Genomic DNA, 115343 nt, shown 5'->3' with positions numbered 1-115343 from the left:
CCTGAAGGTTGGGATGAGACCTCGCTGTTTTTGAAACACGTTCAAGATGGGTTAATGCGTCGCTACAACGGTAATGTTCCTGATGAAGTTGCACGTCAAGCCGATTACGAATGCGGTGTCATCTGCCAAATGCAGTTCTGCGGTTACTTCCTTGTCGTAGCAGATTATATTAACTGGGCAAAAGAGCACGGTATCATGGTTGGACCTGGTCGTGGTTCAGCAGCTGGTTCCATGGTGGCGTACGCGATGGGTATTACTGAGCTCGATCCGCTTAAGCATGGTCTTATTTTCGAGCGATTCCTCAATCCGGAACGTGTCTCCCTTCCTGATATCGATGTCGATTTCGATCCTGAAGGACGTATGAAGGTCCTTGAATATGTAGCAGATAAGTACGGTCATGATAAAGTCGCTCAATGCGTGACATATGGAACGATTAAAACGAAGCAGGCATTGAAGGATTCTGCCCGAATCATGGATTACGATTTCTCCATGGGTGAGCAGATGACTAAAGCATTGCCTCCTGCTGTAGGCGGTAAGGATATTACTGTCCGTGACATCTTTAATAAAGATGCTAAGCGCTATGATGAAGCAAAAGAATTCCGTGATTTGTATGATTCAAATCAAGATGTTCAAAAAATCACGAAGCAAGCGATGGGTATCGAAGGTCTGATCCGCCAGACGGGTGTCCACGCATGTGCGACGATTATGGCATCGAATCCTATTACTGATACGTCTCCATTGCTTAAGCGAACTGATGGAACTGTTACAACCACATTCGAATACCATACGTGTGAAACCCTCGGTCTTGTAAAGATGGATTTCTTGGGGCTGTCTAACTTAACGGTTATCCGCGATACCATTACGAATATTGAAAATAATGGAAAGCCAAGCTTTAATATCGAGGAGGTTCCAATTGATGATAAAGCTACCTACGAATTATTGTCTCGCGGTGATACGCTTGGCGTTTTCCAGCTTGATTCGGATGGCATGCGAAATCTTCTTAAGTCGTTGAAGCCGGATAACTTTAACGATATTTCGGCATTGATTGCACTGTACCGTCCAGGTCCTATGGATGTGGATTCGCACAATAATTATGCGAAGCGAAAGAATGGCTTACAAGAAATCGTGCCAATTCATCCAGAAGTAGCAGAACCATTGGCAGAAGTTCTTGATGAGACTTATGGTTTGATTGTATATCAAGAGCAGGTGCAGTCCGCTGCGCGAATTCTTGCTGGTTACTCGCTAGGACGAGCAGATGTTTTGCGCCGTGCAATGGGTAAGAAAAAGCCAGAAGTACTAGCAAAAGAGCAGGTGCCATTCTTTGAAGGTATGGCTCAGCATGGTTATTCTCGTGAAGCTGCTCAAGCTGTATGGGATATTTTCGTTCCGTTTGCAGGGTATGCGTTTAATAAGGCACACTCCGCGGCTTACGGCTTGGTATCCTACTGGACCGCGTATTTGAAGACACATTATCCTACCGAATTTATGGCAGCTTTGCTTGAGAATGCGAAGAACGATAAGAATAAAACTGCTCTCTATCTGGGTGAAGCTCGTCGTATGGGTATTCAGGTGCTTCCGCCTGATATTAATGAGTCTCAGCTTCAGTTCTCTGCAGTAGGAGATGTCGTTCGTTTCGGTCTGGCAGCTATTAGAAACGTAGGCGCTGATCGTGTGAACGATATTATCAAGGAACGAGAAGGCGAAAAAGGAAAATTTGTTAACTTCCTCGACTTCATTAACCGTGTACCGTTGAATGCACTGAATAAGAGGATGGTTGAGTCTCTTATTAAGGGTGGAGCATTTGATAATACGGATGGAAACCGTCGCGCTCTTGTAACTATTCATGAAGAGGCTATTGATATTGCCGCGCCAATTAAGCGAAAAGAAGCAGAAGGGCAGTTTGATCTCTTTGCTGACATGGATGGTGATGATGATATCAATTCTGTGGAAATTTCCGTTCCAGATATCGATGAATGGGACAAGTCGACAAAACTGAACTTTGAACGTGAAATGCTTGGCTTGTATGTCTCGGATCATCCGTTATCGGGTATGGAAAGTGTCCTAGCGGGACTTCGCGATACATCGATAGCTCAGCTATTAAACCGTGCATCGACCCTTGAACCACGTATGCAGGTTACTATAGCAGGTCTGATTACAAGCGTGGAACGAAAAATTTCCAAGAAGGGAAATCCTTGGGCGATTATTACTGTCGAAGACATGGAAGCATCTGTACAGTGTCTCTTTTTCGGCAAAGCGTATGAAGCAAGTGCTGGCCAGCTTAACTTGGATACGATTGTACGTGTGCGCGGTTTTGCTGAGGCTCGTGACGAGGCAGTTTCGATACGTGCAAATGAATTGGAAGTACCAAAAATTGAAGATGTCGATAATTCAGTACTTTCTCTTACGCTTCCGGAGCAGGCGCTTATTACGCGAAATATGCAAGAGCTAGCCAATATTATTCATATGCATCCGGGATATAGTGAGGTCAGACTTACAGTTGTACGCGGTGACGGATCATGCTCGGTCATTACAATGGGTGACAATTTCCGTGTACTTAAAGATGCATCATTGTATGGAGATATAAAAGCGGTATTTGGACCGCACTGTATCGGTAATTAACAGACGTATAACATTGATTCGTAGCATATTAATATGTGCACGATGCAAAACTACGAAGATCTGGAATGATCAAAGTAGACTGAAATCAGCAAGGAGCTTATGATGGCACGTGATGATGTGAACAAGGATTCGCTTAACTCGGATAATTCGAGCGAGGATTTAAGCGATGATCAGGTTAACGCTGCTTTTGCTGATTTAGAAAAGCAGTTTGGGGATGATTTCGGTTCACAACTGGATGACAATTTAGTCGATAAGTATGCGAATGATTCTTCGCAGTCGAACAATCCGCTTGATCCTTCTGATTTTTCTATCGACCCACATTTTGATGAAGAACTAGCTGGAATAATCGGGGATAAAGCAAAAATTGCACTACTTATTACTGAGGTGCGTGATGCACGTTTCCTCGCAGCATTGTGTAAAGTACTAGACATCGATGCTTTAGCTGTTGGTTTCTCATCAGGTGCTTGTGCAATTCTGCGTGATGTTAGCGGACAGGCTCCTGAAGAAGCCGCACATGATATGTCAGATCTAGTGTTTGGCATGTCGGTTATTTCTTGCGTTAATCGCGCCGATAAAATTAGCGCGAATTTATGGGTGAACGGTAAAACTCAGGAAGAGATTACTCCACCAATACTGTTTGCAAGCCTTGATGGAACAGTCGAGGACTTGATGATTGGTTTGCAAACTGTTCCCGATTTAGATATAGCAGGATATACAACTGTAGAGTCGAATAGCTTCACAACAACTCAAGAAGCATTAAAGTTTATTCGCTCTTTGATGACGAATCCTGGAGAGAGCGACGAATAACGATATTTACGTTTGCGATGAAGTATTTTCTTTTGTAGTATAAGTACAAAAGAAAATACCGAGAAAGTCGTGAGAAAATGGTCGATTATCATGGTTATCCACCGGAACTTGTGGAACAACAGAAGAGTTTTCTCACGGAAGTCTATACGGCTGGTATTCAATCGATATATATTTCCGCTATAAAAAATTATAAAGATCGTGCAAAGCAGTACGCTGAAGAGGTAAAGAAAAAGATAGATTCTGACCGTGATGCAATGGATTCGGCTATACAAGGAGAATCTTCGCAGGCTATTCGAGAATGTATAAATACGTATGCACAAAAATATGATTCTATAGGGAAATAAATGATATGAGAAGGACATTAGGTTTTCTCAGAAGGCATCTAAAGCTTATTTTATGTGGTGTTGTGGTTGTTATTGTTTTAGGTGGTATAGCTATGGTGGTGACTGCGCCGATGCGTGAACAGGCTTATATGAATGAAGTCGTAATGGGGTCCGAAGGAACGCATCTTGTAGAGGAGATGCTTAAGCGTAACGATAAGTATGCTTTTACTGATAAGGGGAGGATTAAGTCGTATAATATTGATCCAGACACGATTGAGCGTAATCCTATGGGTGGGATTATGGCGCATATGATTCTTAATAATGACCCTAAGTTAGAACTTCATATTATTTTTGAGAAAGATAATCCGGAGCAAAAATTAACGGTTCGAATTATGAGCCTGTCAGGAGAAGCAGATCAACTATATGAAGAACTTGATGCATATGGAAAATCGCAATGATATGATGAGCAACTTATAGCGTGTCAAAAATGCGTGATATCAAGGTAAATAACATATAGCAGTTACGAAACCAGGATGGCGAAATAGCGGATTTCAATATGGTTCGTTGAGGAATTTATAGGTATGAAGAAACTATTAAGCTTTGCTAAGCACCATCTAAAGCTTATTTTATGTGGTGTTGTGGTTGTTTTTGTTTTAGGGGGTATAGCAATGGTGGCAACTGCACCGATGCGTGAACAGGCTTATATGAATGAAGTCGTGATGGGGCCTGAAGGGCAACGACTTATTACAGAAATGCTCAAGTCTGATGATAAGTATGCCTTTACTGATAAGGGAAGGATTAAGTCGTATGATATTGATCCAGACACGATTGAGCGTAATCCTATGGGTGGGATTATGGCGCATATGATTCTTAATAATGACCCTAATCTGTTGATTCATCTTATCTTTGAGAAGGATAATCCTGATCAAAAGCTAGAAGTGAGGATTACGGGCTTGTCAGCCGATGCATACAATATGTATCTTGAGCTTGGGGCTATTCAGCCACCGGAGGCTGAAGATGAGTAACTACTCTGAACAGACACGTGTCGATATTGCGCGGGCGGAATATGAGAATTACTCAATAGATGATGCTGCAAATCATAAAGCTTTTACATATGGTCAGCAGAATGTTAAATTAGGTAACCTCGAAAAAGTAGTTGATGATAAAGAGACTGGCCTTAAAATGTATCTGGTCAAGACTGACGAGCATCATTATACAGTCTTGTATCGCGGCTCAGAGGCTCCGATGAAGGATGGTTCTAAGGCTGATTGGGTGAATAATGACATTCCAATGGGAACGTATATTCTTACAAGGACTAAAAGCCAAACGCCTCAACTCAAACAGGCCGCTGATGTTTCTAACGCTTTCGAACAATTACGAGATACTGTCAATGCGGGGATTGAAAAGGCTATGGAAACGGATGCAAGCTTAGCCAACGATGTACAAAATTTTGTGGAAAGCTATGATGAAATGAAATATAAGCAGAGCGTAGCCAAAACGGCTGTAGAAGTTGGAACATCTATGCTTAATCCAAGTAATCCGTTGAGCCCGTTTAAACCTTTTTAAATCTCTACTCTAGAAAACACGAATTAACACAAGTCGAAACAATTGACTGTAAGAATATAACCATGAATAAGCAACAAGAATTCGCATTGCGCACTGTAGAAGAGCGAGATATACGGTTTATACGTTTGTGGTTTACGGATGTTTTGGGACAGTTGAAATCCGTAGCTATCGCTCCAGCAGAACTCGAAGATGCTTTTGAAGAGGGAATTGGTTTTGACGGTTCTGCAATTGAAGGTCTGACACGTATATCTGAGGATGACATGATTGTGCGTCCAGATCCAACGACATTCCAGATTTTGCCATGGAGAGGTGGGCCTCAGGGCACAGCACGCATGTTCTGTGATGTGCTTACTCCAGAAGGTCAGCCATCGCTGGGTGATCCTCGCTATGTGTTAAAGCGCACACTTATGCAGGCGAAGGAAATGGGCTTTACTTTCTACGTTCATCCTGAAATTGAATTCTATCTCTTTGAACCACAAGATGATTATTCGAAGCCTCCTGTGCCAATTGATCAGGGTGGTTATTTTGATCATGTTGCGCGCAGCTCGGGCATGGATTTCCGCCGTGCAACGGTTAATATGCTTGAGCAAATGGGAATTTCCGTGGAGTATTCTCATCACGAAGCAGGACCTGGGCAAAACGAAATTGATTTGCGTTATGCTGATGCGTTGGCAATTGCCGACAATATCATGACTTTCCGTACAGTAGTTAAGGAAGTTTCCCTTGAACGCGGGATCCATGCGAGCTTCATGCCAAAACCACTTGCTACTGAACCTGGTTCTGGAATGCACACACATTTGAGTCTGTTTGAAGGCGATGGAAACGCATTCTATGAAGCAGGTCAAGAATTCAACATGAGTCAGACAGCTCGACAGTTTGCAGCGGGTATCTTGTATCATGCGGCAGAAATTACTGCTGTGACGAATCAATACGTCAATTCATATAAGCGCTTGTGGGGCGGGGCAGAAGCTCCAAGCTTTATCTGCTGGGGACACAATAATCGTTCTGCTTTGCTTCGTATCCCTCAATACAAGCCGGGTAAAGGAAATTCTGCTCGTATGGAGTTCAGAGGTCTTGATCCTGTAGCAAATCCGTACTTGGCATACTCTGTCTTACTTGCAGCTGGCCTTGATGGTATTAAGCAGGGAATGGAACTTGGTGAACCTACTAGCGATGACGTGTGGGAGCTTACTGATATCGAGCGTCAGGCTATGGGAATCCAGCCACTTCCAGACTCTCTTGATACTGCTTTGAAGGTTATGGAGAAGTCCGATTTTGTGCCTTCCGTGCTCGGTGAGCATGTCTTCGAGTACTTCTTGCGTAATAAACGTAAGGAATGGGAAGAGTACCGTATGCAGGTAACTCCATACGAGCTTGAAAAGTACCTGCCAAGACTGTAATCGTACATCAATAATTTTTCTCGTTTTGTGGGCTAGCTAGGTATTGAGCTAGTCCACAAAACGTTGTAACCGATGCTTGCGCTAACTTATGAGAGTGGTAAACTTATCTACAAGTAGATAACTATGCAATGACGTATAGATACTACTTCTTGTAGAAAGAGGGGGAGATGATTCCCATGATTACACCAACATCAATGGTTCCCGTTGTTTATTACGCTTTGCTTAACATAGCGCTTATTATTCCATGGCTCGTATTTACAGTTTTTACGCATAAGTGGAATGAAGAAGCCAAAAAAATATATGCTTGCATATATGTGGCAGTACAATTCCTCTTCATAGCGGTGAGCTTAGTGTTGATGTATGCGTGAGGATACATCACGAAAGTACATGAAGATGCGATGTGGTGATACGCGGATATTTCTAACCGTGTATCACCACATTCATTATGGTTCTGCGAGAGTAGCTTCTCAAACTATTTTTCTGCAGCTTTCCTGAGCCTCTTCATACTAATCGGGTAAGCAGTTCCATATTCCTGAGCCCATAAGGAGACGAGGAATTCTTCATACATCCATCGCAATTGCTCAGCGACTTGTACAGCATCATCATGGACAGGACCGGCAGGAGCTTTATCGGCACGAGCCTGAGCTTCATGGACAAGTGCTAAAGCCTCGTCAGCTTGCCAAGCCCATTGCACATCGCGATCACGATTTTGCTTTGCCTTTTCGATGCGCATGATATCCGCCATTAAGTAACGTTTGATACGCGGAAGATACTCTGATGGTGTTTCGGCTATAAACCCTTCGTGAACAAGAGCTTGTGCATGCGTTCGTACAGATTGAAGTACAGACAGTAGTGGCAAATCAGCCTTGCCGCTCACTGCGTGAGAGACTTCACCGTACGACTGCAAAATCGCTATGACATCATGAGCGACTGCGTAGACAGTATCCTCGAATACATTCATAATTCCAGCAATTTCATCGGCTAATTGCTTATCTGAACTAATCGTGTCTATATGAGGAAGTAAGCGTTTGACCGCAGCCAACTGCATATCGTCAATTGTGGCATCAATACTGCTGTAAGGCGCTGTGGCAAGAATAAGAGCCTCATTTCCAAGCCAGCGCGAACGGATGCGCTCATTTGGAAGTTTCACAGACTCCAGTACGCTCTTCCAGAGCATATTTTGACGAAGCTCGTCTGTAGCGCCAGCATTATGGAGCAAATCTGCGCGTTTAACTTCTTTGCCTGCTTTATGAGCAGCATCCGCTTGATGAGAGATAGTCTTTCGAGCGGAGCGCTGAGCTTGGTCACTGAAGTGACGTTGAAGCTCGGCTAAATCTTTCGAAATAGCCAAAATCTGCGGTTTACGTTTCATGCGACCGCGCGGACCACGTACAGGATCGGTTTCGACGGCAAAATTAAGTCGAACGAAGTTTGGTAAGCGCGTCAATTGTTCTGGACCGAAATCTTCTGGATGAAGTTGAGCATTCGTTACACTGATTGCTGCTTGAGTAAATGCGTGCGTAAAATCAGGGATTTCGTTGCCATGAGAAGCATTATCCATTGTTTCCTTGGAGCCTGGCAGATACGGATAGCGTTCATTGAGCCATTGGCGGATGCGCACAGCAGTATTAGGAGCTGGGACGAATTGTACGCGCAAAGCTTTTGGAAGAGACTTAATAGTATTGACGATTAAATCATTGAGCAGTCCAGGAACAGTCCAAGTAAAATCACGCGGCTGAACACGAAGGAGCGCGGAGAGCGGGATGTGTACTGTTACACCGTCATTGTCGGCATGAGGATCATAAATATAACTGAGTTTGAAGGAAAACTCGGTAGCATCAGTTCCGCGCACGAACCAGCGGTCTGGATAATCGCTCAAATCTGCTGATTCAGAATTATCAAGACGTTCGACCTTAGACGGATCAAAATTAAGCAAATCAGGCTGATTGCCATGCTCGTGCTTCCACCATTTTGCAAGCTCTGCCACGGATGTAGCCGACTGCGGTAAGACACGATCATAGAAGTCATAGAGATCTTCATCGCTGACGGCATCACTAATCTGACGCGTGCGATGAGTTTCTTCATCAGCTTGCTCAAGCACAGCATGATTCTTAGCTACGAAATCATCGTAGCTAAATCGGCGAGTAATATCGCCCTCAATCAGCCCTTGACGGATAAGTAATTCGCGTGCTTCTTCAGGATTAATGCGCCCCCATTGCACTTGTCGATCTGAGATAATCGGTAAGCCGTATAAATGAATTGTAGAGCTCGCGACAGCACTTCCTGCAGAACTTGACCAGTGTGGCGCACCGTAGGATGTACGGGTTAAATCTTTAGCTAGCTCATACGCCCATTTCGGGTCAATTGCGGCACTCATACGAGCCCATAAACGAGACGTCTCTACGAGTTCACTTGTCATAACCCACGATGGGGTAGTAGAAGCCACATCAGAGCCAGGGAAGAGGGAGAAACGTGTACCGCGAGCACCCTGATAATCGTTTTTAGATAATTTCTCCGCGCGCTTCATAGCACGTACACGAGCAGCACCTTTAAGACCAGCAAATTGAGAAGCTTTCGGTTCGCGAATTACCTGCATACCCATAGAAGATAAGAGCCCTGCAAGCATAGAACGGTGAATACTCTCACCATCCCATACACACGCAAGAGCCCCTGATGCTTGCTGTGCTTGAGGAAGATCGACGATGTCAGGCGAAGGGCGCTTAATTGGTGTAACCGTCCCAACTTCCCACTTCATATCAGCGCACATCGTAACGAGCTGCTGATACAAATCACGCCATTGACGCATACGAAGGAAATTAACAAATTCTGATTGGCATAATTTCCTAAACCGAGAATTCGATAAACGATTGTCCCGCTCATAGAAATGTACCCATAAATTGAGCGCGCTCAAAAAATCAGAATCTTTACATGCGAAACGTTTATGAATGCGGTCTGCCTCGTCGCGCACATCTTCTGGGCGTTCACGCGGATCTTGCAAACTCAAAAATGCGACAATAGCCACAACTGATGCAAGATTATTCGGCGTTGTATGGCTAGCTTCTACAATCATACGAGCCAAACGCACATCAATTGGAATGCGTGAGAGCTGACGGCCAATTTTAGTCAGGACTACGTCAGACTTCGGAGTAGACGATTCGGCTACGTGCGCTTCAGGCTTAGTTCGAGATTTCGAGTGTTTATTCTTTACTCTCTTAATAGCGCGAAGCTCAAGAAGCTCATTAAAACCATCGCTTACCGCTCTTGTATCTGGCGGATCGATAAACCCGAAATTCGTGACATCGCTTGCCGTGTGAGCTACGCCGACAGCAAGCATTTGCAATACGACGGATCCTAAGGATGTACGCAGAATTTCCGGATCGGTAAATTGCGGACGCGACTCGAAATTTTCTGACGAATACAAACGAATTGCGATACCATCAGCGATACGTCCGCAACGTCCAGAACGCTGATTTGCGCTTGCTTGAGAAATTTCCTCAATAGGAAGTCTCTGAACTTTAGCTGTCTTCGAATATCGCGAAATGCGTGCAAAACCAGGGTCGACCACATAACGAATACCTGGAACTGTCAACGATGTTTCTGCCACATTTGTAGCGATAATAATGCGCTGATGGGTGTGAGGCTCAAAAATCTTATGCTGATCTTTAGCGCTTAAACGAGCGTAAAGAGGAACTATTTCTATAGCATCAGGACGCTTCCTATCTGAAGCGCGTGCACCGAATGCCTTAGAAATAGCATGCTCATACTCGCGGATATCGCGCTCGCCGGCTGCAAAAACAAGGATATCGCGCGGACCACTCGTGTGCGTGGAATGAATGCTGAGCTCAGCACACGCACGGGCAACAGCCGTCGATACTGCCATATCGTCATCAAAATCGTTTGAATCGTCGCCGGAATTACTTGAATCGTCATCCATCGAAATGGAAGCGTTGAGCGAAGGGAAACTACTGAGATTTCGCACGAGAGCAGGAGCGGCTCCCACTGGTTCATACAGTACTTGGACAGGGAAAGTGCGTCCACTGACTTCGATAACAGGAACAGTTTTCTTCGTAACTCGAGAATAATGTTCCTGGAATTTTTGAGAATCAATAGTCGCTGACGTGATGATGAGTTTTAAATCTTTGCGCTTCGGCAAAATCGTCGTCAAATACCCTAAAAGAAAATCAATGTTCAGGCTTCGCTCGTGAGCTTCATCAATCATAATCGTGTCATATGCCGAAAGGAGAGGGTCACGCTGAATATGAGCGAGTAAGATACCATCTGTTGCGATGACAAGACGAGTTTTGCTTGAACTTTCATCGGTGAAGCGAACTCGGTAACCCATAGTGTCGCCAAGCTTGGAATGCGTTTCTTCAGCGATACGTTCAGCTACGCTTCGCGCCGCGATACGACGAGGCTGTGTAACGATAATTTTCTTCCCGTGTGAGCCACGGTTCATTTCCAGGAGCATCTTAGGGATCTGAGTCGTTTTACCAGAACCGGTTTGACCGGAAACGATAATCACCTGTGAGCTCTTAATGGCATCAATAATCTCAGAGCGTGCTTGGCTTACCGGGAGCGACTCAGGATATGAGAAATGAAGCGCTCGCGAAGTAGTGGTGCTAGCAGAAGTAGACGTGCGGGCCGAAGTAGCTGATGCGGTGTCTGAAGTGTTGTGAGTATGGTAAGTAGATGATTGTTCTTGTGTCATTAATGTCGAATTACCTCAATAATGCGGTATCCCTTAGCTGAAGCGTACTTTGATACCGTGAAAGATTGTTCTGGTTGTTCTGGATATTCTGATGGTTCCGATGATTCTGATGCTGCGTCCTGAGAGCTCGCATGCTCTAAGTCTGCTGAAGCATCGTTCAAATGTTCATCAAGCCATGAGATGAGCGGGTCTGCGCCTAAATGCTTTTGCACGACAAGATATGCTGTGCCTCCGTTTGGCTTAAGACGAAGAAGATATGTCATGAGAAGTTCGTGTAATGCTTCTTTTCCTATGCGAATAGGCGGATTTGACCAGATGAGATCGAACTGGGCGTGCGTCCAGCGCTGTCCGAATTCGTTAGTGAGACTTTCTGTAGTGCCAGCATGAACGGATTCTAACTGTGCACGGCGTGCATTTTCTTGTGTAAGTTCAACAGCTCGCTCGTTGACATCAAGAGCCCAAACAGTAGCATTATGAGGGGCTTCTGATGCAGCAGCGAGAGAAATTGGCCCCCAGCCGCAACCGATATCAAGAATTTGAGCGCCGTCTGGCAAATCCTCAGGTGAAGGAACTCTATCTAGAAGGACTTTCGTGCCAAGATCTAACCGATGAGTTGAGAAAACACTATTAGACACAGTAACGGTGTAATCATTACCGCGAATAGTTACACTGAGCTCGCGGCGTTCATCATCAGTTGATGGTTGCGCTGTAAAGTACTGCTCGTTATGAGCATCGAGCCCTTTCGATTGAGCCATAGGAGCGTTAGTTTTCCGTGACACGTGTATCCCTCAAAGTTCACCGATATGAAACGAATAGTTTTAGTGCATTAGCAATGCTATCTATACAATGCTTTGTGCTGTATTTATTTTACATAAGTGTTCAGAATTTGATGGGTATTGTGGCATAGTCTCGCGGTAGGCACAATGAGAAATATTCGTACGGCAGTATTCGCGCTGCATTTGATGAGTTTCGGGGACAAAGAGATGAAGTAATTACAGTTTTAGCGAGCTTACTGTTTATACAATTTTGTAGAAAATTACTCATGCTCTAAACGCATATAAAGGATAGGGAAGGGGTCTCCATACTCGTCTACATCGCTACGCTTATAAGTGACAAAACCTAGGTGCTCATAGAAACCAACTGCTTGCGGATTTTGCTCATTGACAGTAAGATCATGAACACCGTGAGCTTTAATACCGTATTCTAAAAGCTGTTTGCCAATTCCTCGTCCACGATTTTGTGGATCGATAAAAAGCATCTCAAGATGAGTGCCATCAATACCCATAAAGCCAAGAGGATTTCCTAATTCGTCTTGAGCGATAATAAGCTCAGGAACGTCACGTAAAGCTTCAGGAATATACTGCTTAATGCGAAGAATTTCAGGCTCTGGGACGAAAGTATGGGTAGCGCGTGTAGATTGCTCCCAGATATCGACAAGAATGTTTATTAAAGCCGAATCGCGGTCTTCAATCTCTTGAATGTGCATACATGAATTTTAGCATGTGAAGAGTGTAGCGATAGGATGCAGTGAGATGGTGAGGCGATAGAGCGCAACATTATGATGTAGTAATAGAGTACGATTACTGGATCTAGTTGGCGTGTGCGATACGACGTGCAAAAAATACGCCGTCCAAAAATTTTTGAGTTAAAGAACATCAAGCGTAACAGGAGTACAATAACGTATAACAGTGATTTGCTAGATAGTTGCAAAAGCCGAATGTCGATTCATTGAAAGAGTCAAAAACGGTGTATGTAACGTATATGAATGGTCAGGCGGTTGACCTAATAACTATGCGAGCAATCATTGAGGAGGATGATATGGGTCTTTTGAGTTTTCTGAGCAAGAAATATCGTGGATGCACGCTCACGATTGACGACCTGAGTACTGAGGACTTCACATGGTTTGACATCAGACAGTGTCTGCGCGATATAGATAAAGGGCGCATAACGTCCTTCTCTGTTAAAACTGAGAGACCGTTGGACACAGATGAATATTATCGTGTTTGCAGTGACATGACCATTAAGTTAGACAATAAGCTCAGTGAGTATAATCCATCTCTGACTCACTATATATGCGTAGTGGAAGTCGCCGATGAAGGCACTGGAAAGCATTCGCTTGGTGTGAGCATTGATGGGCTTGAGTTGGAAGAAACGGCGGAAATGGTTCAAGATTTCCTTAATAATTCGCGTACTGATTACGCTCGTATGCCGCTTATTGAGGATTGGGATATTGAATGGGATAATCGTCCGAGAATTCAGACGGAAATTTTCAAACGTATCGCTTCAATGCTTACATATGATCAGCGCGTATTAGCACGGTTACACGGGTGCTTTGCAAATCCGCGTAAATATTTCTTACAACACAAAGACAGCTTGTCCGATTCCGACGTATATGAAACTTCAACCGAAAATACGATTGCATGGTATGCGCTCGTCGATGAGCTCAGTGAAGTAGACGAGGTTGGGATCTTCAGTGAGGACGACGCTCTTGACGATTTCATTGATACGGCAAAGAGCATGATAAATCGTCGGGCAAGCACTGATGCTCGTAGTATCGAGTTGCACAGTGAAACTTTTGATTCATCTCAGGAAATGTCTGACTGGGCTATCGAATTGGATCGGCAACTTCAATCACAGGGCTACCGACTCGTGAATATGGATGTCATGGCTGATTATGTCGTCTTTCTCATATATCCAACAGAAAAACTATCTGAGCTGATTGATGCGGGGAACGAATTAGCTGAGGACTCGATGCAGTTCTTTGAATTTGAAACGGTTGAATCGTTTGTGGAGGGGATGAGAGAGGAAGAGTGAGTATTCGATATTTGGGTATCTGTTTATCTGGGTATTGGCGATCTAGCAACTAATCGTAACAAAGCAATACACATTCTTTGTTATCAGTTGAATAATACTTTTCAAGGTTTATAAACCGATAAAATGGGCTGAATTCATATCCTCGTGTTCCGATTTTGCGCAATTAGGATAATCGTGCTATCGTTGTCATTTAGATGTTGGTTAAGCGCTTAACCAACTTTCGAGCCAGAGTTCGGAGTAAGCGCTCAGCCAGCGAAAAGCAGCACAAGCAGCAAAGCGATGGCAACTTAATTGTTGTCGCGTATTAACCAACGGAGGTTCTCCACCATGTCAAAGAAGATGATTCTCGATCTCGATACAGGCGTAGATGATGCAATGGCTATTGCTTACGCGCTCGCGAGCCCAGAAGTAGAGCTTATTGGTATTACCGGTACATATGGAAACGTTCTCGTAGATCAGGGCGTGCGTAACTCTCTTGCTATTACCGATATCCTTGGTCATCCTGAAGTTCCAGTATTCCGTGGAATCGAGCATGCTTCGACCAAAGATAGTTTCGAAGTACTCCCAATTTCTGCATTTATTCATGGTAAAAACGGTATCGGCGATGTTGAAATTCCTGATTCCCCTCGCCCTGTAGAAGAGCAGAGTGCTGTTGACTTCATTATCGAAGCAGTACATAAGTATGGCAAGGATCTGGTATATGTGCCAACTGGTCCTGATACCAATATTGCCGCAGCAATTAAGAAGGATCCAGAAATTGTAAACCTCATCGGCAATATCGTCATCATGGGTGGGGCCCTTACCGTTCCAGGCAATGTGAATGCATGGACTGAAGCAAATATTTCCCAAGATCCAGAAGCTGCTGACTTCCTCTTCCGTTCAGGCGCTCCTGTAACCATGATTGGTTTGGATGTTACTCTTCAGACGCTTCTTACGTATAAGGACACCCAGAAGTGGCGCGAAACCGGTACAAAGTCTGGCGAATTCTTCGCTGATATGGTGGACTTCTACATCAAAGCATATGAGACGACTGCTCCTCATTTGGGCGGATGCGGTTTGCATGACCCGCTTGCAGTAGCTGTGGCTATTGATCCAACTCTTGTTACATTGCTTGATCTCAACATGAAGGTAGATGTCGAAGGTCCTACACGCGGACGTACTATTGGCGATGAACAACGTATTACTGATCCTCACAAGACGATGAAGGCAGCAATTGCTGTTGACGTCGATCGCTTCGTGAATGAACTTATTGAACGTATTGGCAATCTCGTTGCTCGTAACTAAGTTGATTTCTTTATGTTTGTCTTGAACCTAGCTTCAAGACGATTTGACAAACTTAGTGAAGAAAGAAAGACAAAAGAGGAAATATATGGCTAATGAAAATTCCGCTGCATCACGTGCAGCAGCAGAGCCAGAATCCCCAGCTGCATTGGCTGCGGGAATGACTAGTGACAAGGCAGTACGGGCATTGATCCCATTGCTTGTTACCTTCGTTTTGGGTACATTGTGCCTGCAAGGATTCAATCTCGTATTTTTGCAAGTGGGTAAGGATGTCGGAGCTGCAGGTCAAGCATCATTGATCACTGCAATTCCAGGTATCGTTCTTGGTATCGTATGCTTCGTATACGGTTCTTTGGGCGACTTCGTATCTTTGAAGAAGCTTGTAACGGTTGGAATTATCACGCTTTTCATCGGTTCGGTATTCGGATTTGTGGCAGGGTACTTCTTTACTCCAAACATTTGGATCGTTATCATCGCTCGTGTACTGCAAACAGCGGGTGAGCAGGTAGCAGGTTCTGCATTCTTGGTTGTAGCTACGAAGTATTTGAAGAATTCATTGAAGGTCATCTTCTTTGGTCTCTTCACTGCTGCTTACCAGCTTTCCGCAGCAATCGGTGTATTTGCTGCCGGTTTGTTTAGCTCAATTCACTGGGCATACCTCTTCCTTATTCCTACAGTAACAATTCTTTTGCTCCCAATTTTACTCAAGAATCTTCCAGATGCTTCTCGTTCTGGCGAAAAGATTGATGCTCTTGGCTTCACCATCTTCGGTCTCGGTGCAGCATTCCTTGCATTGTTCTTCTCATACAATGCTTGGTGGATGATGATTGTAGCAATTGCTTTGTTTGTAGGTTTCGCATTCTACATTCACGTAGCAAAAGATCCATTCGTCACTCCAGAATTCTTCAAGAATACAAAGTGGCTCATCGGAACTTTGTATGTCCTCTTGTTCTTCTTCCCGAACTATTACTTCTCACCAATGTTCAATTACGTAGCAACCAATATCTATAAGATCAGCACGAACGAAGCATCCCACTTCATCGTATGGGGCTTCATTATTGCTGCAGTAGTTGGAACAACTTCAGGCTGGATTGTCGATAAGATCGGTCGAAATGTTGCATTGATGACTTCGGGTACTTTGATGGCGCTCGGCTTCATTCTCGGTGGATTACTGATTAATCATGGCGTTTGGGCAATGACCTTCGCTGCATGTGTATTCTATGCCGGTGCAGGCTTGCTCTACTCGCCAATCGTTTCCCTCGTACTCGGAACGCTTCCAGCAGAGGAATCCGGTCGTGGTGTAGGTATGAATGATTTGGCGATCAATACCACTGCATCCATTGGTATCGCAATTATGGGTACTATCAGCAGCACGAATGCGTTTGCAGGCTTCAAGCTCACAGGCATGAGTGGAGCTGCAGCCAATGCTTCCGGAATCTACCTTGGAGCAGCGGCGGTCATCATCGTGGCATTGCTCGTTTATCTCTTCACACAGAAGAAGGTACAGGAGTAGTTAAGGGATAGGCTATGACCCGGCTGGTCTAATAGACCTGATAATTCCAGACCAGTTAATTGTGAATAGTAAATATAGTTTTGGGGCTTTCACCGTTTAAAACAGTGAAAGCCTCAATTGATTAGAAAAGCTCGTCATGCGTTGCTAATCGTATGAAATTAATTTGTTCGTTCGTAACTTGATATAAAAGAATTATGTCTGGATAAACATGAAGATCATGTACACCCTTGTATTGGCCTTCTAATATGTGATCTTTGTACTGTGCTAAATCACTACTTGTTGCGCCTTCGCGGATTAAACGTATGATAGCGAAGAGTCGATCTAAATCATAATGCTTTGCTTTATATCGTTTAACGTCGCGTAAGTATGCGGGTGTGTAGAAGACTTGTTTAGACATTTCGCATCATATTTTCAAAATCATCGGTATCACCCGCATCAATCAAACCTTCTTGTAGTGCTTCGGTAATCTTTTTGTCATAAGGAGAACGCTGTAGTTCAAATGGGAACCCCTGAACATTGATAATTTGATGAAGGAGCATATTAAAAGTAGTGGGAACGTCTAGACCGTATTCAGCAAGAATATCTGCAGCTTGCTTGTATAACTTTGAATTTGTGCGAATAGACATACGCATATCGTTCTTTGCTAGTGCCATGATGACTCCAAATCGTGAAATAAAAGTTATATATGATGTAATATTGTACACCGAATGGTGTTATTTGTCAGCATTCATGCCCTATTTTATAGGTTAATTCGAACGTGCCTAAAGATGTTCAGCTGGTTTAAGTTGAGGCTCGGGAAAAATATAACTCTTGGGTAAAATCGGTCATTTTTTACCTAATTTTGGTCGATTTTAGGGTCAAAAACGGTCAGTTATACCCAAGAGATTTTTATGTTCGCAGCCTGTAATGAACGGTCAGTTTTACCCAAGCGATATATATAGACATGCGAATAAGGAAATCCCAGCTCTTCATATCCGCCTCAAGCAAACAAATCATCCGAACTGAGTGCATACTAGCAGTACGCCTAGTATACTGAAAACATTGACGTAATAGTTTATAAAAATAGCGTACAGAAAAGGTGATATGGGTTCACAAAAGCATTCACAACAAAAGCACTCGCAGCGTAGAGCGCATAATCTTTCGACGATTCACGGGCAAGCGGCAGCAGCTCGAAATACGGCGTGGAATACTTCGTCTAAGAATTCTAAGAGTAAAGAAACTGAATGTTTGGAACGAGCAGAGCATTCAGAAAGACCAGAAAATTCAGGACAAGTAGCCCGTTCAGAACATTCAGAGCGTAACGATTCTGAACTTTCTTTTCTTGACTCGCATTCCGATGTTCTTCTGGATGAGCGCGTGGGGCAAGCGGCTGCTCAGGGCGTTCAAGGTCTTGCAGGAGAGCAGGAGTGGGAAGAGCGAGAAGGACGAAATAAACTCCGTCATGTTGAAGGTCTTGGCGAGCTTCAAGATATTACCGAGGTTGAGTACCGTAAGGTTCGTCTTGAGCGTGTAGTTCTTGTTGGCGTGTGGTCAAGTCGAGAGACCACTCTTCAGCAAGCAGAAGAGTCACTTCGAGAGCTTGCCGCGCTTGCTCGTACCGCTGGTGCTGAGGTTATGGATGGTGTTCTCCAGCATCGTCTTCGTCCGGATAAGGCGACATTTATCGGCTCGGGTAAGGCAAATGAAGTAGCTGGAATCGTTGCAGCTACTGAATCGGATACTATCGTGGTGGACGCTGATTTGCCTCCAAGCCAGAGGCGTGCGCTTGAAGATGTGACGAAAGTTCACGTCGTTGATCGTACTGCTGTGATTTTGGATATTTTTGCTCAGCATGCTACAAGTCGCGAAGGTAAGGCTCAGGTCGAGCTTGCACAGATGGAATACATGCTTCCGCGTCTTCGTGGTTGGGGTGGAAGCCTTTCGCGTCAGGCAGGTGGACAGGCGGCTGGTCAAGCTGGTGGTATCGGTTCGCGTGGTCCTGGTGAAACAAAAATCGAGATGGATCGCCGTGTTATCCGTACTCGCATGGCGAAGCTTCGTAAACAGATTGAGCAGATGGCTCCGTCTCGTGAAGTGAAACGTGGTTCGCGTCGCCGTCAAGGATTGCCAACGGTTGCAGTTGTTGGTTATACGAATGCAGGGAAATCCTCGCTTATTAATCGCTTAACGGGTTCAGCTGAGCTTGTAGAAAATGCGCTTTTTGCGACTTTGGATACGGCAGTTCGAGGCACCAAGACTGCTCAAGGACGTAGCTTTACATACGTCGATACTGTCGGTTTTGTGCGAAAACTGCCAACTCAGTTAGTTGAAGCATTCAAATCAACTCTTGAAGAAGTAGCTGAATCTCATGTGATTGTTCATGTCGTCGATGCATCTCATCCAGATCCATTCTCTCAAATTGATGCAGTGAATGAAGTTTTAGAAGATATCGATTCTATCGCTGGAATGCCTACAGTTATCGTTTTCAATAAAATCGATCAAATTGACGACACGAAGCTTGAACGTTTGAAAAATCTCGCGCCGGATGCGTATTTCGTTTCTGCTGCAACGGGTGAGGGGATTGATGAGCTCAATTCGTATGTTCAATCTCTCCTTCCGAAGCCAGAAGTGAGAGTTGAAGCCCTCGTGCCTTATGTTAACGGAAATTTGATTTCTCAAGCGCGAGAGTTTGGAACGATTGAATCAATTGATTATCGCGAAGATGGCGTCTTCATCGTGTGCGAAGTTGATAGTGCTCTTGCCGCTGCGCTTTTGAGCGTCAGTGCCAGTACAGAAGATGAGGCTTGGATTAGCGCCTAGTGCCTAATGCTTAGTGCTTACGCTTAGTGTGTAAGAAACTGAAGATACGCAAGTGCGAACGGAGGAATTGACATGTGGTTATATTCCTCCATTCGTCATATTTATACGTGAGATTTAAGCATGAAGCGATTGCAAAATCGTCAGAAAACTATTAAAAATTTCCGTGGTCGTTGAATTCTTTCGCCACACAACGTGCATAGAATTGGAAAGGGGAGGATTAAGAGGACGACTGCATAGTTTATGCTTTATCCCATTTCCCACTAAATGCTCAAAAGCGAGTAAAATTCCAAGTCCGGATTCGACACAGCGAGCGGCGTTATACATAAGATTACTTGTTCCAACAAAATTCAGACGTGATGCGTCTGCTCCTGCCCATCGAGGAATGTCGACTTTAATTGACTGAGCAGAAGCTATCACATTCCGATCTATCAAATCATTGATACTAATAGAAGCTTTGCGTGCTAAAGGGTCATCATCTTTCATTATCGCTACCCAACGGTCTGCACCTGGTAATTGTAACGAATTATATTTATTAAGTTCAGGCGTATCGACGACAACTGCACAGTCGATAAGACCTCGATCGACTAAATCAAGCACTGCTTTAGAATCGCCGCTCGTTATATGAAATTGAAAATGAGGATAGGAGCCGCGTAACTTGGCTAACGAATCGGAAATATAAGACATTTGAGCGGACTCAGCACAGCCCAAGCGTAATTCAGGATTGGCGTCACTTTGCAAATTGCGAAATTCATGAGTGGTCTTATCAACTAGTGACAAGATGTCAGCAGCTCTTTCCTGAAAGAGCAAGCCTTCGGGGGTAAGCGAGATGCTACGTGCGTGACGGATAAGAAGTTTTTGACCGAGTTCTGCTTCTAATTGTTTTATCTGGTTTGACAGAGCCGGTTGGGAAATCCCGATAATTTCAGAAGCTGCAGTAATATTTTTCTCCTGAGCAACTTCCATAAAATTTCGCAAACTATTGATATTCATAACTTTACCTATGTTCGAGTCGTTGATTATTCCTCTGAAGTAATAACTAAATATTATAACAACGATAATAAATAAATATTTGTTATCGTAAAAAACTTCGTATAGTATTCTATTTAGAAAATACGGAAAGGAAAAATATGGTAAACGAATGGGACAAAGTCTTTGAAAGAAGTGAATCTGTTAATCATGAAAAAGTGACATTTACTAATCATTTTGGAATTAAGCTTGTTGCTGACCTATATACCCCAAAGAATATCGAGGGTAAGCTTCCTGCGCTTGCAGTAGCAGGTCCTTTTGGTGCTGTTAAAGAGCAATCAAGTGGCTTGTATGCGCAGACTATGGCAGAAAAGGGCTATGTTGCGTTGGCATTCGATCCTTCCTTTACGGGTGAGTCTGGTGGTGAGGCTCGTGATGTGTTCTCACTTGATATAAATACTGAAGACTATCAAGCAGCGGTAGATTATTTAAGCAATCTGTCATATGTTGATGCCGAAGAAATTGGACTTATCGGAATTTGTGGCTGGGGAGGTATTGCCCTTAATGCAGCAGCTATGGATCCACGTATTAAGGCAACCGCTGCGGTAACCATGTACGATATGGCACGCATTGGCGCACGTGGATACTTTGATCAAGGAACTGATGATGATCGTTATGATATGAAAAAATCCATTGCACAACAGCGTACCGAGGAATATGGTAAGGCAGTACTTGCAAAAGCAGGTGGGTGTGTAGAGTATCCTGCGCCAGCTGATCTTCCTGAATTCGTTCAGCAGTACAGTGCTTATTACAAGACCAAACGTGGATATCATAAGCGCTCAGTCAATTCGAACGAAGGATGGGTTCTTCAATCACAGACGGGCTGGGCTAATACTCAGATTTTGACTCATCCACAGGATTTGCGAAATGCTGTGCTCATAGTCCATGGCGAGAAGGCTCATAGCCGTTATATGGGCGAAGAAACCTATCAAAAGCTAGTAGATGCTTTCGAGCAGGGCAGTGAAGAAGCAAAAAATAAGGAACTTATCATTGTCGAAGGTGCAACTCACACAGATTTGTATGATGGCGGGGATAATAATTATATTCCATTTGATAAAATCGATGATTTCTTTGCTCGTAATTTGCGCAAATAAATTAAAATCCTGTGCCATTTGATGGCATGGATAGCGGTGCGTTTAATGTGTAATTTCTCACATTAAACGCACCTTTTTGCGTTTCGAACAACGTTTTTAAAGAAGAAGCAGTGTATTCGTAGAGAGCTCTTACTAGACTAAAGGAGACGTTTCGAATGATTATGAATAATTCGAAAATTTCTTTGTAATGAAAATATTTCTAATGAATCCGCGAAAGAAGGATTAAACATGGCAGTTTCGCCAGTAAAACCAACTAAGCTCGCAATCGTTGGTGCAGGTGCTGTAGGTTCTACAATTGCATTCGCTGCAGCTCAGCGTGGTATCGCTCGTGAAATCGTTCTCGAAGACATCAATATGAAGCGTGTAGGAGCTGAAGTTCTCGATATGCAGCACGGTTCTAGCTTCTATCCAACTGTTTCCATCAGCGGTTCTGATGACCCTGAAATTTGCCGTGATGCAGATGTAGTTGTAATCACTGCAGGTGCTCGTCAGCAGCCAGGACAGACTCGTCTTGAGCTTGCAGGTGCAACTATTAACATCATGAAGGCTATCATTCCAAACTTGGTTAAGGTAGCTCCAAATGCTATTTACGTACTTATTACAAACCCAGTTGACGTTGTAACTCAGGTTGCTTTGAAGCTTTCTGGTCTTCCAGCAAATCAGATGTTTGGTTCAGGTACAAACCTTGATTCTGCACGTTTGCGCTTCCTTATCGCTGAGCAAACTGGCGTTAACGTTAAGAATGTACACGCTTACATTGCTGGTGAACACGGTGATTCTGAAGTAGCGTTGTGGTCATCTGCAACTATTGGTGGCGTACCAATGCTGGACTGGCAGCCACTGGCAGGACATGAACCATTAACTGCTGAAATTCGTGAACAAATCCACCAGGATGTTAAGAATGCAGCATACAAGATTATCGAAGGTAAGGGCGCTACCAACTACGCAATTGGTATGTCTGCAGTAGATATCGTTGAATCTATTTTGAAGGATTCGAACCGTATCTTGCCTGTATCTTCCTTGCTTACAGACTTCCACGGAATCTCTGATGTATGCATGTCTGTACCAAGCGTATTGAACCGTGAGGGTGTAAATACTCGTCTTAACACTCCATTGAGCGAAGATGAGCTTACAGCTTTGACTCGTTCTGCACAGACATTGCGTGCAACTGCAGCAGAGTTTGGATTCTAAATAAATTATTACTTAATTTCTTAGAATTTAAGGGGAGATGGGTATAATCCATTTCCCCTTAGTATTATTTTGAAGTTATTTTCGAAATTTCTTTTTATGACGTGCGTGTCCCGGCTTGCTTAAGCGTGCTGAAATCTTGAAATATAGTTAAATCTTACGCAATACGGTTACAACTTTACCCATTATGGTGGCATAGGTGCCATCTATAGGAGAGTAAGCAGGATTGTGAGGCATAAGCCAAACGTGACCATTGTCTTTTCTGAAAGTCTTAACGGTTGCCTCATCATCAAGTAAAGCAGCAACGATGTCACCGTTAGTAGCGGTGGATTGCTCTCGTACGACAACGAAATCCCCATCACAAATAGCAGCATCAATCATCGAATCACCATGAACTTCTAGCATAAATAGATTGCCTTCACCGGTAAGTCTTTGCGGGAGACGCATAACGTCATCGACATGCTGGTCCGCCGTAATAGGAACACCAGCTGCAATGCGGCCTACAAGTGGAATGTCATGTGATTGAGCAATAGACTCACTGACATCATCTGTGCCAAAGCGATCGGAAGGGAAAGGATAAATCTGTGCTGTGTGACGCGGTGTTGTAGGTGATTGTGAAACGTTTACTGAGGAATCGTTATCGCTGATATCTGTGTCGGAAACACCATCCAATTCTGTGCTTTCCTCAATCTCAATCAATTCAATCGCGCGGCCTTTACCGGCATTTACACGAAGAAGACCGTGGTCTTGAAGACTTTGAATTTGATGCTTGACAGAAGAAGGACTTTTAAGCCCAACTAAATCACCGATTTCTCTAAGGGTTGGAGCAAAGCCATGCTCAGCAATGTGTACGCGAATAGCTTCGTAAACCTGATACTGACGTACGGAAGTGAGACCAAGTCGTTTGGCTTGTGAAGCTTCAGAATCGTTGGTGAATTCGTGTAGTGGGGTTGTGGCCATGACTATCCTTCCGTGTGTTACTAGTAACTCTATCGTGAAAATTCAGTAAAAGCAAACAGATGTTCGAAAAAAGAGTTGATTTAGTCGAACATATGTGCGATGATTAGAACAGATGTTCGATAGAACAAATGTTCGAAAGGGTACTGAGATGGAAACTTTAACTGTGAACGGTACATATGCTGCTGAATATGACGTTGAGGAAAACAGAAAGCGTCAGCAGGCGTTTTCCCGCCATAATTCTCAGTCGCGTGTGAAGCTCAATCAGCGTGGGAAGTTTGTAGTATGGAGCTTAGTTGTAGCAGTAGTGGCGACGATGGCGTTCATCTTCATTCCTCAAGCAACTGCTCAATCAGAAGTCGTTGAGACAGTAAGTTATACCGTACAACCAAACGATACCTTGTGGGATTATGCTTCGCGCATTACTCCAGCAGGCGCAGATGTATACGATACTATCGCGCAAATCAAGCGAATTAATCATCTAGATTCTGATCAATTGACCGCAGGGCAGACACTTCTTGTACCAGAAGCCTAATTTCTGTTATTCTAGGAGGCATGCATTGTCCTTTTTGCCAAAGCGCAGATACGAAAGTTATTGATACCCGAGTTAGCGATGACGGTTACTCCATACGTCGTCGTCGTGAATGCACGGTCTGTACTAAACGTTTTACGACACAGGAATCGATGGTGCTTGTAGTCGTTAAGCGTGATGGTAGCTCGGAGCCGTTTAATCGCGAAAAGGTTATTTCGGGTGTGCGCAAAGCATGTAAAGGACGTCCGATTGAAGAGGAAGCATTGAAGCTTCTAGGTATTCAGGTTGAACGTGATTTGCGAGCTAGGGGAGTAGCGGAAGTAAAGGCAGAAGAAGTTGGTCTTGCAATCTTGGAACCATTACGACAACTTGATGAAGTAGCATACATGCGCTTCGCATCGGTATATCAACACTTTAATACGCTTGAAGATTACTCCACCGCGATCGAGGCTCTTCGTAATGCTCGTGCTGAGTAAGTATGCTTAGTTAAGAGTCGAGTTTCGCGTGATATGTAAGTGTATGCGATGAATATCACTGAAATATGCTGAAAACTATATAAGTAAAGTTGGGGTTGGAAGAAATATAAACGATAAAATTTCTTCCAACCCCCCAACTTTTAAGGTAGATACCTTAAAAGTTAATACTATAGGATAATACTAGCGTTTAATGCATGACGTGAACGCGGATAGTTCCAGGGATTTTTTCCACTGAAGCTATATCTTCTTCCGTCAAGCTACCTGCAATATCCGTAACTACATAACCCAAATCATTCTCTGTGGCCAAAGCTTGGGACACGATATTAAGATTTTTTGCGGATAGGACGTTATTTAGCTGAGCTAATATGCCAGGTAAATTAGTGTGAAGATGACTGATTCGTGTTATCTCAGTATCTTTCTGGGTATCTGCATTATGAGTTGCACTATTGCTGAACTCGGATTCGAGACTGCGTTTGCGCTCAGAACGACCTGTAACATTGAGATTTGGCAAATTCACCGAAAGAGATGTATTACCCTCAGTTAGGTAATCGAACATTTTATGGGAAACAAATTCGCCAATTGCTTTCTGCGCTTCAAGCGTGGATCCGCCAACATGAGGGGTCAATATCACGTTAGGAATTTGAGCCAGAGGGGTAGTGAACTCGTCACCGATTGTTTTTGGCTCGGTAGGGAATACGTCCACCGCTGCACCGCTGAGATGGCCTGATTTCAGATGATTATAAAGAGCATCGATATCAATAATAAATCCTCGTGAAAGATTCATAAATACGGCATCTTGCTTCATCATACTGAAATACTTCTCGCCGAAAAGCCCAGTATTCGATTTACGACCATCCACATGAAGAGTAACGGCATCGCTAATGCGTAATAGTTCCTCCATGGAATTCATTCGAGTAGCATTTCCCAAAGCAAGTTTCTCTTCGATATCGTAGAAAACGACATTCATACCCAAGGCTTCAGCAATGATCGACACCTGAGATCCGATATTCCCATATCCGATAATGCCTAGGGTCTTACCGCGAACTTCATGAGATTTCTTTGCTGTCTTATCCCATGTATGTTCTCGAATGGATAACGTATGTTCTGGAACGCGACGCATAAGGGCGATAATATCTGAAATCACCAATTCCATAACAGAGCGTGTGTTAGAGTACGGTGCATTAAATACAGCAATGCCATGTTGTGCAGCAAAATTTAAATCGACTTGATTAGTTCCGATAGAAAAGCAGCCGACAGCGCTCACATGTGGGCAGGATTCCAAAACTCGTGAAGTGACATTCGTTTTGGAGCGCACGCCAAGCAAATCAACGCCGTCTAATGCTTCTATCAGCTCATTCTCGTCAAGAGCGCCTTGAGCTACCTCAACATCAAAACCCTTGCTGCGCAAAAAATCAGCAGCCGTTGGATGAATATTCTCTAAAAGAAGTGCCTTAACCATACGATTATTCTATAAAGAAATTCGTTGAATATCTTCTTCTGTCTGAAGTATGACCAACTTTTGTGTAGGGCGTGTCATAGCGACATACAAATCTGCTGCTCCAGAAAGTCGGGAAGCGCTGTTTTCGCTTATCAACCCAGGCTCACACAAGACGACTGCATCGAATTCCAATCCCTTAACATCTTGAGGAGAGTACACGGCTACCTGAGCATCCCATGCAGGTTGAGAAGTTAAACGTTCAAACTCGTGCTCGCTAATATCCGTTGAATTCTTTAATGACAAACGCAACTGCTTATCAACGGCATCACGAATTTCGTTATCGCAAATAATTGCCACTCGACCAGATCCGTCTTGTGAAACGAACTGCTGGGTTAATTCAATAGTGTGGAATACTGCTGAACTAATTAAAGAATCTATTTGAGATAACGTTTTCTTAGTTACGCTTCCTTCTAATTTTCGTACTGCGGAAACTGTCGAGATATAAAGCCCTTCGGAAGCAGCAAATTGTCCTGCGATATCAGATACTTCTTGAGGGTTGCGGTAATCAATCGTCAGTTCGTTCAAATCCCATCCGTCAACTCCGAAAATTGGGTCTAGCATGGCGTTCCATGAATGAGTACCGCCCAAAGCAGAAGTCTGAGCCACGTCTCCCACGATAGTGAACGAACGGGAAGGGCAGCGGCGAATTAACATCCGCCAGTCCATTGCTGTTAATTCCTGGGCTTCGTCGACGACGATATGCCCATATGTCCATTCGCGATCGGAGCCAGCTCGTTCTGAAAGTGTTAAATCGCTCGAATCATTCATATGTGACAGAACTGTTCGAGCACTCACTCCCGAACCCTTTAATCCCATGGATTCCATCATGTCGTTGACATAACTCTCATCCGCAGATTCGCCATTTTCACGAGCTGCAATGCGTTGCTGTTCACGTGGATCTGGGCCGAGCAATTCATAAGCTTCGTCAAGAAGCGGCACATCCGACACGGTAAATGGGGAACCAGAAGGGCGGGTAAGAGCTTGAATCTCTGTATCTCGTAGCCATGGAGCAAACTGCTTAATGCGATGTGGTTTACTGAACATGTCATTGATAAGCCACTGTGCATCCATAGGAAGCCACGCGGTATTAAGAGTGCGGCGCAAAGTTTCACTCATATTGAGAGTCGTGCGAGCATTTTCGACCTCGGAATATTCAGGATCGTAGTCTAACTGTTCTTTGTAACGTACAGTAAGAAGCGAGATCATCGATTTGACGAAAGTATTTCGTGCGAGATTATGAGGCTGGTGTGAGCGGCGAGCATTACTTTGCGCTTGCTCAATATCTGCACGTGTGATAGGAACTCGAATTCCGTTGACTTTTAAAACTGGAAGTTCGGAAGGAATGCGCACGCGAGAAGAAACAGCATTCGCTATAGCCTTCGCCATACGTGTGTCGCCTTTAAGGCGCGCGGCAAATGGCTCGTCAATAGCTGTAGCATGAATGCCGGGAACGATATTCCCCAAAGTTCGTGAAATGACGCCTGTTTCACCTAATGATGGCAGGACCTGGTCGATATAATGCAAGAACGCAGGGGATGGGCCTACAACTAAAACTCCAGAATGCTGCAAGGTAGAGCGATGAGTATACAAAAGGTATGCAGCTCTGTGCAATGCCACAGCAGTCTTACCTGTACCTGGTCCGCCTTGAACGACAAGAGGGCGAGTAAGAGGACTACGAATAATACTATCCTGTTCGCCTTGAATCGTGGCAACGATATCAGTCATTTTTCCCGTGCGACGAGAAGATAACGAAGCAAGAAGAGCACCTTCACCAGTCAACGTCCCTGACTGGGAAGCCTCAGTAACATGATCGGAGTCTACATCAAGTACTTCATCTTCGATAGAAACAACGTCTCTAAATTTCAGGGTAATATGACGGCGCATAGAAATATTGCCACGATGACGTGGTGTCGCCTCATAAAACGGACGGGCTGCCTCTGCGCGCCAATCCACTAAAATTGCCTCGTGATTTTCGCTTTGTAAACCGATACGGCCGATATGAAGTTGCTGATTATCGTCAGTATCAATACGTCCGAATACCAAACGATCTTCGACAGAACGCAACTGATAAAGTCGATCCTCATACATGGTGGCAAATGAGTCACGCTCTGATCTCTGCGTAGGTGATCCATGAGCACCACGAGCACGAACTTCTGCTAGTCGTTTGCGAGTAATTGTGCGAATATCGTCAAGGCGTGAGTACGCCGTGTCTACCATAGATTGTTCTTCGCGAAGCTGGTCTGAATAATCGGACACTCGATTCCTTACCTCTTCAATTTCTTAAAAAACTGCCTTACTAATTTACTCTCTATTCTCTACATTGTGAAGCATTTTCGCTCTGAGAATGTGTCGCGTAATGAGCTTGTGCTTTGCGTGTGAATTTCCGTGCGAATTTGGGGTGTGAAGTTGAGCATGAGCGTGACATGGATTTAGCCATGAGCTCGAGTGCGAATCCAATCATGAGTGCGACCTTAAATTTACGCGCAATTCTGTGTCTCTATCTCAGTTTTATTCATCTTTATGTATCGATTTTTAGAAGCGTCTGATCTAGTGACGAAGATGCCGAGAAACTCACTCGATGAACGTGATTGCGATTTTCTTTACAAAGCCAAAATATTCAAATTTTTTTTTAAAAATGACGAAAAAAATAATATTTTTTCCGTTTCGTGGGGAAAAGTGGAGAGAAATGGGGTAAAGTGGGGATTGTCTGAATTTTATTTGCCCACAATGAGATAACGCAATGAGATAAGAGGGGAGGGAAGATGGCTGAAAATGATGCTTTTGGCGAGAGTTTGAGCGATGGCTCCGCATTATCGGGTTCTGCACTTAGCGAATCTACATCTGCCGATAAGAATCTTCCGCTTCCTGATTTGTTGTTGGGTACATACACTCCAAAGATTGATTCCAAAGGTCGAGTGGCTATTCCTGCAAAAATGCGCAATCAGCTCGGTAATGGCTGTGTTCTCGCGCGCGGGCAAGAGAGATGCGTATATATTCTTCCGAATGATGAATTCCGTAGAATTGCGCAGCAAATTCAACGCACTTCGTTGAGCAACAAGGCAGCTCGAAATTATCTTCGTGTCTTTCTGTCTGGTGCAGTTGATCTTGAACCTGACAAGCAGGGGCGTGTAATGGTTCCAACCATGCTTCGCTCATATGCGCATTTAGGTGATGATGTAGTACTTATCGGTGTAGGTACTCGTGCAGAGTTGTGGAATCGCGAAGATTGGGAATCTTACTTGGCAAGCCAAGAAGATGATTACAGCGATATGGCTGATGATGTTTTACCGGTAGGTGATTTCGCATGGTAGATCTCGAACGCATCAGCTCCATACATAAGCCTGTCTTATTTGACGAATGTGTAGAACTCGTTACCCGTAATGTCGAAAAATCTGCGCATGATGATGGGCGAGAATTCCCCGTTATCGTTGATTGCACATTGGGACTGGCGGGACATACAAGTGGATTCCTGAAAGAGATTCCGAATGTTCGTGTTATCGGCATTGATCGTGATGAGGAAGCTCTTGCTTTGGCAACTGCTCGAGTTCGCGAACAAGGCTTTGAAGATCGTTTTATTCCAGCGCATGCTGCATTTGATGAGTTTTCTCAGGTTATAAGTGATGCTGGGTTCACTCATGTAGATGCAGTATTCATGGATTTAGGCCTGTCAAGTCTGCAAATTGATGAAACAGAACGTGGCTTTTCCTACTCTCATGACGCTCCTCTTGATATGCGTATGGACACAACTCAAAGTCTTACCGCAGCTGAGATTTTAAGAACGTATGAATATGGCGATTTAGTTCGTATCTTCAAAGAATTTGGAGAAGAACGATTTAGCGGTCCAATTGCCCGCGAAATTATTCGTAAACGCGAAGCTGGCGAGTTCATTCTCACATCTTATCAACTCACGGATGTAGTTGACTCAATCGTGCCAAAGGCAAAGCGCCCAGCAGGCAATCCAGCGAAGCGTGTATTCCAAGCTATGCGAATTGAAGTAAACGGCGAATTAACCAAACTTGCACAAACTTTGCCGCAGGCTCTTAAATCTTTACCTCGTGGGGGACGCCTAGTCGTCGAGTCGTATCACTCATTAGAAGACAAATGCGTGAAAAAATTCTTCTCGCGAGGTCTTGTAGCTCACGTGCCGCCAGGATTGCCGGTAATTCCAGATGATGCTCAGCCTTATCTTAAGGATTTGACCCGCGGAGCGATGATGGCAGATGAAGAAGAAATCAAGAGAAATTCTCGTTCTGCATCCGTCAGACTCAGAGCTGTTCAAGTGACACGCGAAGTTCCACAGTCAGCATTTCGAGATGAGGAACATCAGCGGGTAAAACGCAGCGATAATTCGCATAAAAATTTTAAAAACAAAAACAATAACGCTAAACGCAACAATTCATACAGTAAGGGAAATCATGGCCGCCGCTCAAGAACGTGAAGCACGAAGCTCTCGATCCGCACAATCATACAGTCCGATGATGCGTCGTAGTAGTTCTGCAATGCGAGCTACAAGGCCAAATCGACGTACCTCATATTCAACAGGTTCAGCGCGCCCTCAATTGCGTGTGAGCGTTCACGATAATCGTCAACGCTCATCAGTTATGGCTCAGGTACGAAATGTTGCAGACAATCGACGTTTATCGGCGTTGGTACTGTCATCGTCCATAGCATTGCTCATTGCGAGTTTAGGTATTACATTAGTACTACGTACACAAATGACTGAAAATGCATTTAGCATTACTCAGACTCAAAATTCTGTCGCCCAACTAACTCAAGATGTCCAGCAAGATAGAGCAAAACTTAATAATCTTGAAGCCGGACTTCCAGAGCGAGCAACCCAAATGGGGATGCAACAGGGTAGTGACAGTATGACAATTGATATGGGGAACGCTCAGTAATATGTTACAAACGCCTGCGCGAAAAAAATATGATTCAGCGTATGCCCACACTATTCGACGTCGCACATTAGCGATAATCGTAGTGTGGGCAATTGTGCTGGGAATTTGCGTATATCGACTTGCTTATTTGCAAATTTTTAATGCAGCAGGCGTAGCGCAAGAAGCAGAAAATTCTCGAACGATTACAGCACGAGTCCAAGCAATGCGTGGAAGTATCGTCGATACAAATGGTGAAATCCTTGCTCAAAGTGTTGAAGCATATAAGATTTACGTAGACCAAGTCGGGGCAAAGAATTTTACTCCAACGTCCTGTACTCCAAAACGTACACGTTCGATGACAGATGCGCAGTATGAAGAACGAGCTGAAGAACTCAAAGATGTCTGCCACAGCCTTAAAGGTCAGGATGTTCCAGGAAAAGGTGCTTCTGCAGTAGCAAGAATTTTGGCACCTGTTTTGCAACTTAATGTTCAAGAACTCGGTGCAAAAATAGCAGGCGATACACGCTATGTTGTCGTTGCGAATAACGTCACCCCAGAAGTAAAACGTCGCATTGATAAACTCCATCTATCTGGTGTAGTAGGTGCTGAGCTCATTAGTGAACGTGTCTACTCTAATCCAACGCTCATTGGCTCGATACTTGGAGGCGTAAACGGTGAAGGTAAAGGTGTCACCGGTATTGAGTCCATGGAAGAAGCTTCTCTACAGGGTATTAATGGTGTGGAAACTTACGAGCAGACTAATCCAATTTATGGAACTGCCAAGATTCCTGGAACTGAAAAAGTACAGTCTGTGGCAACTCCTGGTGGCACAGTTAAACTCACGATTGATTCTGATGTGCAGTGGTATCTCAATAAAGAACTCAAAGCTCGCGTAGAAAATCAACATGCCGACTGGGGTATCGGAGTAGTCCAAGAAATTAAGACAGGGCGTATTATTGCAATTTCTGATTCTGATCAGTATGCGGCAAATTCAGAAGATGCATTGACTAAAGGCTCGCCAGCAATGCAATCTACATTTGATCCTGGTTCGACAGGAAAGCTCATTACAGCATCAGGTGTATTGCAAGAGGGGCTGCACAAGGCTACTGATCACTTCACGGTGCCATATAGCCTTGAATATCGTGGGCAGACATATCACGATGCATTGCCACATGGGGATGAGAATCTTACGCTTGCAGGTATTCTGTATCATTCCTATAACACCGGAACGATTATGACTGCCTATAATTATTCGACAGAAAAGCGCTACCAATATATTACTGATTTCGGTATCGGGCAGCCGACAGGCATTAATTTCCCGGGTGAATCTAACGGTTTGCTCGTTTCGAATGGTAACGATTGGGATACGCGTACACGCGAAACCGTTCTTTTCGGACAAGGGTATACGGTTAACGCTTTACAAATGACGAATGTAATTGCCACTATTGCTAACGGTGGTGTGCGTTTAGGACAGCGATTAATTGAAAAATCAACCAATGCCCAAGGTAAAGATACAACGCCATCAGCAAATGAGTCGAAGCGCGTCATCTCTGAGGAAACCGCAGCTACCATGATGAATATGATGGAGAATATCGGTGAGGAATATGCGCGCGTCGTAACAGTTCCTGGATACCGTATTGCTGGAAAATCTGGAACTGCAGAAGTTGCTGGTGAAGGTGGTCGACTTACAGGTATCGTAGGGGACTATATCATCGCTTTGCCGGCTGATAAGCCTCAATATGTTATTGCTGTCTTCATGAAGAATGCAGATGCCTATTATGGTGGTGCCTCAGTAGGTCCAGTAGTTCAAAACATCGGTAAATTCTTGATGCAGAAGTATCAGATACCACAATCTGCTCCTCGAACCGACGCTATTCCTATCACCTGGTAACTCGTGGTAGAGCAAGTGATAATGTGTAATAGATATGTCAAGTGTTAGTGAAACCATTTCCGAGCACACCACTATTGGTGATATTCGACGTCGTTATGGCATCAAAACTGTGGGAACACAGCATGATGCTGTTACATTGACCTCCGTAGCCGATGCGTTAGAGGATATTACTCCCGGAGCTTTGTATATAAGCTCTACAAGTGAGTACGATTCTCGTATAGTGCATGCAGCGGCACGTAGAGGGGCATATGCCGTTGTATTTATGCTTGAGGACAAAGCCCAGTCGCAAATTGCTCCGATAGATATGGAGATACCAGTTCTTTTTGCAGATATGCATAATGATGAACGTGCTCGTATAGCTGCGGACCTAGCAGGCGAGCCATCTCGATCATTAGCTGTATTTGCAGTACAAGGCGATAGTCTGAGCTGGGATACTGAAGAAATCGATCACGCTGATGGTGTGTCTGATAATGACTCGGATAGCGACACGAATATAAGCGCAGATATTACTGTCCCAGATACTGAGGCTACACCACGAGTTCGCAGTTCTGTTATTACTGAACTGTATGATTTATTGCATTATTTAGGAAATCCTTTAGGAATTATTGATAGGCGTGGAGGAATTAGCCTAGAGCGTGAGCTTTCTTTGCCTACTCCGCTATCACCTCTAGATATTCAACGCATGCTCTATGTGATGGTAGAAGATGGTGCGACTTCCGTCATTATCGATGTCGATGATGAAGTTCTTCAATCACTTGCGCTGACAAAGGTTAATGTAGACGTTTACACTAATACTGTTAATGAAACGTATAATGTGCCGCAAATTGGCCCTCAGCATACTTTTTTGACACGCAAATCCAAGCATGACGAAGTGGAAGATTTGCGCCGTTTGGCAAGGCAAAACATACAACCATACGGTGCAGAAATTCGTGATAACACTATGTGTGTGGAAGCTACTGATGATTCACGCGAATTAGTACGTGAAGTTCTCGGTGAAATCAACGAACGTCAATATGAGAATATAGCAACAGCTGTTGCGATGGTACTCGCCGCTGGTGTAAAACGTAATTCAGTTAAGAGCGCATTGCGTCTTTCTTACGAAATGAAAGCAGATAAGTCATGATTTCAACACATGTAAGTGAACTAATAACCGCTGGAATTGGACAACTGTATATTGATAGCCAGCGCATTGATGAGATTCCTCAAAGTGATGATTTTGTTATCACTTCAGTAACAACCGACTCTCGACAATCGAATGATTCAAGTGCTTTTGTAGCTATCGCGGGCGAGCATGTCGATGGGCATGATTTTGTGTCGAACCTCAGTGACACAGCGCTGGCAGTAGTAGATCATCTTATCGATGGAGCAAGTGTGCCACAGCTTCTTGTAGAAGATACTATTAAAGCCTTGGGGGATATTGCTCGACTCAATATTGAAAAACGCAAAGCTTTTGCTGCGCGTGGCATGAATGAGTTTACAATCATTGCGATTACAGGCTCAGTGGGGAAAACGACTACAAAAGACATGCTGAGCACTGTTTTATTGCGATTAGCTCCGACAGTTGCTCCTCAGGGATCGTTCAATAATGATATTGGTTTGCCACTAACCGCTCTCCAGGTTGATGAGAAGACACGTTTCTTTGTGGCGGAAATGGGCGCTTCTGCTCAGGGTGAGATAGCTTATTTGACCACAATTGCTCCTCCTGATATTTCCATCGTTCTCAAGGTGGGAGTAGCACATTTGGGAGGATTCGGTAGCGTGGAGGGCATTCGCGATGCTAAATCAGAAATTGTTCGCGCACTGTCCAGTTCTGGAGTAGCAATTCTTAATGCTGATGACGAAAACGTTCGCTCTATGGCAAGCATGACAAAAGCTTCCAGCATTATCTGGTTTAGTCGCAAAAATGCTCAGGAGCAGCCAAAGCCTGCAGTTTCTGGAATGGTTTCCTCAGTAATTACTCGTGGAACCGATACGAGCGTAGATGACTTTAACCGTCCAATGTTTAGCGTGACTTTGCCTGATAATTCTCAATTTGAATTACGCTTGGGCATCAGTGGCGAGCATAATGTATACAACGCTTTGGCAGTCTTAAGTGTTATCTATAGTCTGGATATCCCAGAGCATATTGCAGCAAGTGTTTTGTCACAAATGACAGCAATTAGTCCTCATCGAATGCACATTGCGCCGGTGGATACTCAGGCAGCGCATTTTACCGTAATTGATGATTCTTTCAATGCAAATCCAGATTCCATGCGTGCTGGTTTGAATGCGTTGAAATCTTTCGAATCTCACACTGAAGACCTCACGCGTATAGCTGTACTGGGATCGATGCTTGAACTCGGGCCAACAGAAGAAGAAGCGCATCGTACAATCGGCGAATATGCCGCTTCGTGCGCGGATATCGTCATAGCAGTAGGTTCTCACGATGATCAGAATTTGACACGTTTAGCTCAGTGTCTTGCCGACGGAGTTCGAAAGGGTAAGGAGTGCGAGAGCGCTCATGCTAACGAAGATACGAATGCTCAGGATACAACTGAATGTGCTGAACATGTTTATCTTGTAAGTAGTATTGATGAAGCACATTCTATTGTTGATAGGATAGCGAGTGAGAAGAATACGGTGGTTTTGCTTAAAGGCTCTCATGCATCTGGTTTGAGTGCGTTAGCTTCACGGTGGCTTGGCAATTCAGCGCAATAACGGAGGAGTCGTCACATTATGATTGCGGTACTTATCGGTCTAGCGGTATCTTTGGTGATTACCTTTATTGGTACACCAATTGTGACCAATATTATTACTGATTTGCATTATGGTCAGTACATTCGCCAAGACGGTCCTCAGTCGCATATGGTTAAGCGCGGGACACCGACTATGGGCGGGATTGTTATAAATATCGCTATCGTCTTTGGTTGGCTTGCGTCTGCATTGTACCGTGCAATTGCTCTTGGTAAAGCACCATCTGTGAATGCAATTCTTGTGCTCTTTGTTATGCTTTCTATGGGTTTGCTTGGCTTTATTGATGATTTCGCAAAGGTAGCTAAAAAGCAAAATGAAGGCTTAACTATCCACGCAAAGCTCATCGGTCAGATCGCAGTTGCTACAATTTACGCCATTCTCTCTTTGACTATCCAAACGCCAGATGGGCAAGTATCTGCTCATTCGGGTATTACTTTTATCGAAAAGCCATTTATTAGTTTTGAGAATTTGGGTACAATACTTTCTGCAATTCTCTTCATTATTTGGGTAAATCTTCTTATTGCTGCATGGACTAATGCAATCAATCTCACCGACGGACTAGACGGTCTTGCATCTGGAAGTTCGATGGTTGCTTTCTTAGGGTTCGCCATCATCGGCATGTGGCAGACATATCATCGCGTTCCTCTTCCAAACTCATACAGTTATACTGTCCAGGATCCTCAAGATTTGACTATTATCGCCCTGTGCGCTGTGGCAGCATGCTTTGGATTCTTGTGGTTTAATTCCAACCCAGCAACTATTTTTATGGGAGATACTGGTTCGCTTGCATTAGGTGGATTATTTGCAGCTCTTTCTATTGCAACGCATACAGAAGTCTTAGCCGTCATGCTTGGGGCACTTTTCGTCTGGGAAACTGTATCAGATGTTATCCAAATATTTTCCTTCAAAGTATTCCATAAAAGAGTATTCAAAATGGCACCAATTCATCATCATTATGAGCTTAAAGGGTGGTCAGAAAATAAAGTAGTTGTCCGTTTCTGGATGATAGAAATGGTGTGTGTCATTATCGCATTAGTTATTTTCTACCTAGATTGGGTCATTCGATCTGGAATTTAATATATACAATCGTATTACCGTCACACATATAAAAGCACATATATAAAAGCACATATATAAAAGCATTCGAGGAATAAAATGGAGAAAGCATATCTCATCGTTGGGCTTGGTGTTTCTGGAAATAGCGCCAAAAACGTATTGGAATCTCGAGGCGAGCGTGTGCTGACTGCTGATGATAATAAGCCAGCAGATTATCGAATTGACGAGATTTCCAATGAGTCGTTTAATTATGCGGATATTCAAGCGGTAATTACATCGCCTGGTTTTAAACCGACCACTGGCTTTATTCTGAAAGCTACTCAAGCTGGGGTACCTGTGATCAGTGATGTCGAACTCGCTTGGAAATTACATAATGAAAACGAATTGACGAGATCTCAAGTATGGATAGGGATTACCGGTACGAACGGTAAAACGACTACCACTGAGATGACAAATTCCATTATGCAAGCTGCTGGACGTCACAGCCAGGCCGTTGGAAACATTGGCAATCCTATTTCTCAAGCAGGAATTGATACAGCTCTTGATACGTTAACTGTTGAATTGAGCTCATTCCAAATGCATTACACGAATTCGCTTGAGCTTGACTGTGCTGCAATAACAAATCTTGCCGATGACCATCTTGATTGGCATGGTGGATTCGATAATTATGCGGCAGATAAAGCGAAAGTGTATAACCGGGCGAAAAAAGCTGTCGTATACAATGCGGATGATGAGCGCGTTACGCGTTTAGCAATGAAAGCCAAGGAGAAAGTCGAGTCCGAGGAAGCTGGGGAAGCTGAGGAAGTGAATAAGCCGGTGTTTATCGGATTCACTTTACGCAATCCTGCTGTTGGTGAGATTGGGGTCGATAACGGTTGGATAGTTAACCGGAGCGAATTACCAACGTTACAAGAACGCTTAGCTCCGATTACATCGTTTACGCATCTAACAGAACCTGACGGGACAATTTATCCTCATCTTCTTGCGGATGCATTATGCGCCTTATCGTTGAGCTTGGGAGCAGGGATAGATACTCATGTGGCAATCAGTGCTTTGCAAGAATTTGCTCCTAGTGGACATCGTATTGAAACTGTAGCAACTTGGCATACCAGCAATGGTAGTGTACGGTTTGTCGATGATTCGAAAGCAACAAATTCTCATGCTGCTGCAGCCTCACTCAGTAGTTTTGCTGATAAATCTGTTGTGTGGATTGCTGGTGGTTTGGCAAAGGGTTCTGAATTTAGTGATCTTATCAAGACTCAGAAATCTAAGATCAGAGCTGCAGTCATTATCGGTGTTGATCAGCAGCCTATGATTGATGCATTAAAAGATTATGCACCTGAGATTCCTGTTGTGCTCATCGACCCAGAAACTGCTGAAACTAAGCCTATTATGAAGCAAGCAGTAGAAGCGTGTGCTCGTCTAGCGCAAGCTGGAAATGTCGTTTTAATGGCTCCAGCGTGTGCATCTATGGATCAATTCGTTTCATATGCAGACCGAGGAAATCAATTTGCTCAGTATGCTCAAGAATGGGTAAATACACATGTCGAGTAGACAGCAATCAAGAAATACACAGCAACGTACTCGTGGATTTGAGAAACCAATGAGCAACACAAAGTCTCCATCGAGGAGCGCATCGTCTAAGAAAGGAACGAGTTCTTGGGTAGATCGCAGCATATCGTTCTTAACCGCTGGCTCACGTTTAGAGCATAATGAGAGCAATCAACGAGCGGATTACACTGGCTGGAGAATTATCTTCAATCCGGTTGCTAGCTATTGGGGACTTGTTATTAGTGTAGTCGTTTTGACGATTTTTGGTTTGGTTATGGTCTTTTCAAGTTCGACTGCCAAACTCGCTGGAACGAATCAATCGGTATGGTCAAACCTTCTTAGACAAGGCAGTTTTGCTGTAATGGGTGCAGTGCTCCTTGTAGGAGCTCAATTCCTCAAGGCAAGCTGGATACGCCGATTGAGCACTATCGTGATGTTCTTCGCGCTGGTTCTACAGGCACTTACCTTGACTCCGCTTGGTTCGAGTGCAGGTGGTAATACCGGTTGGCTTATTCTTGGACCATTGCGTTTTCAGCCAGCAGAGATCTTGAAATTTGCTTTGTGCCTGTGGCTTCCGCACGCACTGCTTCTTGCCAAAAAAGAAGCAGATAAGAAGCGTACAGAAAAATTTGACGTGAGACCTTATTTGTCTACAATTTTCGGTTTTGCTGTTGCTGTTGGATTAGTTGGACTAGGTAAGGATCTTGGAACCGCAATAGTTGTGGGCATTATTATTGGCGTATCTTTACTTATTTCTGGTTTCCCTCTTAAGTACATTTTTGGAGTGGGGATTCCGGGCATAGCGATTATCTTCCTTATCATGGTTCGCGGAAGCTCAAACCGTTGGGCGCGTATCCAAGCTACTTATGGTGGATGTTCTACTCGAGAGGCTTCTCAATCAGCAGGTATCTGTTTCCAGTCCTTGCATGGTGACTATGCATTGGCTACTGGGGGTCTTACTGGTGTGGGACTGGGAAATTCTCGTGAGAAGTCATATCTTCCAGCTCAAGATAATGATTATATTTTCGCTATTATCGGCGAAGAACTCGGCTTCTTGGGTGCGTTAGTTGTTATTCTCTTCATCGTTATCATGGCTTGGTCGATAATTAATTTATCTCTACGTCACCAAAATATTTATATGCAAATGGTTCTTATGTGCATTGGATCATGGTTTGCTGCGCAATCTTTTATTAACATTGCGGTTGTGCTTGGTATTCTTCCAGTTATGGGCCTTCCGCTACCGTTTATTTCTGCGGGTGGATCTGCGCTGGTTATGTGTCTTGCTGGTGCAGGGGTGTGTATACGTTTTGCGCGAGAACAAGAAGACGTGAGGTCTAGCCGTATCCGTCGGTAGACGTGACATATGAATACGGCATACTTCGAGATAACGTTTAGCTTTGAAGTGATTGCTTGCAGATGATGCAACACGGGTACATGAAAATATTCACTCGGTAGAATGGTAGCGACATAATGGAAAATATGAATCAATCGGAACCTCTTCATATCGTTCTCGCTGGCGGTGGTACAGCAGGACACGTCAATCCGTTACTGAGCATCGCTCAGCACATTCGAGACGTGGAACCAAACGCGCAGATTTCTATTATCGGAACTGTGGTGGGTCTTGAAGCACGGTTGGTTCCAGAAGCAGGATTTGAACTCGACACAATCGAGAAGGTTCCTTTCCCTCGATCTATTAATGCGCAAACGTTCCTCTTCCCATCGAAATTCATGAAGCAGCTCTCCTCTGTCAAAGAAATTCTGACGAAACGACAAGCAGACGTCGTCGTTGGAGTAGGAGGTTATGCATCAGCTCCAGCATATGTACAAGCGAGATCTATGAAGCTCCCAGTAGTCATCCACGAGCAAAATGCTCGTGCCGGTATGGCAAATAAATTAGGGGCTAGATGGGCTGATTTTGTTGGTTTAACGTACGACAATTGCGGTATTGAAGCTCATGGAAACACCCGAGTGGAGCGAGTAGGATTACCACTTCGCAGTGCGATTGCTCATCGTGCAGACAGTCTCGAAATTAATCGACGTGAGGCGAAACGGGAAGCAGCTCTTGAACTTGGACTTAATCCTGATAAACCAATTATTGCTGTAACTGGCGGTTCTTTGGGGGCTCTGAGCCTTAACACCGCTGTATCGCAAGCAGCCGCTGAATTAATTAAGACAGCTCAGATTATTCATCTAACAGGAAAAGGCAAATCACAAGCAGTACGGGATACTCTTGAGCAGCTCATCGATCCGCAAGAGATTGTTGAATTGGGCAGCTTTGAGCGTGGTTCATACCATATCAGTGAGTACTGGGAAGGTATGGATGCTGTGATGGCCGCAGCTGATTTGGTTATTTGTCGTTCTGGTGCAGGAACGGTAGCAGAATTGACTGCTTTAGGTACGCCAGCTGTGTATGTCCCTTTGCCTATAGGAAATGGTGAGCAAGTGTACAATGCTCAACCGGTTGCCCAGTTGGGTGGTGGCATAATTGTTGACGATAGTCGATTCAATGCCGAGTGGATTAACTCGAATATCATCGAACTTATTAATAACTCACAACGGCTTGAAGAAATGAGTGCCATTGCGTGGGACTATGGTAAACGTGATGCTGCTCAAACCATGGCTCGCATTGTTCTAGAAAAAGCACGTCAAGCGCGCAAGTAATGAGGAGAAATAAATAATAATGGAACAGATTATTTTGGACCCTACATATCAGCCAATTGATTATGACAGCGTGGACATTACATCGTGGCATCGCGTGCATTTTATTGGCATCGGCGGCGCAGGAATGAGTGTGCTTGCTGAAATGCTTCTTGAACAAGGAATTACAGTTACTGGTTCAGATGCACATCGCAATGCGAAAACCGATAGGCTTGAGAGCCTTGGTGCTACCATTTTTGAAGGTCAATCTGCCTCTAACGTTGATGGTGCATCAATCGTTGTATACTCATCAGCAATTAAACCTGATAATCCAGAAATCGTGCATGCAGTTGAGCAAGGAATCCTGCTTATGCATCGTTCAGATATTCTTGCTGCTCTCATGGCCCAAAAGAAGTCTATTACCGTTGCTGGTGCACATGGAAAGACAACTACGAGTGCAATGATTGCGCAGATTTGTACGAGCGCAGGAAAAGCAGAGCTAGGAGATCCAAGTTTTGCTATTGGCGGGTCGATTCATACGCCAGAAGGCTTGAAAGACGGAGGTCATGCTGGTAAAGGCGAGATTTTCGTAGCTGAGGCAGATGAATCAGACGGGAGCTTCATCAAATACCATCCATACATTGCTGTTATTACAAATGTCGAGCCGGATCATCTTGACCATTATGGGGATGCTCAGGCATTCACACAGGCTTTCGTTCGTCATGCTCAAAATGCTACAGGACATGTGGTTGCATGTGCAGATGATGAAGGCGCATTGAGTGTCATTCGTTCCTTAAATGATGAAGAGCGAAAGCAAGCAATTGTTTATACTACGAATCCTGAGTTAACCATGAAATTCGCTCAGGTCGTATACATTCAGACCGATAATCGCAGTACGTTTGATGGGGGACAAGACTTCTCTATCCGTTGGCTTGAACGATATGGAACGGATATGATTCATGCACATATTCGTGTCCCTGGTATGCATAATGTACGCAACGCTACTGCGGCCCTGATAGCAACATTACTTGTGGGGATTAAACCTGATGAAGCAGCTCGTGCTCTTGATGATTTTCGTGGCGCAGCTCGTCGTTTTGATATTAAGGGCATTGTTGATGATGTAACTGTGGTTGATGATTATGCGCATCATCCAACCGAAGTTGCTGCACTTATGGAGGCTGCTCGGGTACGCTATCCTGATGAGCGTATTCGCGTCCTCTTCCAGCCGCATCTTTTCTCCCGCACACATTACTTTGCACAGGAATTTGCTAAGGCTCTATCGTTAGCGGATGAAGCTATAGTTACTGGAATTTATCCAGCTCGTGAATTCCAAAAGGATTGGCCAGATGTAACAGCTGATACCATTCCTCAAGCAGCGCGAGAAACTGGAATTGAGATATCTATCCGCGCAATAGATGATATGAATGAAGCAGCGCAGTATCTTTCTAAGACTGCGCAACCTCATGATGTCATTTTCACTGTAGGAGCGGGTTCTATTACGAATATGGCTGATGTAATCGTTGAACAACTCAGCGCTCGCAAAGCGTAGCGGCTCTAGGAGTTAATAGCATATGTCGAAAGATAAACGAGCACGTTCTGTTTCTTCGCGATCTACGTCATCATCAGCCTCATCATCGTCAACCTCATCACGCACGGTTTCTTCCCATACAAGTGCGCACAAGGAGGATTCACGGGCTTCTGAACCATGGAATGCTCGTTCGACCAGAAGCTCTCAAGCTAAGCAGAACCAGAATAATCGTTCTCCACGTGTAGTGAGTGCTTCAAGTCTTGCAGATAATTTTGTTGATCCAGAGAGGCTACAGCCTGCTTCTGAAGGAATCGAAGCCAATATTAACAAGGAATTTCAGGCACGCCCGAGGTCAAAAGTAGTTGATTTTAATGAACGTAAAAAAGAGCAGCGAGTAGCGAGCAGACGGTATTGGATTCTTCGCATAGCTATAGCAGTACTTAGTCTTGGTGTGGTGATTTTTGCGGTATGGGCGCTTATATTTTCACCATGGTTGAAGGTTAATTCTCAGGAAATCCATATCACGGGTATGCAAACATGGGTGAAAGTTGAGCAAATTCAACGTTATACGAACGATACTATTGGAAAATCGTTGATCCTCGTCTCCGAATCTCAGCTTGAAAATAGTATTGATTCCATCCCAGGCGTAGGCAAGGCTGAAGTGAGTAAGCAGTTCCCTCATGGGATTAATGTGACAATTACTGAGGAAACTCCTACAGCATTGCTGTATGCACAAGATAAAAAAAATTATGTAGCAGTTGATGCCAAGGCTCAACAGATAGCAACGGTTAATGAAGCATCGGCGGGGATTCCTGTGATTAACGTGCCTACAGTAAAAAGCGGTTTGCGCAATGAAACTGTTTTGCAAAGTATCGCGGTCTTAGCAGCTCTTGATGCAGGCACTCGTTCACAAGTAGTGTCGACAACTGCAAATACTCAGGATTCAATTACGACAGTACTGAGCTCAGGTTATACAATCGTATGGGGAAACTCATCGAATATGGATTCGAAGCAGCAAATCGTAGCAAAGATAATTCAGCAGCTCCAAGCTGAAGGCTCGAGTCAAATGATAATCGATGTCTCTGCGCCAGCAAGACCAATTATTCGATAAACCGCTAAGGCAGATGATGCGCATGCGCGGCTAAGGCGCGTTAGGATACGACAGGGGCGCATTACGGGGAGTTAAAGGAATGCTAAAGGAATGAGCTGATTATTGTTGGCTTAGCTTTTCGTTCTTTGAACGCGAAATCAACTTTCGCTCAGTGCACAAACTTCCATACCGGAGTTTCTTTTGCGATGAACTTGTGTATACTATATACGTGCGCATTACGCGCGTGAGGTTCTATAACCAAATACGGGGTCGATCGGTTTCGACGGTGATCTGTTCGCTGTAGAGAAGCGTGTCGAGAACGCAGGGGTCCGCTCGTTAACGTGCCACCTGTAAAAAATAAGTGCTAAATCTAACCGCACTGAGTTTGCACTCGCTGCCTAAGCTTCGCGCTAGGATTAACCAGCTGAGTTTTCAACTCCGTTCACTCTCTCATGTCTTTGGGGAGATGCTGAGCGTCGTTTAAAAGACTTGCCTGAGGTTTTGAGTTTCAGGAAACTTCAGGGACTTTAACTGCAACTATTCCTGCAAACCGTGGTTTGCGACGATGTTTGAGGAAGAAAAATTGCCATAAGGCCAGCAAACTACACACGTAGAAGGCTAGAGGTACGGTCATCGGACCCGGGTTCAATTCCCGGCGACTCCACGATAAGGGTTTCAAGCAATTCGTTTGAAACCCTTTTTCATGCCCAAAAACCGCATAAGTTTGTTTAAGCAGGAAGGTGATTAGCAGCGATATGCCTGATATCGTTCTATCGCGCTTAAGAAAAGTTAAGATATAAAGTAATTAAGTTCTGCTCAGTTAGTGCTTCTATCATTTAATATCTGCTGGAAAACGTACTCTGCACTAAATGTCGTGTTAATGCGTCAAACTGTAATTAACAGAAACCCCCTGAAGCCTATCCACCTTGATGTGATGCTCAAAATCGAGGGGGTTCTTTCATACTTGAACTGCTTTGTGTTGTGTGGAATGAAATACAAATGAACGCAAACTATTCTAAGGAGCTTATCACTTTTTTAGATAAGCATAAATTCTATGTGCAGGGTATTTTCACGTCTGAGCATTGGGTATAAAACGAAGGGCATATTCATAAGAAATGAATATGCCCTTATCGTTCTTTTCTTAAATTATTCAACTTTCATAAAAGCGATGGATTCACTATCGTCGTCTGAAGAATCCTCAGTTGATGTGTCGTTGCTATCATTCTTTTTGCTGTCACTACTGTTGTCTCGTTCAATGCCATACTTTTTAATGACATCTGATGAAATGTAGCAAAGTGTCGTGTAATGAGCTTCCTCGTGAGCTACCTCTGTTCCATTAATACTAATGCTGCAAGAGAGCTGTGGGGCATCATCATCAGTGCTGTTGGCAGTTAAAAGAATAGAAGCATAATAGACGTCATCAACAGTTGCTTCCATAGCCTTTCGACCGGTGAAGGAGTCTGTCGTTTTAGTTTCGAAATTGGCATTCCATTCGGCCTTGGTGTCAACTGTTGATTCAGCGAGGAGAGTGATGGTGTAAGTGCCTGATGAGCTCGACTTATCATCGGAATCTTTAGAATCATCGTCATCTGAATCGGACGATGAATCATCTCGTGGCCTCGATTTTTGTGATTGCGTTCGCGAACTGTTGCTATCAGATATTGATGAAGGACTAAAACCATTTGCTTGATAGACGACATAAAATACCAAAGCAATGGCAATAATAATGGTAATAACCCAGAACCATGCTTGCTTATAGAATGGCAACTTTTGCTGAGCTTGGTACTGATATCCGTTTTGGTAGTTGTTCTGATATCCGTTGTTGTAATAAGGTGGCACGTTAGGGGAGACATATCCGCTGTTGTCTTGTGAACCGGATGTCTGCTGATATGATGTGCTAGAGGTCGGGGAAGTGTAACCAGATGCCGTTTGCGATGTACTAGGCATAGAAGACGGCATCTGTGTTGTCGCTACAGAGTAAGGCGTTCCGGATGATTGTGCATGCTGAGGGATTGGCGCCAATGGTATATTTTCCGGTGCTTGGTTTTGTGCCGCAGGTTGGTCACCATTAGGGCCTATATCCTGATTTGGTGATGTCGCATAATCACCAGAGGGGTTATACTCAAAGTTTGATTGTGGGTTATTTGGCTGTTCCCACGGAGTTTGATCGTTATTCATTCTTCTTCTCTTTCTCATTGCCACATATTCAGCAGATAGCTGTCTGAATGATTGACTACGTCTATCATAACGAACGGCATGAGCAATTTAAACGTATGGGGCGCAAAAGTTTTAAGGCTGTACCGATAAAGACATCGGTACAGCCTTAAAACTTGCTAATAGTAGTCGAGAACGAAACTGTTATAATTCCTCACACGAAAAATTATTCACACGCAACACCATCGCGGTCGCGGTCGAGCTTGAGCGAATAACCAGGGTCACCTTGATGCAAAGGTGCTTTGCCCTGTGCACGTACTGCAGCGCAATTAGGATAGTAGACGTAATCTTGTTGCGGCGCAGGTGCTGGTGCTGGAGCAGGAGCAGGTGCAGGCGCTGGCTGTGGTTCAGGTTGAGGCTGAGGATTCTTTTCTGCTTCAACACGTTGCTGTATATCAGCTATCTTCAAGCCATCGTCCGCTGGAATAAGCTGAGTAGGGCAGGAAGAAAGAACTTTTACCATGGCATCATGCTCAGCTTGGGTGACCCAGAGACTGTACTTCGCCTTAACTCCAATTTGACGTGCAACATACTCGCAGCGATATGATTTGCTTGATGGGAGCCACGTGGCTGTGTCACCATCCGACTTTTGCATATTCGCTGAGCCAGATACAGCGAGTAAATTATATGGGTCGTTAGCAAAAATTTCGCGTGTGAGATCATCAAGCTGTTGAGCGCCTTTCTGCCAAGCATCGCTCAAAGCCACAACATGATCAATCTGAACTTCCGAACTGGTATCAGTTCCACGTTTAAACGAAATAGTACGTGCAGTATACGGATCTGATAGCGTACCAGTGAGGACCTTGCAATCATTTGTGTTTGTTTCAAAAGTGGTGTCTTTTAAATCACGTTTTAGGATGTCATTTCTTGTATCGCATCCATTTCTATCCATGTCGCTCCAAGGCTGACCAAATTTATTGCGGTGATATCCGGTTTTCGGTGCACGCCCTTTGATAGACAGCGACGATAGGACGTTGAGAGCTGTGCCAGATTCTTGCGTAGCTTGTTCGACAGCTTGCTTGGTCTTTTCTGCTCGCTCTTCTGCTTCTTTTTCGGCTGCGAGCCGACGTTTTTGCTCTTCTTCCTGCTTGCGCTTTTCATCCTCCTTAGATTTTTTATTATCGGATGCTGTTATAGATGTATTCTGCGGCTTTGAGGGATCTGAATGGTTTGAATAAGCAAAGGCAGAATTCGCGAATGCAATGCATACTATAACAAAAGTAACTATAGCAAGCTTGCCTACTCCTAAACGCATATGAGCTACAGTAATGTATTCAGGCATCGGCTTACCAGTCGCTTTACGATATTCATTTATAATTGCTTGGATTCCGCACAGAGCAAGCGTAACGAAGCCCATTATAATTGCGAATGGGGCAACAACGCCGAAAATGCATAAGAGGAAGCTAATAAGAGCACAGATAAAAATTGCAGTCATAAGACGGCTCGTGCTATGGAATTGTTTAAGTAATGATTGTGACGGTTGGTTGTTCATTTCTTCTCCATTGATTAATTGAACGTAAAACTAGTATAGGTACATACAAAAAGGCAACATGCCTAGCTTTATATGAAATAAATGAAGAAATTTGTATAAATTAAAAAGTGAGTCTTAATTTCGCCATTGAAAACTTAAGACTCACACATTAATTGATGAATACAAAAATCTTACAGCGTGCGTAATACATGCTGCAAGACGCTGATTGTTGCGCCAAGCATAACAATATTCTCGCCAAAATCGCAACGTTTAACTTGCACATGTCGTGGTTGGACAGCAGATTTTGTCTGCTCGTTGATAACCTCGGACACGGATTGAAGCAATGTCTCGTTGACGATATCTGCAGGACCATAAATAGCGATTTCATTGATATCAAGCAAACTGATAGGCATTGAGAGTACTTGACCTAATTTTTTGCCTGCACGAGTAATGATTTCCAACCGACCGTCAAAATTCTGAGGTTCGAGTTGGGCGAATTGTTTATGCAAAGCAGGAACACTCAGTGTCGTTTCGACGCAGCCACGTTTACCGCATATGCATAATTGGCCGTCAGTATCGATGACACAGTGTCCGATTTCTCCGGCGGCATTATTTGTTCCTGAAACGAGAGTTCCATTAATCATGACCGCTGCTCCTACGCCCACAGAAATTTGGATGACGATAAGATTCGCGTCGCCGCTACCAAAGAAACGCTCAGCTAATAATGCACAATTCGCATCATTTTCAACTATGCATGTCATATCGAACTCTTGCTTTATAAACTGTGCGAGTGGGACATTGGACCAATTAAGATTTCTTGAGTCGATAACAGTTCCTTGTTCGTCCACAATTCCCGGAACCGCGATACCAATTCCAATCACATGACCAGGAGCTTGGCTAATTATCCTCTCGCAGATGTTCTTAACGATATCGAGAGTGATATCAGACGGCTGAGAAACAGAAACCTCAATACGCGAAAGAATTTGTCCTGAAAGATTAGTGACAATCGCTTGGATAAGAAATTCCTGAGACAAATCAAGCGCTACGATATTCCAGTAATCGGTATCGATTTCAAGTAAAGTTCCACGTTTGCCACGTTTGCCAGGCACAGCTTCAACGTTATGATCGCTTTCGGTTAGTATATGCTCATCAATCATTGAGGCAACGACATCGGAGACGGAGGCTCGTGATAGTCCAACTCGACGGCTTACTTGAGCACGCGAGAGGCTTTGACGTGGAAAAAGCAAATCGAATACTGCTATACGATTATTGATACGAACATCCGTTGGATCTGCCTTAATGCTGTTTGTACCAAAAGGCGTAGCAAAACCTGCGCTTTCTTCATTAAATAATGAAGAAGTATCAGCTTTCACACTATGATGCATGTTATGTGTGGTTGTGTTCTTCTGTGAGTTCGACATATCAGTCCTCTTCGGGATTATTCGTGAAACCTATATATCGGTTACTGCGCCAGATTACGTGAGAACCTTGTGGGTGCCAGCAGTAGTCAAAAGGTGCACGTGTATTGTTCAGGAAAATATTAGATTCGATAAGAGCTGTGCCATCCGCTCGTTCAGAGCGAAGCGGCTCACAGTCCTTAGCTAGTATAAACACATTATGATGAATATGTGCGTCGGGGTTTCGTGGGATATCAATTGCGCCCATATGATCCAGATAAGCGGTGTTGCAATAGAACTGCGAATTTACCGCTTTTTCATTGCAAAACATGACTGTGCCACCTGAATTTCCAGATGAAAAATTATAGCGATAAATGGTTCCGTCGCCGAAATCAGCATCCCATGCCTGACCGTCACCATTACCATTGTCAGCGTTCATTGTGTCATACGCTTCATTGTATTCAAATAACGCATTCTTGCATCGCCAAGGCCATATGGCAGCTGCGACTTTGTCATAATCCGTAGCTGTGTATATATCATCACTGATGTCTCGAGCTGCGCGCCGAGATATATTATGACGAATAATTGGCTGATAACAGTACATTGTAGTAATCGCATCGCCACCGCAGTCTTCGACAAGGTTGTCTTCTATCACTACGTTCGTGGAACCATATCGAGTAATGGTGTCGTCGCTAATCGTCCCATCGCCGTAGTTAAAGCGATTAAGCCACTGTCCAGATTCATCGCGCTTGCCTTGATCAATGAAATTGAGGTATGCGGTATACCCCACAGCGATTCCCCAACGACGTGTGCGTTGAACAATATTGCGTCGAATATGAATATTGTTAAACCGTGCGATTTTCTGCTCTATTTCCGACGAATGAGTGGGGAAATGAGCTATAGCATAGATACCGCCATTAGCCATATGCTTGTCGTATACATTGCCTTCTACATCATGGATGTGGAGTCCTTCAAGAACGACGTGATTTACAGTTCCTTTATCTTGCGCGATTATGGCTATGCCGGTTCTATCAATGGCGGCAATGTCATTAAAGCCTAAAGAGGTATCACTACGAGTATTTGAAATATCAAGATTGCGAACTTCAACGTAGCTGGCATCGAAAAGAAGTAGAGTAGTAGATACTGATCCCTCCCATCGGTGAGGATGATTGATGCTTCCTCCTATAGGTGCGTGATAATCTTCATGCCATATGCCGCTGCCTTGTGCATCAATATGCGGCAACGGTAAATTCTCATCTCCATATGAATCGATAGTCAAGGGATCTGCTGGTGTTCCGCCATGGTATATATGAAAACTCTGTCCAAGAAAGTTGCTACCGCGTTCTAAACGTATGTGATGGATTGACGATTCGGTATTAGTCGATGATAGGTTATCCATATAAGACGTAAGGTGAGTGAGGGTTTGCCATGGTGTAGCTGGCGATAGTCCGTCGTTAGCGTCGTCGCCGTTGTATGAAGAAATGTAGTAGGTCGTCATTGTCCTAGCTCTCATCCTAATAATTGTGTCGTCCTAATTACTTTATCGTGGTTGTTTTATCTCAAGCGTCTTGCTCGAGTGTCTGGCTTGGTTTGCTTCAGTAGTGTGTCTTCGGTTTTTGTTTATGAGGTAAATTAAAAACGAAAACCTTACAACGCTTATTTTTCATTGAAAACTAGTATATCGCAAAAGAATAAGAAACGCGACATGACGTAAATTGTTTGTGTTGTTGACAAATTATATTTTCGTGTATAATCATAAGTACATTGTCGCGAGGAAGCGACTACATCCCAAGGGAGGGAAAAATGAACACACGGGGTAAGCACCTAGTAACAGGAGTAGCATCGCTCGCAGCGATGGCTCTCGCATTGGCAGGCTGTGGCGCAGGCGGATCAAGCGCAAGCTCCGACAGCTCGAAATCAGGAGAGAAGGTTGAAATTACTTATCTCCATCGATTGCCAGATAAGGAAGGCATGACGTTGGTTGATACCATCGTTAAGAAGTGGAATGATGCCAATCCAAATATTCATGTCACCGCAACCAGGTTCAAGGGTGAAGCATCAAATATGATGAAGAAGCTTGAGGCAGATGTCAAAGCTGGTACCGCTCCAGATTTGGCACAGCTTGGTTACGCAGAACTTCCAGAAGCATATACAAAGGGAATTCTAGAAGATGTGACTTCCGAGGCAGACGCTTACAAGAGCCACTTCTCAAGCAGTGCTTTTGGTCTCATGCAAATTGGTGGAAAGACTTATGGTTTGCCTCAAGATGGTGGACCATTGGTGTATTACTACAATGAGGCAGCATTTAAAGAATTAGGTATCGAAGTTCCGCAGACTCAGGCTGAACTTCTCGAGAGCGCACAAAAAGCAGCAGCTGCAGGAAAGTATATTATGAGCTTCCAAGCAGATGAAGCAGGTAATATGCTCACTGGTCTAGCAGCTGCCTCAAAGCCTTGGTATACAGTCAAGGATGATAAGTGGGTAGTTGATACGAATACCGATGGTTCTAAGGCTGTAGCAGATGTATATCAGCAGATGATTGATGCTAAGAGTGCTTTTGTTAATCCACGCTGGGAGCCAAGCTTTGATGCAGCATTGAAGGATGGTAGCCTCATTGGTACTATTGGTGCAGCATGGGAAGCTCCTCTTATCATGGACTCTGCTGGTGGCGGTGAAAGCACATGGAAAGTCGCTCAGCTCGGTGACTGGTTTGGTAACAACGGAAAGACCGGTCCTGATGGTGGTTCTGGTGTAGCAGCTTTGAAGGGTACGAAGCACAAGGCTGAAGCAATGAAGTTCCTTGACTGGTTTAATACTCAGGTAGAGGATTTGACATCACAAGGTTTGATTGTTTCTGCAACAACGGAAACCGCTAAGACTCCAGAGTCTTGGTCTAAGTTCTATGGTGGACAAGATGTTATGGCTGAGCTAGTCAAGGCTAATAACAATATGGGCGATTTCAGCTTCATCCCAGGCTATTCGGCAGTGGGAGCTGCAATGAAAGAAACGGCTGCAAAGGCAGCAGATGGCTCTGGAAAGGTTGCTGATATCTTCTCAGTTGCACAAACCACTTCTATTGATACGCTCAAGAATTTGAAGCTGGATGTAGCTGAATAATTCAACGTATTAATTAGCAGTAATATCGAAGTATTTATCGCTTATATGGCGCGTAGTTACTAATCAAGAAGCCCATAGGCAAGCATGAGGGTCTATGGGCTTCTTGCACACAGTGGAAAACCGCTAATGAGATAAGTGGAGATAAACTGATGATAAGTAAATCATAACTTCACTGACTACTGCTGTATAGGAAAGACAGAGATAACTTAATAATCCGTTATAATTCCGCTCTTTATATGTATAACGGACCTTTTATTTACTATTACTTGACGCCATGTGGAGGTGCACAGTAGAGCAACAGTATGAATACAGTACACAGTACAATTCAGTACAGTTACTCTGCAGTTATCGTGCACGCTTTACTTCAAAGATGAGGTATGTCATGAACTTACAACGAAAAATTCATGAGCCTGATTCCCATCAGAGTGATTTGAATACACAACAGTTGCCCAAGGCTAAGAACTTATCAGCCAGACGACAGAATTTAACTGGTTGGGCATTTATGCTCCCATTTTCACTCCTTTTCGCAATCGTCTTTTTAATACCTATTGGTTGGGCTATATATACCAGCTTTTTCAGGCAAGTTACAGAAGGCGGCGGTGCATATGGTGGAGGTGAGCTCGTCAATAAATTCGTAGGATTCGATAATTTTATCTACGCCATCACCTCAGATAAATTCTGGGCAGGAATAGCACGAGTTATGGCATACACAGCCATACAAGTACCTGTTATGATAATTTCAGCTCTCGCGCTCGCTATGCTCATCGATTCTTATATTGTTAAGCATGTTACAGGTTTTAGACTGGGGTATTTCTTACCATTTGCTATCCCGGGCGTAGTGGCATCGTTGATTTGGCTCTATCTGTATAACGGGCAAATTTCTCCGATTGTTAAGGGACTAGAGCTTTTAGGTCTTCATCCTAATTTTTATGGAAGCAATATTGTTATTCTTTCCATGGCAAATATAACGACATGGACATACACCGGTTACAATATGCTCATCTTCTTAGCTGCGTTGCAGGCTATACCTCATGATCTGTATGAAGCAGCTCGAATCGATGGGGCAAACGGGTTCCAAGTAGCCATGCAAATTAAACTTCCAAGCGTGCGAGGTGCTGCATTACTGGCGATGCTGTTATCGATCGTCGGAACGATTCAGCTATTTAATGAACCACAAATTATGCAAATCGCAGATCCAGGCATATCCAAGTCATATACGCCAATGATGATGGCGCTTAATACTTCACAGGGAAGCATTACTCCAAGTGGAGATGGGACAGCATCCGCTATTGCTATCGTTATGGCAATTATTGCTGGACTTTTGGCAATGCTCTATATCCTTGCTGAAAGGAAGGTGAATGAGTAATGACTACTCATAATGTTTCAGCTGCAGATAAAAAACTTGCACGACAAAAAGCTCACGATCGCAAGAAAGCAGAACGCATTCGAGAACGGGCTGCACATGATTTACCGAAGTCCATGAGACCGTCAAAGCCTATAGTCGTGTTGACGTGGATTATTCTTGTCTTCGCATTCATCTATTTCTTGTTCCCGATCTATTGGGCTATTATTGCGTCGACGAAAACACCATCTGAGCTTGTCAGCACTAACGGCCTGTGGTTCTCAGTAGGTCCGGGGCAGATTGCACAAGCAGTTGCTAAAAATTATTCGACACTTCTAGGGTGGACTCAAAATCGTTTCTGGCAATGGGTTTTGAATTCACTCATTTATTCAGGAGTTTCAGCAGCTGTTGGAACAATCGTAGCAGTAATGGCGGGGTATGCGACTGCGAAGTTTGATTTCCGAGGTAAGAATCTTGCTATCGCTGTGGTTATGGGGTGCATGCTTATGCCAGCTGCATTGCTAACCATTCCGCAATATTCTATTTTCCATTCTCTTCATCTGACCAACACGATGTTGTCTGTTATCATTCCTTGCTCCGTATCGCCATTTGGTTTCTTCTTAGGGCGAGTCTATGCACAGAATTCGGTACCGAACGAGCTTCTTGAAGCTGCACGAATTGATGGAGCGGGAGAAGCAAGAATTTTCTTCACTATGGTACTGAGATTGTTATCTCCAGCTATGGTCACGATTTTCTTATTCCTCTTTGTAGCAGCGTGGAATAACTTCTTACTTCCATTGATGATGCTCACTGATGAGAGTCTACATCCTGTGACCTTAGGGCTATATGGAATGGCATCATTAGCTACATTCAACGATAAAGGTGCCCTGATGATGGGTGCGTTGTTGGGTGTGCTTCCTCTCATCGTATTATTCCTTGGATTGCAACGTTACTGGCAGTCAGGTCTTTCTGCTGGCTCGGTCAAGGAATAAGGAATAAGAGAACAATCGAGTAGTAATAATATACATACTCACAGTTTTTGAATAGAAGCATTGCATAGTCGCGGTGCTTGATAAAGGAGAGATATGTCTACAACAGGACGGTTCACTATCCCAAGTGAAGAAAATTTTGCACAGGAAACCCAGCGTTTGGCTGAACTGTGGGGAGCAGATGCTGTACGCAATAGCGATGGAACTCATCTTGACGAGAGTGTTCTTTCCCTAGGAAAGAAGATTTATAGTGCTTATTTTCCAACTCGTGCGCACAACGAATGGATTACATTGCATATGGATGAAACTCCTCAGGTGTATTTGCTCAGTAATCGAGTTCTTGCAGTAGGAGAAGACGTAGTGATTAATTTGATGGAAAGCTTCTACGAAGAGCAGCTATCAGTTAATTATGATGCTGATCCTCATCGGTACTGGGAAGTAATTGATAGAACGACTGGAGAAGTCGTTGACCCAATCAATTGGTCAGTAGATAAAGAATCGGGTACTGTAACTATTCATTCTGCCCAACGCATGCACGAGTACACTGTCTCATTCTTGGCATATATCATTTGGGATCCGGTAGAAATGTATAATCATCTCACCAATGATTGGGGTGATAAAGAGCACGAAATTCCATTTGATATCTATCATGAAGCAACTCGTGAGTTTGTATTTGACACATTCCATAAGTGGCTTGAAGACAATCCTCATGTAGATGTGGTACGGTTCACGACTTTCTTCTATCAATTTACTCTGCTCTTCGATAATAAACATCGTGAGAAGGTTGTGGATTGGTTTGGATCGGCATGCACAGTCTCTCCGAAAGCTCTCGATGATTTTGAGAAGCAATACGGATATCGTTTACGTGCTGAGGACTTTATTGATGAAGGCAGCTATAACTCAGCATGGCGAATTCCTAGAAAGCCACAGCGAGACTGGAATGACTTCCTCACCACATTCGTTCGCGCGAATGTGAAGCGTCTTGCTGATGACAGTCATGCTCATGGAAAAGAAGCGATGATGTTCCTTGGCGATCAATGGATCGGTACTGAACCATATAAGGATGGTTTTGACGAACTCGGACTTGATGCCGTGGTCGGTTCCGTGGGAGATGGAACCACGCTACGCATGATTTCTGATATTCCAGGTGTGCGATATACCGAGGGGCGCTTCCTTCCATACTTCTTCCCGGATACATTCTATGAGGGAAATGATCCAAGCATTGAAGGTCTTGATAATTGGAGGAAAGCACGTCGCGCGATTTTGCGTAGTCCAATTTCACGAATGGGATACGGCGGCTATTTGTCTTTAGCTGCTAAATTCCCTAAATTCGTGGATACAGTAACGCATATTGCTGATGAATTTAGAACTATTCATGAATATACCCATGGCGTAGCAGCGGAGCCTGCTTTGACGGTTGCGATAGTCAACTGCTGGGGCAAGATGCGTTCATGGATGGCATATACAGTTGCACATGCCTTGCCAAACAAACAAACTCATTCATACTATGGCATTCTCGAAGCGCTTTCGGGTATGCGCGTGGATGTACGCTTTATCAGTTTCGATGACATTCTTAACAATGGAATTGACGACGATATTGATGTCATCATTACGGGAGGTCCAGTAGATACCGCTTATTCAGGCGGTGATATCTGGGATAATCCGCGATTGAGCGAAATTATTCGTGAATGGGTGTATATGGGTGGTGCGTTCGTTGGTGTCGGTGAGCCATCATCGCGTGATAAGAATGGGCGTTTCTTCCAGCTTGCAGATATTCTAGGCGTTGATGAGGAACGATTCCATACCCTAAGCGTCGATAAATACTTCCCGAAGACCGTTGAATCTCATGAGCATTTCATCACTGCAGATATTCCTCAGGGATGTGAGATTGATTTTGGGGAGCCAATTCTTAATACTTATCCGATTAATGAGGACCTTACTGTGTTGAGTGCGCGTTCAGGAGAAATTCAGCTTGCCGCGAACGAGTATGGTCAAGGTCGTGGTGTTTACTTATCAGGGTTGCCGTACTGTGCGATAAATGCTCGCTTGCTGGAACGCATTCTGTTCTATGCAAGTCATAAAGAGGATAAGTATGAGGCATGGAGTTCGACTAATCCTGAATGTGAAGTAGCGCATTATCCAGCTGAAAAGCTGTTCTGCGTTATTAACAATACGGATGTTGTCCAAACTACTGATGTTAAGCGTGCAGATGGTAAGGTTGAGACGATTGAGCTTGCTCCAAGCTCGCTCGTATGGCGTAAGGAATAATCGCCAGCGCGTAAAACGTGTGCTGCACATATGATTGGTGCTTGTAGTAGAGGGGCTGCAGTACTGGTTGAGAGATCGTGTGTGCAGCCGCCTTCCTTTCTTAGGCACGCAAATTAATGTCAAAACTACACAAATAAAAAACAGCGAGAAACAGCAACGCGACAAAAGCCAAGCTGCTAATACTTCGATGATGAGGTTATCATGTCTGATTACAAAAATTTAACACCGCACATACTTGATCAAGTCGTGCATGAGTTTTCAATTGTTGGTGATGTGAAAAGCATCGAACCATACGGAAGCGGGCACATTAATACAACGTATCTGGTTACTACCGATAGCCGCCGATACGTTTTGCAATGTATGAATACGAGTATCTTCCCTGATACAGATCAACTGATGCGAAATATTGAACTAGTAACAGATTTTCTTTCTCAGCGCGGTCAAGAAACTCTGAGCCTGGTGAGAACGAGAGATGGCCATACGTATCTTGAATACGAGGGTAAACCATTTAGAATGTATGATTTTATAGAAAACTCTATGTCATACAATCTTGTAGAGAATCCTGCTGTTTTTGAATCGGCTGGCCTTGCATTTGGTCAATTCCAAAATGATTTATCGTATTTTGATGCTTCTGAGTTGAGTGAAACAATTAAAGATTTTCATAATACTCCAGTTCGATTTAATCAGCTTCTTGCAGCAGTTGAATCAGATCCCGTTCATAGAGCACAAGCAGTGCGTGAAGAAATCGATTTCTTTAGCCAAAGACGTGATGAGTATAGGGTAGTAGTCGATGAGCTTGAAAGCTTGAGTTTGCCGCTACGAGTGACGCATAATGATACGAAACTCAATAATATTTTGTTTGATGCTGATAGTAACAAGCCGAGAGCAATAATTGACCTTGATACGGTTATGCCAGGATCGATGCTCTATGATTTTGGAGACTCTATTCGATTTGGGGCAGCTACAGCTTTAGAAGATGAAAAGGATTTGTCACTTGTTCATTTTTCGCTTGAACTATTTAGATCTTATGCCAACGGATTCATCGCAGCTCAACGACAAACGATTACCGATCGAGAAGCTCAATTATTAGCTTTTTCAGGACGTCTGATGACCGCTGAATGCGGTATGAGGTTCCTAGCAGATTACATTTCTGGAGACGTATATTTTTCCACGAAATATGATGAGCATAATTTAGTACGTGCACGTACACAAATTAAGCTGATTCAGGAAATGGAAGAAAAATATCGCGAATCCCAAGAAATTATCGACTCGATCATGAATTCATCAGCTTTGACGCACTGAAGGCGTGTATAAGGTTTTGGATTTTGTGCAGGCACGTTGATACGTGTTAGAGGGGCAGAGAGTTACTTTAAAATGCGAGGATACTAACGAAATGAAAGAAATATATGGTGATATAGAACGATTGATTGAATGTGCGATCGACAGGTTAGAGCTTGATCCGCTTGACGTTGATTTCGTTCGAAATAAGATTATCGAGTTGCTTGGGCTGGACTATTTCCCACCAAGCTCAAGCATGCAGTCGGGCATACAGTCGAGCGATACGCTCGACGAAGGCGAGAACGAGCTCATTGAGGATATAATCATCGACTTTGTAGGTCATGCTGTATCGCTGCATCTCATAGAAAGGGAAGACAGTGCTACACTTGTGGATCAGGTGCTCAATATTTTAAGCCCATCACCAGCATTAGTAAATTCGTATTTTGAGCATATCGAGCGAGAAGATTCTCCAGAAGATGCTATGGACTGGCTCTATTGCTTATGCGAAGCTAACGGGAGTGTACACAGCAAGCAACTTGATACGAATCCTCATTTTGCATCACACGGTCTGGTCATTACGATTAATACAGCAAAACCAGAATTCACAACTACGAAGAAAGCTGCGCTTGGCAATAGTACTCATGGCGGATATCCACAATGCGTAATCTGTCATGAAAACGAAGGGCTTGCATCAGCTAATAAACGAACTTTACGCACAGTTGCCGTCGAACTCGGCGGTAAGCAATGGTTTTGGCAATTTTCACCGTACGGTTATTTCTATCAACATGGAATTTGTGTTAATAATACGCATACGCCAATGAAAGTTGATCGCGAAACTATACGCAATATCATTGATTTTGTAGACCGTTTTCCTCATTTCTTCCTAGGGTGCAACGCGGCTCTACCTCGAATTGGTGGATCAATCCTTGCACACGATCATTATCAAGGCGGTGGTCAGTTACTGCCTATGCATACGTGTACAGCATTGAAGAGTTATACTATCACACGTATCAATAATCGTCTCATTGAAACCTATGGGTCTGATGGCTCTATGAAGAATGATCAGCCCCTATTGATTCTAGAAATATTAGACTGGCCTGGAAGTGCTATAAGGCTTATATCGCACTCTCGCTTAGCAATTGAGGAGGTCAGCGAATTAATTCGTTTGGCATGGTCGAACTATGCAAATGACCAATTGCATATTCAACCAGTTGACGATGATGGGAATCAACAGTCGTCTGTCTCACCGAGCGTTATTAAAACATCGCGCGGTTATGAGATGAACTTGATTTTTCGAAATAATGCGATTAGTGAAGAACTTCCAGATGGAATTTTCCATGCTCGTCCGCAATATTTCTCCATTAAACAAGAAGCTATAGGATTGATTGAAGCACAGGGACTATTCATCCTCCCGGGACGTTTAGTTCATCAACTTCGCCAGATTGAAGATGCTCTGCTTAGGGGAGAAGACTTGCCTCAAGAATTAGAACAATTTAGACCTCAGTGGGATGAAATTAATACTATTGTGGAAAATCGTAATAATATACGTACGCGAGAGGCTATTCATCGAGCAATCGAGGATGAGCTTGGAAGTGTATGTTATCGCATTCTCGAAAATACGGCAGTATTTCCTACAAAGGAAAGTTTAGAAGAATTCATTACAGAGATACCAGATTTGGAAATGAAATAGGAGTATCAATTCTTCCTTGGGTGCAAGTAAGGAAAGGCGTTGGCGGGAAAAGCGGATTCTGCCAACGCCTATTTATATTCTTAATGAGCTTGCCGTATGCACAGAAATCAGCGTATGTAAACGAAAAGCGCGCAAAACAAGTATCGCAAGCAGTATCCGAGCTATCTTAGCTTCTGCGCGGCGAATGCATAATTTCGCTGTCAACTATTATGGTTACTGGCCCATCATTAGTTAGTGAAACGTTCATATGCGTTCCAAAAATTCCAGCCTTAACATCTATACCGTATTGTGACCTGAGAACATCATTAAATTTAAGCCACATTGACCGTGCAAAATCAGGAGAGCCCGCGTCGCTAAAGCCAGGTCGATTGCCTGACCGTATATTGGCATATAAAGTAAATTGAGAGACTGAGAGAATAGATCCGTGTACATCGAGAAGACTCAGATTCATTTTGTTATCGGTATCTTCAAAGATGCGCATATGGGCGATTTTCTTTGCTGCCCATGTCACCTCTTTTTCCGTATCTGAGTCGTGGATAGCGACGAGTAGAACGTAACCATGTGATATGCTGCGCTCGCTTACAGGGAGGGTGTTGAATGTCATGCTCTCAGGGATGGTCTCATCTGGCTCGATACTAATGCTTGCTTCACTAACTTTTTGTAAAATTACCCGCATATTCATAGCATATCGTGTTTTAGCAGCGTGTGTTTTAAGCAATTGGAAAGAGTATCTCGAGGATGTCGCTGAAAGGTGCCCCTTAAGCAAGGCGAAATAGGTATTTCAGCATGTTTGGCGTAATATGTTCAGTATGAATCGTCAGAAGTTATGGTTTCTCATAGAGCCTGATGCTGACCAAGATGTGTCAGTGTATGACAAGGTGATGATGGCTATTATCGTTGTTAGCTTGGTTCCTCTTATGATGGGAAGTAATATCCCTGAGTGGGCTCATTGGCTTGATATTGCGGCGACAATTGTATTCTTGCTCGACTATATATTGCACTGGATATGTGCGGATTTTTCAGAACATCCAGAGAACAATCATCGCAGTCGTTTCTGGCGTTTTCTACTTTATCCATTTCGACCAATAGCAATTGTCGATTTACTGTCGATCCTGCCGGGATTCTTCCCTCTCAATCATGGTTTGCGTATTTTCCGACTCGTGCGGTTATTACGAATCGTTCGCGGGCTTATGATTTTTCGAAATATTCGTCGTCGTCGCTCTGTCGATCTTATCGTTACTGCTTTAAAGAAACAGCGAGAATCTTTTACAATTATTTTTTGCATTGCGATTGGATATATTTTTGTATCAGCACTTATCGTTTTTAATGTAGAACCTCAGACTTTCAAGTCATTCTTCGATGCGCTGTACTGGGCAACTGTGTCCCTCACAACTGTAGGATATGGTGATATCTATCCTGTAACTGTGGTGGGGCGTTTATTCACTATGCTTTCGTCCATACTTGGCATCGCTGTTATTGCTCTGCCATCGTCCATTTTGACGGCAGATCTGATGATTATTCTTAATGATAATGATGATGACGAATCCAATGATGTATCGACTCCTACGACTAATTCCGCGCATCAGGCAATGAGTCATATTAACCTAAAAGAAAAAAATAGTACAGAAGAGCAGACTGTTTCAACTGGTTCTGTTGAACACGAAGAACCAAAAAGCGCCTGACTGAGTATGTCGCGGTTTTGGCTATACTCAGTCAGGCGCTTTGCTATCGCGTATGCTCGTTGTTTATAATGGACAGTTTCTTATCTACACGATATAACCATGAGTTTTCACAACTAGAGCAGTTCTACCTCAACATTTACAGTATCAAAGACTTCTTTTACCTTGTCGAAATTACTACTCATTACAGTTGCCTTTTTAAGATTAGGAAATTGCTGTAATTCTGTCAGAGATATCTGATTAAGATCAAAACTGTTATCTTCTCCATCCCACTGCGGAATGATGTTCATATATACATCATTACCACCATCCATATAGAGTGTTTCCACATAAGGAGCAAGCTCTTTTGGGATTTCCATTTCTTTAAAGAAATTCATCGCAGGCTCAATAACGGTATAACTGTCCGTATCGATGTCTTCACCTTTGTATTGCTCTGCGAAATCAAAAATATCGAATTCCGGCTTTAACAAGTGTAAGTCATACATCAACACTTGAATAATAGCTAATTTGAAATTCACATTATCAAAATGGAGAACGGCTTCATTATTTTTCTCGTGAATACTTGCAACAGGTGGATATTGTGTAGCGCTATTTTGCATGCTTGTCACACGCTTAGCTAGCTCAGATTTAAGAGTCCTATTTTTATATATAAAAGCAGCAGTTACAGGAATAATAAAAAGAGGTGAGAAAACAAGAAGTTCTATAAGAGCAACTCCACGATAGCGATTTCTGGTATGTCCCTCTTGCATAATGTTATTAAAGAATTCGGCTAATTTAGACAGCGGTTCTCCGCCAACTATTATGTATAGCACAGCAAGCTCTAAAGCCAATAAACCGAGAATGATAAACACCATTCTCATTGCTACTTTATTGCATATCTGTATTTTTGCTTCCATGCTGATTAATTCAGAATTAGGTATATTGGAAAACCATTTTTGTGCCCGTTCCTTTTTATTCATGATTAGTTTTCTCCTTATAGATTCTCAATTTTCATTAGATATTTGCCATGAAGTCATTTTCGTAAACTGTATACAACGTATACTCATAACATTAGCAAGTGGCTTATAGGAAGAAAAGTCGTATCGCATTTATTCTGGATATACTCCATAGCGTATGTTCGATATCGGAAGTTACTTATACTTGAAGCCGTTTAGACTAAGAGACATGAGTTTTGACGCAGCGGCTTTTAATGTTTTCTCTGTACAAGGTTTAGAGCCTCGTATGCAGGCAATTCGACAGCGTATATGGACTGAGTTTGATGTCTTTAGTGAGCACATAGCTCGGCATGTCCAAAAAGAACTTGATATGCAAGCACCGTTACATATACACGTGGCGAAGCATGCCAGGCGTACTTCGAATGCTCCTGACAGTACTTGGGTGGCAGTAGGTGGAGATAAGCGCGGATATAAGAAGTATCCACATTTTCAAATTGGTATTAATGATGAGTATGTATTTATCGTTCTAGCCTGTATTGATAATCCTCTATACGAAGTAGAGATTGCTCGCGAGTTTACGAATAGAGCAGCGGAACTAGAGAAATTAAGTGATGATTTCATAATTATTCCAGATCATACACGGAAAGAATATGAAAAGTGTAGTGATATCGACTGTGAGCAGTTCTTTAATCGAGTTGCGCATGTAAAACGCGCAGAATTCATGATGGGGCGGTTGCTTTCCCAATCAGTTGCACGGGAAATGAATGATGAGCAGACATCGGCGTGGATGATTCAAACTGTAGATGAATTGCTACCGTGGTACAGAACAGCGATGCGATTTTATGGGGAAGAGAAGTAAAAGAGAAATTTTGAAAAAATGGAGCGGACAACGGGACTCGAACCCGCGGTCTCGACCTTGGCAAGGTCGCGCTTTACCAACTAAGCTATGTCCGCATATTCAATACTGAATACGAATAATTACTATAACGGTATCGTTGTACATGTGCAAGTCTACGTGTCATAAAGCACGTGTCATGTCTGCGCACGATAGTTCGGCTTCCTCGGTAAAATATAAACAGGTTCAAGGCACGAGGAGTGATGATGCGATTCCACTTTATTGTTAATCCACATGGTGGCAGTGGCCGAGCTATAACTGTGTGGCGTGAAGTTGAACGAATCGCTAGACTCAAGAATCTTGACTATTCTGCTCAATTTCCAACGGATGAATACCATGTGCGAGATATTGTGCATGATTTAACGAATCGTAGTGAAAATGATGACGATATTTATCTTGTCGTTGTTGGGGGAGATGGCACACTCAATGTGGCGATAAACGGTATTGTTAATTTTTCCAAAACATTTATAGGCCTTATCCCGGCTGGAAGCGGAAATGATTTTGCCCGTGCTAATAATTTACCGCAAGAATTAGAAACACTTCTAGAGCGCATGATAGACACTAGTCGAATTCGTAATCTCGACCTTGGTGTAGTAACTCTTAATACGTGCTTTGATGATTTAGGGCATCCTTTGGAAATGAGCGCAAAACGGTTATATTTTAATAATGCTGTAGGCGTTGGTTTTGATGCTGATGTATGTGTGCGTATTAGCCATATAAAGCTGAAAAATAAACTTGCCATGCTACATTTATCGAAATTAGCCTATCTGGGTGCTGCTTTACCACTTTTCTTTAAGAAACGTCGTTTTGATATGGAAATGACATATCAAGATGAGAATGGCTCAAATCGACAGCTCTTTAGCGATGTGCTCTTTGCAGCGGTGATGAATCAGCCGTATGAGGGTGGCGGTTTTAAATTTAGCCCAGATGCGATAGCGGATGATGCTCAACTGGATACGTGTGTGGCTGCCGGGATATCGAGTAGTCAGCTTCTCAATCTTATTCCTCGCGCAATGATGGGTAAGCATACGCATTGCAAGGGAATAACAATGTCACAAAGTGATTCATATCGAATCCGCACAAATCACCCTGTATGGGTTCATACTGATGGAGAAGTGGAATATCGCACGAATGATATTTCAGTATCGCTTGTTCCGGGTGCAATCCAATTTCTAGGGTTGTAGATGATTTGATTTACGGATGAATAATTCTAGGGAAAAATTCTCTTGAATAATTCAAGGGAAAAGCGTTTGGCGGATAGAATCACAATAATTCTATCCGCCAAACGCATTCTAGCTCAAACAAGTAGCTTTAGTAAATCGCGCAATTACTTATCGAGCCCTTGCTGCTGTACATAGTTTGGGATTTCAGCTGGATACTCAGGCCAGGCACCTGACTGAGTACATACATAAGCAGCCACATTGCACGCATAAACATGTGCTTCATGGAGTGGAGCGCCCTTCAAAATTTCACTTGTAAATGCTCCAGAGAAGGAATCTCCAGCGCCCACAGTATCAGCTACCTTTACGCGTGGAGTCTTCACACGTGAAACTTCGCCATCACTCTTCATAATAATGGAGAAGCGAGAACCACCGGTCAAAATCATATAATCAAGATCATAATTCTTGATAAACCATGCGCATGCTTCCTCATCTGTTCCTTCAATGTTGAACATTGGGCGCAAAAGTTCAAGCTCATCATCATTAATCTTGAAGATAGTAGCAGCGCGAAGCTGTTCTTCGATAAGTTCCTTAGAGAAGAAATCACCACGAATATTAATATCGTAGTACTTCATAGCTCCTGGCTTAGTGTGCTTCAAGAGCTCAAGAATGGTTTCAGCGCTCTGCTTATCACGGCATGCTAGCGAACCATAGCAAACAGCATCAGCTTCTGCCACAGCTGCAATAAGCTCATCGGTAAGTGCAATATGATCCCATGCGACACCTTGAACGATTTCATATGTAGGGATTCCATTATTAAGAGTTACGCCTACAGTTCCCGTAGGGAATTCATTTCGCTGCAAAATGGCATCAATGCCAGCATTTTTTACAGCAGCTTCAAGCTCATCGCCGAGTGAGTCATTTCCAATAGCGCTAATTGAACGTCCAGTTGCACCATTTTGTGACGCATGATAAGTGAAATTAACTGGTGCGCCGCCAGCGCGCTTACCTTCAGGGAGCATGTCCCAAAGAATCTCGCCGAGGCTGACCACGATTGGTTGTGTCATGGTATTCCTTTCTTCCTGTGTTAGTCTACCGCGAGATTTGGAAATTCGCCAGTCTAACGGGTTCGATATGGGCATAGGTTTTTGATGGTGTATCTATTAAAGTGATAAATAAACAAATCTAAAGTGGCAAATAGAGCAGAATTTGGAAACTCGCTATAAGGCGTGTAAATGACTACTGGAGACTGCAGGTGTCTGCCGGTGGGTGAAGATGATTGCTGGAGACTGCTGATGGGTGAAGACGACTGCTGGAGCCAGCTGATGGGTGAAGATGACCGCTGACGGTTGTTGATGCGTATCAACATGCGTGATCTGAATAAAGTGTGAGTCCTTGTAGGGGTTTCCCCTGATTGTGGTAATGATTTTCGGAGATAAACGCTGGGACTTTGGGGGTGTGTTGGTGCTAGGGATTTGTTTCAATAGTAAGCATGGATACTACACAAACACAGTTCGCTTCTGCACAAGCGGAAAATAATAACAATACAGTCAATGACAACACACCAGTTGTTTCATTGGAAGACGTGTCAAAAATCTATGGTCGTGGCGATACGCGAGTGCGTGCATTGCACGATATTAATCTGGTAATTAATAAGGGACAGTTCACTTCGATTATGGGCCCTTCGGGTTCTGGTAAGTCGACTATGCTCCATGTAATTGCTGGACTAGACACTCCAACTAAGGGGTCTATTAAAATTGACGGTATTGATATCACCGGTTTGAAGGATAAGCAGCTTACTGAGCTACGTCGCTTACGTATCGGTTTTATTTTCCAGTCCTTTAACTTGATTCCAACTCTTAATGTTTTGGATAATATTTTGCTTCCAACCCAGCTGTCCAATACTAAAGTGGATCAGGCATGGCTCAATCGTGTTGTTGATGCTTTGGGCTTGACTGAACGTTTGAAGCATCGCCCTTCCGAACTTTCTGGCGGCCAGCAGCAACGTGTGGCTGTTGCTCGTGCTTTGGTTTCTAGACCATCCATCATTGTGGCTGATGAGCCGACAGGTAATCTGGATTCGAAGACCAGTGACGAAGTTTTGAGCATTCTTCGCCAGGCGGTTGACGAATTTGGCCAGTCTGTCATTATGGTGACGCATAATCCTTCCGTTGCTAGCGTATCCGATCGAGTCATTGTTGTCTCTGACGGAACGGTCAAAGCAGATATGGTAGGAGCGACGCCTGATCAGGTAGTAGCTCTGCTTTAAAAGTACTTCACGAAATAAAGATTTTAGGGTTTAAGGGATTAGAGCAATGGCTTCTCCAATTAATAAACTTATAGGCGCGAATCTGCGCCAGCATGCATCGCGGTATGTGTCCACAGCGATTGCGGTGACGATTGCCTCTACTTTCGTAGTATTGGCATTGACGTTGATGGGCGGAATATCCCAGCAGTACATGTCGGGTCTGGAAGATGGAACGCGTGGTACTGCGGTCATTATTCGAGATGGTCTGGTCGGTGAATATGATTCATCTGCAGATGAAGTTCCTACTCCTGACCCAAGCAAGCATGATACTTATCGTAATGAGGTAATACAGGCTGTTAAAGCACTCCCTGAAGTGGCAGATGTAGTTCCATCTACAGCAACAGTGCAAGATCAGGGTTCTGAAGACTCGCTGGGATACTCATCATCATTATCTATGCAGATTACTAAGGGCGATAATCAAACTTTAAGCTCTCTTGTTTACCCTCAGTCCGCTCCATTGGCTACCCCTCAGTACTCACAAGGTAGTACTCCTCGTGCGAAGAATGAGATCGCTATTAATGCTAATGCTGCTGATAGTCTTGGTGCGCATATCGGTGATACGGTTTCTGTGCGTAGCATGGGAACTGATAAAGGTACAGAATTTAAGGTATCAGGTATTATTGCTACTTCGCGTTTGACTTCAACAGAGTCTCGTGTTGCAGTTGTAACACAAGAGGGAGCTTTGTCAGTTAATCCATATGGTTTGACTTCGAGCTTAAAAGTTATTCCTCGTCAAAGTTCTCTGGAATCTCCTCGTGCTAGTGCTGATTCTCAAAAAGAGTTAACTGACAAGATTAATCAAACCATCTCGTTTATTAATGATGAAGCAAAGGCCTCTGGATATGAGTTCTCTGCATATGCTTCTCAGCGTTTTGTTGATGCTGGGCGTAAGACTGGTCAGACACAGCTTACTACTATGACGGGTGCAACTATGATGTTCCCTTTGATTGCAGCATTCGTTGCTGCAATTATCGTGGGAACGACATTCCAGGTTATCGCTTTACAGCGTCGCCGTGAACTCGCTTTACTTCGTGCAGTAGGTGCTCAGTCTAAGCAAGTTCGCACATTGATTTTCCGTGAGACCTCTCTCGCTGGTATTATCTCAGCGTTTATTGGTTCTGCAATCGGTTCATTGCTTGGTGGTGCATTACTTCTGTATCTCGGTATTGCGGCTACATATCCACTTGCGATGACCATGCTTCCATGGGGTGCAATTCTTGCGACATGGATTGTAGCAAGTTTGATTACTATCGTGGTAGGTGTCACACCAGCTCGTCGTGCGTCGGCGGTGTCTCCATTGGCGGCATTGTCTCCTGTTCAGTCTGTCCAAGAAGAACGCCGAAGCCATCGTATTCGTGTGATTATCGCAATAATTCTTCTTGTGCTTGGTATTGCTGGAATAGCATATGGACTAAGCTTGCCGGCAGAGGAACAAAGTCAGATTTATGTACGCTTTGGACTAGTCTTTGTGAGCACCTTAGTGAGCTGGATCGCAGCAATGATGATCTTCTCTGTTGCATTGCCGCACATTATCTACTATGCAGGTGCGATTATTCGCACGCCTGTAGGACGCTTGGCTCGCGGGAATGTGCTTCGCAATCCAAGCCGAACCGCTTCTACGGGTATAGCAGTTATCATTGGCGTTGTCTTAATGTCAACCATCTCTGTAGGCGTAGCATCAGTACAAGCAACCATTGATAGTCATTTGAGCAAAGTATATCCAATCGATATTGAGGTAACGACTCAAGACGACGCTTTATCGACGAAGCAGGCAAATGCATTGCTTAAGTTTAAGCATGCTGAAAAAGCTCAGGCAGCTTATACTACTAAGGCAATTGTTAATGGTAGTGCTCAAGACATGATTGCAGTTATTGGAGTACCAGATCTTAGTGATGTGGCCCGTTCTAAAGTTAATCCTATTGAGTCGGGGACTGCACATATGTCTTCTGGAACGGATCTGATATCTCAAAAATCCATTAATGTATGCTATCTTCCACAAGATGTTGATCCTACGGCGGTTAATGTTAAGAACCTAACGTGCCAGGACTTGAAGGTGGTTAAAGATGATAGTGTTACCGCAGGAGCTATAGAAGTCAATATTAATGACTTCACAGCAGCAGTACCAGATGCTCGTACAGGAGCAGTCTATATGCGCATCAAGGATGGCACACCATTTGATCAAGTCTTAACCGATTTGCAGAAAATGGGTAGCAATCTCATTATGAACGGCGGATATATCGAACGTAACATCTACATGACTGCGTTGCAGGTTATTGTTACGGTGTTCATGGTTCTCTTGGGAGTTTCGGTAATTATCTCACTCGTAGGTGTTGCGAATACCTTAGGACTGAGCGTGGCAGAACGTACTCAAGAAAATGGTTTGCTCCGTGCTCTTGGTCTTTCACGAGGTCAAATGCGCAGACTGCTCGTCCTTGAATCATTCCTAACGTCAGTAGTATCTACTCTCGTAGGTATCGCACTCGGAATCGTATTTGCGATTATCGGTATGCATACTTTGCCATTAGGAAGCTTAAGTGCTGGTATCCAAATCGCGCTTCCTTACGACCAATTAGGAATGCTTCTTGCTGTCATCGTTCTCGCATCCATGCTCGCAGCATGGCTTCCAGGACGACAAGCATCAAAGGTAAGCCCAGTAGAAGCGCTCGCACACGAGTAGGACTCGAGTAGGGGGTTAAGATTACGCAACTGATTTGCGTATCTGTAAAAAGATATGGGGTCACAATTCATGTGGATTGTGACCCCATAATCGTATATATTGCAGCGAAACGCGGAGTTAGTTAAATGATTTTACAAACTCATAATTATCTGATAGTCTTATTTTCGTTATAAGGTTAAACCTATACACAATTTTCCGGCAAAGGAGCTAAAAATGGGTTTGTGGAACGTTGATAAGATTCCATTTGTAGGCACTGAGAATGTGCAAGAAGGTCTCGGATTTCGTTACTATGACGCTGATCGCGTTGTAGCGGGGAAGAAGATGAAGGATTGGCTTCGTTTCGGCGTTGCTTGGTGGCATACATTCGATCAAGAATTAGTAGATCCATTCGGAACGGGTACGTCACATCGTCCTTGGTATGGTAAGTATTCTGATCCAATGGATGAAGCTCTTGCCAAGGTAGATTATGCCTTCGAGTTCTTCACTACATTAGGTGCTGAGTATTTCTGCTTCCATGATCGCGATATTGCTCCAGAAGGCGATACTCTGCGTGAGACAAATGCTAATCTCGATAAGATCGTAGACAAGATTGAAGAAAATATGAAGTCTACAGGAGTTAAGCTCTTGTGGAATACCTCTTCATTGTTTACAAATCCTCGCTTCGTATCTGGAGCATCTACATCTCCATTCGCTGATATTTATGCATATTCTGCAGGACAGCTCAAGCACTCACTTGAAATTGCTAAGCGACTGGGTGCAGAAAACTACGTATTCTGGGGTGGACGTGAAGGCTACGAAAACCTTTGGAATACACAGATGAAGCGCGAACAAGAGCATATGGCAAAGTTCTTCCATATGTGCCATGACTATGCTCAGGAAATTGGCTTGGATGCACAGTTCCTTATTGAGCCAAAGGCTAAGGAACCAACCATGCATCAGTATGACTTTGATGCAGCTACAGCAATTGCATTCTTGCGTACCTACGACTTGATGGACGTAATGAAGCTTAATCTCGAAGGCAATCACGCAAATCTTGCTGGTCATACCTATCAGCATGAGATTCGTACTGCGCGTGAGGCAGGTGTACTCGGTTCTCTTGATGCAAACCAGGGCGATAAGCTTATCGGCTGGGATATGGATGAGTTCCCTACAGATCTTTACGAGACTACCGCTGTGATGTGGGAGGTGCTCGATGAAGGTCAGATTGGGCCTCATGGTGGATTGAACTTTGATGCTAAGCCTCGTCGTACTTCTTTCAAGGCTGAAGATCTTTTCCGCTCACATATTGCAGGTATGGATTCATTTGCTGCTGGTTTGCTGATTGCAGACAAGATGCATCAGGATAAGTACATTCAGAATCTTCAGGCAGAGCGTTATAGCTCCTATGATTCAGGTATCGGCGAGACGATTGAAAATGGTACTGCAACATTGGCTTCCTTGGAAGAATACGCTTTGGATATTCCACAGGCTCAGCTTATTGCAGCAACTGAATCTGATCATCTCGAATCAGTGAAGGCGACAATCAATAACTACATGATTGAAGCTCTGAAGTCCGAATAATTTCAATCTCTCTCTTTCTCTTTCATAGGTAACCGCAGGGGTCAACGTATATGCGTTGGCCCCTTTGTTATTAAAGGTGTGAGAGAGGGGTTATCGTTTCTTGCTTCATTTTTTACTATTAAAAAGCGTTTCTTAACAAGTGATTTGTTAAGAAACGCTAATTTGTGTATATATGAAGCTTAATTATCCACGATACGCCACGTACTGTTCGTAGACTTCCGGCGTTGGAGCTCCTTTCAATGTATCGTCGATACTGATTTGCCAATCAGGAAGCGAAGCGTTTTCGTTGACTGTACAAGAAAGTGCCCAAGCTGCTTGGCGTGCTGCACCTATAGCTACATATTCGTCTGTGTGAGGAACTATGACGTCGTGTTCCCAGATACCTGGGGCGTATGCACGAGTAGCAGGAGATTTTGCCCCGCCTCCGATAAGTAAGATGCGATTAACTTCAGCTCCCAATGCTTTAACGTATTCTAGGCAGTCGCGTTGTGAGCACAACACTGCTTCTACGAAAGCGCGAGCAAGATTCTCGCGTGTTGTGTTAGACAAAGTAAGTCCATAGAACTGAGCTGTGGTATCTGGGCGATTTGGAGTGCGTTCGCCATCAAAATAAGGGATCAGAGTAATGCCTTGAGCCCCAGGAACAGATTTTTCTGCCAGCTGAGCTATCTCGTCAAAGTTAACTCCTAAAGCATTGCATCCAGCATTGAGGATACGTGATCCATTGATTGTGCAGGCTAGCGGTAACCATTTGCCGGTACAGTCTGCGAATCCCGCGATTGCGCCTGTCAAATCGTATGCAGGTTGTTCACTTACTGCAGCAGCTACGCCCGAAGTTCCAAGGGATACAGAAACATCGCCGCTTCCCATACCAAGTCCTAAAGCAGCCATCGCATTATCACCACCGCCAGCCGCTATTATGCATCCTCCAGCAATATTGATTCCGGCAATACGCGAATCTGCGTAAGCTCCTACTTGGGCTGGTGCAAGTACGCGCGGAAGAGCAACGTTAGTTCGACCTAATGCCAGTTCGAGCAAATCATAACGATATTCATTGGCAACTGAATCGAAATATGCTGTACCCGAAGCATCTGAACGATCGGTAAAGAGAGCGTCCAAATTAGCCTCGCCTTCTTCGACCGGGCCGTTGCCTGCAATTCGCCAGCTGAGCCAATCGTGAGGAAGACAAATAGCGGCTATGCGCTGTGCATTCTCTGGTTCGTTTTCAGCTACCCATGCGACTTTAGTGATTGTCAATGAAGCTACGAGGGAGGAACCGACAGCTTTTACCCATCTCTGAACTCCACGTTCGTGGATGTCTTCTGGCTCATCATTATTGTCATCTGTAAAACGATTATCTTGTCCAAGACGAGTGATCAGTGACTCCGCTTGAACGTTACTACGTGTATCGTTCCACAGTAGGGCATCGCGTATGACGCGTCCCTGCTTATCCAAAAGAACCATACCGTGTTGCTGGCCGCCTACGGATATGGCAGATACATCATCGAGTCCGCCTGCTTGTTTGGTCGCTTCGATGAAAGCATCCCACCAAGCTTGCGGATTGACGCTCGTGCCATCGGGATGTGATGCCTGTCCAAAGCGCACTAATTCACCGGTTTGAGCGTCGGTTACGCGAACCTTACATGATTGAGTTGATGTATCTACACCTGCTACGAGAATTCGTGACATCATGCCTCCTTGCACTGATATTCCAGTATTTTAGTCGAAATAAGACGAAAAAGTTCGTCAAGTCGCTTAACTAACTATTCCATAGTATCATTACTAGTGTTCAGGGAGGCGAAAATGCCACGACAAAAGGCACTTAATCAGGAAAATTTGAGAGCACACAACATTGGAGTTGTGCTAGCCGCGATTTTGAGGAGCTCACAACCAGTAAGTCGAGCTGATATATCGCGAATGACGGGAATGACAAAGGCAGCTATTTCCATTATTGTCGCTGATCTCATTGATCGTGAAATCATACGAGAGGGAAGTCCTCTTCAGCTTGCGAGTACTGGTAAACCGAGCAATCCCTTGGAATTTGTGGATGGAAAATGGTTAGGACTCGGCGTTCAGATACATACTGATGGGTATGGGTTTATTATTCAAGATTTTAATGGTCATGTTGTCGCTAACCAGTGGATTAGTGATGATAATGACCTGAGCAATCCTCGCCGAGTATTCGATAAGCTTGATGAATTGATTTCTCCTATCGTACATAAAATATCCAAGAAGAACCATGTAATCGGTGGTGGACTGGCTATTCCAGGTATGGTAACGCGAGACGGATTGTTGGTTAACGCTCCAAATCTGGGGTGGAGTAACGTCAATTTAGTGGAAGAACCTTTTGTACAGAAGTTCTCACTCACGCCACTTAATGAAGCGAATCTTGCTGCTATTGCTCAAATTCCTGGATATGCACGTGTTATTCACGATGATATATCGAGTGAAAATCAGCTTACTGCCGGTGCTTCCTTTATCTATATATCTACAGATGTAGGTATCGGCGGTGCATACATTGATACAGGCAATATCGTATACGGTGATTACGGAACCGCTGGTGAAATCGGTCATGTATCAGTGGAAATGAATGGTCCTCTATGCCGTTGTGGTAGGAGAGGCTGTATGGAACTGTATGCGGGACGACATGCAGTTCTCACAAATGCTGGTGCTCCAGATGCTCGTAAATTCAGTGCCTCAGATAGCTATCAGTACATTACGGAAAATCTTTCCTCGCCGAAAACTCGCGAAGCGCTCAAACAGGCAACTCGTGCCATGGCAAGTGCAATAGTTTCAACCATTAATATCGTGGACATTACACATGTCATCATTGGGGGATTTTGGACACATTTTGGGCAGGCATGGTTAGACGAATTACGCCAAGAAATTTCTAGTCAGCTCAATTCAGTTCATAAACAAAGCATTATTATTGAGTTCCCAACTATTGATGACCATGCAGCTGTGCATGGTGCAGCTGAGTTTGGGCTTCGACATCTTATAGATGACGTGGATAAATTCCTGTATGAGAGTGCATAAAGTTTGAAACTCAAATTGCACATATAAAATAAAGATGGTGGCTGCTTCGAAAATATTGCGAAGTAGCCACCAGTAGTTGAAGTGTAGCAAATACAGTAAAATTTACTCATTCAACCGCATAAATGCCTGTCCCATCTGGTCATAATTAATATTGAAATAACGTCCGCTTTCACCCTGATCTAAACCGCGAATTTGATTCATCTCAGAGTCAGATAATTCAAAATCAAAAATATTGAGATTTTCTCGAATATGGTCAGGATTATTAGATCCCGGTACTGCACTCACACCTTCTTGCATCAGCCAACGCAAGATTACTTGAGGAACTGTCTTATTATGAGAGCGTGCGATAGAAGCTAACGTTGAATTATTGAGCAAAGTCGAATCTGCATGACCAAGCGGATACCATGCCTCGACCTGTAGATTATTTTTCTTCGCAAGTTCTCGAGTTTGCGTGCGCTGAGCGAGTGGATGCATTTCAATCTGCAAAGCCTGAGGCTTTATTGTTGCATTATTCATAACGTCATTAAAAGCATTCATGTTATTGTCAAAATTGCTAATGCCGATTGCTCGAACTTTACCCTCACGAACAGCATTTTCAACTGCGCGATATGCAGCCATGTAATCTCCGGTTGGGTGGTGCAGATATAACAAATCAATGTAATCAACTTGCAAACGCTTAAGCATATCGTCAATTGCTTGTGCCGCGTTAGCGTAATCACTAGGCCACAGTTTGCTCGTTAACCAAATTTCGTTACGAGGGACTCCGCTTTCTTTAATGCCTTCTCCGACGCCTGTCTCATTGTAATATCCATGAGCGGTATCCAAATGTCGATATCCCGCTTTCAACGCAGCGATAACAGACTCACGTGAAGTATTGTTAAGACGCTGACGTCCAGCTTGGCTACTGTCTGATTCAAGTGATTGAATCTGAGTACCAAGACCGAGTTGGGGCATCTGGGTCTCATTGTTGAGAGTGAGTAACGGAACATCTGCTACAGACTTAATATCGCTTACCGCAGAAGGTTTTTGACTATCAGGAACTTCCTGTGAAACCGTCGTATTCGAAGCTGATGAATTTGTTTGTGTCGTTGTATTACATGCGACTAGGGTGAAAGCTGCTAATAAAGCAATAGCCGATGTAATGATTTTTTTCATATGGGGCATGAGACTTCTATCCTTAAGTTTTGTTAATTTGCTTAAGTCTTGTGTGGAATACGAAAAGTGGTGGCGTTATTCATATTTAGCAACGCCACCACAAGATAGTTATATTATGCGATACGCAAACTGTATAAAAGAGCGTATATGATGCGCTGTTTTAAGAATTTACGATTTCGACTTTTACGATTTAGTCGTTTGCATGAATATCGTAAGAATTAAGCAAACGTTCACCAACGCCTGGCGCATCAGGATCATGGGAGCCGAAGCCTTTATCCAGAGCGCGGATTGCTTCCATTTCTTGCTCTGTCAGCTCAAAATCAAAGATATCCTTATTTGAAGCCATGCGAGTCTTCTTTGTAGACTTTGGAAGAACGATAATTCCTTCTTGGTTTTCAAAGCGAAGAATAATCTGACCCGCATCCTTACCATACTTTTGAGCAAGTTCAGTAATTACAGGCTCATCAAAGAGTGAACGATACCCTGGCCAAGTGGTGCCCATGCTTCAATGCGTACATTAAGAGGTTCGAGAATTTCACGCAAAGGCTTCTGCTGGAAGTAAGGGTTGAATTCAACCTGGTTGACAGCAGGAATAACATTAAATTGTGGAACGAAACGATTCCAGTAATTTGGCGTGAAGTTAGATACGCCGATAGACTTAATCTTTCCCTCTGCTTGTGCTTCCTCGAGAGCCTTCCAAGCGCCTTCCACTTCACCATATGGTTGGTGGAGAAGATAAAGATCGAGATACTCAAGGCCCATCTTCTCAAGAGTAGCATCAATTGTCTTCTTAGCGGTTTCGTAAGGGAAGTCTTGAATCCACAACTTGCTTGTTACAAAGATTTCCTCGCGTGGAATTCCAGAATCCTTAATTGCTTCGCCAACTTCCTTCTCGTTGAAGTAAGCCTGTGCGGTATCGATATGACGATATCCTACTTCGAGAGCTTCCTTAACAGCTGTATATGTGGATCCATCAGCTGGGATAAGGAAGACTCCGAAACCAATTGCTGGGATAGTATTGCCATCGTTAAGGCGGATTGATTGTGAAGTTGCTTCAGTCATTTTTTCTCCTATGCTTTTATCGGATAATTAAATATTAGAACACTATCGATTAGTTTTGTGTAAAAACATTCACGAGACTATACAAGTTGCGTATGAGAGTATACATCCATCGAATGCTCGACTACACGATAGGTAAAAGGATGGTTTTATCTATCGTTTCAACTGCGGTTGAGCGTTGAAATCAGGTCGAGCAAGTCCAATGAGACGGCGCACAATTCGTGGCATTCCTGCGAGCTCTTTATCTCGGTCGAGTGTACCAATTAAAGCTATCTCATCATCGGTAAGATCGAAGTCGAAGATATCAAGGTTCTTATCGATATGGCTTAGATTTTTTGATCCTGGAATAACGATATGTCCCGATTGAACATGCCAACGCAAAATAATCTGAACCACGCTCTTGCTATATTTCTGTGCTAGTGCTGTCAATATCGGCTCAGCAAATAACTCTGGGCTGCCTGATCCCAATGGGTACCATGCTTCAAGAGCAATATTGTTTGTCTTCATGAATTCTTTTAATTCACGCTGTTGGAAGTATGGGTGGCATTCCACCTGATTGACAACAGGAACTACATCTGTTGACTCCAAGAGCTTCTCTAAATCTTTTTGTGTGAAATTTGAAACTCCGATAGCGCGAACTTTCCCCTCGTCAATAGCTTCTTCAAGTGCTCTCCAAGCTTGATTAATAGCACCAACTGGTTGATGAAGTAATACGAGATCGAGATAATCCACCCCTAGACGGTTTAAGCTTGCATCTATGGCTTCTTTCGCTTTAGCGAACGAAAAACTACTTGGCCATAACTTTGTTGTAAGAAAAACGTCTGTCCTGTGGATTTCGGACTCTTTAATCGCGCGTCCAACAGCTTTTTCATTCATATAGATGTTGGCAGTATCAATGAGTCTATAACCCGTATCAAGTGCATGCTTGACTGAGCGCTGAGCATCGTCAGGGGATATGCGATACGTTCCTATACCAAGCTGGGGGATAGATATACCGTTATTAAGTTCAATGGTGTCCATCATGTACCTCTCGATTTAAAGTTATATGTCTTTCCAAAATGCGCCCAGAGCATTGTACGTGTAGTCGCATAATGCAGCGTAATCGTGGGATGCTCCCTGTCTTACTCGAAAGAATAAGTTATCCTCCAATCTAAAGGTATCAGGTTCTAGCTGTGAAAGACTATTTATTTGCTCTCGGAATGAAGAATAAGCAAAGTCGTTAGTACCAGATAATGCGTAAATAATGAACTCATCGTTGACTCTATGAGCTAAACGTGCAAGCGTATGAGCAGAAGCGGAGATGCTACCACTCATTGGGTTGAAATAGGCAAAATAGTCTAGAGCGTATTCAAATGTGCGCCATGTATTGACTGAGCCCATAGAAAATCCACTAAAAGCACGGTATTTACGAGAAGCTTTAAGGTCTTCAGGACTTGTTGAAGAAGCATACATACTGTACGTCGACTCAACTGCGGGAATGAGATCGTTGATCAATTCGTTGTGATACCGTTCTGTCAGCTCTATGGCGAGATTGAAATCGCTACTATCTTGCTCGCTGGTGTTATTGTACGTAAGATTTACGATAATCATGGGGACGATGTCGTGGTTCTCGATTGCATGATCAATGATGAATTTGAATGGTCGAGGGGAATGAGGAGTACCCATAATTGTTGTCTCATTTGACCATCCACCATGGCTGACATAGACAATAGGATATTTCTTTTCAGGTGTATACCCATATGGCAGATAAACTATTGCTCGCTTATTTATTGGCTTGGGGTTGGAAGATTCGTACGAAAAAGATTCATACGTCGTATAATCTAAAATTTCAAGACGGCCTGATTTATACCTTGAACTATCGGTAGCGGCAAGATAAGAATTAGGTATATTTTTGAGTTGAAGAGATAATGGCATAAAGTTGAATCCTTTACATAAAGATTAATGTGCTGTATTTAAATTGCTGTATCTAAATTGTCCATCCAGAAGTTAATAGCTAAGTCAATCCATCCTTGTGCCGCGGTATCTTCACCTAAGCCGAATCCGTGTCCTAGTCCGTTGTAGACGAGACAATCTGCGGGAATTGAGTATGTTGAGAGTTTACGTGTGCGTTCTTGCATAACACGATAATCAGCTATCCAATCAGACGTACCTACTATTGAAATTGTGGGAGGCTCGGTGCCATAAACTTCAGATAAACCTGTGTACTCCATAACGACAGTACTTGGTTGGGCGGTGCGAGGCTCGTCAAAAGCTTGAGTTCCTAAACTGCCAAGCCATGCGGAAAGTCTTGCGCCAGCTGAGCCTCCCCATAATGAATACCCAGTCATATCAATTTCTAATTCGTTTGCGTGCTCATGCAAGAATACGATGGCTCGTGCTAAATCGCGACTTCCAGTGCGCGCGCCAGGACGATAGATAAGAGCAAAAGCATTAAATCCTTGCTCAGCTAAATACTGACAATGAGGAAAGCTATCTTGTATGGCTCCTACATACTGGAATGCGCCACCGGCACTGACGATAGCTGTCTTATGATTTTTCTTCCCCTTAAAAAACACCAGTCCTGTATTTCTTTTACTTGGATCTTGTTTCTGCTCTTGCGCAGTGTAGATATCAAAGAAGATTTCTTGTCCCTGAGATGCTCGTGTACGCAGCTCGTTAAAAATACTCACAGTGCGCTCAGTACGTGTGTACGTGCTATACCAAGGAAGATTTTGTGACAACTGCTTGAGAGTAGACGAACTACTCATATGTAGATCGATTGGTAAAAGCCTATGAGCGAAACCAGAAAATTCCGGTGTACTGTATATTTGCGATAACGTAGTATCAGCACTGAAAATTGTTGACATATAAACTTTTCTTTACCTCACAAGTATTTATTAATAGTTATTTACTAATAGTGTTGAACCACTGACGTAGTGAAGAATCAGCTTCATTAACACGGTTTCCCTGAATCTGATACGCATCAGTAATCTTGACTTGAGAACCTTGGGATTGAAGGATAGATTGAATTCGTTCTACACTAGATCCCAAACCGTAGCTACCGTTTGTAGAAAATGGAGCAATAGTTTTCCCATCAAGCTGCTTACCGTACTGCTCCAAGAAACTTGCAACTGGTTCTGCAAGAGTCATACCCCAGATAGGATATCCAAGGTAGACTGTTTTATACTGTGAAAGATCTGGGATATCAACATTGAGCGTTGGGTTATTTTCCTCTTCGCGCTCGCGATTTGCGCGCTGCACAGTCTGACCGTAATCAGGACTGTAATTCTCAGAAACTGTCAGCTCTATGACGTCGGCTTTTGAGAGCGCCTGAACCTTACTTGCAAGTAACTCTGTCGAACCAGAGCGTGAGAAGTAAATGATAATGCTATCGGCATCTCGCGTGAGAATGCGTGTAGGAGCGTTCTTGCTATTTGTATCCTTGCCATCCGAGCGCGTGCCGAGGCTGCGATTCCACTGTTCATCTGATAATCCCACTTGTGGAGCATCTATCTTGTTTGGGTCCATCGCGCTTTGGCTAATTGATGAACTTTCAGATGTTGATGTCTGAGAAGCAGATGAGGTTGTTTGACTGTTATTAGGGGAGCATGCTGCTGCGAAAAGTAATGTGGTTATAAGAGCTGCTGTAGTAATTGTTTTCTTGATGTTATTCATGGTTAATCTTTCCTATACATTTTGAATATGTAAGAAAGATTAATCGAAGATGGTGTGTAGCTTAGCTATTTCGCGCGATATAAGTATGCGAAATATGAAAAGGTCACTACGGTATATGAATACCCTAGTGACCAAAAAATTCTTCTATAGGAATAGATGGGGCAGTAGTCCTTGTATTGATTATCTGCGAAATACTAACAGTACATACTACTTACGTGCTGCTTGAGCCATCCATTCCTCGACATCGTCAATTTCCTTTGGAATGTCAATTGAGAGCCATTCTGGACCGTTCTCGGTCATGAGGACGTCATCCTCGATACGAATACCTACTCCGCGGAATTCTTCAGGAACGAGCATGTCGTTTTCCTTGAAGTATAGGCCAGGTTCGATAGTGAAAATCATTCCAGGCTCAATCTTCGCTCCTTGATATGACTCATAACGAGCCTGAGAGCAATCATGAACATCAAGACCTAAATGATGAGCAACGCCGCATGCATGCCAACGACGATGCTGCTGACCTTCAGGGCTGAGTGACTCTTCAACGCTTACAGGCAAAATACCCCATTCGTGCATAGCCTCAGCGAGAACGCGCATACACGCATGATGAATATCAGAGTAAGTAGCGCCGACCTTTGCTGCTTCAAAACCAGCTTGTTGTGCCTTCAAAACGACAGAATACAGTTCTCTTTGAAGAGGTGTGAATTTACCATTGGTAGGGAAAGTTCGTGTGATATCAGCGGTATACAAGGAATCAACTTCCACACCTGCGTCGATAAGCAAAAGTTCGCCATCATTTATAGTTCCCGTATTACGCATCCAATGCAAAGTAGGGGCGTGAGCGCCGGAAGCAACGATAGTGCCGTAGCCTTCAGCGTTACCTTGTTCACGAGCATTTGCATTGAAACGACCTTCAAGGATACGTTCGCCGCGTTCTTTGCCACGTGCTTCAGGAAGAGCTTCAAGCATACGCGTAAAACCTTCGTGTGTAGCTGCGATAGCTTTACGCATTTCGTTGATTTCGAACTCATCCTTAATCATGCGAGCTTCAGATGCAAATTCGTAGAATTTACTATCGTCGCTTTCACATGCGTCAGGATTGCCAAAACCGTTTGCAGAGCGAATCTCATCGACAGTAGTAGTAATCTCTGGATCAATATTCCGAATAATACGAACGCGAATAGCACCTTCCTCAGTGCCCACATCCTTAGCCAAAGCATCATTAAGACCAGCAATATCAGCTGTCTCAATACCTGTCATGGTCTTAATCCCCTCAAGACCCGGTCGGCGACCTACCCAGTACTCGCCATACGCCGCAGAGCGATAGTAATCTTGGGTGCTTTGATCACTACGTGGGTGAAGGTAGATAACAGGGGTGTGGGTCTTGCCCATAGCCGCTTGTGCGCTTCCTGGCGCTACAGGATTCAAAACGAGCACTGCGCCTGCCTCATAATCTTGACCAAGACCAGTGTAGTATGCGAAAGCTGTATCAGGACGGAATGCATAATCGCAGTCATCATTACGCACTTTTGCTTGACCTGCTGGAATAACTAGGCGTTCACCTGGGAAACGCTTTCCAAGCTCCTCAAGACGTCGTTCTGTATATGAACTTGACTCAAGTGGGCGAATATCGGCAGTTTCCTCGCCCCAGCCTGAAAGCATGAAATCAGAGAAAGTGGTGGACTGAGGACGAAGTGTACGATTATGAGAACGATTTGCCATTGAATCAGATGCATCCGCTTCAGCGCGGGTCTGTGGCTCGTTTGTTTCTGGGGTGTTTTCGGTATGTGAAACCATGGAATAAGCTCCTTGAGCGCTAATGGATCCAGTAATAAATGATGACTTCACTTTAAGCCTTACTCATGACTTTATTGCAGTTTCATTCAGGGGAAAATGAATGGATAATTGGGGCGTAAAGCATGGCAGTAATACTGAAATAATGAAAAGTAACATGCGATTGGGGATCGCTAGCTCCTAAGTGCAATACAAGAATGAAATGCATGTTTTGTAATTTATGATGAGCAGTGATTGATAGCTGGTGCAGAAAAGTGTAGGGGTATTGACAGCGAACACAGAGCAGTTCACACGGTACAGCTGGTGTTGCATCGGACTATGCCAGTAAACGATGAAACTGCGCAAGCAGGCGCTGAACAACGCCAGCAAACGATGAATATCGTCAACTTGAACAAAATACAGTCGGCTTGCACGTAACACAGCCAGCTTGAACAGATTACAGCCATCTTGCGCGAAACGAATGTAGAAATGCGCTTAACAATTGAAGAACAGGAGAATTTGCTGAGAAATTCTTGAAAAGAATTACCTAATGAGATGCATGTTTAAACGCAAGCACGAAATCCATACGATAGGTCATGATTTCGAGGAGAAAATAAAGGCCAAACCGTTCAATTCTCAGTCCTTGATACTGCATAAAATAAGGCGTATGTCTTATGAGGTACCAGAATCTGAAAATCTTACATTGGCTGAAGTATATCGCGAAATAATGTCGCGTGCACCTGAGCACGATTTTGACCCAAGTCTAACTCGAATGCAAAGAGTTTTAGATTACTTAGGACATCCAGAGCAATCCTTTAGGGTTATTCATGTTACAGGTACGAATGGCAAGGGTTCTACCTCTCGTATGGCGGAAGCAATATGCCGCGCGTATGGCTTAAGAACGGGTCTTTATACATCGCCTCATGTGGAATCAGTAACTGAGCGAATTGCAATTGATGGTCAGCATATAAGTGATGATGCTTTTATTGATACGTGGCTACAAGTCAAAGACTTTATTGATATCGTCGACCGTGAGAGCCAGGAAAATAATGAACCTCGTATGAGTTTCTTTGAGGTTTTGACTACTATGGCGATTTGGGCTTTTGCAGATGCGCCAGTAGATGTAGCCATTGTTGAAGTGGGCATGGGCGGACGTTGGGATGCAACCAATGTGTTGGATGGTGATGCAGTGGTTATAGGCCCAGTTGATATGGATCATATGCAGTGGCTTGGCGATACTGTTGAGGAGATTGCCCAAGAAAAAGCTGGAATCATTAAGCCAAATTCTACTGTTATTATTGGCGCTCAGCCTCATGCACAAGTAAGTGATCTACTAGTGGAGGAAGCTCAGGAGGTGGGTGCTCAGGCAATTGTGCGTGACGGAGTTGAAGCCGAGATCACCTCACGTGCTAATGCGGTGGGCGGGCAAGTCGTCAGCTTTACTACACCTCAGGGTATGTATGATCAGATTCCTGTTGCTATGTTTGGTGAGCATCAGGCACATAACGCATTAGCAGCATTGTGCGCTGCTGAAGCAGTTATTCCTGTCAGTGGACAGCTCGATACCGATATCATTGCGCAGGCTCTGAGCGGTGTGAAGATTCCAGGTCGTATCGAAGTAATTAGACGTTCTCCAACCATCATTATTGATGGCGGACACAATGAAAACGCTGTTACTGCTTTGCGTAATGCGTTGGAAGATAACTTCGACTTTAATGATCTTGTGGGCGTTGTTTCCATGATGAAGGACAAAGAGGTTGAAACTGTTCTTGGCATAATGGAACCAGTTTTGTCTCAAATCGTAGTAACTGAAAACTCATGGAGTTCACGAGTTATGCCAGTAGAGGATCTTGAAAAAATTGCTGTCAGCGTTTTCGGACCTGATCGTGTAATTCGTGCGGATTCCATGCCAGATGCAATTCAAGCAGCGGTTGATGCCGTTGATTCGCGAGACGAATTAGGCATTGGTTATGGTCATGGAATTATTATTTTCGGTAGCTTTGTTACTGCTGGGGATGCGCGAATCTTACTGAAGGAACGCCATAATTCTGAGCTGAAGAATTCAAAAGAAGACCGAGCTGCAGGAATTGACACGCAATTTACGCAAGATACTGGTGTTATCGATGATGAGACGATTGACGATATGCCAGATGATATGTCTGACGATTCTTCTGATCTCAGCTGAGATTTTGATGACTACGAGCGATTATAAGCGAGGATAAGTATACAGGATGTACGTTAAAGAGCTCACCATTCGTGGATTTAAATCATTTGCGAATGCTACAACTTTACGATTCGAACCAGGTGTTACTGCGATTGTAGGACCAAATGGTTCTGGTAAATCTAATGTTGTTGACGCGCTCGCATGGGTTATGGGTGAGCAAGGTGCAAAGAGTCTTCGCGGTACCTCTATGGAAGATGTTATTTTTGCCGGTACATCTACACGTGCTCCACTTGGTCGAGCTCAAGTAAGTCTGACAATCGATAATACTGATGGAACGCTCAATATTGATTATTCTGAAGTGACTATTAGCCGCACAATTTTCCGTAATGGGGGATCGGAATATGCGATTAATGGCTCTCCAGTGAGATTATTGGATGTGCAAGAATTACTCTCAGATACAGGTCTGGGAGCCCATATGCATGTGGTTGTAGGTCAGGGGCGGCTTGATTCAATTTTGCGTGCAACTCCAGCAGATAATCGTGCGTTTATTGAAGAAGCTGCGGGAATTTTAAAGCACAGAAAGCGCAAGGAACGCGCGCTACGAAAACTTCAGTCTACTGTAGAAAATGTCGAGCGACTTGATGATTTGCTTGGAGAAATACAAAGACAGTTGGGGCCTCTTCGTCGTCAGGCAAGAATTAGTCGCCGTGCTGATAATATTCAGGTCATTATTCGCGATGCGACGAGTAGGCTACTTGCCGATGATGCGAAAAAATTAATGATTCAACGAGATGATATTCGCCGAGATTTAGTGAGCACTCGTGAACAGCTTCAAAAAGCTCAACGTGAATTGACTTCTACTAAGCTCGAAATTGAACGCTTAGAATCACTTGCTGGTCAATCAAGCCCGGCTATCGACGCGGTTAATCAAACGTATCATCGCATGGCACAAATTCAAGAGCGTCTAAAAGCACTGTCAGCACTTGCGTTAGAACGAGAAAATTCTTGGCGTAGTCAAATCGTAACTATGACAGGAGATAACCCGGACTTACTCAATGCTCGAGCTGATGAACTTGAAGGTCAGCAGCAAGAAGCTCATAATAATGCAGATGAGGCACGATTAGCTTTCGACAAAGCGACTCAAGACCGCGCACGTATCGAACAAGACTTAGCAGCACATCGCCAAATGATGACCCAATTGCGAAAATCAGCACAAGAGCAAGAAAGTCACAAGGCTAAACTTCGCGAAACGATAGCACGGCAAGAAGCACAAATTCAAGGTTTAGAGACACGTATTCACGATTTAGAGCAACAAAAACTGAGCTACGACAAATCACGTACGGATGCTCAAAATCGACTCGATACTTTGCAGCAGGATTCAGGACAAAGTATCGAGAATCTTGACGAGCAAAGAGAGAAAGCCCAGTCGGATTTGGCTTCTATTCGATCTCAACGCGAGGAAGCAGAAGCGCAAATTCGTGAAATAGATAATACGATTATCTCTCTACGGGCAAAGGCAGACGCGTTAAGTGATACCTTGGAAGCTCGTAGCTCTTCTGGAGACTTGGAACGTAGCCCTGTTACAACGCTTGGAAATCTTGCCGATTATATTCATATCGAAGAGGGTTGGGAAGAAGCAATTGCAAAAGCCTTAGGGCAATTCGCTAGTGCGGTTGTGGTTCCTGACAGCGAATCGCGAAATCTTGCAATGGATATAGCGCATGATGAGCGCATGGGGCGCGCGATAGTTATTTATCCGACAGATATGGCACGTATGACGGTAGAGGACCTCACAGATACTGATAGTACAGTGCTTAACGCAGCTTCAGTTATCTCTGTAAATCCTGCTATTGATTCTGACAGGCGGAATACAGCAGAAGGTATCGTTCGATCTTTGCAAACACTACTATGCGATGTTGCGCTCGTGCACAAGCGCAGTGAAGCGGCACGCGTGATAAACGATTCACGAATTTGTACTGTAATGACACAAGATGGTGATACTTTCACCGCTGTGGGAGCTATCGGCGGTATCTCGAAGAATCCAAGTGATTTGAGTTTGACAGCTCGACGCGATAAAGCATTATCACAGGTCAAAGAATTGAGCTTGCAAGTCGAAACTCTCAAAAATGATAAAGCAGCTATCGACGCCCGATACGATGATGCTCGTACAGCTTTAGGGGCTATTCAGACAGCTATAACGGAGAATCGTGTGCTTATACAGCAGCGAGACAATGATATTAAGGCTGCGCAATCTAGTGTGGAAAGTTTGCTTCGTCGTATTGATGATATTGATGAGCAAATTTCATCTTTGCAGGCACAGAGCCGGACGCAAACGGCAACTTTAGAAGATTTGCATCATCAGCTTGAGATTGCTGAACAAGCTCAGAATGCACAAGTTGATATGGAATCTCTTGTCAATCGAGAACAGAGCTTAGACAAAGAATTGGCACATGCGCGTGAAGAAGAAGTTTCAGCTCGACTAACATGGAATAATACTTCACAACGAGCTCAGTCTTTGGAAAGACAAGTAACACTACTGCGCTCGCAAGCTAAGCAAGCTGCTGAGCATCGTGCGCGCGTTGCGGTACAAAATGAAGAGCGTACGAGAAAAGCTCAAAAAGCACATAGTGTGGCCAAACGAGCTGAACGGTACGCTCAAGAGATGGATACTCATATCGGCAGAGTTCTTCATCACAGAGACGAACTTCAAGCAGAAGCCTCTTTGCATAATGAAGAGCTTACAAAGTTAAGAAGTCTTCGAAAAGAGCAAGAACCAATTGTTAGTTCGCTGACTCAGAGTGAGCATGAGCTTGATGTTGCCCGAGAGCGCATTGCTACACAATATGGGCAAATTAGTCAGCGTATTGTCGACGAATTGGGAAGCAGTATCGAGACTGTTATCGAACGATTCGGACCAGATAATCCAGTTCCTGTCTTTGACGATGACGGACAGCTTATCCCATTGAATGATAGTGAACAAAGCTCGCATGGGGAAATATATGCGGACAGAGCTAACTCAGATTCGGATTTGGATTCAAATTCCGATTCTGATTCGGCGAATAATTCTACCTCTGATAATTCTGCTGATTTATCAATGTTCAAAACTGAAGTCTACAATCGCGATCGTGAGCAGAAGAAGCTTGATAAAGCAAAGCGTGATTTGGTTGCATTGGGTAAGGTTAATCCGTTAGCAACTGAAGAATATGATGCACTGCAAACACGCTTTAAGTACCTTAGCGAGCAGCGCACGGACGTGGTCACTTCTCGAGATGATTTATTGGGATTAATCAAAGACCTCGATAGTACCATGATTGAAGTCTTCCATTCCGCTTTTGAAGACACAGCGGCTGCCTTCCAGAAAGTATTTGCTACTTTATTCCCGGGGGGTACTGGAAAATTACGTCTGGAAGATCCTGATAATCTGCTTGAAACTGGTGTCATCGTTGAAGCAAGTCCTGCTGGAAAACGCGTCAAGCAATTATCTCTTCTCTCCGGTGGTGAGCGTAGTTTGACTGCATTAGCCTTGCTCTTTGCGATTTTTACAGCTCGTCCTAGCCCGTTCTACATTATGGATGAGGTCGAAGCTGCACTCGATGATATTAATTTGACACGGTTGCTTAATGCGATTAATGATTTGCGCGAGCATGCGCAGCTTATTATCATCACTCACCAGCAGCGCACGATGAGCATTGCTGATGTACTTTATGGCGTGACTATGCGTTCGGATGGTGTTACGGCAGTGGTATCTCAAAAACTTAAGCAGGGTAGTGCGCTTGATGAGATAGCTGAGTAAGAAGCTCTACATGCATAAGAGAGTGGGCTAATTGCAGTGGGTAAGTAGGTCTTCGAATAGCTAAAGTGAAGATGTACGAAGCAAAACTTACAGAAGTAATCCCATATTAAAAGTGTGGTGCAGAAGGCTTATTTATTCCATCTGCACCACACAGTATCTACCACTACGTAAGTGGCTTACAAGCACCGTAATGAGTCTAAAATTTTATTTCTAGCCAAGCATACGAGTAACAATTGCATCGTCACCTTCGTAGTCGACATGCTTATTATGAACTTTAATCCAGTGTTCGTTACCCTTTCCGATGACTAGAACCACATCAAAACCATCTCGACTGATAGCATCTGAAAGTGCTGTCGTTACCGCTTGTAATCGGTCGATAATTATTTCATGCTTGATGCTTTCATTAGTTACAGCATGATCCATTTGCTGGCATATGTCTTCTACCGGTTCCGTATCTGTGTCATCTGCCGTAAAAATAAATCTGTTGATTCTATCTTGTGCAGCGTGAACTATTTCTTCACGACGATTGACACCTTTATTGCCTGCAGAACCGGTGACTACAGTGATATAAGGATTACGCTGACCATATGTCGATTCGACGAAGTCTAACAGGGTAGAAGTGCTTATACCGTTATGTGCAAAATCAACAACCGCTATAATTGATGCATCTTGTGGCGTAGAGTTTGATGGAATGAAGACTTCCATACGCCCTGAGATCTTGACGGAATTAATAGCTTCAATACTGTCACTATCAGAAGGTACACCAGCCAATTGTGCCAATCTTATCGCTACAGCTGCATTAGCATAATTAAATTCACCAGGAATAGCAAGATGGACACGAGAGCGGTCGATATCTTGTGCACTTACAAAATATGCTGGAATATGAGCCTGAACAATGTCGGCGTCAATAACATCTCGGTGTGCGATGTCTGCAGAACATACAAGAGCATCGCTATGAGAAATAATTTGGCGTTTACATGCAAAATAGTCTTCAAAACTTGGATGCTCGATAGGGCTAATGTGATCAGGAGAAATGTTCAAGAACGCGCCAATATTAAATCGTAAATTGAATACACGATCAACTTTGTATGCTTGCGATGACACTTCAATAACTGCATGAGTTAGACCATTATCTACTGCTTGGCGAAGCATGCGATACAAGTCTAAAGACTCTGGAGTTGTTAGTTGTGATTCCTCAGCATGGACTCCATCTATACAATTGCTGACAGAAGAAATAAGCGCTGCTTTATGCGTGAAATAATCGTTAAGAATTGCATGCGTAAAGAACGCAGTAGTACTCTTTCCCTTGGTGCCCGTAATGCCAATAGTTGTAAGCAGTCTCTCAGGATGACCATAAAATTCTTGAGCAATTACAACCAGAGCTTTTCTTGTATCGGTAACGATAATACCTTTAGCTGATTGCTTGGAAGATACGCTAAACTCATGATCTGCCACGTAATAAGTCAATCCGCGAGATACAGCATCACACATGTAAGCATCTTTAAAGTTTCCCTTACATATGAGCAAAGATGTGGATGTCACATCATTGCTTGAATATGTGATGGAATCGAAGCTGAAAGAATCTAGCGCACATGTGGCCTGATTGATGGCATTGTACGATCCACTATGTTCCAATAGATTAAAATTATCGAGAACATCGATGACACGCTTGAGAGTAATCTGTGGCATCACAACCAGCTTCCTTGAATAAGTGAACGACCTTGTGTTTTTAAGTATTCATTAAAATTGTCTTTCCAGCTAGTGTAACTTTCGCGTTGGAAAGACATGAGATTTTCAAGTCTAATAGATGCGGCTTGAGGATACAAACGCGTGATAGGTTCAATGAGATCTACAGCAGCAGTAGTATCAGCTACGGCATTATGGAAATTCCCATGAGGCTGCACACCATAATAGAAGGTAGTATCAATAAGTTTGCGTGAACCTGTACGCTTGCTTACTGCTCGATCAATAACAAGAGGGTCAACGATGAGCAGCTCGCGCTCAGTGGTGCTTAAGAAATTATCGACATCATTATCGCGCATTAATGTATCTAATGGAGCTGAACCAATTTTCTTCAAATCGGCGTTCAACATCGATACATCAAAAGGCGCGTTGTAAGCCAATAATGGAATATTTTTGAGCTGTGCGGCAACGATTATTTCCGAAATCTCGGTAATAGCAACTTCTTGATCCATACCATGTTCAGTCAGATATTCAGTGGTAAATCCATTAACCCGTGAAGCCATAGGATTCATAGGTATACGAGGATTAATCTCCCAATAACTTGTGATATCTGCTTCATAACCTGTGGCGGGGTTGCGCAAAACAAGACAAGCAGAAACAATAGCATCTTTCCCATAAGTTGTCCCTGTAGTCTCCGTATCGAAGCCGAGTAGATAGCTCTTCGAAAGGGGACAATCCATACTTTGTGTGGGAATTATGCTCAGAGTGTCCAATAATTGCGTCATGCGTATTATTATCATGCAACAATAAGACCTATGACAATGAACGAGCGACGCAAACAGTTCGAGAAGCAAGCTATGCCTATCGTAGATCAGCTTTATCGTTTTGCGATGAAACTGACAAATAACCCTGATGATGCGCAAGACTTGGTACAAGACACGTTCGAGCGTGGATTCAAAAATTACGATTCGTTTGAGCAGGGTACGAATTTTGCGGCATGGATGACAACGATTGAAAGAAACTTGTATTTCAATCAATACAACAAGTCCAAGCGTCGCCCGCAACGGGCAAATACGAGCACAGGAGAATATGACGACTGGGATATTTATGCGGCGTCTGAACATTCTTCCGAAGAATTAAAATCCGCGGAGCAAACGTTTATGGATAGCTTTGCTCCGTCAGAAATTCTCACAGCATTAGATAATTTGTCGCCTGAGCGACGAGAAGTATTTATCTCGGCTGCTATTGATGGTAAAAGTTATGCTCAAATTGCGGCTGAGCAGGGGATAAAAATCGGGACAGTTATGAGCAGATTGAACCGTGCGCGTTCCCAGCTAAAAAAGGAACTAGAAAAGTATGCGCAAGAACGAGGATTTAGCTCAGCGCAACCTGACAAGAAATAAGTCCGAGTTTTATGCCGAGTGAGAAAGCTCTGACAATACTGCAATAAAAGGTATGCGAGATAAGTTATAGAAGATAGGGAAATATTCTGGGGGAAATATGAGTAGCTATGTACGACAAAATCGTGTAGTTAAGGTATCACGAAATTATAATTGCGGTGCTTCTGTACGCGTTAATAGGTATACACACGTGGATATAGAAAATTATTCGGACGCGACACAGACATGTACACGAATCTCTTATGAGACGATTTCTGCTTGCTTTGATCCTGAGACAAGCTGTGATAAAAGTGAACGTGAGATTATTAAGGCAATTAAGGATTGCTTGCGTCCAGAGAACGCTCCCGAGGCTCTATATGAGCGCCTTCGTGAGTGCATGGACTGTTTGTGTGATTAATTCGTTTCTGATGAGCGAGCAGATGAGCTGATTATTATGTATGTGTGTGTCGTTATATAAATCAATTGAATCAATATATAAAAGCAAAAGGGATTTCCTCATACGAGGAAATCCCTTTTAAGTATTGCTACTGAAATTAATCAGTGAGGCTTAAGTATTTGGCCTCTTGCCGTGATTTGCAGCCTTCTTACGGCGCTCACGACGCATGCGTCCACGCTTACCCATGGTAAACTCCTTTAGCTTGAAAATTACCTTATAGAGTATCTCACATGCACCAGACGGGGAGCAAATGATGTCTCTATTTCGCGATTTGCGCATATGCGTACGAGTGACTTAATGCGTAAAATAAGACCGCACATTCTTCCCGTACAATATGTGGCAATTGAGTACCTATTAATTTATTTGACGCGTGCTGTAGCGTAAGTTCGTTACGCTGCTTTCGCCTGGCTTAATGACGATTAAGTCTTTGCCACTTCGGAATGCGTTTGCATAAGCTGTTTGTGGTTCTACCGCAACACCAGCCGGTTTCTTTGCGCTATCCCAGCCATACCCGTTGCATACCTGGAATGATGTGACTGTTTCGTCTCCCGTGATAGTAACTTCTATACCGTCAGGGCGGGTAAAGATAGCGGAGACATTACCGTCTGCATCATGGTCAAGATCTGTCCATGCATCATCAAAGGACTGATCACCTATAGGATCGCCATTGCGCAAATCATAACGAGTCCCTTCCACAGGTTCAAGGCCAACAGGAAGAAGACGATCGTTAACCTGAACATGTGTACTGGCTGGAATAGTCAGACGGCATGCACCATTATCGGCATCCATCTCTTCAGTCGTTTCACTGTGACGACCATTTGCAAGCCAAGGATGAGTAGCCAAAGCCCATGGAGCATTAGTTGATCCGTTATTATAAGCATCAATTGTGATGCTTAATCCAGTTTCAGAATCAAGGCTATAAGTGACAGTTACAAATACGTCAAATGGGTAACATGCCAAATTTGGTGTACGCCAAGTAAGCGTTACGCTGTGCGAAGTGAGTGCTTCTAACTTCCATGCGGTACGATAGCCAAGTCCATGGATGGAATTGTTGCGCTCATGTTCGTCAATAGGGAAGCGGTATGTGTGGCCCTCAAATTCATATTCTCCATCCTCGATACGATTAGGGTAAGGGATGAGAATCTGTCCACTACATGCAGATACAGGACCATGCGGGTTGAATGGAACGGTAATCTCTTTACCGGCCCATTCGAGACGCTCTAATCCTGCACCCTGTTCAGTAACGATTGCAGTATATTCGCCCGCGTGTATCGTGTATTCATTTCCCACCCATGGAGGAAGAATGCGAGTCATAATTACCTTCTTTGCTTCTTATGAATGCTCAATATTTTCTTGTTGACTACTGGTGTCGCCATTTACTCAGTAAAGGGTTCTACTCTTTACCTTGGGTGGCTTCCTTCAGCAGCAATAGGTGCAATTTTAGCATCAAGTAGGTCGATAAGGTCAAGCGGGTTGAGTCCGATACTCAAACCTCGACGGCCTCCCGAAACGAGAATCTCTTCAAATTCTAAGGCGCTTTCGTCAATAACTGTTGGATGAGAAATTTTTTGCCCAAAAGGAGAAATTCCTCCTACCACATACCCTGTCTGACGTTCAGCTACCTGTGGAGTAGCCATTTGTGCTTTTTTGACCCCGCAAGCGGCAGCTGCGGCTTTAAGATTAAGGTGACCGGTGACAGGAACAATGCATGTAGCTAAATCGTGTCCTGGACGCTCACCAATATCTATAAGAAGAGTTTTAAAAATTTGCTCAGACTGTACATCAAGCTGAGCAGCACCTTCAAGACCAAAACCTTCCTCCATATGGTCTGAATTATGCTCGTATGTGTATGTGGTGAATTCACAATGCGCATCCGTGACGAATTGAAGTGCAGCAGTTGCTGCAGTTGATGATTCTTTCTTTCTCTTCATACTTGGTACGATACTCACTGAGCTGAATATTGTGATAGTTGGGGCAACAGAAGAAACGCGAGATATAAAATTGGGTCTGACGTCGTGACGTGTCAGACCCAATAGAGTGGAAGTTCAATAAATAATTACTCTAATCCAATGGATTTGAGATTATGAAGGCGAACAGTAGAGTAATGGGTTTCACCTGATTCACTCATCAATTCGATTGAGCGAGGTCCTTCACCAGCATAGCTATACGAACTCATCGCCTGCTTGCCGCCGTTAATATATACTTCAACACATCCACGATCAACGTAGATACGTAAATCAAGTTTTCCACTTGCTACCTCAGCGTCGCTGACGGGAGTTGCACGATAACCTCGATCACCTGCATAAGCTGCTTGACGGTCAATGATAACGCGCTGTGTCTGCTGGTCATATGCGATATATGTGTAAGTGCCATCTGGGGTAGCGTGTACCTTTACGCCTGTACGCTCGGCTGTGGTTGTAGACAAATCGATACTTACTTCAAGCTCTACAGCTTCACCGTCTTGTGCAAGAATTCTAGTTTCATTAGCTTTGAGAGGTTCAGTTGATAAGTCTTGAGTATCAATGCGTAAATCTTCCATCTCTCGTACCGGAGCCGTATAGAGATCACCGTCGGAGCCTAAAGTAATTTCGCGAGGAAGAGTTAGGTTTCCGCACCAGCCATCATCGTGCATCGGAATTGGTTCAGCAAATGGGCTCATCCATCCGTAAACAATTTGGCGATGACCATCATTAAAGGATTGTGGAGCATAATAATTATGACCCCAATCCCACAAGCGGAATTCCGTTTCTGGCTTGAATGATTCTCCAGGGGTCCAAGTACCAATCATGTATCCAGCATTGTTGACATTTCGATTCATGTAGCCACTAGCTTTCGTGCCCATAGCTGAGAATCCGATAACCCATTTTTCGTTACCCTGAGCATCCTTAATAGGGAAGAAGTCTGGGCATTCGAGCATAAAGACATTTGGATCAGGATGCTCGAAAAGTACTCGTTCATAATTCCAGTGGACCATATCAGTGGAATTAAATAGCCACATCTGACCGCGTTTTTCCTTAGAAGAAACACCGAAGGTCATATACCATGTGTCGCCGGTCTTCCATACCTTTGGGTCACGATAGTGGTGATCGACCTGATCTAGTGGACAATCAATAATCATGCCTCGCTTAGTAAAGGTATTGAGCGAATCATCATCAGGTTCTGCAAGCATTTGAACTTGCCAATCGCCACCTGTGTTATCTGTACCGTTTGACCAACGGTGACCTGTGTAGTAGAAGCGGATATTGCCGTCATCACCGATAACAGCAGAACCGGAAAAGACACCATGCTTCTCTTCCTCTAAGCTAGGCGCGAATGCAATTGGCTCACGACGCCAATCAATCATGTCGGACGAAGATACATGGCCCCAATGCATTGGTCCCCATTGAGTTCCATATGGGTGAAGCTGGTAAAAGACATGCCAACGACCTTTGTAATAGCAAAGACCATTTGGATCATTAATCCATCCACCATTTGAAGCGATATGGAACTTTGGATACCAGCGGTTATTTCGCTGTGCTTCAAGCTGAGCTACGCCTTGTTCAGCACGCTCGAGTTCAGCGGCATGATTAGCGATGCTGTGAATGACGGGTTCATTAGGGATGAAGGTGGTCATAATTTTCCTTTCAACGATGAGAGAAATGAAGTGGTTTAAGCGTTTTGTGCTGATTCTTTCATAGCTGCTAGCTGCTTATCAGTATAGAATGGATCACCGCCAACTTCCTGATCATCCTTCTTGATGATGAAGAATCCATAGATTAATGCAATAAGAACGATGAAGGAAATAGTTAAGAATGTAGGGCGATCGCCTAAACGGTCGTGCAAAGCTCCCAGAGGAGTGGAGAATACGACTTGGCCTACCTGAGAAGCAATTTGGAATCCAACCATGTATAACGTTGCAGAAAGTTTCGTATCAAAATGCAATGTGAAGTAACGGAACACTGGGAGGATAAACAGAGGTACTTCAATCGAGTGGAAGAGTTTTACAATTGAGATGCTAATTGGATCGTGGAATACTCCACACAGTCCGATACGTGCGAACATAATGAATGCTCCCAAAAGAAGAGAGTTACGTACGCCGATTTTACGCATAATTATTGGGACTACACCCATCATTGCAGACTCGATAAATACCTGTATGCCGTTGAGAGTGGAATAAGTGCTATTACCAATTTCTTCCGTAGGGAAGAGACTTGTGTAGAAGGTTGGGAACATTTGCTGGTCAAATACGGTGTAGAAAGTATTAGTAAGCAGTGTAAATACAATCAACAGCCATAAAGTAGGCATCCCCAAAACTGAAATCATTTCTTTAAGCGAAGGATTAGTTGGTGTAGCTTGTGGATCGGATTGCTTCTTAAGCTCTTCGCGCTGTTCTGTAGGAATCCAGAAAGCATAAATAGCAAGCATTGCGAGTCCGAATACGGATCCAATCCAGAAGTTAATCAATGGGTTGACATTGAAAACGTGCCCTGCAATCAGTGCGACGATAGCGTATCCAAAAGATCCCCATGCGCGAGATTGCCCGTATTCAAAGGAGAATTTACGAGAATAACGTTCTGTAAGAGCTTCAAGAAGCGAACATCCAGCCATGAATCCAGCGGAAAGAACAACTGAACCAATGAGAGCTCCAATAAAACGAATAGTTCCACCTGCGTTGATCATTGGATAGTAAATGAACTGCACAAATGGTCCGATGAGTGCAGCTATAGCGGAAATGGCGATAGCGAGATAGCGCTTAATACCAAGCTGATCTTGAATAGCGCCATATGCAAACATGATAATGAGTGTGGCGAGGGAATTGATGGAGTAGATTTGACCGACTTCGGCGCCATTTAATCCAATAGTATTAAGCCAACGTTGGAAGAATGACCACCAGATACCCCATGAGCAGAAGAACATGAAAATTCCGAAGGAACTTTGCAAGTATGATGGATTTTTCCATGTGGCGAAACTTTTACGCACCATTGCTATCTCGATTCTTAGAACTTTATCGTTTTCGTTAGCTATGAACTGCGGTGTGCTTAATGACATCGTCGCTCATTTAGTTAACGCTTATAAAATAGCACGTCAATCGTTTGACGTCAAACGATTGACGTGTCGTGTATTAAAGCTAAGGAAGTAAATGATGTATCTACCGGATATTTCGGCTAAACCGAGATGCTAGCTGATGATAGAGATGCATCGAGTAGTGATTCAACGTTCGTGTGGCGATAAAAAACTATACGGATTCTTTTTCTATGAGAGCACATTGTATGAACACATCACCATCGTTATCAAGTGATGGCAGAGGAGCTGTGGTATCAGGTATCTCAAAATCCTGTGTATCTTTTTCCTCAATCATGCTGATAAGTTTGCATGCTGCCCAATACCCCATTTCATAGTGGGGCAATTCAATGGTCGTAAGCTGCGGAGATAGCGTTTCAGCTAATACACGGTGATTATCAACGCCGACAATGTGGATATCGCGACCAATTTCTTGGCCGAGGCGTGCTGCACAGTCATAGACATACCACGCGCGTGCATCGTTAAAGCAGAAGAATCCATCGGGATGATGTTTATCTATTAACGAATGAACCGCCTGTAAAGCGGGAGTATTATTACCTACTTGGATACATAGATTCGAATCATATTCAATGCGAGCATCTTTTAAAGCATCTTGGTAACCTTCGAAACGTAACGTTTCAGCAATCATTGGCTCATGGCATCCAATATATGCGATACGTGTGCAACCAGCATCAATAAGTCGTTTTGTGGCATCGTACCCAATACGTTTTTCGTCTGGTGCGATACCGGTGTATCGTGGAACACCCGCTATCGAAGTTTTCTTCGCAGAAGAATAATCATATGTAGAATTAACGAGCACGACAGGATATTCGCTTAAATTTTCTGGCACGCGTGAATGCCGATTAGACATTTTTGCGAGGAAAAATCCATCTACACCGTAACGTTCGAGAGCTGCTATCTCGTGACGCTCTTGTGCTTCGTTATCTGTTGAGACCGTCATAATTACATATCCATACTGGCTTGCAGCATCTTGGGCACCGCTAATCATTGCTCCCGCATAAGGCGTTGTCGCAACTTCATCACTAAGGAAACCAAGGATATGAGTTCGGCTAGTACGTAAGCTTCTTGCCATCTGATTTGGCTTATAACCCAATTGATGGGCTAGTGCACGGATATGTTCTGCTGTCTGTGTATTGACACGGCCAGAATCACGATTATTAAGGACTAGAGACACAGTGGATACGGATACTCCTGCTAAAGCGGATATTTCCTTCATTGTGGTCATATTTATAGTCCTTTACTGACAGTCTTCAAGTCAAGCACCATAGTTAAGTAATAACGATAATCATACATACTACCGTTGGGTGACTATCGCTTGTATAAATTATCACTATACTCCTGAAAAGTGTAAAACCATACGTCATCGTGATTTTGCCGTGTGATGGTAGGGATGTTTGTGAGACTAAAGTAGATTAATTCGTCCTCAACCACAGGTTTAAGAGAGTGGCGGATTCAGGCATAAGAAAAGGGCTTTCCCCATGAAGGTAAAAGCCCCGTAAGTTCGCTCTTAATCTGCGACTATATTAATTCCTACTCGTTGATCTCTGCGAAGTAGAGGAGAGTACGAATCATGTTGCAGGTGAATCCATACTCGTTATCGTAGAATGCTACGGTCTGAACGAGCTGCTTGTCACCAGCCTGGTTTACTACAGTCTGAGTTGGGTCGAAGACACCACCGTGGGTATCGCCGATAATATCAGAAGATACGATGCCATCAGCATTGTAGCCGTAGTATTCGCAGTTCTCGAAAGCTTCCTTGAATGCTGCGTTGATTTCGTCAGCAGTTACCTTCTCACGAAGCTGTGTGGTGAGCTCAGTAATAGATCCGTCTGGAACCTGTACGCGCTGTGCGTGACCCTGAAGCTTACCGTCTACAGAAGGAACTACCTTACCGATAGCCTTTGCAGCACCAGTGCTGTGAGGAATGGTGTTTACAGCAGCAGCACGGTTGTTACGACCGGTCTTGTTGCGAGGACCATCGAGAATCATCTGTGTACCAGTGTATGCGTGGATAGTAGTCATGAAACCAATCTCAATGCCGAACTTGTCATCGAGAAGCTTAACCATAGCAGCCATTGAGTTAGTGGTGCAAGAACCAGCAGATACGATTGCATCGGTTGGCTTAAGGATTTCATGGTTTACGCCATATACAACTGTAGGAGTTGTATCATCCTTAGCTGGTGCAGAAATGAGAACCTTCTTAGCACCTGCATCAAGGTGAGCCTGGGACTTTTCAGCAGAGGTGTAGAAACCGGTGCATTCGAGTACGTACTCAACGCCATCGTTCTTTACCCATGGGATATCCTTTGCATCGCGCTCTGCGTATACTGGATATTCCTTGCCATCTACAACAAGTGCAGTGTCAGTAGAGGAAATCTCATATGCAGTGCCGTCATCATGCTTGAAAGGACCCTGGCTGCTGTCATACTTGAGCAAGTATGCGAGCATGGATGGGGTAGTCAAATCGTTGATTGCTGCAACTTCGATGTCACCAGCTTCGCCGCCACGATTCTGAAGCTCGAGGATACGGCGGAAAGCAAGACGACCGATACGACCGAAACCGTTGATACCAATCTTTACTGTCATTTAATACTTCCTTATACAATGTTCCGTGACCAGTATTGAGTCACAGTAGAGGCTTATTGCCAACGTCTTTTAGTCTAATGCTCAGTGTGTACCGAATGACATCGTGGCGCGGTTAAGCGAGTTGATTTCGCTGAGAAAGTATTTGTTTATCGATATTTCTCGATGCTTATTTGATAAATATTCAATAGATAATTAGTAAAATGTAAAGCTGCGTGAAATTGTAGATTCGCTCAACTAACGCTGTATTAAAGTATCTGCAATATTAATATATCTTAGGCATCTATTGAACGGCATGACGTCCACGCTTTGAACCAGAAGATTGTTCTGAATAAAGGCGTGATGATACTTCTTGTGTAATGTTTCCAAAATCTGTGCGATTATCGACATGAAAAATAATACGTGGAGTAGGCGCCTCACTCGGGTACATGATGACAAGGCTTCCACCATCCACAGCGATAGTTACAGGAGTGTCGGGAAGGAATTCGTTGCTCAGGCCTAATGGGTCTAGATTGTTCATTTCGATATCATCTACGCCATATTTGAGACCTTCAATGCTGACATGTTTACATGTGCTGGAATAAGCGAAGATGGAAATCGGACGTTTACTCGATACATACCCACCTGGGAAAGTCATAATTGCATTAGAAATAACCGTGATGATTGTATGATCAGCGTGCAAAAAAGCTGCCCCGCCAAAAGAAGAAATTTTTGCAGCAATTTGAATATTGGCAAAACTATGGTCAACTCGTCCTCCAGAAACACCGAAGAACTCAAACTCTCGTACTCCCATCGACCACGCATATCGAACTGCCGCCATAAGGTCAGAATCGTCTTTTTCTGAGGGCAACTCAATAATCCGCGTAGCTGAATCTTCTGGCAATTCTTCGAGTAGAGAATCTTTATCCCCGATAAATGCATGAGGAGTGATGCCGAGAGAAACGACATGGTCATACCCGCCATCGGCCGCGATGACATAAGCGTCAGCAGGGATAAAAGGCATTTCATCAAAATACTGACCCGCTCCAAAAATGATTGCTCGGCGAGCTGAACGCGAAATGCTAGATTCACTACTGTTTTTTCCCATAACCTCTAATATACTTGTGCCCATGAGTAAAAACGATTCTAGTGATGTTGTATACGTAGCGGGTGGGTGCTTTTGGGGAATGGAGGAGTACTTTAGGAAAGTTTCAGGGGTACTCTCTATGCGTGTCGGATACGCAAATTCAAGAGTTGATAATCCAAGCTATCAAGAAGTATGTTCAGGTGAAACAGATGCGGTAGAAGCACTAGAAATTACTTTTGATCCAACAAAGGTCTCTTTACGAGTACTAACGCTGCTGTTTTTGGACGTTATTGACCCGTGGAGTAAAGATCGTCAGGGTAATGATACTGGTCGTCAATATCGTACAGGCTTATATCTTTCAGGCGATGATGAGCATCAGAAAATGCAACGTGAGATTTTCGAGACTGCTATTGATCAATTGGAACGTAGAGAGCAGCGTGATTGTGCTGTAGAAATTGAACAGATTCATAATTTCTATGAAGCAGAAGACTATCATCAAGATTACTTAATTAAGAATCCTGAAGGGTACTGCCATATTTCTGTGCAAGCGATGCTTCGCGTACCACAACGACAAAAATATATTGAACGCATATGGCAGCTCAGCAATTTAAGTTATCAAGTAACGCAGAATGCTGAGACCGAAAGACCTTTTGCAAATACGTATGACCAGAAATTTGAACCCGGAATTTATGTTGATATCGTTAGTAGAAAGCCGCTATTCGTGTCAACTACTAAATTCGATGCAGGTTGTGGATGGCCATCGTTTAGCAGACCAATTAACAACGATGATGTCGTAGAGGTCATGGACTATTCGTTGTTTGGTCGACCTCGTGTTGAAGTGCGTGCAAAAGATAGCGGTATACATTTAGGACACGTGTTCACTGATGGGCCTAAGGATTTGGGAGGACTGCGCTATTGTATGAATTCCGCTTCTCTAGAATTTATTCCTATAGAAAAGATGGAAGAAGAGGGATACTCTGATCTCGTTCCTCTCGTTTTAGAAGACAAAAAGGAATAACAAAACTCTGTATGATTATCAATGATTTGTGCCGTATACACCAAATGCATATACGGCACAAACTATTGATAAACGTGTCATTTAATGAGCTACCTGAGTATGAGCAGCTGCGTATTGACCCATAATACGATAACCGAACTTATTAGGATGGAAGTTATCTGACGCATAAAAACGATCAAGTACAGTAGATATATCAGCTTGTGTCATATCAATGTATTGGACATTCTTGCTCGCGCAGAGCTCTTGCGTTGCCTTAATAAACTTGAGTTCGTGGTGATATAAGACGGTGTGAAGATGCTTGCCAAGCGCTGGAATAGTGTAGAACTGAGCTGGTCCAAGCACAATAATCTGATGGGCAATTTCGCGTGCATTGTCAAGAACTACACGTAAATCATTGACATATTCTTGTGGGTCACGCTGAGCCATAACATCATTCGAAGCAGCGCAAATATAAAGTACGTCAAGTTTTGAATTGGATTGTTCTTGTGCTGCGAGAAGTTCAGGTAATAAACGATAACGCACACGACGCATAGTAGCACCCAGTTTGCCGTATGTAGCCCACGTTACATCGCGCTCGTAAAAAGAGCTTAACTCTTGTGCAATGCGCGGTGCAAAGCCATCCTTCTGATCTGTGGTACCGCATGCAACAGTGAGGGAATCGCCAATCATTGCAATGTGAAGAGCAGGGAAGAGTGGACTAATTTCTTGCTCGTTATGCTCAGGTGAGGTGTATGTAATAGTGCCACTTCGATCTCCGCGAGGTTCTTGTGCAAGTTCGATATGACTTTTAGCCCAAAAAGCCTCTATATTAGCAAGGAATTTCGTGAATATCCCATAAGAGGAAGAGGGATGATACGTTGAGCGAGAGGAATGAAATGAGTCAGACATATTGTTATTGTCTGTGTAAACTGGGACAACTCTCAATATGCGAATTATAAGGATGATGCTGTTTTCGTAGATACTGAATGCATTGAGGGCCTATGGTGAAAGCAATTTTCTATGGATTCATATGACTCTGTATGAATCCATTTAGTGAAAGTAGAGGCTCACGCCTATGATTGAATACTCATCTCAAATTGTGTTATGTATTATGGCAATTTTTTTAAGGCTGTGTGCTGTATGATGCATATCCGGAATACGAGTAAACACACGATTCTTTGAGATAAAAATAGACAATAATTATTCGTATACAGCGGAATTCATCACAATCTATGAGAATCTGCGATTATTGCGAATGAAACATTTACGTTACATAAGTTCACAGTTCACTAACAACTGAAGGTTAAACTACCTCGCATGAGCTATAGCTCATTATTATGAGCGAGCAAGTACAAGAAAATGAAGATGGGGAGGATGTATGGCTACAGAAATCCACAACAGCGTACATATTCACAGAAGTGTGCACGTCGGTGACAACATCGAAAATCCGCTTGTAGAACTGAGCCACGTAGAAAAGCACTACGGTGATTTGCACGTACTCAAGAATATTAATTTGAAGGTTGGTAAAGGACAAGTTATGGTTGTCCTTGGCCCATCTGGTTCAGGTAAGTCAACCATGTGCCGCACTATTAATCGTTTGGAAACAATCGATTCAGGTGTAATTCGTATTGATGGTGAAGTCCTTCCTGAAGAAGGTCGAGATTTGGCGAATCTTCGTGCTGAAGTTGGAATGGTGTTCCAGCAATTTAATCTTTTTGCAAATAAAACCATTTTGCAAAATGTAACTCTCGCTCCTATGCGTGTTCGCCACATGTCTAAGCGCGATGCCGAGGATGAAGCTATGGAATTGCTCGCACGCGTTGGTGTCGATTCTCAGGCTTCTAAAATGCCATCACAGCTTTCTGGTGGTCAGCAGCAGCGTGTAGCAATTGCGCGAGCTCTGGCTATGCATCCAAAGGTAATGCTTTTTGATGAGCCAACTTCTGCTCTTGATCCTGAAATGGTTAATGAAGTTCTCGATACCATGACTCAGCTTGCGCATGAGGGAATGACTATGATTTGCGTTACCCACGAAATGGGCTTCGCTCGTCAAGTTGCAGACAATATCGTATTTATGGCTGACGGCAAGATTCTTGAAGCGGGTGCTCCTGAGCAATTCTTTGAAAATCCTGAAACTGACCGTGCTAAGGACTTCTTGTCCAAGATTCTCAAGCACTAATCATTCGATTGAGTTCTAACTCTGTTGATGTGATAAACAATAAAGAATGAGTGGGAGAGAAAATGAAGAAAATCATAACACGACTGATTGCAACGGCAGTTGCGGCAGTGAGCGTTGTGTCATTGGCTGCTTGCAGCTCGACAAGTGCAACAGACAGTGATCATAAAATTACAATCGGAATTAAGTTTGATCAGCCTGGTGTGGGTTTTAAAAAGGGCGGCACGTACACAGGTTTTGATGTTTCGGTAGCTCGTTATATCGCGCACGAATTGGGATACAAGGATTACGAAATCGTCTGGCGAGAAGCTCCATCGAAGCAACGTGAAGCGATGCTTCAAAATCGAGATGTTGATATGATTCTTGCATCATACTCAATTACAGACGATCGTAAGAAAACTGTTGATTTTGCTGGCCCATACTTGGTCGCTGGGCAGGATTTACTTGTTCGTTCTGATAATACGACTATTAACGGTCCGGAAGATCTTGATGGAAAGCGTTTGTGCTCAGTAACTGGTTCCACATCGGCTGTCGTCATTAAGGAACGTTATTCCAATAAAGTACAGCTTATGGAACAACCTAGCTATGCGGAATGTGCCACTGCATTGTTCTCAGGAATTGTTGATGCTGTAACGACTGACAACATTATTCTTGCTGGTTTAGCATCAAACTCTCGAGGACGCCTCAAGCTTGTTGGTAAGCCATTCACTCAGGAATACTATGGAGTCGGCCTCCACAAGGGCGACTATGAGCTAGCTAAAAAGATTAATGCGGCTATCAATAAGATGGTGAGCACGGGTGACTGGGAACAAGCCATCGAAGATAACACGTCTGGTACTGGTTTTACACCTGATACACAATACAATCCACCGTTTGCAAATCAAGGCGAATCTGCTCAATCGGTAGAATTCGCACGAAGCACCGAAGAATCTTCGGATTCGAAGAATTAGGAAAGGGGAGGGTCATGACACAAAATTTTAATGAATTCCTTCAGCTTTTCCAGCAATACGACATTCTGGGGGCTTTCTGGGTAAATATAGAACTTACCTTCTGGGCTGCAGTTATTGCTGTTGTGCTAGGCGTGATTCTTATCATGATGCGCATTAGTCCAATTTCATCCCTTCGTGGGTTTGCTGCTGGATACTGTGAGTTCTTTAAGAACATGCCTCTGACAATCATTATGGTTTTCATGGTTTTAGGTATTTTCGGTCAGCTGAAGATTAGCTTCTCAGATACTTTTACTATTAACTTCTTCTGGCTGGCTGTAACGGGCTTAGGCGTATACACAGCTGCATTCGTATGCGAATCATTGCGAAGCGGTATTAATACGATTCCTGTTGGTCAGGCAGAGGCATCGCGTGCTCTAGGCTTGAGCTTTATGCAATCAGCTACGCAAATTATTTTGCCTCAGGCGATTCGAGGTGCAGTTGCTCCTTTGGGTAATACGCTTATTGCACTTCTCAAGAACTCCACAGTAGCTGCTGCGGCATCTGTAGCAACGGAGACCTCTAGCTTAATGAGCACGATGATTGAATTCCATTCCGAGCACATTATTGGTATCTTCCTTATTTTTGCAATTGGTTATGTGATTCTCATCATTCCAATTGGCTTGCTGACTACATTCCTGTCTAATCGATTGGCGGTACGTCGATGAAAAACAAAGATATGTCTACACAGTTACTCTTTGATGAACCAGGTCCAAAGGGTAAGCGCATTATTCGCGTTATGAATGTGATTGCAGCGATACTTATCGCCGCGGTTGCTATTGTCGTACTCGTTCGGTTATACAATCCGCCACAAGGCGAAAATCAGTTGTCATGGCAGCTGTGGAAGCCAGCGTTAGATTTAGAGGCATGGACTGATTTCTATCTTCCAGGTCTTGGGCTTACCTTAGGTGCTGCTTTGGCGGGTATAGTCGGATCTTTGATTTTTGGTTTGGTTTTTGGTATTTTGCGTCTTTTGCCAAATCCATATATTCGATTTATAGCTGCAATTATTGTTGAATTCTGTCGCGCTGTTCCAGTGCTTATTATGATGGTATTCTTTTGGCGCTGGTTTGCAGGTATGGGAATTCAGCATTCGTCCTACTATGCAGTTGTTCTTGCATTGATTTTGTATAACGGTTCGGTTATTGCTGAACTTGTACGCTCAGGTGTGGGAAATCTTCCAAAGGGACAGCGTGAAGCATCTTTAGCACTTGGTCTTACACGTACCGAATCATTGATGCAAGTCGAAGTTCCGCAGGCTATCTTTGCTATGATGCCGGCTACGGTTACACAGCTTGTTGTAGCCCTCAAGGATACAGCACTGGGATCAATTATTCTGTATACAGATTTGTTACAGGAATCGCGCCGCCTGGGATCGATGTATTTCAATATCTTGCAAACGCTTGCTGTATCTGCAGTTATTTACTTTGTTATCTGCTGGATTGCGTCGCGCATTGCTGAAGCTATGCCAGCATGGATGGCAAATCGTACGTCTGGACCTGTGGAAGAAGAGGTTGTGCCACCAATTGCAGTTATGGATGCAACAAACCGTAACCAGATTAAGGCAGCAAAGACACCACGTCCATTCGGTGGTGCTGAGCCTGTATATCCGGACCATTTCCACGGTTCGCATGCTCATCATGAAAATTGGACACATCATCACTACATTGAGCAGCAAGAACTTGAGCATCCACATGATTATCCTCAAGAGATTCGCAATGAGATTATGAAGACTATGCATCTTCGTGTCAAACCACGTGGCAATAATCCTCAGAGTGGATCTGGAGACAAGAAATCTGAGAAAGGTAGTGGCGAGCCTCAAAAATAGGCCCAGAAATACGCTCAGAAACAATAGGATGATGCGATAGTTATTTTGATAGAGCGGAACTTAGTCCCGAACGAAATTATTGTCCATCATAATCAAAACTAATGTGGTGTATGTTCTTTCGAAGAAACATGCACCACATTGTCATAGCATATGGTAATATTAACAAGGCTTGAGAAATCAAGAAAGTGGAATTTCCCACCTGGAAGTTTTTTATGACTTCGGGTTCAGACTTAGGTCACCGTTAATAAGTGCCTATAAGTGTATGTATTTGAATGGATATATACGTGTACATTTATGTGTCATGTATGTTCCGCAAGATATGTGCCGCATTTATCGACGAATGGCAGGAGTCTCTGGGATGTACCCACGCATAGTTTTACGAATGGAGACATCATTACAGAACCACGTATTAACGATGAGATTCGTACGCCACAACTGCGCCTGATTGGCCCAAAGGGCGAACAGGTAGGCGTTATTGCTACATCCGTAGCTCTTAATCTTGCTCGTGAAGCAAATTTGGACTTGGTTGAGGTAGCGCCTAATGCGCAGCCACCAGTGGCTAAGCTCATCGACTATGGTAAGTACAAGTACAACGAAAAGATTAAGGCTCGTGAAGCACGCCGAAACCAAAGCACTGCAGAGGTTAAGGAAATTCGCTTCCGACTTAAGATTGATGACCATGATTTTGAGGTAAAGAAGGGTCATGTTACACGATTCCTCAATGGTGGCGATAAAGTTAAGGTCACTATTATGCTTCGTGGACGTGAACAGTCTCGCCCTGTCGGTGGTGTAGAACTTCTCCAGCGCTTAGCTGAGGAAGTTGAAGAATTCGGCTCCGTCGAATCACAGCCACGCCAGGATGGCCGCAATATCATTATGGTGCTCGCACCAAAAGGCAAGAAAGTTCAGACACAGTCTGAGCAGCGCCGTCGTGGTGCAGAGTCTCGTGCAGAGCGTCAAGCCCGTCAAGCCGCTCGTCTGAACGCTAAGCGCGAAGCTCAAGCAGCAGCTGCAGAAGCTGAAAGCAAGGTATCAGACGCAACTGCGAACAAGACTTCTTCCCAGAAGACGACAAGCAAGGAGGGCAGCAATGCCTAAGATGAAAAGTAACTCCGCTGCATCTAAGCGAATCCGTGTAACCGGTTCCGGCAAGCTCATGCAGGCAGGTTCCGCAATGCGCCACAACTTGGAGCACAAGAGCGCACGTAAGCGTCGTGCTTTGAAGGCTGACCAGGTACTCGCACCAGCACAGAGCAAGAAGCTCAAGAATATGCTCGCTAAGTAAGCGCGCGCTGGATTAGGATTTTTTAGAAAGCAGAGGAAATACTATGGCACGTGTAAAGCGCGCAGTTAATGCTCATAAGAAGCGTCGTGTTGTTCTCGAACGCGCTAGCGGTTACCGCGGTCAGCGTTCTCGCCTTTATCGCAAGGCTAAGGAACAGCTCCTTCACTCCTTTAATTACAATTTCCGTGACCGTAAGGCACGTAAGGGTGATTTCCGCAAGTTGTGGATTACTCGTATCAACGTAGCAGTACGCGCAGAAGGTATCACTTATAATCGCTTTATCCAAGGTCTTCGCCTTGCTGGCATCGAGCTCGATCGCCGTGCTTTGGCTGAGCTCGCTGTAAGCGATGCTGAAACCTTCAAGGCAATTGTGGAGCAGGCAAAGGCAGCTCTTCCAGCTGACGTTAATGCTCCAGTTGAGGCTTAAAACAGTTTTTTAAGCATAACTTGGCTTAACCTATAGAGCAATAAAATGAACCTCCGTTCGCTATTTGTGGACGGAGGTTTTGTGTACAGTAGACATATGTCGAATTCACATGAGGTAGGAGTGGAAGATTTGTCGTCGGTTTCGCATGATACGAACAATACGAACAAAGTAAGTGCGTTTGATGGGCATATTGAGCAATTCCTCGTTTATATCGAAGTTGAACGCGGCTTATCTGCTGCCACAGTAGCGGCCTATGAATCTGACATACGACGATATGCGCAATGGTGTGTGTCTCGTGCAATTAATGACGTGAAAGATATTACCACCCAAGATGTTGAACAATTTGTGGTTTCTATGCATTCTATGAGCGCGCGTAGCATTGCTAGGCGTCTTGCTTCTATTCATGAATTTCATAAATTCCTTGTATCACAAGGCGAGCTGTCCGACGATGTATCTGAAACTATAAAACCGCCGAAAATTGGTGAGGAATTACCTGATGCACTTACTATTGACGAGGTTTCGCGGTTGATTGCGGCATGTGGAGATGATACGGAAACAGATCCCGTACGAATTAGAGACCGAGCTCTTTTAGAATTCATGTATGCATCAGCTGCTCGTGTATCTGAAGTAGTGGGAGCAAATATATCCGATATCGATTTGGATACTCGTGTGGCGCGAATCATTGGAAAAGGTGATAAGCAACGTCTTGTGCCACTTGGATCTTATGCGTGCAGTGCGCTGCAACGATATCTTGATAGTGCCCGAATGAAGCTCGCGGAAAAATCAAAAACCGGCCTGGAAATGCGTGCGATTTTCCTTAATAAGCGAGGTAAAAGACTCTCGAGGCAAAGTGTGTGGGAAATTGTTAAAAAATATGCACAAGCTGCAGGTATTGATAAAGAAATTCATCCCCATACCTTACGTCATTCGTGCGCGACTCATTTGATTCAAGGCGGAGCAGACGTACGAACAGTTCAAGAATTGCTGGGGCATGCATCCGTAACGACCACGCAGATTTATACGCATGTGTCTCCTCAGGCATTGATTGAAAGTTATATTTTATCGCATCCAAGAGCGAAGTAGGATTTTGCTCAAGTTTTGCAACAATGAGATGTAAAACCAGAAGCATGAGACTATGATATATTTAATTACTTTTGTGAAGGCGCAAGGTTTCGTTGGAACAATTGATGAGTTGGAAATCGGGATGAATAAACCACGAGGAGGATGGGAACTGATGACAACCGAAAATTGGCAAGGTTTGGAATATGCATGTTTAGGGCAACTGGGTGCGGGCGCTATCTTACAAGTAGCACTCTTCGTCTATCCACGGGCGAATATATGGTCTTATATACTCGCAGGGTACCTTTTAGTATTCGGTACATGTGGGGCTATTCTTGGTGGATGTATGCGAACTCAAACGAATAGAATAATTGCAATTACTTTAGCAATTCTTGCTGGTATTGTTATTCTTTGTGCGTGTATTTTGATTTATGGTTATGAGCAGTACTTTTAATTCAGAACTTTGCTAACTATAAGTTCGATAATATAGTTCGTACTTGCTCGAAGAGATGCTGTATAGTAACCCGATTGAGTTTTTATCCAGAGAAGTTTGATTATAGATAGAGCTCAAGGTTCACGCTATCCGATATAACTGAACTTATGCAAACATTGACTCACAAAATTACTCAATTACTTCCAGGAATTCTTATCAGCTGTGCTATAGGCGTTATCGCTTGGGGGCTTGGAAGGCTTGTTCCTGTAATTGGTGGGCCGATTTTTGCGATAATTATCGGTATGATTATCGCTCTGTGGTGGAAAGACAAGGGCAAGGCTACACCGGGCATATCATTCACTTCTAAGTATATTCTTCAGACAGCTGTCGTACTTCTGGGATTTGGTCTTGATCTTGGGGTCATTGCTGCAACAGGATGGCAATCGTTACCAATTATTATCGTAACGATTTCGACAGCTCTGCTCTTAGGATGGGCGATGAAGTATGTGTTGAACATGTCTTCACGTGTGGCGACTTTAGTTGCTGTAGGATCTTCAATTTGTGGTGGATCAGCTATTGCGGCTACAGCGCCGGTTATTGATGCAGATGACGAGGAAGTAGCGCAATCGATTTCAGTTATTTTTCTTTTTAATGTGATAGCTGCACTGCTTTTCCCAGTACTAGGGCATGCATTGGGTATGAGTACTACAAGGGGGGAAGCATTTGGCATTTTTTCGGGAACAGCTGTCAACGATACGTCTTCAGTAACGGCGGCGGCTTCAACATGGGATACCATGTGGAATCTTGGCTCCGCAACTTTGGACAAGGCTGTGACTGTGAAGCTCACTCGTACATTAGCGATTATCCCAATTACTCTCGTACTCAGCATTATTACTGCGCGTGCGCACACACAATTATCTCGTGAATCCTTCAATATCGGTTCGAATAATGAAGCTTCAACTCACTTTTCTCTTAAGCGTGCATTTCCCCAATTCATTGCATGGTTTGTGCTCGCATCGCTTATCACTACTGTTGCTATTCGTTTCGGAGTATCAGCTAGCTCATTTAACCTACTGAAAGAACTTTCTAAATTCTTTATTATTATGGCAATGTCAGCGATTGGACTTAATAGTAACGTGGTCAAACTCATTAAGACAGCGGGAAAGCCATTAGCGTTAGGTGCTGTGTGTTGGATTGGGATAACGGTTATGAGTCTTATTATGATGCATTCTATGCGGCTGCTTTAGGGAGCCTTAGCGACTGATATCGTTATATGCTTCATAAGATAAAGTCGTTAATCTCGTATTAGCGAACGATTGCATATTCTTGAGCGTGTCTCATTTTTGAAGTAGCAATGAGTATACAAAACCCTTGAAAAATGGCGATTCTTACAAAGAAACTTGCAAGAATTTGTCTATTTTTTAGAGAAAACTATTGACATCGTTTGCAAAAATAAAAAGATTGATGCATAATTGAGCTATCCGATTAACGGTGACATTTTTCATGGAAGATTAATGTGATGCGTGAATGCGCATCAGGGGAGGTTCGACGATGAATCGAATTGCGAAGTCAACCATAGCGTTAACTGCTGTAGTTGCGATGTCATTTAGTGCTCTGGCAGCTTGCTCTAATTCAAGCTCAAGCGATAATGGTAAAGGAAAGGTATACTTCCTGAACTTTAAGCCAGAAAATGCAGATCAGTGGCAAGAATTGGCAAAAGCATACACCAAAGAAACTGGTGTAGAAGTTAAAGTTCAAAATGCTGCTTCAGGTTCGTATGAGCAGACTCTTAAGTCAGAAATTGCTAAGACCGATGCTCCTACATTGTTCCAAATTAACGGACCTGTTGGTTATCAGAACTGGAAGAATTACACGGCTGATTTATCAAAGTCATATATTTACGATCAGCTTACTGATAAGAGCATGGCTTTGAAGGATGGTGACAAGGTTGTAGGCGTTCCATATGTAACAGAAACATATGGCTTGATTTATAACAAGGACATTCTGAACAAGTATTTTGCTCTTTCTGATGCTGCTGTGAAGTCAACAGAAGAAATTAATAGCTTTGATAAGCTCAAGGCAGTTGCTGATGGCATCCAAAAGCATAAGGATGAACTTGGAGTCGATGGTGCATTTACATCTGCAGGTTTCGATTCAAGCTCCGATTGGCGTTTCAAGACTCACCTTGCAAATTTGCCATTATTCTACGAATTCAAGGCAGATAAGATTACCTCTCAGCCAGAAACGATTAAGGGCTCATATCTCGATAATTACAAGAAGATTTTCGACTTGTACATTACAGACTCCACAACTCCTCGTACGCAGCTTAGCTCTAAGACTGGTGATGATGCTAATTCTGAGTTTGCGCTTGGAAAGGCAGCTTTCTATCAAAATGGTACATGGGCTTGGTCTGATTTGAGCAAGGCAGGAATGAGTGCTGATACTGTAGGAATGCTCCCAATTTATATCGGTGCTAAGGGCGAAGAAAAGCAAGGTCTTGCTACTGGTTCTGAAAATTACTGGTGCATTAACTCCAAGGCATCTGAGAAGGATCAAAAGGCTACTGAAGACTTCTTGAAGTGGGTTACAAGCTCTGATCAGGGTAAGAAGTCCCTCTCTCAAGATATGGGCTTCACTGTGCCATTCAAGAACTTCGAAGATATCAAGTCTGAGAATCCATTGGTTCAGGCAGCTGTTGACGATGTCAAGGCTGGGCATGAAGTAGTTTCTTGGAACTTTACCATGATGCCTTCTGAGACATGGAAGAATAATCTCGGAAATGCATTGCTCGAATACGCACAAGGAACAGGTGAATGGTCTGCTGTAAAGACGGCATTCGTTGACGGTTGGAAGACCGAATACGACGCTTCTCACTAAAGAATTATCTGAAGTAAATCACCTTAATTCATCATATAACCGAATACGATAAGGGTACTGGATTGGATCAATCCGGTACCCTTATTTTGTTTGTGGGGCAGTAGCGCCAGCTGGTGGTTGCGAGTGGAAAGAAAGTTTGAGGAGAAGTGGTCTTTACGCACCTTTTTGGGTAAAATGGGACGCTATTACGTTGCAAGGAGTGAAATTAAGTGATCAGAATGACCACTTTTGCCTAAAAGGTTTAATAAATAATATTCGTTTTCTGAATTTCCGTATGATACTTGTTCTTTGGGCTTAGATACGTCTGGAAAATAACTCATTGATGTATTAGTATTTCTATCAAACGTTCGCATGATAAAAGGGACAGCAGCTCAATAAAAGCGTGCTGTCCCTTAACTTGTTGCTAGTAGGCTCTTGCTTACGGTATGTTACTCAATGCGTGGTCGAGATGTTGATGAACGGATAACTAGTTCAGCATCCTCAATCATAAATGGGTTTTCTACAGGCTCAGAATTGATAAAATTAAGAACCATATGAGCTGCTTTATGCCCGAGGTCCACAGGATTTTGACGGATCGTTGTCAAGCCTAAATCAGAAGCATAGAAACCATCATCAAAGCCAATCATCGAGATATCGGTAGGAATGCGGATGCCACTGCGCTCTAACTGAAACGTCAAAGGGATAGCAAGGCCATCTTCCTGACATGCAATAGCAGTGGGGAGAGTATCCATACTTAAGATGCGCGAGGCGACATCACTAATTTGGTAATGTCCATCTTCTGAAACTTTGCATGATAAATGCTGAACCTTCGCGCCATGTTCTTCGCAGTAACGCAGGAATGAATTGATACGTGTTTGCACTGAGAAATGAAGAGTCACTTCTCTGTAGGTACTTATATACACAATATTCTTATGACCTAGTTGGAGCAGATGCCTTGCGGCAAGCTCGGAACCGTGAATGTCATCGATATTAATAGCCCCTGTAAAACCAAAATCGTGTGCGTTGTCGGCATTGATTCCAATTACAGGAATTCCAATGGAACTCAATTGATCAACTTCATCATGTTCAATTCCAAATGATGCAACGACTACGGCATCTGCGTTGCGACGGAGCGGCAAATTTTTGAAGAACTCTTTGCGCTCATTCTCGCTTGAAATTTGGAATACGGATATGTCATAGCCTTCTTGATGGAGGACTTCATTGAGTCCTTCGAAGAGGGATGAAATAAACCACAAATTCATACTGCCACTCATCAAGAGAGCGACTCGTAATGATTTCCCCGATTTTAATGCTGCAGCTGAACGTGAGAGGGAAAAGTGAAGCTCAGAAGCAACTTGGAGAATTTTTTCGCGAGTTTTGTGGGATACTAAATCAGGTCGCGTAAAAGCGCGCGAGACTGTAGACGGTGATACCCCTGCCGATTCGGCAACATCCTGAATGGTTGTACCCATACCAACCTCCTTGTTTATACAATTATTCTATCAGGAAAATTCGCTCTTTTTACAATCGTTTGCAAAAAAGTAGAGAAATTTTTTGCAAATTGTGCATAAGTTTCGATACTTAAAATCGTTGCGATAATTGAGATTTCTGTATCTTGACTTCATGTTATGCAGAAAAAATGATAGAAATTGCACAAAAATTCAACACGAAAATGATAACGTTTGACATAATCTGTATAAAGGTTCTATGATGAAAGCATAACGCAGCGAGGCATAGAGCAACTCACGAAGCAGTGTTCCGCCAAAGGGCATAAAGCCAAGTAAATTACCGATGTCGAGCGCGTATTGGATTCACGAGGTAGTGTGTCGAAGGAGGCAGCCAAAGATGATTGACATGGCTGGTAAAGCGATACGAAAGTGGTGGGCGCTATTTGCGTTGCCAACGTTTGCTGCTTTTGTTATTGGCTTTTTAATCCCATTTATCATGGGTGTTTATTTAAGTTTTTGCGAATTCACAACGGTGACTGATGGTCAGCCGGTAGGTTTGAAGAATTACCAAAGAGCGCTAGCAGATCCCCAATTCTTGCATGCTCTTGGGTTCTCGACAGCTTTTACTATTGTTACGACAATTGTTATTAATGTCGTAGCATTTGCTATCGCATATTTGCTCACACGAGCTATTCGCGGTTCTTCTCTCTATCGTTCAGCATTGTTTATGCCAAATCTTATTGGTGGTATCGTCCTCGGTTATATTTGGTTGCTCTTGCTTAATGGTATCTTGGCTCACTGGGGTCGAGCATTAACGTATTCAGCAACATACGGATTCTGGGGATTGGTTGTCGTTGTATGCTGGCAGCAAATCGGTTATATGATGATTATCTATATAGCTGGACTACAGTCCCTTCCTAGCGACGTACTTGAGGCTGCAGCCGTCGATGGCGCAAATGGACGACAGATTATGTTCCGCATTATTATTCCATTAATGATGCCTTCCATTACTGTGTGCTCATTCTTAACAGTCACAAATGGTTTCAAGCTTTACGATCAGAACTTAGCACTGACCAATGGTGCTCCAAGCTACATGTCAGAAGGTCTTGCGATGAATATTACCCGAACGTTCTATGGACGAATGGGATGGGAAGGCGTTGGACAAGCAAAAGCAGTGCTCTTCTTTATACTCGTTGCAGCTATCGCATTAATTCAAAATAAGCTCACCACAAGCAAAGAGGTGCAGGCATAATGAATGAATCAAATAACAAAATTAAGCATGGTGGTCTCTGGTCCGTATTTTTTGCGGTTCTTAGTCTACTGTGGATTTTTCCGATAGTTTTAGTACTGATTAATTCTTTTAAGCAGAAAGCGTATATCTCAGCAAACGCATTCTCTTTGCCAATCGGTAAAGCCTTCGTTGGACTTGATAATTACACGCGAGGTGTAGAACTCACACAGTTTGGATCATCGTTCGGCTGGACAGTATTTATTACTGTGGGAGCCGTGGCATTGATTATATTGTGCACTTCTATGTGCGCATGGTGGATTGTTCGCGTAAATAATTGGGCAGCGAAACTGCTTTATACCTTGTTCCTGTTTAACATGATTGTTCCATTCCAGATGGTGATGTTTACATTGTCTAAATTAGCTGACATGTTAAAACTCAATACCCCATGGGGATTATGGATAGTCTACCTCGGCTTTGGAGCGGGTCTAGCGGTATTCATCTTTACGGGTGTTATCAAGGGTATTCCTAAGTCTCTTGAAGAATCCGCAATGCTTGATGGCGCCTCAGTTCCACGTACATTCTTCCAGATTGTCGTTCCGATTATGAAACCGTCTATTATTTCGGTCGCTATTTTGGAAGCAATGTGGATTTGGAATGATTACCTTCTTCCATACTTAACGCTTGATTTAGGAAAGTACAAGACTATTTCGGTAGCAGTACAGTATCTTAAGGGCGGTTACGGTTCAATCGATATGGGTGCAATGATGGCATGTCTTGTCCTTGCAATTATCCCAATTATCGTTTTCTATCTCG

At 43.6% G+C, this 115343-nt stretch carries 96 protein-coding genes, 1 tRNA gene and 1 other RNA gene (1 of these 98 running past the window's edge); 60 read left to right on the top strand and 38 right to left on the bottom strand.

The annotated features are described in order from the left end of the window. The 8 genes from dnaE to EJ419_RS08405 form a co-directional block, all read left to right on the top strand. On the top strand, positions 1–2619 hold the 3' portion of the coding sequence (gene dnaE, locus EJ419_RS06080; protein WP_131284649.1) for a DNA polymerase III subunit alpha. Its footprint begins 933 nt before the window's first position; 2619 of the gene's 3552 nt are visible here — the last part of the coding sequence; its start codon lies off the left edge, out of view; its stop codon occupies positions 2617–2619. A gap of 102 nt (positions 2620–2721) precedes the next feature. After that, positions 2722–3426 (top strand): hypothetical protein, encoded by a 705-nt coding sequence (locus EJ419_RS06075; protein WP_165496258.1) that lies wholly within the window; start codon positions 2722–2724, stop codon positions 3424–3426. A gap of 77 nt (positions 3427–3503) precedes the next feature. Next, positions 3504–3770: a hypothetical protein gene (locus EJ419_RS06070; protein WP_131284645.1), complete on the top strand. Its 267-nt coding sequence runs from the start codon at positions 3504–3506 to the stop codon at positions 3768–3770. A 5-nt stretch (positions 3771–3775) separates the two neighbouring features. Then, positions 3776–4207: a DUF1310 family protein gene (locus tag EJ419_RS06065; protein ID WP_131284643.1), complete on the top strand. Its 432-nt coding sequence runs from the start codon at positions 3776–3778 to the stop codon at positions 4205–4207. A 123-nt stretch (positions 4208–4330) separates the two neighbouring features. Further along, on the top strand, positions 4331–4774 hold the full coding sequence (locus EJ419_RS06060) for a DUF1310 family protein (protein ID WP_131284641.1): 444 nt from the start codon (positions 4331–4333) through the stop codon (positions 4772–4774). Then, complete coding sequence (locus EJ419_RS06055; RefSeq protein ID WP_131284639.1) at positions 4767–5315, top strand: hypothetical protein; 549 nt, start codon at positions 4767–4769, stop codon at positions 5313–5315. The genes EJ419_RS06060 and EJ419_RS06055 overlap by 8 nt, the downstream gene beginning before the upstream one ends. Positions 5316–5377: 62 nt before the next feature. After that, complete coding sequence (locus EJ419_RS06050) at positions 5378–6715, top strand: glutamine synthetase family protein (RefSeq protein WP_131284637.1); 1338 nt, start codon at positions 5378–5380, stop codon at positions 6713–6715. A gap of 176 nt (positions 6716–6891) precedes the next feature. Further along, on the top strand, positions 6892–7083 hold the full coding sequence (locus tag EJ419_RS08405; protein WP_205668837.1) for a hypothetical protein: 192 nt from the start codon (positions 6892–6894) through the stop codon (positions 7081–7083). A gap of 104 nt (positions 7084–7187) precedes the next feature. Here the strand turns inward: EJ419_RS08405 and hrpA are convergent, their stop codons facing one another. The 3 genes from hrpA to EJ419_RS06035 form a co-directional block, all read right to left on the bottom strand. Further along, the gene (gene hrpA / locus EJ419_RS06045; RefSeq protein WP_131284635.1) at positions 7188–11423 is read right to left on the bottom strand and encodes an ATP-dependent RNA helicase HrpA; all 4236 of its coding nucleotides are present in this window, start codon (positions 11421–11423) and stop codon (positions 7188–7190) included. Beyond that, positions 11423–12178, bottom strand: a complete 756-nt coding sequence (locus tag EJ419_RS06040; RefSeq protein ID WP_131284709.1) for a class I SAM-dependent methyltransferase — start codon at positions 12176–12178, stop codon at positions 11423–11425. The genes hrpA and EJ419_RS06040 overlap by 1 nt, the downstream gene beginning before the upstream one ends. A 281-nt stretch (positions 12179–12459) precedes the next feature. Beyond that, complete coding sequence (locus EJ419_RS06035) at positions 12460–12909, bottom strand: GNAT family N-acetyltransferase (protein ID WP_131284633.1); 450 nt, start codon at positions 12907–12909, stop codon at positions 12460–12462. A gap of 332 nt (positions 12910–13241) precedes the next feature. Here EJ419_RS06035 and EJ419_RS06030 point away from each other — a divergent pair, with 332 nt between their 5' ends. The 3 genes from EJ419_RS06030 to EJ419_RS06020 all read left to right on the top strand — a co-directional run bounded on the left by EJ419_RS06030 (position 13242) and on the right by EJ419_RS06020 (position 17031). Continuing rightward, positions 13242–14237, top strand: coding sequence for a DUF6630 family protein (locus tag EJ419_RS06030; protein ID WP_131284631.1), 996 nt, complete (start codon positions 13242–13244; stop codon positions 14235–14237). A 327-nt stretch (positions 14238–14564) separates the two neighbouring features. Continuing rightward, positions 14565–15521, top strand: coding sequence for a nucleoside hydrolase (locus tag EJ419_RS06025; protein WP_131284629.1), 957 nt, complete (start codon positions 14565–14567; stop codon positions 15519–15521). Between the two features lie 85 nt (positions 15522–15606). Continuing rightward, positions 15607–17031 carry an MFS transporter gene (locus EJ419_RS06020; protein WP_131284627.1) on the top strand — a complete coding sequence of 475 codons (1425 nt, stop codon included), beginning with the start codon at positions 15607–15609 and terminating at the stop codon, positions 17029–17031. A gap of 121 nt (positions 17032–17152) precedes the next feature. Here the strand turns inward: EJ419_RS06020 and EJ419_RS06015 are convergent, their stop codons facing one another. Together EJ419_RS06015 and EJ419_RS06010 are read right to left on the bottom strand one after the other, a co-directional pair. Continuing rightward, positions 17153–17428, bottom strand: a complete 276-nt coding sequence (locus tag EJ419_RS06015; protein WP_131284625.1) for a type II toxin-antitoxin system RelE/ParE family toxin — start codon at positions 17426–17428, stop codon at positions 17153–17155. Continuing rightward, positions 17421–17684: a type II toxin-antitoxin system RelB/DinJ family antitoxin gene (locus tag EJ419_RS06010; protein ID WP_131284623.1), complete on the bottom strand. Its 264-nt coding sequence runs from the start codon at positions 17682–17684 to the stop codon at positions 17421–17423. Before EJ419_RS06010 ends, EJ419_RS06015 begins: the two co-directional genes overlap by 8 nt. 430 nt (positions 17685–18114) lie before the next feature. Between EJ419_RS06010 and hflX the strand changes: the two genes are divergently transcribed. Further along, positions 18115–19830 (top strand): GTPase HflX, encoded by a 1716-nt coding sequence (hflX, locus tag EJ419_RS06005; protein WP_240680358.1) that lies wholly within the window; start codon positions 18115–18117, stop codon positions 19828–19830. Between the two features lie 114 nt (positions 19831–19944). Here hflX and EJ419_RS06000 read toward each other — a convergent pair whose 3' ends face one another. Beyond that, positions 19945–20820, bottom strand: a complete 876-nt coding sequence (locus EJ419_RS06000; RefSeq protein ID WP_131284621.1) for a LysR family transcriptional regulator — start codon at positions 20818–20820, stop codon at positions 19945–19947. 137 nt (positions 20821–20957) lie between these two features. On the opposite strand from EJ419_RS06000, the gene EJ419_RS05995 reads away from it, so the two are divergent. Continuing rightward, the gene (locus tag EJ419_RS05995; RefSeq protein WP_131284618.1) at positions 20958–21950 is read left to right on the top strand and encodes an alpha/beta hydrolase; all 993 of its coding nucleotides are present in this window, start codon (positions 20958–20960) and stop codon (positions 21948–21950) included. 228 nt (positions 21951–22178) lie between these two features. Then, positions 22179–23141 (top strand): L-lactate dehydrogenase, encoded by a 963-nt coding sequence (locus EJ419_RS05990; protein ID WP_131284615.1) that lies wholly within the window; start codon positions 22179–22181, stop codon positions 23139–23141. Between the two features lie 147 nt (positions 23142–23288). Here the strand turns inward: EJ419_RS05990 and lexA are convergent, their stop codons facing one another. Further along, positions 23289–24098, bottom strand: a complete 810-nt coding sequence (gene lexA / locus EJ419_RS05985; protein ID WP_131284613.1) for a transcriptional repressor LexA — start codon at positions 24096–24098, stop codon at positions 23289–23291. A gap of 148 nt (positions 24099–24246) precedes the next feature. On the opposite strand from lexA, the gene EJ419_RS08475 reads away from it, so the two are divergent. Together EJ419_RS08475 and nrdR are read left to right on the top strand one after the other, a co-directional pair. Beyond that, positions 24247–24630, top strand: a complete 384-nt coding sequence (locus EJ419_RS08475; protein ID WP_240680357.1) for a LysM peptidoglycan-binding domain-containing protein — start codon at positions 24247–24249, stop codon at positions 24628–24630. A 20-nt stretch (positions 24631–24650) separates the two neighbouring features. Continuing rightward, the gene (gene nrdR, locus EJ419_RS05975) at positions 24651–25103 is read left to right on the top strand and encodes a transcriptional regulator NrdR (RefSeq protein ID WP_131284611.1); all 453 of its coding nucleotides are present in this window, start codon (positions 24651–24653) and stop codon (positions 25101–25103) included. Between the two features lie 187 nt (positions 25104–25290). Here the strand turns inward: nrdR and serA are convergent, their stop codons facing one another. Further along, complete coding sequence (gene serA, locus EJ419_RS05970) at positions 25291–26562, bottom strand: phosphoglycerate dehydrogenase (protein WP_131284609.1); 1272 nt, start codon at positions 26560–26562, stop codon at positions 25291–25293. Positions 26563–26571: 9 nt separating this feature from the next. Continuing rightward, positions 26572–28857, bottom strand: coding sequence for a HelD family protein (locus tag EJ419_RS05965; protein ID WP_165496256.1), 2286 nt, complete (start codon positions 28855–28857; stop codon positions 26572–26574). Positions 28858–29363: 506 nt separating this feature from the next. Here EJ419_RS05965 and mraZ point away from each other — a divergent pair. The 13 genes from mraZ to ssrA all read left to right on the top strand — a co-directional run bounded on the left by mraZ (position 29364) and on the right by ssrA (position 44631). Beyond that, positions 29364–29912 (top strand): division/cell wall cluster transcriptional repressor MraZ, encoded by a 549-nt coding sequence (gene mraZ, locus EJ419_RS05960; RefSeq protein ID WP_131284607.1) that lies wholly within the window; start codon positions 29364–29366, stop codon positions 29910–29912. Continuing rightward, positions 29906–31039: a 16S rRNA (cytosine(1402)-N(4))-methyltransferase RsmH gene (gene rsmH / locus EJ419_RS05955; RefSeq protein WP_131284605.1), complete on the top strand. Its 1134-nt coding sequence runs from the start codon at positions 29906–29908 to the stop codon at positions 31037–31039. The genes mraZ and rsmH overlap by 7 nt, the downstream gene beginning before the upstream one ends. Beyond that, positions 31017–31499, top strand: coding sequence for a hypothetical protein (locus EJ419_RS05950; protein WP_131284603.1), 483 nt, complete (start codon positions 31017–31019; stop codon positions 31497–31499). Before rsmH ends, EJ419_RS05950 begins: the two co-directional genes overlap by 23 nt. Before the next feature lies 1 nt (position 31500). Then, complete coding sequence (locus EJ419_RS05945; protein ID WP_131284601.1) at positions 31501–33369, top strand: peptidoglycan D,D-transpeptidase FtsI family protein; 1869 nt, start codon at positions 31501–31503, stop codon at positions 33367–33369. Positions 33370–33403: 34 nt separating this feature from the next. After that, the gene (locus EJ419_RS05940; protein WP_131284599.1) at positions 33404–34492 is read left to right on the top strand and encodes a hypothetical protein; all 1089 of its coding nucleotides are present in this window, start codon (positions 33404–33406) and stop codon (positions 34490–34492) included. Continuing rightward, complete coding sequence (locus tag EJ419_RS05935; protein ID WP_131284597.1) at positions 34489–36066, top strand: UDP-N-acetylmuramoyl-tripeptide--D-alanyl-D-alanine ligase; 1578 nt, start codon at positions 34489–34491, stop codon at positions 36064–36066. The genes EJ419_RS05940 and EJ419_RS05935 overlap by 4 nt, the downstream gene beginning before the upstream one ends. A gap of 18 nt (positions 36067–36084) precedes the next feature. Further along, complete coding sequence (mraY, locus tag EJ419_RS05930; RefSeq protein ID WP_131284595.1) at positions 36085–37179, top strand: phospho-N-acetylmuramoyl-pentapeptide-transferase; 1095 nt, start codon at positions 36085–36087, stop codon at positions 37177–37179. A 78-nt stretch (positions 37180–37257) separates the two neighbouring features. Then, positions 37258–38712 carry a UDP-N-acetylmuramoyl-L-alanine--D-glutamate ligase gene (murD, locus tag EJ419_RS05925; protein WP_131284593.1) on the top strand — a complete coding sequence of 485 codons (1455 nt, stop codon included), beginning with the start codon at positions 37258–37260 and terminating at the stop codon, positions 38710–38712. Further along, positions 38702–40063 (top strand): FtsW/RodA/SpoVE family cell cycle protein, encoded by a 1362-nt coding sequence (locus EJ419_RS05920; RefSeq protein WP_131284591.1) that lies wholly within the window; start codon positions 38702–38704, stop codon positions 40061–40063. The genes murD and EJ419_RS05920 overlap by 11 nt, the downstream gene beginning before the upstream one ends. 125 nt (positions 40064–40188) lie before the next feature. Beyond that, positions 40189–41370, top strand: coding sequence for an undecaprenyldiphospho-muramoylpentapeptide beta-N-acetylglucosaminyltransferase (murG, locus tag EJ419_RS05915; RefSeq protein WP_131284589.1), 1182 nt, complete (start codon positions 40189–40191; stop codon positions 41368–41370). Positions 41371–41389: 19 nt separating this feature from the next. Further along, the gene (murC, locus tag EJ419_RS05910) at positions 41390–42895 is read left to right on the top strand and encodes a UDP-N-acetylmuramate--L-alanine ligase (protein ID WP_131284587.1); all 1506 of its coding nucleotides are present in this window, start codon (positions 41390–41392) and stop codon (positions 42893–42895) included. Positions 42896–42917: 22 nt separating this feature from the next. Continuing rightward, entirely contained in the window at positions 42918–43985 is a 1068-nt protein-coding gene (locus EJ419_RS05905) for a cell division protein FtsQ/DivIB (RefSeq protein ID WP_131284585.1), read from the top strand. A gap of 245 nt (positions 43986–44230) precedes the next feature. Beyond that, positions 44231–44631, top strand: a transfer-messenger RNA (tmRNA) gene (gene ssrA, locus EJ419_RS05900). Positions 44632–45110: 479 nt separating this feature from the next. On the opposite strand, the gene EJ419_RS05895 is transcribed toward ssrA, so the two are convergent. From EJ419_RS05895 to EJ419_RS05880, 4 genes are all read right to left on the bottom strand, one after another. Beyond that, a complete protein-coding gene (locus EJ419_RS05895) occupies positions 45111–46142 on the bottom strand; it encodes a hypothetical protein (protein WP_131284583.1) in 1032 nt (343 codons plus the stop codon). Positions 46143–46344: 202 nt separating this feature from the next. Continuing rightward, entirely contained in the window at positions 46345–47670 is a 1326-nt protein-coding gene (locus EJ419_RS05890; protein ID WP_420836912.1) for a GmrSD restriction endonuclease domain-containing protein, read from the bottom strand. A 170-nt stretch (positions 47671–47840) separates the two neighbouring features. Then, a complete protein-coding gene (locus tag EJ419_RS05885; protein WP_131284581.1) occupies positions 47841–49070 on the bottom strand; it encodes an ROK family protein in 1230 nt (409 codons plus the stop codon). Position 49071: 1 nt separating this feature from the next. Beyond that, on the bottom strand, positions 49072–50544 hold the full coding sequence (locus EJ419_RS05880) for a right-handed parallel beta-helix repeat-containing protein (protein ID WP_131284579.1): 1473 nt from the start codon (positions 50542–50544) through the stop codon (positions 49072–49074). A gap of 305 nt (positions 50545–50849) precedes the next feature. Here EJ419_RS05880 and EJ419_RS05875 point away from each other — a divergent pair, with 305 nt between their 5' ends. From EJ419_RS05875 to EJ419_RS05850, 6 genes are all read left to right on the top strand, one after another. Continuing rightward, positions 50850–52163, top strand: coding sequence for an ABC transporter substrate-binding protein (locus EJ419_RS05875; RefSeq protein WP_131284577.1), 1314 nt, complete (start codon positions 50850–50852; stop codon positions 52161–52163). Positions 52164–52665: 502 nt separating this feature from the next. Next, positions 52666–53529 (top strand): carbohydrate ABC transporter permease, encoded by an 864-nt coding sequence (locus EJ419_RS05870; RefSeq protein WP_240680360.1) that lies wholly within the window; start codon positions 52666–52668, stop codon positions 53527–53529. Further along, positions 53529–54497: a carbohydrate ABC transporter permease gene (locus EJ419_RS05865; protein ID WP_131284574.1), complete on the top strand. Its 969-nt coding sequence runs from the start codon at positions 53529–53531 to the stop codon at positions 54495–54497. Before EJ419_RS05870 ends, EJ419_RS05865 begins: the two co-directional genes overlap by 1 nt. 93 nt (positions 54498–54590) lie before the next feature. After that, on the top strand, positions 54591–56762 hold the full coding sequence (gene gnpA, locus EJ419_RS05860; RefSeq protein ID WP_131284572.1) for a 1,3-beta-galactosyl-N-acetylhexosamine phosphorylase: 2172 nt from the start codon (positions 54591–54593) through the stop codon (positions 56760–56762). A 201-nt stretch (positions 56763–56963) separates the two neighbouring features. Beyond that, on the top strand, positions 56964–58064 hold the full coding sequence (locus EJ419_RS05855) for a phosphotransferase enzyme family protein (protein ID WP_131284570.1): 1101 nt from the start codon (positions 56964–56966) through the stop codon (positions 58062–58064). A 91-nt stretch (positions 58065–58155) separates the two neighbouring features. After that, on the top strand, positions 58156–59730 hold the full coding sequence (locus tag EJ419_RS05850; RefSeq protein WP_131284567.1) for a galactose-1-phosphate uridylyltransferase: 1575 nt from the start codon (positions 58156–58158) through the stop codon (positions 59728–59730). A 166-nt stretch (positions 59731–59896) separates the two neighbouring features. Here the strand turns inward: EJ419_RS05850 and dtd are convergent, their stop codons facing one another. Further along, entirely contained in the window at positions 59897–60406 is a 510-nt protein-coding gene (gene dtd, locus EJ419_RS05845) for a D-aminoacyl-tRNA deacylase (protein WP_131284699.1), read from the bottom strand. 133 nt (positions 60407–60539) lie between these two features. Between dtd and EJ419_RS05840 the strand changes: the two genes are divergently transcribed. After that, a complete protein-coding gene (locus EJ419_RS05840; RefSeq protein WP_131284565.1) occupies positions 60540–61412 on the top strand; it encodes a potassium channel family protein in 873 nt (290 codons plus the stop codon). Positions 61413–61525: 113 nt separating this feature from the next. On the opposite strand, the gene EJ419_RS05835 is transcribed toward EJ419_RS05840, so the two are convergent. After that, positions 61526–62368 carry a DUF6892 domain-containing protein gene (locus EJ419_RS05835; RefSeq protein WP_131284563.1) on the bottom strand — a complete coding sequence of 281 codons (843 nt, stop codon included), beginning with the start codon at positions 62366–62368 and terminating at the stop codon, positions 61526–61528. 205 nt (positions 62369–62573) lie between these two features. Here EJ419_RS05835 and EJ419_RS05830 point away from each other — a divergent pair, with 205 nt between their 5' ends. Next, entirely contained in the window at positions 62574–63203 is a 630-nt protein-coding gene (locus EJ419_RS05830) for a DUF1054 family protein (protein ID WP_165496255.1), read from the top strand. A 19-nt stretch (positions 63204–63222) separates the two neighbouring features. Here the strand turns inward: EJ419_RS05830 and EJ419_RS05825 are convergent. Next, positions 63223–63298: transfer RNA gene (locus EJ419_RS05825), tRNA-Gly, on the bottom strand. A gap of 147 nt (positions 63299–63445) precedes the next feature. On the opposite strand from EJ419_RS05825, the gene EJ419_RS05820 reads away from it, so the two are divergent. Then, positions 63446–64423 (top strand): diacylglycerol/lipid kinase family protein, encoded by a 978-nt coding sequence (locus EJ419_RS05820; protein WP_165496254.1) that lies wholly within the window; start codon positions 63446–63448, stop codon positions 64421–64423. Between the two features lie 143 nt (positions 64424–64566). Here the strand turns inward: EJ419_RS05820 and EJ419_RS05815 are convergent, their stop codons facing one another. Continuing rightward, positions 64567–65466, bottom strand: a complete 900-nt coding sequence (locus EJ419_RS05815; RefSeq protein ID WP_131284557.1) for a carbohydrate kinase family protein — start codon at positions 65464–65466, stop codon at positions 64567–64569. Between the two features lie 425 nt (positions 65467–65891). Here EJ419_RS05815 and EJ419_RS05810 point away from each other — a divergent pair, with 425 nt between their 5' ends. The 3 genes from EJ419_RS05810 to xylA all read left to right on the top strand — a co-directional run bounded on the left by EJ419_RS05810 (position 65892) and on the right by xylA (position 70944). Further along, positions 65892–66668, top strand: a complete 777-nt coding sequence (locus tag EJ419_RS05810) for an ABC transporter ATP-binding protein (protein WP_131284555.1) — start codon at positions 65892–65894, stop codon at positions 66666–66668. Positions 66669–66714: 46 nt separating this feature from the next. Continuing rightward, positions 66715–69384 carry an FtsX-like permease family protein gene (locus EJ419_RS05805; protein ID WP_131284553.1) on the top strand — a complete coding sequence of 890 codons (2670 nt, stop codon included), beginning with the start codon at positions 66715–66717 and terminating at the stop codon, positions 69382–69384. Positions 69385–69597: 213 nt separating this feature from the next. Continuing rightward, positions 69598–70944, top strand: coding sequence for a xylose isomerase (gene xylA, locus EJ419_RS05800; RefSeq protein WP_131284551.1), 1347 nt, complete (start codon positions 69598–69600; stop codon positions 70942–70944). A gap of 183 nt (positions 70945–71127) precedes the next feature. Here the strand turns inward: xylA and EJ419_RS05795 are convergent, their stop codons facing one another. Continuing rightward, positions 71128–72633, bottom strand: coding sequence for a xylulokinase (locus EJ419_RS05795; protein ID WP_131284697.1), 1506 nt, complete (start codon positions 72631–72633; stop codon positions 71128–71130). A gap of 114 nt (positions 72634–72747) precedes the next feature. On the opposite strand from EJ419_RS05795, the gene EJ419_RS05790 reads away from it, so the two are divergent. Continuing rightward, the gene (locus tag EJ419_RS05790; protein ID WP_131284549.1) at positions 72748–73980 is read left to right on the top strand and encodes an ROK family transcriptional regulator; all 1233 of its coding nucleotides are present in this window, start codon (positions 72748–72750) and stop codon (positions 73978–73980) included. Positions 73981–74082: 102 nt separating this feature from the next. On the opposite strand, the gene EJ419_RS05785 is transcribed toward EJ419_RS05790, so the two are convergent. From EJ419_RS05785 to EJ419_RS05755, 8 genes are all read right to left on the bottom strand, one after another. Then, on the bottom strand, positions 74083–75144 hold the full coding sequence (locus EJ419_RS05785; RefSeq protein WP_205668836.1) for an aldo/keto reductase: 1062 nt from the start codon (positions 75142–75144) through the stop codon (positions 74083–74085). A gap of 181 nt (positions 75145–75325) precedes the next feature. Beyond that, on the bottom strand, positions 75326–75637 hold the full coding sequence (locus EJ419_RS08400) for an aldo/keto reductase (protein ID WP_205668835.1): 312 nt from the start codon (positions 75635–75637) through the stop codon (positions 75326–75328). Then, positions 75589–76197, bottom strand: coding sequence for an aldo/keto reductase (locus EJ419_RS05780; RefSeq protein WP_205668834.1), 609 nt, complete (start codon positions 76195–76197; stop codon positions 75589–75591). Before EJ419_RS05780 ends, EJ419_RS08400 begins: the two co-directional genes overlap by 49 nt. Positions 76198–76347: 150 nt before the next feature. Continuing rightward, positions 76348–77217: an aldo/keto reductase gene (locus EJ419_RS05775; protein ID WP_240680356.1), complete on the bottom strand. Its 870-nt coding sequence runs from the start codon at positions 77215–77217 to the stop codon at positions 76348–76350. Between the two features lie 18 nt (positions 77218–77235). Then, the gene (locus tag EJ419_RS05770) at positions 77236–78108 is read right to left on the bottom strand and encodes an alpha/beta hydrolase (protein WP_131284547.1); all 873 of its coding nucleotides are present in this window, start codon (positions 78106–78108) and stop codon (positions 77236–77238) included. 38 nt (positions 78109–78146) lie between these two features. Next, a complete protein-coding gene (locus tag EJ419_RS05765) occupies positions 78147–79040 on the bottom strand; it encodes an alpha/beta hydrolase (RefSeq protein WP_205668833.1) in 894 nt (297 codons plus the stop codon). Between the two features lie 37 nt (positions 79041–79077). Then, the gene (locus EJ419_RS05760; protein ID WP_131284545.1) at positions 79078–79848 is read right to left on the bottom strand and encodes a flavodoxin family protein; all 771 of its coding nucleotides are present in this window, start codon (positions 79846–79848) and stop codon (positions 79078–79080) included. Positions 79849–80055: 207 nt separating this feature from the next. Next, the gene (locus EJ419_RS05755; protein WP_131284543.1) at positions 80056–81642 is read right to left on the bottom strand and encodes an aminopeptidase P family protein; all 1587 of its coding nucleotides are present in this window, start codon (positions 81640–81642) and stop codon (positions 80056–80058) included. A 643-nt stretch (positions 81643–82285) separates the two neighbouring features. Between EJ419_RS05755 and EJ419_RS05750 the strand changes: the two genes are divergently transcribed. Next, positions 82286–83803, top strand: a complete 1518-nt coding sequence (locus EJ419_RS05750) for a bifunctional folylpolyglutamate synthase/dihydrofolate synthase (RefSeq protein ID WP_131284541.1) — start codon at positions 82286–82288, stop codon at positions 83801–83803. A gap of 46 nt (positions 83804–83849) precedes the next feature. Continuing rightward, positions 83850–87575, top strand: coding sequence for an AAA family ATPase (locus EJ419_RS05745; protein WP_131284539.1), 3726 nt, complete (start codon positions 83850–83852; stop codon positions 87573–87575). A 210-nt stretch (positions 87576–87785) separates the two neighbouring features. Here the strand turns inward: EJ419_RS05745 and EJ419_RS05740 are convergent, their stop codons facing one another. Continuing rightward, positions 87786–89264, bottom strand: a complete 1479-nt coding sequence (locus EJ419_RS05740; RefSeq protein WP_131284537.1) for a UDP-N-acetylmuramoyl-L-alanyl-D-glutamate--2,6-diaminopimelate ligase — start codon at positions 89262–89264, stop codon at positions 87786–87788. After that, positions 89264–90043, bottom strand: a complete 780-nt coding sequence (locus EJ419_RS05735; RefSeq protein WP_131284535.1) for an exonuclease domain-containing protein — start codon at positions 90041–90043, stop codon at positions 89264–89266. Before EJ419_RS05735 ends, EJ419_RS05740 begins: the two co-directional genes overlap by 1 nt. Positions 90044–90073: 30 nt before the next feature. Between EJ419_RS05735 and EJ419_RS05730 the strand changes: the two genes are divergently transcribed. Then, positions 90074–90661, top strand: coding sequence for a sigma-70 family RNA polymerase sigma factor (locus EJ419_RS05730; protein WP_131284533.1), 588 nt, complete (start codon positions 90074–90076; stop codon positions 90659–90661). Positions 90662–90758: 97 nt separating this feature from the next. Next, positions 90759–91055, top strand: coding sequence for a hypothetical protein (locus EJ419_RS05725; RefSeq protein WP_131284531.1), 297 nt, complete (start codon positions 90759–90761; stop codon positions 91053–91055). Between the two features lie 150 nt (positions 91056–91205). Here the strand turns inward: EJ419_RS05725 and EJ419_RS08560 are convergent, their stop codons facing one another. The 8 genes from EJ419_RS08560 to EJ419_RS05690 all read right to left on the bottom strand — a co-directional run bounded on the left by EJ419_RS08560 (position 91206) and on the right by EJ419_RS05690 (position 99825). Further along, the gene (locus EJ419_RS08560) at positions 91206–91280 is read right to left on the bottom strand and encodes a 50S ribosomal protein bL37 (RefSeq protein WP_420836913.1); all 75 of its coding nucleotides are present in this window, start codon (positions 91278–91280) and stop codon (positions 91206–91208) included. Between the two features lie 168 nt (positions 91281–91448). Further along, positions 91449–92408, bottom strand: coding sequence for an aldose 1-epimerase family protein (locus EJ419_RS05720; protein ID WP_131284529.1), 960 nt, complete (start codon positions 92406–92408; stop codon positions 91449–91451). 86 nt (positions 92409–92494) lie between these two features. Continuing rightward, positions 92495–93025, bottom strand: a complete 531-nt coding sequence (gene ybaK / locus EJ419_RS05715; RefSeq protein WP_131284527.1) for a Cys-tRNA(Pro) deacylase — start codon at positions 93023–93025, stop codon at positions 92495–92497. Between the two features lie 125 nt (positions 93026–93150). After that, positions 93151–94707, bottom strand: a complete 1557-nt coding sequence (locus EJ419_RS05710; protein WP_131284525.1) for a glycoside hydrolase family 32 protein — start codon at positions 94705–94707, stop codon at positions 93151–93153. 35 nt (positions 94708–94742) lie between these two features. Next, positions 94743–96056, bottom strand: coding sequence for an MFS transporter (locus EJ419_RS05705; RefSeq protein WP_131284689.1), 1314 nt, complete (start codon positions 96054–96056; stop codon positions 94743–94745). Between the two features lie 253 nt (positions 96057–96309). Beyond that, complete coding sequence (locus tag EJ419_RS05700; protein WP_131284523.1) at positions 96310–97380, bottom strand: LacI family DNA-binding transcriptional regulator; 1071 nt, start codon at positions 97378–97380, stop codon at positions 96310–96312. 305 nt (positions 97381–97685) lie between these two features. After that, positions 97686–98741, bottom strand: a complete 1056-nt coding sequence (gene gap / locus EJ419_RS05695; RefSeq protein WP_131284521.1) for a type I glyceraldehyde-3-phosphate dehydrogenase — start codon at positions 98739–98741, stop codon at positions 97686–97688. A 280-nt stretch (positions 98742–99021) separates the two neighbouring features. Further along, positions 99022–99825, bottom strand: a complete 804-nt coding sequence (locus tag EJ419_RS05690) for a thiamine diphosphokinase (protein ID WP_165496252.1) — start codon at positions 99823–99825, stop codon at positions 99022–99024. 22 nt (positions 99826–99847) lie between these two features. Here EJ419_RS05690 and msrA point away from each other — a divergent pair, with 22 nt between their 5' ends. After that, entirely contained in the window at positions 99848–100822 is a 975-nt protein-coding gene (msrA, locus tag EJ419_RS05685) for a peptide-methionine (S)-S-oxide reductase MsrA (RefSeq protein WP_131284517.1), read from the top strand. A gap of 81 nt (positions 100823–100903) precedes the next feature. On the opposite strand, the gene EJ419_RS05680 is transcribed toward msrA, so the two are convergent. Beyond that, positions 100904–101710: an SGNH/GDSL hydrolase family protein gene (locus EJ419_RS05680; RefSeq protein ID WP_131284515.1), complete on the bottom strand. Its 807-nt coding sequence runs from the start codon at positions 101708–101710 to the stop codon at positions 100904–100906. Between the two features lie 469 nt (positions 101711–102179). Here EJ419_RS05680 and EJ419_RS05675 point away from each other — a divergent pair, with 469 nt between their 5' ends. From EJ419_RS05675 to EJ419_RS05625, 11 genes are all read left to right on the top strand, one after another. Continuing rightward, a complete protein-coding gene (locus EJ419_RS05675; RefSeq protein ID WP_131284513.1) occupies positions 102180–102980 on the top strand; it encodes an amino acid ABC transporter ATP-binding protein in 801 nt (266 codons plus the stop codon). A 62-nt stretch (positions 102981–103042) separates the two neighbouring features. Beyond that, positions 103043–103927, top strand: a complete 885-nt coding sequence (locus EJ419_RS05670) for a glutamate ABC transporter substrate-binding protein (protein WP_131284511.1) — start codon at positions 103043–103045, stop codon at positions 103925–103927. 14 nt (positions 103928–103941) lie between these two features. Next, positions 103942–104631, top strand: a complete 690-nt coding sequence (locus EJ419_RS05665; RefSeq protein ID WP_131284509.1) for an amino acid ABC transporter permease — start codon at positions 103942–103944, stop codon at positions 104629–104631. After that, on the top strand, positions 104628–105791 hold the full coding sequence (locus EJ419_RS05660) for an amino acid ABC transporter permease (protein WP_131284507.1): 1164 nt from the start codon (positions 104628–104630) through the stop codon (positions 105789–105791). The genes EJ419_RS05665 and EJ419_RS05660 overlap by 4 nt, the downstream gene beginning before the upstream one ends. Positions 105792–106085: 294 nt before the next feature. Then, positions 106086–106889, top strand: coding sequence for a translation initiation factor IF-3 (infC, locus tag EJ419_RS05655; protein WP_240680353.1), 804 nt, complete (start codon positions 106086–106088; stop codon positions 106887–106889). Further along, a complete protein-coding gene (gene rpmI / locus EJ419_RS05650) occupies positions 106882–107076 on the top strand; it encodes a 50S ribosomal protein L35 (RefSeq protein ID WP_018143830.1) in 195 nt (64 codons plus the stop codon). Before infC ends, rpmI begins: the two co-directional genes overlap by 8 nt. 43 nt (positions 107077–107119) lie before the next feature. Beyond that, positions 107120–107503 carry a 50S ribosomal protein L20 gene (gene rplT / locus EJ419_RS05645; protein ID WP_021618217.1) on the top strand — a complete coding sequence of 128 codons (384 nt, stop codon included), beginning with the start codon at positions 107120–107122 and terminating at the stop codon, positions 107501–107503. A 96-nt stretch (positions 107504–107599) separates the two neighbouring features. Further along, positions 107600–108586 (top strand): site-specific tyrosine recombinase XerD, encoded by a 987-nt coding sequence (gene xerD / locus EJ419_RS05640; protein WP_131284505.1) that lies wholly within the window; start codon positions 107600–107602, stop codon positions 108584–108586. 52 nt (positions 108587–108638) lie between these two features. Beyond that, complete coding sequence (locus tag EJ419_RS05635) at positions 108639–109016, top strand: hypothetical protein (protein WP_131284503.1); 378 nt, start codon at positions 108639–108641, stop codon at positions 109014–109016. A 146-nt stretch (positions 109017–109162) separates the two neighbouring features. Then, positions 109163–110242, top strand: coding sequence for a YeiH family protein (locus EJ419_RS05630; RefSeq protein ID WP_131284501.1), 1080 nt, complete (start codon positions 109163–109165; stop codon positions 110240–110242). A gap of 280 nt (positions 110243–110522) precedes the next feature. Beyond that, positions 110523–111872 (top strand): ABC transporter substrate-binding protein, encoded by a 1350-nt coding sequence (locus EJ419_RS05625; RefSeq protein ID WP_165496251.1) that lies wholly within the window; start codon positions 110523–110525, stop codon positions 111870–111872. A 428-nt stretch (positions 111873–112300) separates the two neighbouring features. Here the strand turns inward: EJ419_RS05625 and EJ419_RS05620 are convergent, their stop codons facing one another. Further along, positions 112301–113323, bottom strand: coding sequence for a LacI family DNA-binding transcriptional regulator (locus EJ419_RS05620; protein WP_131284496.1), 1023 nt, complete (start codon positions 113321–113323; stop codon positions 112301–112303). A gap of 373 nt (positions 113324–113696) precedes the next feature. Here EJ419_RS05620 and EJ419_RS05615 point away from each other — a divergent pair, with 373 nt between their 5' ends. Together EJ419_RS05615 and EJ419_RS05610 are read left to right on the top strand one after the other, a co-directional pair. Beyond that, positions 113697–114551: a carbohydrate ABC transporter permease gene (locus tag EJ419_RS05615; protein WP_131284494.1), complete on the top strand. Its 855-nt coding sequence runs from the start codon at positions 113697–113699 to the stop codon at positions 114549–114551. After that, positions 114551–115343, top strand: a 793-nt coding sequence (locus tag EJ419_RS05610) for a carbohydrate ABC transporter permease (RefSeq protein ID WP_131284492.1), incomplete at its 3' end; no start/stop codon positions are given. The genes EJ419_RS05615 and EJ419_RS05610, both read left to right, overlap by 1 nt.

The organism is Alloscardovia theropitheci, assembly GCF_004332295.1.
In the GTDB taxonomy this organism is placed as follows: domain Bacteria; phylum Actinomycetota; class Actinomycetes; order Actinomycetales; family Bifidobacteriaceae; genus Alloscardovia; species Alloscardovia theropitheci.
The sequence above is the reverse complement of the archived record's forward strand: the minus strand, read 5'-3'. Positions and strand labels throughout refer to the sequence as shown.

Coding starts and splice junctions, on each gene's coding strand:
- dtd (WP_131284699.1), bottom strand. CDS start 60,406: ATGCGGGTAATTTTACAAAAAGTTAGTGAAGCAAGCATTAGTATCGAG.
- EJ419_RS06025 (WP_131284629.1), top strand. CDS start 14,565: ATGTCAAAGAAGATGATTCTCGATCTCGATACAGGCGTAGATGATGCA.
- EJ419_RS05750 (WP_131284541.1), top strand. CDS start 82,286: ATGTCTTATGAGGTACCAGAATCTGAAAATCTTACATTGGCTGAAGTA.
- EJ419_RS05820 (WP_165496254.1), top strand. CDS start 63,446: ATGCGATTCCACTTTATTGTTAATCCACATGGTGGCAGTGGCCGAGCT.
- EJ419_RS06035 (WP_131284633.1), bottom strand. CDS start 12,909: ATGCACATTCAAGAGATTGAAGACCGCGATTCGGCTTTAATAAACATT.
- EJ419_RS05880 (WP_131284579.1), bottom strand. CDS start 50,544: ATGACGACCTACTACATTTCTTCATACAACGGCGACGACGCTAACGAC.
- nrdR (WP_131284611.1), top strand. CDS start 24,651: ATGCATTGTCCTTTTTGCCAAAGCGCAGATACGAAAGTTATTGATACC.
- EJ419_RS05805 (WP_131284553.1), top strand. CDS start 66,715: ATGGCTTCTCCAATTAATAAACTTATAGGCGCGAATCTGCGCCAGCAT.
- EJ419_RS05680 (WP_131284515.1), bottom strand. CDS start 101,710: ATGTCTGACTCATTTCATTCCTCTCGCTCAACGTATCATCCCTCTTCC.
- EJ419_RS05990 (WP_131284615.1), top strand. CDS start 22,179: ATGGCAGTTTCGCCAGTAAAACCAACTAAGCTCGCAATCGTTGGTGCA.
- EJ419_RS05895 (WP_131284583.1), bottom strand. CDS start 46,142: ATGAATAACGATCAAACTCCGTGGGAACAGCCAAATAACCCACAATCA.
- mraY (WP_131284595.1), top strand. CDS start 36,085: ATGATTGCGGTACTTATCGGTCTAGCGGTATCTTTGGTGATTACCTTT.
- EJ419_RS08400 (WP_205668835.1), bottom strand. CDS start 75,637: ATGGGCACCACTTGGCCAGGGTATCGTTCACTCTTTGATGAGCCTGTA.
- EJ419_RS05755 (WP_131284543.1), bottom strand. CDS start 81,642: ATGGTTTCACATACCGAAAACACCCCAGAAACAAACGAGCCACAGACC.
- EJ419_RS05670 (WP_131284511.1), top strand. CDS start 103,043: ATGAAGAAAATCATAACACGACTGATTGCAACGGCAGTTGCGGCAGTG.
- EJ419_RS05855 (WP_131284570.1), top strand. CDS start 56,964: ATGTCTGATTACAAAAATTTAACACCGCACATACTTGATCAAGTCGTG.
- EJ419_RS05720 (WP_131284529.1), bottom strand. CDS start 92,408: ATGACTCGCATTCTTCCTCCATGGGTGGGAAATGAATACACGATACAC.
- ybaK (WP_131284527.1), bottom strand. CDS start 93,025: ATGAAGAGAAAGAAAGAATCATCAACTGCAGCAACTGCTGCACTTCAA.
- EJ419_RS05765 (WP_205668833.1), bottom strand. CDS start 79,040: ATGTCAACAATTTTCAGTGCTGATACTACGTTATCGCAAATATACAGT.
- EJ419_RS05795 (WP_131284697.1), bottom strand. CDS start 72,633: ATGTCACGAATTCTCGTAGCAGGTGTAGATACATCAACTCAATCATGT.
- EJ419_RS05850 (WP_131284567.1), top strand. CDS start 58,156: ATGAAAGAAATATATGGTGATATAGAACGATTGATTGAATGTGCGATC.
- EJ419_RS05730 (WP_131284533.1), top strand. CDS start 90,074: ATGACAATGAACGAGCGACGCAAACAGTTCGAGAAGCAAGCTATGCCT.
- murG (WP_131284589.1), top strand. CDS start 40,189: ATGAATCAATCGGAACCTCTTCATATCGTTCTCGCTGGCGGTGGTACA.
- mraZ (WP_131284607.1), top strand. CDS start 29,364: ATGGCTGAAAATGATGCTTTTGGCGAGAGTTTGAGCGATGGCTCCGCA.
- EJ419_RS05790 (WP_131284549.1), top strand. CDS start 72,748: ATGCCACGACAAAAGGCACTTAATCAGGAAAATTTGAGAGCACACAAC.
- EJ419_RS06075 (WP_165496258.1), top strand. CDS start 2,722: ATGGCACGTGATGATGTGAACAAGGATTCGCTTAACTCGGATAATTCG.
- EJ419_RS06055 (WP_131284639.1), top strand. CDS start 4,767: ATGAGTAACTACTCTGAACAGACACGTGTCGATATTGCGCGGGCGGAA.
- EJ419_RS06030 (WP_131284631.1), top strand. CDS start 13,242: ATGGGTCTTTTGAGTTTTCTGAGCAAGAAATATCGTGGATGCACGCTC.
- hrpA (WP_131284635.1), bottom strand. CDS start 11,423: ATGACACAAGAACAATCATCTACTTACCATACTCACAACACTTCAGAC.
- EJ419_RS06040 (WP_131284709.1), bottom strand. CDS start 12,178: ATGGCTCAATCGAAAGGGCTCGATGCTCATAACGAGCAGTACTTTACA.
- EJ419_RS06020 (WP_131284627.1), top strand. CDS start 15,607: ATGGCTAATGAAAATTCCGCTGCATCACGTGCAGCAGCAGAGCCAGAA.
- rpmI (WP_018143830.1), top strand. CDS start 106,882: ATGCCTAAGATGAAAAGTAACTCCGCTGCATCTAAGCGAATCCGTGTA.
- EJ419_RS05705 (WP_131284689.1), bottom strand. CDS start 96,056: ATGGTGCGTAAAAGTTTCGCCACATGGAAAAATCCATCATACTTGCAA.
- EJ419_RS05760 (WP_131284545.1), bottom strand. CDS start 79,848: ATGAATAACATCAAGAAAACAATTACTACAGCAGCTCTTATAACCACA.
- EJ419_RS05675 (WP_131284513.1), top strand. CDS start 102,180: ATGGCTACAGAAATCCACAACAGCGTACATATTCACAGAAGTGTGCAC.
- EJ419_RS05635 (WP_131284503.1), top strand. CDS start 108,639: ATGATATATTTAATTACTTTTGTGAAGGCGCAAGGTTTCGTTGGAACA.
- gnpA (WP_131284572.1), top strand. CDS start 54,591: ATGTCTACAACAGGACGGTTCACTATCCCAAGTGAAGAAAATTTTGCA.
- EJ419_RS05870 (WP_240680360.1), top strand. CDS start 52,666: ATGCTCCCATTTTCACTCCTTTTCGCAATCGTCTTTTTAATACCTATT.
- EJ419_RS06060 (WP_131284641.1), top strand. CDS start 4,331: ATGAAGAAACTATTAAGCTTTGCTAAGCACCATCTAAAGCTTATTTTA.
- EJ419_RS06015 (WP_131284625.1), bottom strand. CDS start 17,428: ATGTCTAAACAAGTCTTCTACACACCCGCATACTTACGCGACGTTAAA.
- EJ419_RS05940 (WP_131284599.1), top strand. CDS start 33,404: ATGTCAAGTGTTAGTGAAACCATTTCCGAGCACACCACTATTGGTGAT.
- EJ419_RS05780 (WP_205668834.1), bottom strand. CDS start 76,197: ATGACTGAAGCAACTTCACAATCAATCCGCCTTAACGATGGCAATACT.
- EJ419_RS06065 (WP_131284643.1), top strand. CDS start 3,776: ATGAGAAGGACATTAGGTTTTCTCAGAAGGCATCTAAAGCTTATTTTA.
- EJ419_RS05840 (WP_131284565.1), top strand. CDS start 60,540: ATGAATCGTCAGAAGTTATGGTTTCTCATAGAGCCTGATGCTGACCAA.
- hflX (WP_240680358.1), top strand. CDS start 18,115: ATGGGTTCACAAAAGCATTCACAACAAAAGCACTCGCAGCGTAGAGCG.
- EJ419_RS05835 (WP_131284563.1), bottom strand. CDS start 62,368: ATGAATAAAAAGGAACGGGCACAAAAATGGTTTTCCAATATACCTAAT.
- EJ419_RS05660 (WP_131284507.1), top strand. CDS start 104,628: ATGAAAAACAAAGATATGTCTACACAGTTACTCTTTGATGAACCAGGT.
- rplT (WP_021618217.1), top strand. CDS start 107,120: ATGGCACGTGTAAAGCGCGCAGTTAATGCTCATAAGAAGCGTCGTGTT.
- rsmH (WP_131284605.1), top strand. CDS start 29,906: ATGGTAGATCTCGAACGCATCAGCTCCATACATAAGCCTGTCTTATTT.
- EJ419_RS05875 (WP_131284577.1), top strand. CDS start 50,850: ATGAACACACGGGGTAAGCACCTAGTAACAGGAGTAGCATCGCTCGCA.
- EJ419_RS05620 (WP_131284496.1), bottom strand. CDS start 113,323: ATGGGTACAACCATTCAGGATGTTGCCGAATCGGCAGGGGTATCACCG.
- EJ419_RS05920 (WP_131284591.1), top strand. CDS start 38,702: ATGTCGAGTAGACAGCAATCAAGAAATACACAGCAACGTACTCGTGGA.
- EJ419_RS05740 (WP_131284537.1), bottom strand. CDS start 89,264: ATGCCACAGATTACTCTCAAGCGTGTCATCGATGTTCTCGATAATTTT.
- msrA (WP_131284517.1), top strand. CDS start 99,848: ATGAGTAAAAACGATTCTAGTGATGTTGTATACGTAGCGGGTGGGTGC.
- EJ419_RS05935 (WP_131284597.1), top strand. CDS start 34,489: ATGATTTCAACACATGTAAGTGAACTAATAACCGCTGGAATTGGACAA.
- xerD (WP_131284505.1), top strand. CDS start 107,600: ATGTCGAATTCACATGAGGTAGGAGTGGAAGATTTGTCGTCGGTTTCG.
- EJ419_RS05890 (WP_420836912.1), bottom strand. CDS start 47,670: ATGAACAACCAACCGTCACAATCATTACTTAAACAATTCCATAGCACG.
- EJ419_RS05745 (WP_131284539.1), top strand. CDS start 83,850: ATGTACGTTAAAGAGCTCACCATTCGTGGATTTAAATCATTTGCGAAT.
- EJ419_RS05735 (WP_131284535.1), bottom strand. CDS start 90,043: ATGACGCAATTATTGGACACTCTGAGCATAATTCCCACACAAAGTATG.
- infC (WP_240680353.1), top strand. CDS start 106,086: ATGTGTCATGTATGTTCCGCAAGATATGTGCCGCATTTATCGACGAAT.
- gap (WP_131284521.1), bottom strand. CDS start 98,741: ATGACAGTAAAGATTGGTATCAACGGTTTCGGTCGTATCGGTCGTCTT.
- serA (WP_131284609.1), bottom strand. CDS start 26,562: ATGGTTAAGGCACTTCTTTTAGAGAATATTCATCCAACGGCTGCTGAT.
- EJ419_RS05690 (WP_165496252.1), bottom strand. CDS start 99,825: ATGGGAAAAAACAGTAGTGAATCTAGCATTTCGCGTTCAGCTCGCCGA.
- EJ419_RS05770 (WP_131284547.1), bottom strand. CDS start 78,108: ATGCCATTATCTCTTCAACTCAAAAATATACCTAATTCTTATCTTGCC.
- murD (WP_131284593.1), top strand. CDS start 37,258: ATGGAGAAAGCATATCTCATCGTTGGGCTTGGTGTTTCTGGAAATAGC.
- EJ419_RS05945 (WP_131284601.1), top strand. CDS start 31,501: ATGTTACAAACGCCTGCGCGAAAAAAATATGATTCAGCGTATGCCCAC.
- EJ419_RS05785 (WP_205668836.1), bottom strand. CDS start 75,144: ATGCCCCATATGAAAAAAATCATTACATCGGCTATTGCTTTATTAGCA.
- EJ419_RS05710 (WP_131284525.1), bottom strand. CDS start 94,707: ATGACCACCTTCATCCCTAATGAACCCGTCATTCACAGCATCGCTAAT.
- EJ419_RS06010 (WP_131284623.1), bottom strand. CDS start 17,684: ATGGCACTAGCAAAGAACGATATGCGTATGTCTATTCGCACAAATTCA.
- EJ419_RS05950 (WP_131284603.1), top strand. CDS start 31,017: ATGGCCGCCGCTCAAGAACGTGAAGCACGAAGCTCTCGATCCGCACAA.
- EJ419_RS05865 (WP_131284574.1), top strand. CDS start 53,529: ATGACTACTCATAATGTTTCAGCTGCAGATAAAAAACTTGCACGACAA.
- EJ419_RS05775 (WP_240680356.1), bottom strand. CDS start 77,217: ATGATGGACACCATTGAACTTAATAACGGTATATCTATCCCCCAGCTT.
- EJ419_RS05830 (WP_165496255.1), top strand. CDS start 62,574: ATGAGTTTTGACGCAGCGGCTTTTAATGTTTTCTCTGTACAAGGTTTA.
- EJ419_RS08475 (WP_240680357.1), top strand. CDS start 24,247: ATGGAAACTTTAACTGTGAACGGTACATATGCTGCTGAATATGACGTT.
- EJ419_RS05885 (WP_131284581.1), bottom strand. CDS start 49,070: ATGTCGAACTCACAGAAGAACACAACCACACATAACATGCATCATAGT.
- EJ419_RS05630 (WP_131284501.1), top strand. CDS start 109,163: ATGCAAACATTGACTCACAAAATTACTCAATTACTTCCAGGAATTCTT.
- EJ419_RS08405 (WP_205668837.1), top strand. CDS start 6,892: ATGATTACACCAACATCAATGGTTCCCGTTGTTTATTACGCTTTGCTT.
- xylA (WP_131284551.1), top strand. CDS start 69,598: ATGGGTTTGTGGAACGTTGATAAGATTCCATTTGTAGGCACTGAGAAT.
- murC (WP_131284587.1), top strand. CDS start 41,390: ATGGAACAGATTATTTTGGACCCTACATATCAGCCAATTGATTATGAC.
- EJ419_RS06050 (WP_131284637.1), top strand. CDS start 5,378: ATGAATAAGCAACAAGAATTCGCATTGCGCACTGTAGAAGAGCGAGAT.
- EJ419_RS05625 (WP_165496251.1), top strand. CDS start 110,523: ATGCGCATCAGGGGAGGTTCGACGATGAATCGAATTGCGAAGTCAACC.
- EJ419_RS05615 (WP_131284494.1), top strand. CDS start 113,697: ATGATTGACATGGCTGGTAAAGCGATACGAAAGTGGTGGGCGCTATTT.
- EJ419_RS05815 (WP_131284557.1), bottom strand. CDS start 65,466: ATGACACAACCAATCGTGGTCAGCCTCGGCGAGATTCTTTGGGACATG.
- EJ419_RS06070 (WP_131284645.1), top strand. CDS start 3,504: ATGGTCGATTATCATGGTTATCCACCGGAACTTGTGGAACAACAGAAG.
- EJ419_RS05665 (WP_131284509.1), top strand. CDS start 103,942: ATGACACAAAATTTTAATGAATTCCTTCAGCTTTTCCAGCAATACGAC.
- EJ419_RS05810 (WP_131284555.1), top strand. CDS start 65,892: ATGGATACTACACAAACACAGTTCGCTTCTGCACAAGCGGAAAATAAT.
- EJ419_RS05995 (WP_131284618.1), top strand. CDS start 20,958: ATGGTAAACGAATGGGACAAAGTCTTTGAAAGAAGTGAATCTGTTAAT.
- lexA (WP_131284613.1), bottom strand. CDS start 24,098: ATGGCCACAACCCCACTACACGAATTCACCAACGATTCTGAAGCTTCA.
- EJ419_RS05700 (WP_131284523.1), bottom strand. CDS start 97,380: ATGACCACAATGAAGGAAATATCCGCTTTAGCAGGAGTATCCGTATCC.
- EJ419_RS05905 (WP_131284585.1), top strand. CDS start 42,918: ATGTCGAAAGATAAACGAGCACGTTCTGTTTCTTCGCGATCTACGTCA.
- EJ419_RS06000 (WP_131284621.1), bottom strand. CDS start 20,820: ATGAATATCAATAGTTTGCGAAATTTTATGGAAGTTGCTCAGGAGAAA.
- EJ419_RS05725 (WP_131284531.1), top strand. CDS start 90,759: ATGAGTAGCTATGTACGACAAAATCGTGTAGTTAAGGTATCACGAAAT.